Below are 101,419 nucleotides of genomic sequence, written 5' to 3' on the forward strand. Positions count from 1 at the left end.
GACCGCGACGTGCACGACCCCGCGAAATGGGAAGGCCAGAACCTCGTGTCGCCGCAGGAGCGCGCGCACTTCGAGCAGCTGATCGAGCTTGGCTTCGTCGATGCGTTCCGCCGCTTCGAACAGCCCGAGAAGACCTTCACGTGGTGGGACTACCGGATGATGGCGTTCCGCCGCAACGCGGGGCTGCGCATCGATCACATCCTGCTGTCGCCGGCGCTCGCGGAAACCTGCACGTCGTGCGAGGTCGACCGCACGCCGCGCACGTGGGAACAGCCGTCCGACCACACGCCCGTCGTCGCGGTCGTCGGCTGATCGCGCCGCCCGCGCGCGTTCAGCGACGCGCGGGCGCCGGCCCGAGATGGGCCCACAGGAACCCGAATTCGGCCGCGTCGGATTCGGCGCGTTCCAGATCGTCGGCGCTGCCGTGCCCGCCGTCGGTGTTCTCCCAGTACCACACCTGTTCGTGACCAAGCGCCTGCATGCGCGCGGTCATCTTGCGCGCATGTGCGGGATGCACGCGGTCGTCGCGGGTCGACGTCGTCAGCAGTAACGGCGGATACGCGACGCCTTCGCGCACGCGGTGATACGGCGAATACGCGGCCAGCGCCGCGCCCTCGCGCGGATCGTCGGGGTCGCCGTATTCGTCGAGCCATGCGGCGCCCGCGTGCAGCTTCGGATAACGCCGCATGTCGAGCAGCGGCACGCGGCAGAGCACCGCGCCGAACAGTTCCGGCCGCTGCACCATGCACGCGGCGACCAGCAGCCCGCCGTTGCTGCCGCCCTCGATACCGAGCTGCGCGGCGGTCGTCACGCCCGTCGCCGCCAGATCCTCGGCCACCGCGATGAAATCGTCGAACGAGCGCTGCCGGTGTTCGCGCTGCGCGTCGACGTGCCAGCGCGGCCCGAACTCGCCGCCGCCGCGGATGTGCGCGAATGCCATCACGCCGCCGCGTTCGAGCCACGCGATGCCGAACGCGTCGCTGTAGCCCGGCAGGTTCGGGATCGCAAAGCCGCCATAACCCGACAGCAGGCACGGTCGTGCGATGCGCGCGGCGCCGTCGGGCGCATCGAGTGCATCGCTCGGCCCGATCAGCGTGTACGGCACCACCGTGCCGTCGCGCGAGCGCGCGCTCGCGCGGCGCACGACGAGCCCGGCCGCGTCGAACTGCACCGGCGGCCGGTCGAGCAGCACGCGGCGCGACGGCGCATCGGCCGCGCGATCGGCAAGATCGGCCAGCCAGCATTCGGGCGGGTCGAGATAGGTGTCGACGTCCACGTAAATCTCGTCGTTCAGCGTCGACTCGACCGGCTCGACGTCGATCTGCGCGTCGCCCGCCCAGTCGAACGGCCGCGCGTCCCACGCCCACGTACCGTCATCGGCCTGCCGCGGCTGCCACAGCATCGTGCGGTTGTGCACGTCGTCGAGCCAGCTCGCGATCAGCGTCGTGCGCGTGTGCGTCCACGTACACGCAGACGTCGACGGTTGCGGCGCGAACAGCGTCGTGAAGTCGCGCGCCCCGTCCATGAACGCCTGCTCGCGGATCGCCAGCAGCGAGCCGCCCGCATGGCGCACGCCGTCGCAATCCCAGTCGAGACGCGGCTCCAGCACGAGCCAGCCTTCCCAGAACCCGACTTCGACATGCGTCGGCACGTCGTAGCGCGCCCAGTCGCCCGCCTCCGTCAGCCGGTACGCATGCGCGTCGAAGAAGTCGACGCTGCGCCACGCGACGTGACGGTTGTCGATCGGATCGAACCCCGCGCCCGCGCTGATGTCGTCGGGTTCGCCGCGAAATACGACGGGCGCGTCGGCGAGCGGCGTGCCGCGCACCCAGCGCCGTGCTTCATACGGATAACCGGCCGCGGTCGCATGCGCTTCGCCGCGATCCCAGCTCACGTAGACGGTGTCGCGGTCGATCCAGCCGATCGTGTGATGCCCGGGCTCGTCGATCGTGAAACCGCCATCGACGAAACGGCGCTCGACGAGATCGAATTCGCGCACGACGACCGCGTCGGCGCCGCCCGGCGACAGCGACAAGAGCGCGCGGTCGCCGTCCGGATACAGGATCGCGTCCTGCTCGAACACCCACGATTCGCCCTCTTCGGCACCGAGCGCATCGACGTCGAGCAGCGTTTCCCACGCCGGCCGGCCGGCGCGCCAGTCATCCCAGCGCGTGCGGCGCCACAGCCCCTTCGGATGGAGATCGTCCTGCCACAGGTCGTAGGCCCAGTCGCGCCAGCGGGTCGGAATCACCGGGCGTTCGCGCGGCAGATACGCTTTCGCGAGACGCGCCGTGAGCGCGCGATACGCATCGTCGTCGCGCAGCGCGGCGCGCGTGCGTGCATTCTGCTCGTCGACCCACGTGCGGGCGCGCTTGCTGTCGAGCGCTTCGAGGAAACGGAACGGGTCGGCCCCGGCGGGCCAGCGGAAGGAATCGGACATTGCGGATAAGCGTAACGGCAAACCGCGATTATGTCCGATCGCGGCACGCGCGATGCCCGCGCGTGCCGCGAATCATGCTCAGGGCTCCAGATGCAGTTCCTGGATCTTGCGCGTGATCGTGTTGCGGCCGATGCCGAGCCGCTCCGCGGCCTCGACCTTGCGGCCGCGGGTGAAGTCGAGTGCTTCGCGAATCACGGCCGCCTCGAAGCGGCGTGCGAGCTCGTCCATCACGTCGGCCGAGTTCTCGCGCAACAGCCGCGCGACTTCGGTGCGCAGCCCATGCTCCCACACCGGATAACCGGCCGGCGCACCGTTCGGCGCGGCCGCAACGGGCGCGGACGCCACCGGCACCGCACCGATGGCCGGCTGCCCGGCCAGCGCGCCGCCGCCGTTGCCGTGCGCATCCATGCCGTCGCCCGTCGCGACGACCGGCGCACCGGCCGGCACGAGGTCGGGCGGCAGATCCTTGATCTCGACGGTCTGCGCGGGCGCCATCACGGTCAGCCAGTTCGCGAGGTTCTCGAGCTGCCGCACGTTGCCGGGAAACGCCAGCGACGTCAGGTATGCCAGCGCGTCGTCGGACACCCGCTTCGGCTCGACGCCGAGATCGCGCGCGCTCTTCTGCAGGAAGTGGCGCGTGAGCAGCGCGATGTCTTCGCTGCGTTCGCGCAGCGGCGGCAGGCGCAGCCGGATCACGTTGAGCCGGTGGTAAAGGTCCTCGCGGAACAGCCCCTGCCGCACGCGCGCCTCGAGATTCTGGTGCGTCGCGGCGATCACGCGCACGTTCGCGCGCAGCGGATTGTGCCCGCCGACACGATAGAACTGGCCGTCCGACAGCACGCGCAACAGGCGCGTCTGCAGGTCGAACGGCATGTCGCCGATTTCGTCGAGGAACAGCGTGCCGTTCTCGGCCTGCTCGAAGCGGCCCTGGCGGGTCGTCTGCGCGCCGGTGAACGCACCGCGCTCATGACCGAACAGCTCGGATTCGAGCAGGTCCTTCGGAATCGCCGCGGTGTTCAGCGCGATGAACGGCCCGTTCGCACGCGGGCTGTGACGATGCAGCGCACGCGCGACGAGTTCCTTGCCGGTGCCCGACTCGCCCGTGATCAGCACGGTCGCGGCCGAGTGCGACAGGCGGCCGATCGCGCGGAACATGTCCTGCATCGCGGGCGCCTGGCCGAGCATCTCCGGCGCTTCGGCGACACGCTCGTCCTGCGGCGTGCCGCCGCGCAGGCTTTCCTCGACCGCGCGGCGGATCAGCTCGACCGCCTTGTCGACGTCGAACGGCTTCGCGAGGTATTCGAACGCGCCGCCCTGGAACGCCGCCACGGCGCTGTCGAGATCGGAGAACGCCGTCATGATGATGACGGGCAGGCCCGGCAGGCGCTCGTGCATCGCCTGCAGCAACTCGAGGCCCGAGCCGCCCGGCATCCGGATGTCGGACACGAGCACCTGCGGTGTCTCGTGGTCGAGCGCGGCCAGCGCGTCGCGCACGTTCGCGAAGCTCTTCGTCGCGAAGCTGTCCCGGGCGAGCGCCTTTTCAAGCACCCAGCGGATCGATTGGTCGTCGTCAACTATCCAGATCGGCTTCATAGGTCGGTCAGAATGGGGAAATCCGGTGAATCGCACTGCCGCCGCTCAATGGTCGAGCGGTAGCAGGATCTGAAATTCGGTACGTCCGGGCCGGCTTTCGACCTCGATCATCCCGTCGTGCTGCTGCACGAACGTCTGTGCGAGCGTGAGGCCGAGACCACTGCCGTCTTCGCGCCCGGACACGAGCGGATAGAAGATCCGGTCGCGGATCTCTTCCGGAATGCCGGGCCCGTTGTCGATCACATGCAAGTCCAGTGCCAGCCTGTACAGGCGCTTCGCGATCGTGATCTTGCGCGCGATGCGCGTGCGCAGCTCGATCTTCGCGTCGCCCTGCGCGATCCGTTCGCGCAGCGCCTGCGCGGCGTTGCGCACGATGTTGAGCAGCGCCTGGATCAGCTGCTCCTTGTCGCCGCGCAGATCCGGCACGCTCACGTCGTAGTCGCGCTCGATCGTGAGCCCGCGCGGGAATTCCGCGAGCATCACCGCGCGCACGCGTTCGCACACTTCATGAATGTTCACGTCGCCGACGATATGCGGATGCCGATGCGGCTCCAGCAATCGGTCGACGAGCGTCTGCAGGCGATCGGACTCCTTGATGATCACCTGCGTGTATTCGCGCAACTCGCCGCGCTCGCGCTCGCCGAGTTCGAATTCGAGCAGCTGGGCTGCGCCGCGAATTCCGCCGAGCGGGTTCTTGATCTCGTGCGCGAGGTTGCGGATCAGCTGCTTGTTGACCGCGGTCAGATCGTGGATGCGCTCCTCGCGATCGGTACGCGACTGCCGCTCGTTCTCGAACAACTCGACGAGCACGAAATCGGGCGCGGTCTCGAGGAAACCGACGATCGCATGCACGTGCAGCGGTTCGCGGCCGGGCCGGTCGAGCACGGTATCGAGATGCGTCGCATGAAAGCGCTCCTCGCCGATCGCGGTGATCGTCGATGCGAGTTCGTTCGCATTCGGAAAAATCTCGCCCCACGGCCGCTGCGCGAGTTGCCGGCGCGAGATGTCGAGCATCGCTTCCGCGGACGGGTTCGCGAACGCGATCCGCAGCGTCTTGCGGTCGAGCACGATCACGACCGTCGGCAGCGCTTCCAGCCCCGCAAGCAGGCCTGAGCGCGCGAGCCGCTCGTCGTCCGTCAGTCGCTCGGGTTGCCCCGTCTTCGCCTTGATCAGATTCTTCAGAACCATCTGCGTGCTTGTCGCGCCTCAACGGGCCAGAAAATGAAAATCCTCGGAACAAAAAAGGGACGGCTGGACGCCGTCCCCTTTCAGACTCCGCCGTTCCCGCCGCAAGCCGCGCGACGGGAACGAACCGGCAAAACGGCGCTGAATCGAAGCGCCATCGCCGATTACAGCGAGTAGTACATCTCGAACTCGATCGGGTGCGTCGTCATGCGGAACTTCGCCAGCTCCTGCTCCTTCAGCGCGAGGTACGCATCCAGCATGCCGTCCGTGAACACGCCACCGCGCGTCAGGAACTCGCGATCCTTGTCGAGTGCTTCGAGTGCCTGGTCGAGGCCCGCGCAAACGGTCGGGATCTTTGCATCTTCTTCCGGCGGCAGGTCGTACAGGTTCTTGTCCGCGGCTTCGCCCGGATGGATCTTGTTCTGGATCCCGTCGAGGCCGGCCATCATCAGCGCCGTGAAGCACAGGTACGGGTTCGCCATCGGATCCGGGAAGCGCGTTTCGATACGGCGGCCCTTCGGGTTCGACACGTGCGGAATGCGGATCGATGCCGAACGGTTGCGCGCCGAGTAAGCGAGCTTGACCGGTGCTTCGAAGTGCGGGACCAGACGCTTGTACGAGTTCGTCGTCGGGTTCGTGATCGCGTTCAGCGCACGGGCGTGCTTGATGATGCCGCCGATGTAGAACAGCGCCAGTTCCGACAGGCCGGCATAACCGTTGCCCGCGAACAGGTTCTGGCCGTCCTTCCAGATCGACTGGTGAACGTGCATGCCCGAACCGTTGTCGCCGACGACCGGCTTCGGCATGAACGTCGCCGTCTTGCCGTACGAGTGCGCGACGTTATGGATGATGTACTTCGACCATTGCGTCCAGTCCGCACGCTCGACCAGCGTCGAGAACTTCGTGCCGATTTCGTTCTGGCCCTGGCCCGCCACTTCGTGGTGGTGCACTTCGACCGGGATGCCGAGCTGTTCGAGCAGCAGGCACATTTCCGAACGCATGTCCTGGAACGTGTCGACCGGTGCGACCGGGAAGTAGCCGCCCTTCGTGCCCGGACGGTGGCCCGTGTTGCCGCCTTCGAATTCCTTGCCGGCCGACCACGGTGCTTCTTCCGAGTTGATCTTCACGAAGCAGCCCGACATGTCCGTGTTCCACTGGACCGAGTCGAAAATGAAGAATTCCGGCTCCGGACCGAAGTAGGCCGTGTCGCCGATGCCCGTGCTCTTCAGGTACGCTTCGCCGCGCTTCGCGAGCGAACGCGGATCGCGCTCGTAGCCCTTGCCGTCTGCCGGCTCGACCACGTCGCAGGTCAGCACGAGGGTCGACTCTTCATAGAACGGGTCGATGAAGGCAGCGTTCGGGTCCGGCATGAGCAGCATGTCCGACGCCTCGATACCCTTCCAGCCCGCGATCGACGAACCGTCGAATGCATGACCGCTTTCGAACTTGTCTTCGTCAAACGCCGAAACCGGCACCGACACGTGCTGTTCCTTGCCGCGCGTATCCGTGAAGCGGAAATCGACAAACTTGCAGTCCTCGTCCTTCACGAGTTGCATGACGTCGGCGACGGTTTTACTCATAACCTCTTCTCCTGATTGAACAATTCCGGCGGACTGGGAACCGCCTCGTTTATCGAGCTGATCGGGATCAAGCTTTTGCGCAGCGCGCCCCGATTTGACCGAATTCTATAAAGCAGCTTCCGTGCCACCCATGCGCAAGATTGGCGCGAATCGCGCCGGCGCTCGCCGCGACGGGGCTGTGCTGCGCGATTCCGGGGCCCGGGGCCGCATCGGCCGCCAACCGAAAGCACCTGTATGGTGCAATCGTCGAAACACGCCGAACCCGTTGAATCATTTTGGTGCACGCACGCCATTCTGCACTCTTTTGGTGAACGCGTGTGCGGTGCGCGCACCGTACCGCATACGGACATCCGGGAAGCGACGCCGCGCTAGAATGTTCGTTTGACCGACAGGAGACTCTCCGCCATGAGTACGCTCGACCAGCTTTACGCGAAGGCCGACGAACGCCGCGCACAAGGCGCGCTCAACTACGCCGGCGCACTGCTGCCGGTCGAAGCATTCGAACTGCTGCAACTCGACCCGTCGGCGCGCCTCGTCGACGTACGCACCCGCGCCGAACTCGACTGGATCGGCCGTCCGCTCGTCGGCGACGGCCAGTACCTGCACCTCGAATGGACGCGCTACCCGGGCGGCGTGCCGAACGCCGAATTCGTCAACGAACTGAAGGCCGCCCTCCCGCCCGATACGCCCGTGCTGTTCCTGTGCCGCAGCGCCGCGCGCTCGAAGCTCGCCGCGGTCGCGTCGTCGCAGGCCGGCTTCACCAAGGCGTTCGACCTGCTCGAAGGCTTCGAGGGCGCGAAGGACGCCGAAGGCCATCGCAAGACGGTCGACGGCTGGTGCTTCCGCAAGCTGCCCTGGATCGGCGCCTGACGGCACGCCCCTCCCGGCGGTGACAACTGCACCATCGTCGAGCCGGGCGATGACATGCCGATGACGGGCCGCGTTGCGCGGCCCGTGGCTTTTGTGCGGCCGATTTGCGCGCCGCTCAGGCGCGCGGCAGGTCGGGCTCGACGACGTCGCCGCCGAGCAGGTGCACGCCTTCGCGCAGCTTCACGAACGCGGCCGCGACCGCTTCCGGCTCGCCCTTCACGCCGAGGTCGATGTGACGGCGCGCGTAGATGCCGCCGCGCTCCGCGTCGCCGACGCTCGGCAGGCTGAACACGCGCACGCCGGGGAAGTCGCGCTCGATGCGTTCCATCAGCGGCGTGAGCGTCGATTCCGGCAGCTCGAACACGTACAGCGAGCGCTCCGCGTGCGGCGTCGCGTGATGCAGGTGCGCGTACTTCGTATCGAGCACCCATTCGATCATCGGCCACGCCATCACCGGAAAGCCCGGCACGAAGTGGAGATCGCCGACCGAGAAGCCGGGAATCCGGTTATAGCCGTTCGGGATGATCGTCGCGCCCACCGGGAACACGCCCATGTTGAAGCGGTGCTGGTTCTCCGGCGAGTCGAAGTCGACCGGCGTGGCCGGATCGGCGTGCGTTTCGCGGATCCGCTCCGAGATCAGCACCTTCGCTTCCGGATGCAGTTCGAGCGGCACGCCGAGCGCGGCGGCCGCGCACTGGCGCGTGTGGTCGTCCGGCGTCGCGCCGATGCCGCCCGTCGAGAACACGATGTCGCCCGACGCGATCGCACGCGCGAGCGTCGCCGTGATGCGCGCCGGATCGTCGCCGACGTATTCGGCCCAGTCGAGCGCGAGACCGCGCGCGCCGAGCAGCTCGATGACCTTCGCCAGATGCTTGTCCTGCCGGCGGCCCGAAAGGATTTCGTCGCCGATGATGATGATGCCGATGCTCATGCCTGCCCCATGTCGATTGCGGTGGCGCGCGCGCTGGCGCGCAAGTCCTCCAGCGCGCGCAGGCAATAGTGCCCGAACCACAGCGCCGAGAAGACGAGGATGAAAGCGTAAACCCAGATCATGGCCGCCGCGACGAACGGGAACAGCACCATCATCCAGACCGACGACACCCACACGAAGGTCGGCACGGTGCCGAGCAGCCCGGTCGCGACGCCGATGCCGATCAGCGGCCAGCGGTGCTGCTTCACGAGGGTACGGCGCTCGTCGCGGCTCGCGTGCAGCGCGAGCGCGTCGTAGGTCATCACGCGATACGTGAGCCAGCCCCAGATCACCGGCGGCAGCAGCGCGAAGAACGGCGGGATCAGCCACAACGGAATCGTGACGACGAGCACGACGATGCCGGCCAGCGCCGCCCACAGCGAATTGAACACGCTGCCGAAGAAGGTGCCGCCCCGCTTCGACTCGAGCGCCGCGAACTGCCGGTTCGACAGGTGCTTGATCACGACCGGCATCGAAATCGTCGCGATCAGCAGCAGCACGGTCAGCACGATCAGCGGAATCGCCAGCGACACGACGACGAACGGCGCGACGACCGCATGCAGTTGCGACATGCCGATCGCGTCGAATGCGCGATACAGCGCGGCCGTCAGCACGAAGCCGTCGAGCGCGCCGCGCGCGGCGTCGATCAGCGTCTGCCACGAGAACCACAGCAAGACGCCCCACAGGACGGCCGAGACGAGGAACGGCATCAGGGTGAGCCAGAGCATGCGCGGATGCAATGCGCTCGCCAATGCGCGGACGAAGGAACGCAGCAGGTCGTTCATGCGGGCCTGTATCGACGGAGAAAAACGGGGAAAGGATAAACCACGCGGCCCGCATGCGCCAAAGCGCATGCGGGCCGCGTGGGAGAGGCGTTCAACGGCGGAGTAACCGGATCAGGCCGACGCCGCGCCGCGCTTCGCGGGGAACAGGCGCCGGAAGATCCGCACGAACGCGAGGCCGTGCTGCGCCCAGAAGCCTTCGCCGTAGGACACGCCCTCGACCTGGTCGCGGATGCCGGTCGGCTCGACCGTGCGGTTCCACGACGCGGTGCCGAACATCATGTCCCACCACGGGAACAGCACGCCGAAGTTGCAGCCGTACTTGGTGCCTTCGTGGCCGTAGCCGACCGCGTGGTGGCGCCGGTGGAAGATCGGGCTCACGAGCAGGCGCTCGCCGAGCCAGCCGAACGACAGCCGCGCATTCGTATGCTGGATGCTCTGCATGAAGTTCGTGAACGCGGTCAGCACGACGAACTGCGACGGCGTCACGCCGATCACGAGCGCGATCGACGCGAAGAAGCACGACTGGATCACGTCGTCGAGCAGGTGGTTGCGGTCATCGCACCACAGCGACATCTGCCGCTGGCTGTGATGGACGGCGTGCAGCTCCCACCAGATGCCGAACTTGTGCTGCCAGCGGTGATACCAGTAGCCGGCGAAGTCGAGCACGACGAGGTAGATCGCGAACGCGACGATCGGCTGCGAGGTCACGCCCGGCCACAGATAGTCGAGGTTGAAGTTCGAGACGCCGTGCAGGCGCAGCCATGCCTGGAAGTTGTCGAACACCGGCTGCAGCGCGAAGAAGAAGAACAGCGTGTAGATGCCGAGCTTCGAGATCGCCGTGTAGATCACGTCGACCCGCACGGCCCGGCGGTTCTTCCAGCGTTCGACCGGCAGCAGCGCCTCGAGCGGGCGCAGCAGCGCGAACATCAGCACCATCTGCAGCGCGCCGACGATCACCCAGTACAGCGCGTCGTAGGTGTCCTCGTCATAGTCCATCAGGTTGAACTTGAAGAGGAGCGGCTGCACGACGTCGACGTACAGCCAGGTCTGGATGTCCGACACGAACGCATCGATCAGGTGCAGCATCGTTCGCCTCCGTCCGTCACGCGCCGTTCGCCGCCTTCCACGGCGCGCGGTCGTAGAAGTAGATGCCGTGCGGCGAGCGGCCGACGGAGATCGTCTGCACCAGCTTGCGCGACGGCAGGTCGATGATCCCGACCTTCTTCGCGAAACGGAACGTCACCCACAGCGTCTTCTTGTCGGCCGACAGCTCCATGTCGTCCGGCCCCGGCAGCAGGCCGGTGATGTCGCCGACGTTGGTGAGCGTGTTCTCGTCGATGATGCTGATCGTGTTCGCGACCCGGTTCGTCACCGCGACGTGCGTGCCGTCGGCGAGCGAGCGGAAGTTGTGCGCGCCCTTGCCGGTCTGGATCGTCTTCACAACCTTCTGGTTGCGCCAGTCGACGACCGCCACGTAATCGGCGCCCGTCATCCCGACGAGCAGGTACTTGTCGTCCGGCGTCAGCCACAGGCCCGCCGGCACCTTGCCGACCGGCATCTTCCACTTGACCGTCTGGGTAGCGAGGTCGACCGCCGCGATCTCGCCGGACACCTGCAGCGACACGAGCACCGTCTTGCTGTCTTTCGTAAACGCGAGGTGGCTCGGCATCACCGCGAGCGGCACGCGCTTCGCGATCTTCACGTCACGGCCGTCGTAGCTGTAGATGTCGAGGCGATCGAGGCGCAGCCCGGTCGACACGAACCACTTGTGATCGGGCGAGAAGCCGAGCTGGTATGGATCCTCGATGCCTTCGACCGTGCGTTGCAGCTTGCCCGTCTTCGGATCGACGAACATCAGGCTGTTCGAGACCGAATTCGCGACGATCAGCGAACCGTTGTCGGGCGTGGCCATCAGGTGGTGCGGTTCCTTGCCGGTCGGCATCGTGCCGACGACCTGGCGGGTCTGCTGGTCGATCAGGGAAAGCGTCGCTTCGGCCGAATTGAGGACGATCACGTTATTCGCGTGTGCGGCGGGCGCCAGCACGGCGGCGGCCAGCACGAGCGTGCGGCCGAGGGAAAGGAAAGTGCGCATGAAGACTCACGTCGAGGAACAACCGTCATTGTAAAACGTTCAACCGGCCCCGCCGGTTGACGGAAGCCGGCATTGCGCCACTTCGACGCACGCGGCGGCGGCCGGATCGGCCGGTGCGGCAAGCGCCGCGCGGCCGACCGTCGCCGGCCGCCGGTGCGGGCCGGGAAACCGCTGTTGCGCTAGCGCTGCATCGACTCCCAGACCTTGTGCAGCCGCTTGACAGAGACCGGCATCGGCGTGCGCAGTTCCTGGGCGAACAGCGAAATCCGCAATTCCTCGAGCAGCCAGCGGAATTCCGCGAGCCGCGGGTCGGCGACGCCGCCGCGCTGCGACACCGCGCGCTGGTATTGCTGGGCGAGCGGCAGCAGGTCGCCGGACTGCTTCGCGTCACGCGCCGGATCGGCCTTCAGCTTGTCGATCCGCAGCGCGATGCCCTTCAGGTAGCGCGGGAAGTGCGCAAGCTGCGCGTAAGGCGTATCGATCACGAAGCGCTTGCCGACCAGCGCGGCCAGCTGCTGCTGCAGATCCGCATGCGCCTGCGCGAACGGCTTCGCCTGCGCGAGTTTCTTCACGAGCCCCGCGTATTCGGCCAGGACCTGCCCGACGAGCCGCGCGATTTCCTGCGCGAGCAGGTTCAGGCGGCTGCGGCCCTCGTCGCGGCGCGCGTGGAAGCTCGCGTCGTCGTCGGGCAGCGGGTCCTGCAGGCATGCGCGGTCGAGCGCCGTGTCGATCAGCTGGTCGCGCAACTCGTCCTGCGAGCCGAGCGACATGTACTGCATCGCCATCTCGCGCAGGCCCGGCAGGTTCTTCTCGAGGAACTTGATCGGTTCCTTCAGTTGCAGCGCGAACAGCCGCCGCAAGCCGGCCCGGTGGATGCGCGCGGCCTCCTCCGGCGAATCGAACACCTCGACGTCGCAATGCGTGCCGCGGTCGACCAGCGCCGGGTAGCCGTACAGCGTCTGGCCGCGCCGGCGGATTTCCAGCAGCTCGGGAAGCTTGCCGAAATTCCACGTCGTCAGGTTCTCGTACAGCGCCGTCGCGCCGCCTTCCGCCGGGACACCCGTCTGCGGCGCCGTGCCCTTGCCGGGCTTCGCGCCACGGCCGACGACGGCACCGGCCGGGGCGGCAGTCGCCGGCGCCTGGCCGGCTGCCGGCCCCGCATCGGTCTCGCCGCCGGTCGCGATCGTCGACGCCGCCGCGATCTTCTGGAACTGCTGCTGCGCCTGCGCGCCCAGCTCCTGGCGAAGCTGCGCGAGATTGCGCCCCATCGCGAGCTGGCGGCCGTGCTCGTCGATCACCTTGAAGTTCATGAACAGGTGTGCGGGCAGCGTCTCGAGCTTGAAGTCAGCCGTCTTCATCGCGATCTGCGTCTCGCCGCGCACGTCGGCGATCAGCGCCTCGACGAGCCCGCCCGCGCCGAAGCGCTCGCGGCCCATCCGCTCGACGAAGCCGGCCGCGTACTCGGGCAGCGGCACGCAGTGCCGGCGCAGCTTCTGCGGCAGCGACTTCAGCAGCAGCTGCACCTTTTCCTTCAGCATCCCCGGCACGAGCCACTCGCAGCGGCGCGCATCGACCTGGTTCAGCGCATAGAGCGGCACCGCGAGCGTCACGCCGTCGCGCGGTGTGCCGGGCTCGAAGTGGTACGTGAGCGCCATCTCGACGCCGGCCATCGTCGCGCGCTTCGGGAACAGCTCGGTCGTCACGCCGGCCGCCTCGTGGCGCATCAGGTCGTCGCGCGACAGGTACAGCAGCCGCGGCTTGTCCTCGGGCTGGCCGCCCTGCTTCACCTCGTCGCGATACCAGCGCTCGAACGCGGCGCCCGTGTGGATCCCTTCGGGAAGCGCCTGGTCGTAGAACGCGTAGATCAGTTCGTCGTCGACCAGCACGTCCTGGCGGCGCGACTTGTGCTCGAGCTGCTCGATATCGGCAAGCAGCTTGCGGTTGTGCGCGAAGAACGCGAGCTTCGTGTCGAACTCGCCTTCGACGAGCGCGCCGCGGATGAACAGCTCCCGCGCGCGCGCCGGATCCTGCTTGCCGAACGCGACGCGTCGGCGGTGATAGATCGGCAGCCCGTACAGCGTCGCGCGCTCGAACGCGCTGACCTGCGCCGGGCGCTTTTCCCAGTGCGGCTCCGACAGCGATTTCTTCAGCAGGTGCGCGCCGACCTTCTCGATCCATTCGGGCTCGATCTTCGCAAGGCAGCGCGCGTAGAGCCGGCTCGTCTCGACGAGTTCGGCCGCCATCACCCAGCGGCCGGCCTTCTTCGCGAGCACCGAGCCCGGCCACAGGTAGAACTTGATCCCGCGTGCGCCGAGGTAGTGCGGATCGTCGTCGGCCTTCAGGCCGAGGTTGCCGAGCAGGCCCGTCAACAGGGCCAGATGGATCTGCTCGTAAGTCGCCTCGACTTCGTTGAGCCGCCAGCCGTGCTCGCGCACGACGGTCAGCAACTGCGAATGGACGTCGCGCCACTCGCGCAGCCGCAGGTGCGACAGGAAGTTCTGCCGGCACGCATCGATCAACTGACGATTCGACTTCTTGTGCGCGACGGCGTCCTCGAACCACGCCCAGATCTTCAGCCACTGCAGGAATTCGGAGCGCTCGTCGGCGAACCGGCGGTGCGCCTGGTCGGCCTGTTCCTGCGCTTCGATCGGGCGGTCGCGCGGGTCCTGCACGGACAGCGCGCTCGCGATGATCAGCACCTCGCGCAGCGACTGCTGGTCGCGCGCGGCGAGAATCATCCGGCCGACGCGCGGATCGAGCGGCAGCCGCGCGAGTTCGCGGCCGAGCGGTGTCAGCGCGTTGTCGTCGTCGACCGCGCCGAGTTCGTTGAGCAACTGGTAGCCGTCCGCGATCGCGCGGCCGGGCGGCGGTTCGAGGAACGGAAACGATTCGATCGCCGTCAGGTGCAGCGACTTCATCCGCAGGATCACCGACGCGAGCGACGAGCGCAGGATTTCCGGATCGGTGAAGCGCACGCGCGCCTGGTAGTCGCTTTCCTCGTACAAGCGGATGCAGACGCCGTCGGCCACGCGGCCGCAGCGGCCCGCGCGCTGGTTCGCGGCAGCCTGCGAGATCGACTCGACCTGCAGCTGCTCGACCTTGTTCCGGTACGAATAGCGCTTCACGCGCGCGAGACCGGTATCGACGACGTAGCGAATGCCGGGCACCGTCAGCGACGTCTCGGCCACGTTGGTCGCGAGCACGATCCGGCGCGCGTTCGACGCCTTGAACACCTTGTCCTGGTCGGCCGCGGAGAGCCGCGCGAACAGCGGCAGGATCTCGGTGTGCGGCGGATGGTGCTTGCGCAGCGCCTCGGCCGCTTCGCGGATCTCGCGCTCGCCGGGCAGGAACACCAGCACGTCGCCGGGGCCTTCGCGGCACAGCTCGTCGACCGCGTCGACGATCGCGTCCATCAGGTCGCGCTCGGCTTCGCGCGCGGTCTTCACGCGATCGCGGCCCGCGGTGCCTTCCGCATTCTTCACGGCCGGGCGATCCTCGGCCACCGGGCGGTAGCGCATCTCGACCGGATACAGCCGCCCACTGACCTCGATCACGGGCGCCGGGCGCTCGTCGGTGCCGAAATGGCGCGCGAAGCGGTCGGCGTCGATCGTCGCGGACGTGACGATCAGCTTCAGGTCCGGCCGCCTCGGCAGGATTTCCTTCAGGTAGCCGAGCAGGAAGTCGATGTTCAGGCTGCGCTCGTGCGCCTCGTCGATGATCAGCGTGTCGTACGCCTTCAGCAGCGGGTCGGTCTGCGTCTCGGCGAGCAGGATGCCGTCCGTCATCAGCTTCACGGACGCGCCGGGCGCGAGATTGTCGGTGAAGCGCACCTTGTAGCCGACCACCTCGCCGAACGGCGTGCCGAGTTCCTCGGCGATCCGGCGGCCGGTCGACGACGCGGCGAGACGCCGCGGCTGCGTATGGCCGATCAGGCCCGTGCCGCCGGCGCCGAGGCCGCGGCCGAGATCGAGACAGATCTTCGGCAACTGCGTGGTCTTGCCCGAGCCCGTTTCGCCGCAGACGATGACAACCTGGTGACCGGCGATCGCGCGCGCGATTTCGTCGCGCTTGCCCGACACGGGCAGGCTTTCGGGGTACGTGATCGGCGGGACGGGATTCGGCGCGACGACGGCGCGTGGCGGACGCTCGCGGCGCGGCGCGCGCGCATCCGTTGCCTGGGGCGCGTCCGCCGTGGCCGGCTGGCGCGCATCGCCGCGGCGCTCGTCGCCGCGCGGCGCCTTGCCTGCCTGCTTTTCGTGCTGCTGGCGCGGCGGCTGGCCCTGCTGCTGGCGTGCATCGGCCGCACCATCCGGGTGCCGGGCCGACGGCGCTTTGGCCCGCGTCGGCGCGGGACTTTTAGGTACATTCGACATGGGGGCGCATTATAATCCCGCCCATGAATTCCCAAACCGACCTCCCTCCCGCCCAGACCGGCGCCGCGACGCCGCCGGCCGCCGACGATTCGGCCGCCAGCCACGCGCAGTTCGTCGACTGGATGCGCTCCGTCGCGCCCTATATCCACAAGTTCCGCAACAGCACGTTCGTCGTGGGGTTCGGCGGCGAGGTGGTGCAGCAGGGGCTGCTGAACGCGCTCGTGTCCGACATCGCGCTGCTGCAGGCGATGGGCATCCAGATCGTGCTCGTGCACGGCTCGCGCCCGCAGGTCGAGGAGCAGCTGAGCCTGCACGGTGTCGAATCCGAGTTTTCGCACGGCCTGCGCATCACCGATGCGCGCGCGCTCGAATCCGCGAAGGAAGCGGCCGGCGAAGTGCGCCTCGACATCGAGGCCGCGATCAGCCAGGGTCTGCCGAACTCGCCGATGGCGCACGCGCACATCAGCGTCGTGTCGGGCAACTTCGTGACCGCGCGGCCGGTGGGGATTCTCGACGGGGTCGATTTCGCGCATACGGGCATCGTGCGCAAGATCGACGCCGAATCGATCCGTCATTCGCTCGCGAGCCGCAAGCTCGTGCTGCTGTCGCCGCTCGGTTTCTCGCCGACCGGCGAAGCGTTCAACCTGTCGATGGAAGACGTCGCCTCGGCCGCCGCGATCGCGCTGCGTGCCGACAAGATCGTGTTCCTGACCGACGGCCCCGGCATCGTCGACGATGAAGGCGAGCTGATCCGCGAAATGTCGCTCGACGCGGCGGCCGAGCTGCTCGATTCCGGCAACGTGCAGGGCGACGACGCATTCTTCCTGAAGCACTCGATCCGCGCGTGCCGCGGCGGCGTGACCCGTGCGCACCTGATCCCGCAATCGCTCGACGGCAGCATGCTGCTCGAACTGTTCCTGCACGACGGCGTCGGCACGATGATCTCGTACGAGAATCTCGAAAGCCTGCGCGAGGCGACGCCGGACGACGTCGGCGGCATCCTGTCGCTGATCGAGCCGCTCGAGTCGGACGGCACGCTGGTGCGGCGCGGCCGCCACCAGATCGAACGCGACATCGACCACTTCTCGGTGATCGAGCACGATGGCGTGCTGTTCGGCTGCGCGGCGCTGTATCCGTACCAGCAGGAGAAGATCGGCGAGATGGCGTGCCTGACGGTCGCGCCGGAAGCGCAGGGCTCGGGCGACGGCGAACGCCTGCTCAAGCGCATCGAGCAGCGCGCACGGGCGCGCGGCCTCACGCACATCTTCGTGCTCACGACGCGCACCGAGCACTGGTTCCTCAAGCGCGGCTTCGTCAAGGTCAGCGTCGACGACCTGCCGGAAGACCGCCGCAAACTCTATAACTGGCAGCGCAAGTCGCTCGTGCTGATGAAGCAGCTCTGAGCGCAGGCACGACTGCCCTCCCCCAGTCCGATTACAGGAGAAGTAAACGATGGCTCGAATGATCCAATGCGCGAAGCTCGGCAAGGAAGCCGAAGGCCTCGATTTCCCGCCGCTGCCGGGCGAACTCGGCAAGCGCATTTACGAGAGCGTCTCGAAGGAAGCATGGCAAGGCTGGCTCAAGCAGCAGACGATGCTGATCAACGAGAACCGCCTGAACATGGCCGACCCGCGCGCGCGCCAGTACCTGATGAAGCAGACCGAGAAATACTTCTTCGGCGACGGCGCGGACCAGGCGTCCGGCTACGTGCCGCCGACGGAAGGCTGATGACGTAGTGCGCACGGCCGGCCGCCAGCCTGTCGCGCGCTCCAACTGAAAGCGGCACCGTGTATCGCACGGTGCCGTTTTCCTTTTGGGGAGGTGCGATCGATGCGATCGGGCCTCTCCGGCTGCGGCGCTCGCGCGGTTCAACCGGCCGGTTTCAGCGCGCCAGCGTCGCCGGGCGCTTCCGCCCCGCCGCTCGCGTTGTCGGCACTTTCGGCTTCGGCGCCCCATTCCGCCGCGTCGCTGCGCTCGGCCGTCGACAGTTCGTCCGCGCGGTACCCGGTGCGATTCAGCAGCGCCAGCATGCAGACGAGCGACACGAGCGCGTAAAGCCCCGACGCGACCGCGACGCCGACGATGCTGCCCGTCGCGTTGAGGATCGCCTGTGCCAGCACGGGCGTGCCGCCGCCGACGACCAGCGCGCTCAGTTGATACGCGAGCGACAGGCCCGTATAACGGATGTTCGCCGGGAACACGCGCGCGAGCACGCCGCCGACCGCGCCGTAGAACATCGCCGACGGAATCGTCGAGATGCACATGCCCGCGACGGCCACCCAGTACGAACGCGTCGCGAGCGCATGGAACATCACGGGCATCAGCACGATCTCGGGAATCAGGATCCAGCACATCGCGCGACGCATGTCGACCTTCGACACGAACCACGCGCCGACCGGCTGCAGCAGGAACTGCACGACGAGCGAGATCGACAGGATGCCGAGGAACGTGCCCTGCGCGTAGCCGAGTTCCTTCGTCGCCCACGACAGCGCAAACGTGCTGCGGAAGTACGTGACGTTGATCACCGGCAGCGTGCCGGCCGCGAGCAGCACGACCACCCAGTGATCGCGCACGACGTCGCGCAGCGGCAGCTTCACCGTGCGCTTGCGGGCGAGCACGCGCTGCATGTCGGCCGACTCCTCGAGCCTCAGCCGGATCACCATGCCGATGATCACGAGCACGGCCGACAGCAGGAACGGAATGCGCCAGCCCCACATCAGGAACGACGGCGTCGGCAGCGCGCTCAGCGCGAAGAACGCGGCCGTCGCCAGCAGGTTGCCGGTGGGCGAGCCCTGCTGCGCGAACGCCGCATACAGGATGCTGCGATGCTTCGGCGCGTTCTCGCTCGCGATCAGCACCGCGCCGCCCCACTCGCCGCCGACCGCGATGCCCTGCAGCACGCGCAGCACGACGAGGCCGGCCGGCGCCCATACGCCGATCTGCGCATAACCGGGCAGCAGGCCGATGCCGGTCGTCGCGAGGCCCATCATCACCAGCGTGATCACGAGCGCGGTCTTGCGGCCGACGCGATCGCCGAGATGCCCGAACACGATCCCGCCGAGCGGCCGCGCGGCGAAGCCGGCCCAGAACGTGACGAACGCGAGCAGCGTCGCGACGCCGGGATCCATCGTGCTCGAAAAGAACACCTTGCCGAACACGAGCGCCGCGGCCGTGCCGTAGATGTAGAAGTCGTACCACTCGATCGTGGTGCCGACGAACGCCGCGAAGGCGGCGCGGCCGGGCCGCAGTGGCGCGGCGGGCGGGGATAACGGACGGCTCATCGATGTCTCCAGGTGTGTGATCGGGGGCGCGACTGTCGCGCGCCTTTCCCGGGTGGCCGGCATGACGCCGCCGGCCGGCGGCGTCGTGTCAGTCGGGGGGTACCTGGTCGGGCGCCGTTTTCAGCACACCGGCATCGAGCAGTTGCTGCTGGAGCGCGCGATCGACGCCGAGCCGGTCGAGCACCGCGCGCGTATCGCGGCCGAGCGCGGGCGGCGGCGAACGATAGGTGGCCGGCGTGCGCGACAGCTTCACCGGCGACGCGGTACCGCGATACGCGCCGATCTCGACGAACAGGTTCCGGTGCAGCGCATGCGGATCGTGCGCGACGTCGGCCACCGTGCGCACCGGCCCGCACGGCACACCGGCCGCCATCAGGTCGCGCGCGAGCGGCTCGCAGGCGTGCGCGGCGAGCCGCGCTTCCAGTTCGGCCTTCAGTTCGGGGCGGTGCGCGCAGCGGCTGCGGTTGTCGACGAAGCGCGGATCGCCCGCGAGCGCCGGCGCGCCGAGATGCGCAACGAGCCGCGCGAACTGCCGGTCGTTGCCGACCGCGAGGAAGATCGGCACGGTCGCCGTGCGGTAGCTGTCGTACGGCGCGATGTTCGGATGCGCGTTACCGCTGCGCGTCGGCACGCGCCCCGAGCCGAAGAAGTTCGGCAGGTGCGGATGCAGCAGCGACACGCCGCAGTCGTACAGCGCGATGTCGACCGACTGTCCGCGCCCGCTCTTCTCGCGCTCCGCGAGCGCCAGCAGGATGCCGGCGAGCGCGTTGAGCCCCGTGACCATGTCGACGATCGGCAGGCCGATCCGCGTCGCGTCGCCGTCGTGCTCGCCGTTCACGCTCATCAGCCCCGCCATCGCCTGGATCACCGCGTCGTAGCCGGGCAACCCGCCGAGCGGACCGTCCGCGCCGAAGCCCGTCACTGCACAGTGGATCAGCCACGGGAAGCGCGGCTGCAGGTCGCGCGCATAGTCCATCCCCCAGCGCGCGAGCGTGCCCGGCTTGAAGTTCTCGACCAGCACGTCGGCCTCGTCGAGCAGGCGCCACAGGATCGCGCGCCCTTCGTCGCGCGACAGGTCGAGCGCGAGCCCTTCCTTGTTGCGGTTGACGCCCGCGAAGTACCACGCGGTATCGCCGAGGAACGGCGGCCCCCAGCCGCGCGTCTCGTCGCCGTCCGGCGGTTCGATCTTGATCACCGTCGCGCCGTGGTCGGCGAGCGCCTGCGTGCAGTACGGGCCGCCGAGCACGCGGCTCAGGTCGACGACCTTCAGGCCGTCCAGTGCGCCACGCGTCGCGTTCATCGCTCGACCTCCGGCAGCAGGTCGAGCGCCATGTCGAGCGAGATCGGCGTGCCGCGCAGCAGCGCGTCGAACGCGGCCGATTCGTCGTCGCGCGACGCCGGCGCGAGCGGATCGACCGGCAGCAGCTTGTGGCGCACGACCAGGTGTGCGAGCGCGAGACGCCGGAAATCCGGCGCGAGCCGCACGCCCTCGCAGGCCATCAGCACGGCCGCGCTCGCGTAGTACAGCGCGGATGCAGCCTGCCGCACGCGTGAATCGTCGCCTGCGTCCACGACCCGCGCAAGCGCGTCGCATGCGCGCGCGAGAATGCGTCGCAACGCCGCGCGGCTCGCATCGGGCAGCGGCGCCGCACCGAGCCGGTCGCCGAGGAACGCGCGCAGCGCGTCGAGCGCATGCTCGCGCTGCGCGGCCCGCGCGACGTCGAGCGCGACGATGTTGCTCGTGCCTTCCCAGATCGACCCGAGATGCGCATCGCGCACGATCCGCGCGTCGCTCCATTCCTCGATGTAGCCGGTGCCGCCGCGCACCTCCATCGCATCGCCCGTCACGCGGCGCGCATCGCGGCACGCGCGGAACTTGATCAGCGGCGTCAGGATCCGCACGCAGCGCGCGGCCTGCTCGTCGCCCGCATCGGCCTGCGGCAGCAGCAGCGCGATCTGCATGAACATCGCGCGTGCGGCCTCGGCCGGCAGCAGCATCTTCATCAACTGGCGCTGCATCAGCGGCATCTCGATCAGCTTGCGGCCGAACGCGTCGCGGTGCGCGGCGACGTGCAGCGCTTCGTTCAGCGCGCGCCGCATCAGCCCCGCCGCGCGCACGCCGTTCGACAGCCGCGACATGTTGATCATGTCGGCCATCTGGTGAAAGCCGCGGCCGATCTCGCCGATCAGGTAGGCCTGCGCGCCTTCGAGCGCGATCTCACCGCTCGCCATCGAACGGCTACCGAGCTTGTCCTTCAACCGCACGATCCGGTAGCGGTTGCGCGTGCCGTCCGGCAGCGTCTTCGGCAGCAGGAACAGCGCGAGACCCTTGATGCCGTCAGGCGCGCCGTCGGGCCGCGCGAGCACCATCGCGAGATCGGCATCCGCGTTCGAGCAGAACCACTTGTCGCCGGTCAGGCGCCATACGGTCTCGCCGTGCGCGTCGGTCTCGCGCGCCGCGCGCGTCGCGATACGGCCCACGTCGGAGCCGGCCGCCTGCTCGGTCATGAACATCGCGCCCTGGTACAACGTGTCGAAGTCGCGCGACGCGAGCATCGGCAGGTAACGCGCGACGAGCGCCGGATCGCCGAAGCGGCGCAGCGTGCGCGTCAGCGAATCGGTCATGCTGACCGGGCAGCACAGCCCGAATTCCGCCTGCACGAACAGGAACGTCAGCGCGTACTTGACGAGCGGCGGTCCCGATTCGGGCCCGTGGCTCAGCGACGCGAGCCCGAGCTCCGAATACGCGACGCGTTCGAGCGCAACATACGCGGGATCCTTGTCGATCCGCTGCACGGCCTCGCCGCGCCGGTTGCGGTGCTCGAGCACGGGCGGGTGCTTGTCCGCGCGCGACGCCCACTCGTCGAGCTCGCCCGACACGCGCGCGCCGAGCGCGCGCAGCCGCGGCTCGAGTTCGGCATAGTGCGCATCGCCGAGATGCAGCCTCAGCAACGCACCGAGATCGGGATCGGCGGTGAAGAAATTGGTGCCCCGGCTGTCGGGGATATTGGATGCGCCGGCGTCCGGCGTGCGAGCGGTGTCGTTCATGCGTGCGTCTCCTGGGTTGCCTGCACGTCGGCCGGACCTGGCGCCGCGGCCGGCCCTGTGCAAAGCCTTTCGCAGAGCGTAGGCGCGCGATCGATAAGCGTCCAATACAGGATTTATCCGGTACGATAGATATCGCTTATCGATGCCGACGCCGGGAGGAGACACCATGGAACTGAGGCAGTTGCGTTACTTCGTGGCGGTCGCCGAAGAGCTGCATTTCGGGCGCGCGGCGAAGCGCCTGTTCATCTCGCAGCCGGCGCTGAGTTTCGACATCCGCAAGTTCGAGGACGCGCTCGGCGTGCAGCTCTTCTCGCGCACCAACAAGACCGTCGCGCTGACCAACGCGGGCGAGGTGCTGCTCGGCGAGGCGCGCCGGCTGCTGCTGCAGGCGGCCGAGGCCGAGCGCCTGACGGTGCGTTCCGCGTCGGGTCTCGCGGGCCGGCTGCGGATCGGCTTCGTCCATTCGATGCTGTATCGCGGGCTGCCCGATGCGGTGCGGCGCTTCGAGGCCGACTACCCGGGCGTCGAGGTCGTGCTGAGCGAGATGAACACGCAAGCGCAGGTGCAGGCGATCCAGCGCGGCCAGATCGATCTCGGTTATGCGCACTGGGGCCATTTCCCGCCCGAGGTCGAATCGGCACCCGTCTACGTGGAACCGTTCGTCTGCTGCCTGCCGGCCGCGCATCCGCTCGCGCGTCGCAAGCAGGTCGCGCTCGCCGCGCTCGCGGCGGAACCGTTCATCCTGTTTCCGCGCGAAGCGGCGCCGCACTATCACGACCTGATCATCGCGCAGTGCGTGAACGCGGGTTTCAGCCCGCTGATCCGCCACGAGGCGCGGCTGTGGCAGACGATCCTGTCGATGATCGAGTTCGGGATGGGCGTCGCGCTGGTGCCGCGCGTGCTGCAGCAGGTGAAGAGCGACCGGCTCGCGTTCCGGCCACTGAAGGATGCGTCGCTCGAATCGCGCACGCTCGCGCTGAAGCGCAGCGGCACCGCCGAACCGGTTGCGCTGCGCTTCGCCGACTACGTGCGTGCGTCGATCGACGCGCTGCCCGCGCTCGCGGGCTGACGCGGCACGCCGGCTACTTCGCTTCCGGCTGGAGCGCCGGCTGCGCGCGCCGATACCAGACCGCGTACACGATCGACAGCGCAACCAGGAACGGAATGCCGAAGATCAGCGTCATGTGGAACTCGGCCGTGAAGTAAGTCGTGACCATCACCGCGAGCATCAGGCCCGCACCGAGCAGCGTCAGCAGCGGGAAGCCGCGCATCCGGAACGCGGGCGCCGGCAGGCCGAGCGCCGCGCGACGTCGCCGGAAGCAGTAATGCGTGACGAAGATCATCATCCACGTGAACAGCGCGCCGAACATCGACACCGCCATCATGATCGTGAACGAGGTGTCCGGATACAGCACGCTCAGCACCGTCGCGAGTGCGATGCCAAGCGTCGACAGCATCAGCGCGCCGAACGGCACGCCGCGCGCGTTCACTTCGCCGAGCGCCTTCGGCGCATGCCCCGCGCGCGACAGGCTGAACATCATCCGCGTCGTGATGTAGATCTGGCTGTTCATCGCGGACAGCGCGGCGATCAGCACGACGAAGTTGATCAGCCCGGCCGCGCCCGGCAGGTGGATCGCCTCCATCACCTTCACGAACGGGCTCTCGTCGCGCCCCGCCGCCGTCCACGGGACGATCGCGAGCATCAGCGCGAGCGTGACGAGGTAGAACAGCACGAGCCGCACGATCGTCGAGCGGAACGCGCGCGTGACCGCGCGCTCGGGATCCTCCGCTTCGCCGGCCGCGACCGCGATCATCTCGATGCTCAGGTAGCTGAAGATCGACACGATCACCGCGACCCACGTCCCCCACATGCCCTTCGGAAAGAAGCCGCCGTGATCCGTGTAATGGTGGAAGCCCGCGCGCGCCGCGCCGTCGCCGACCAGCGCCGGATTGCCGAACACGACATACGCGCCGAGCACGATGAAGCCGACGATCGCCGCGATCTTCACGACCGAGAAGCCATACTCGACCGCGCCGAACACGTCGACGCTGCGTGCGTTGATGAACACCAGCAGTGCCGAGAAACCGACGATCCACAACCAGCCCGGCACACCGGGCAACCAATACTTCATGTACAGCGCGATCGCGGTGACCTCGGTGCCGACCGCGAGCACGATGCACGCCCAGTATGCGTAACGCACGAGGAACCCGGCCCACGGACTCACGTAATGTTCGGCGTATGCGCCGAACGAACCGGAGGTCGGGTGCGCGACCGTCATCTCGGCGAGACAGCCCATCAGCAGCAGCGAGATGAACGCGCCGATCGCGTAGCTGACGAGCACGCTCGGGCCCGCGAAGCCGATCGCGAAGCCGCTGCCGAGAAAGAGACCGGTGCCGATGGCACCGCCGATCGCGATCATCGCCATCTGCCGCGCGGAAAGCGTGCGGCGCAGGCCTTGCTCGCGCGCCGCGATATGCTGGAATTGCCCTTCAGGTTGCATTGAATGACCTCGTACGAAAGCGATTGTCTGGTCGAAGCGTCGATGGCGCGCGGCACGGCGCCGGTCCGGCCGGCCACCGCGCGCCGTGCGCTCAGAACATGTGGCGCAGGCCGGCCGCGACGCCCGTCTGGTTGCCGCGTCCGGGCATTTCGGTGAACGCGCCGCCGGTTACGCGGTTGTAGTCGACCGTCGCGTAGACCTGCGTCGCCTTCGACAACGCGTACTCGGCTTCGAGCACGCCCGTATAGCGCTTGCCGCCGTTGCCGGCGACCCCGTTGACGTTGCGGATGTCGTCGTAATACGCAACGCCCGTCACCGACACGGCCGGCGTGACCTTGACGCTCGCGCCCGTGTAGAAGATCGCGTCGCGGCGCGGGTTGTCCGCGAACGAACCATAGGTCACCTGGCGGCCGGGCGCGTTCAGCAGCGCCTCGTCGAGCACGCCCGAGCGGTCGATGCCGCCGAGATAACCCGCGTACAGCGTCGCCGCGCCGAACGCGTAGCGCGCGCCCGCGCCCCATGCCTGCTGCGCGCGGCTGTTCAGGTCGCGCACCTGCTGGTACGTCGCGCCGACCATCAGCCCGCCCTGCGTATACGACACGTGCGTGCCCCAGTATGCATTCGCGCCGAGGCTGCCCGCGACGCCGCCGAAACCGTAGCTCGCGCCGACGTTCAGCCCGCCGAACGTGCCGTCGTAGCTGACGACGTTGCTCGCACGGCCTTGCGTGAGGAAGTACGGCCACATGTTGGCCGTGTAGTTGCCGACCGTCAGCGGATCGACATCGCCGAACAGGTTGAATGCCTCGGTCGCCTGGCGGCCGAGCTTCACGGTGCCCCAGTCGCTCGCGAGACCGACATACGCGTAGCGGCCGAACAACGCGCCGTCGAGCTGCCCGTTTTGCGGCTCGAAGCCGCTCTCGAGCCGGAAGATCGCCTTCAGCCCGCCGCCGAGCGCTTCACTGCCCATCAGCCCCCAGCGGCTGTTCGTGATCGCGCCATTGGTCATCTGCACGCTGGCGTCGTTCGACGCGTCGGCATGCGTCGTATAGCGGATGCTCTGGTCGACGATCCCGTACAGCGTCACGCTGCTCTGCGCCATCGCACCGCTCGCGGCAAGCGTGCCCGCCATCATTGGCAGTGCGAATCGATGGATTCTCTTCATGTTCTCCTCCAGTCCTTTTATCGGTTCTTGATGATGGTGATTACTGCACGCCGCGCCACGCGGCGTTCCTGCTAGGTGCGCGCTGCCGGCAGCGCGACGTACGCGACGAGCTCGACACGCATCGCCGGATGCGCGAAACCGTGCACGCCGACACACGTTCGGTTCGGATAGGGTTCGCGAAAATGGCGTCGGTATTCGGCGTCGAATTCGGGCATCGCCTTCACGTCGGACAGGTAGACGAGCACCTGCGCGACATCGTCCATCGTCGCGCCGGCCGCCGCGACGGCTTTCGCGAGATTCGCGAGCGTGATGCGCGCCTGCTCGGCCATCGTGTCGCCGGCGATCGCGCCGGATGCGTCGACCGGCCCGTGACCGGTAAACATCAGCCCGCCCGCGCGGGTCGCCCACGAGAACGGTTGCGCGAGCTGCGGCAAGTCGACCGGAATCGTTTCTGCCATCGTGTCCTCCTTCGAATCGGGAACGGGAAGCTCAGGCAGCCTGCCGCGATGCGCCGCCGAGCACATCGGCAAGCGCATTCGCCACGGTGTCGAGGTTTGCGTCGTTCAGGCCCGCGATGCACATGCGGCCCGAGCGCAGCAGATAGACGCTGTGCAACGCACGCAGCCGATCGACGTCGGCCGCGGCGATGCCCGTGTAGCTGAACATCCCGCGCTGCGCGACGAATGCATCGAACGCACGGCCCGGCAGGCGCGCATCGAGCCTCGCCTTCAGCTCGCTGCGCATCCGCTTGATGCGCGTGCGAATCTGCGCGACCTCGCCTTCCCACTGCGCACGCAGCGCGTCGTCGTTCAGCACCGTCGACACGAGTTGCGCACCGAACAGCGGCGGACTCGAATAGGTGCGGCGCACGCCGGCCTGCAACTGGCTCAGCACCGTCGCGGCCTCGCCCGCGTTCGCGCAGACGATCGACAATCCGCCGACGCGCTCGCCGTACAGCGAGAAGTTCTTCGAGAACGAGTTGCCGACGATCGCGGGCAGGCCCGCATCGACGATCGCGCGCACGGCCCATGCGTCGTCGGCAAGACCGTCGCCGAAACCCTGGTACGCCATGTCGAGGAACGGGATCAGCCCGCGCCGCACGAGCACGTCGATCACCTCGCGCCATGCGTCGCGGCCCAGATCGAGCCCCGTCGGGTTGTGACAGCACGGCTGCAGCAGCACGACGCTGCGTGCCGGCAACGCGTCGAGCGTCGCGAGCAATGCGTCGACGCGAATGTCGTTGCGCGCTTCGTCGTAGTACGGATAGGTATGCACGTCGAGGCCGGCCGCCGAGAAAATCACGCGATGGTTGTCCCACGTCGGGTCGCTGATCCAGATCGCGCTGTCGGGGAAATAGCGCTTCACGAATTCCGCGCCGAGGCGGATCGCGCCCGAGCCGCCGAGCGTCTGCAGCGTCGCGATGCGCCCTTCCGCGAGCGCGGTGCAATCGGCGCCGAACACGAGCCGCTGCACGCCCTGCCGATATGCGGCGAGCCCTTCCATCGGCAGATACGTGTGCGGCGCACCGGCTTCGCGCAAACGCTCGGCCGCGATGCGCGTGCTGTCGAGCACCGGAATCCGGCCCGCTTCGTCGTAGCAGAGGCCGATGCTCAGGTTGACCTTGCGTGGATGCGCATCCTGCTGGAACGCCTGGAACAGCGACAGGATCGGATCGCCCGGATAGGCGGGAATGTGTTCGTACATGGCGGAATGACGGTAAAGGTTTAAGGCGGCGGCACGACTGGCGGCATGGCGTCGCGTCAGGCCGTGCGGTCGAGGCATGGAGCGCATGTTATCGAGGTCGAAATAGAATGAGCTTCACTTTTCGATGACGAACCGGCTGGATTGAAGTAGAGTCTGCGGTTGTTATCTCTGAATTCACCGGATTCTGCGAAATGACTCTGGATCGAACCGACATGAGGATCCTCCGGCACCTCGAGGGTGACGGACGCATCAGCAATCAGGACCTCGCGAACGCGGTCGCGCTGTCACCGTCGGCGTGCCTGCGGCGTGTAAAGCTGCTGGAGGAGCGCGGCGCCATTTCGGGGTATCGCTGCACAATCGATCCGAAGAAGGTCGGCGTCGCGTTCGAGGCGCTCGTGCATGTGTCGATGCGCCCGGACGTACCCGAGTGGCACGACAGGTTCGTGGAGGCAATCCAGCAGTGGCCGGAAGTCATCGCGGCGCAGATCGTGACCGGCGGATCGAACTACGTGCTGACGGTTCGTGCGCGCGATCTCGATCACTACTCGGACTTCGTGATCAACCGGCTGCACCGCGCGGCGGGCGTGATGTCGATCAACTCGAGCATCGTGCTCGCGACGCTCAAGCGTGACGGATCGATCCTCGATCTCGTCGAGCCGTCGGCGGCCGGCTGACCGATCGTTGCGCGGACCTGAAAAAAATTTGCAGAAAGGGCTTTACGAACCCCCAAAGCTCTGACATAATTTCAGCTTCTTTGGGCGGTTAGCTCAGCGGTAGAGCACTGCCTTCACACGGCAGGGGTCACTGGTTCGATCCCAGTACCGCCCACCAAAGAATTCAAGGGCCTGCGTCTCACGACGCAGGCCCTTTTCGTTTTCGGCGCGCCGCATTTCACGCCGGCCTGCTTCGCCCCCCCTCCGATAGCGGCATCGCCCGACACGAGTCCGGTACTTCGAACTCAGCCAGCGCGGTTTTCCAAGAATAATTCAGTACTGCAAATCAAAACACTTCGCGGGAACGTCCTCCCTCAAACAATTACCCATTGACGTCATCTGATTCTTCCAATACCAATAGCTTGTTATCGGCGATAAAAATCAGACAAATAGACTGTCAATTGCAAAATACCCTATTCCTTCGCCAATCGAGCTCTGTCACGTCGGTACTATCGACCGATTCGGCACCGGAACCAGCACAAAACTCGGACGTTTCATACAAGCCACCGCCGAGCCTTCAACATGAAAGAAAGAAAACTGCCACTGTAATTTTCGGTAATTCTTATGTAACATTTGTAGGTATTCGGATGAATAGAATCGTTGCACCATATAACAGCCAGCCGAATCGTCATCGCATTTACGGCACGGAAATAATGACTTGCGATGGTGAGCTAGCGATAGAACCAATGTCCCCATGTCATCAGAGAAGAACGATTACACCCTGTGGCTTACCGGTCTGAGCGGCGCCGGCAAGTCAACCCTCTCGCACGAAATTGCCAGGCAGTTGCGTACACGCAATGTTCCGACATGCATTCTCGACGGGGACGAATTGCGCGCAGGCGTCTCGCCAGATCTCGGCTTCACGCGCGAAGACCGTACCGAGAACTGTCGTCGCACCGCCGAAATGGCGAAACTGCTCAACAATCAGGGGTTTACGGTAATCGTCGCGCTGATCTCGCCTTACGAGGCCGATCGGCAGCGGGCACGACAAATCATCGGTGCCGATCGATTCGTCGAGATCTATCTGAAAACCGATATTGCAACTTGTTCCGCACGTGATCCGAAGCGCCTCTATGAAAAGGCGATCACGGGTCAGACGACGCAATTTACCGGCATCTCGGATCCATACGAAGTACCGACTGCACCCGATCTCATCGTAGAAACGGGCACGTTGGACATTGCCTCTTCGGTAGCGCTCATCATGAACTTCGAGCGGCAGCGATTCGCGCACGCGTAATCTCGCCCCGCCGCCGTTTCGCACCGGAGCGGCATCCGTTCCTTTCCCGTGATCGGGCCAATCCCGGCATTGGCCCGATCACGGCGGACATACTCCGCGCGGGTCGCACGCGATCCGAACGCCTCCTGTCCAGTCCAGCGAAACTCGCCCAAACCTCGGTCGAGCACGATGCAACGTGCTGCTCCATGATCGTGACTGCACGAGTGCCCGGTCAAGCATTGCTCGACTACCCCACCCGCTCCGCCGTCGCATCGAACGCGCGCCGCGCCTTGTCGACGATCTCGTCGACCTCCGTCTCACGGATCACGAGCGGCGGCGACAGCAGCATCCGGTCGCCGGTCGCACGCATGATCAGGTTGCCGTTGAAGCAGAAGTCGCGGCAGATCGTGCCGATATCGACGGCCGCGCCGAACCGCTCGCGCCGATCCCGGTCGCGCGCAAGCTGAACGCCCGCGACCAGCCCCGTCCCCGCAATCTCCCCGACGATCGGATGACTGCCCAGCGCGTCGCGCAAACGGCGCTGGAAATACGGCCCGATGTCGTGCTTCACGCGCTCGACGATCCCTTCGTCGCGCAGCAGCTTCAGGTTTGCAACGGCAACGGCCGCCGCGACCGGGTGGCCCGAGTACGTAAGGCCGTGGTTGAATTCGCCGTTGTCGATGATCGGGCGCGCAACACGCTCGTGAATGCCGACCGCCCCCATCGGCACATAACCCGACGTAAGACCCTTCGCCATCGTGATCAGATCCGGCTCGAAGCCGAAGTGCTGGTGCGCGAACCATTCGCCGGTGCGGCCGAAGCCGCCGATCACTTCGTCGGCGACGAACAGGATGTCGTACTTGCGACAAATCCGCTGGATTTCCGGCCAGTACGTCGACGGCGGGAAGATCACGCCGCCCGCGCCCTGGAACGGCTCGCCGATGAACGCCGCGACGTTCTCCGCGCCGAGTTCGAGAATCTTCGCTTCGAGTTGCTGCGCCCGTGCGAGACCGAACGCTTCCGGCGTGTCGCCCGGCTGCGCTTCGCCGAAGAAATACGGTTGATCGATATGCACGATGTGCTCGACCTTCGACGGCATCTGCTCGTGCATGTAGCCCATCCCGCCGAGCGTGCCGCCCGCGATCGTCGAGCCGTGGTAACCGTTCTTGCGCGAGATCACGAACTTCTTCTGCGGTTTGCCCTGCACGCGCCAGTACTGGTGCACGAGGCGCAGCACGGTGTCGTTGCCTTCCGAGCCGCTGTTGCAATAGAAGAAGTGGTTGAAGCCGGCGGGCGTCACTTCCGCGAGCATCGCCGACAGTTCGATCACCGGCGGGTGCGTCGTCTTGAAGAACGTGTTGTAGAACGGCAGCTCCTGCAACTGGCGATACGCGGCATCGGCGAGTGCCTTGCAGCCGTAGCCGACGTTCACGCACCAGAGGCCGGCCATCCCGTCGATGACCTTGTTGCCGTCCGAGTCCCACAGGTAGACGCCGTCGGCTTTCACGATCACGCGGCTGCCCGCGCGGTTCAGCGCGCCCATGTCCGAGAACGGATGGATGTGGTGCGCGGCGTCGAGTGCACGGTATTCGGCGGTCGAGTGCGCGGCCGGCTGCGGCGAGAAGGCTTCGTTTCGATCGATCATGTTTTCTCCTGATAGCAGTGCCGCACTCATACGTGCAGCAGCAGATGCCTGCGCTCCCACGAGCTGATCACGCGGAAGAACGCTTCGTATTCGGTTTCCTTCAGCGCCAGATAGGCCTTCACGAACTTGTCGCCGAGGATGCCGGCGAGCGGCTCGCACGCGGCCATCAGCGAAATGCCCTCCTCTAGGTTGCGCGGCAGCTGGTACGGCAGGTCGTAGCCGTCCGATGCGATCGGCTCGGTCGGCGCGAGCTGCTGCGTCATGCCGAGATAACCGGCCGCGAGCGTCGCGGCGAACGCGAGGTACGGGTTGCAGTCGACGCCGGGAATCCGGTTCTCGATGCGTCGCGCCACCGGGCTCGACTGCGGGATGCGGAAGCCGACCGTGCGGTTGTCGTAACCCCACTGCACGTTGATCGGTGCGGCCATGAAGCGCGACAGCCGGCGGTAGGAGTTGATGTACGGCGCGAAGATCGGCATCAGCGCCGGCGTGTATTTCTGCAAGCCCGCGAGATAGCTGCGGAACAACGGCGACACGACGCCGTCTTCTTCGGCAAACAGGTTGCGCCCCGTGTGCAGATCCGCGAGGCTCTGGTGGATGTGCATCGCGGACCCCGGCTCGCCTTCCATCGGCTTGGCCATGAACGTCGCGTACATGTTGTGACGCAGCGCGGCCTCGCGCACCGTGCGCTTGAACAGGAATACCTGGTCGGCCAGCGGCAGTGCATCGCCGTGCACGAAGTTGATCTCCATTTGCGCGGCGCCGACTTCGTGGATCAGCGTCTCGATATCGAGGCCCTGCATGTCGCAGTACTCGTAGATATCCTCGAACAGCGGATCGAACTCGTTGACGGCCTCGATCGAATACGACTGGCGGCCGGTCTCCGCACGCCCCGTGCGGCCGACCGGCGGACGCAGCGGCAAGTCGGGGTCCTTGTTCATGTCGACCAGATAGAACTCGAGCTCGGGCGCGACCACGGGCTTCCAGCCCTTCGCCTTGTACAGGTCGAGCACGTGGCGCAGCACGTAGCGCGGCGAGATCTCGACCGGCGAGCCGTCGAAATGCACGCAGTCGTGGATCACCTGCGCGGTCGGATCGACGGCCCACGGAATCAGGCAGATCGTCGCGGGATCGGGCACGCACACCATGTCGGGGTCGGTCACGCCGGTCAGCGTGCCGTCTTCCGGATAGTCGCCGGTGACGGTCTGCACCATCACGGCCTGCGGCAAGCGCATCGATTCGCCGGATTCGAACTTGTTGCGCGGAATGATCTTGCCGCGCGCGATGCCGGCCATGTCGGGAATGATCGCCTCGACCTCGGTGATGCGGTGCTGTCGCAGGAATTCGCTCAGTTCGGGTTGCATGATCGGCCTCTTTCAGTCGACGTCGGATGCGGCGGGCGACGGCATGTCGCCGTCCGCCGCATGAATGCGGTGCGTCATGCGCGCGCGGCACGCCGCGCCGAATGCCGCGAAGATGTCGCGCGACAGCGGCTGTTCCGCGAAGCGCCATTCGGGATGCCACTGCACGCCGAGCGCGAACGCGCGCGCGCCACGCACGCTGATGGCCTCGACCAGTCCGTCGGGCGCGCTGGCTTCGACGGTGAGCCCCGCGCCGACGCGTGCGATGCCCTGGTCGTGCAGCGAATTGACCGTCGCTTCGTGCGCGCCGCGCGCGACCCGCTGCAGCAGGCCGCCCGTCGCGAGCTGCACGACGTGCGCGGGGCCGTACTGCCGTTCGAGCGGATCGGCCGGCCGTTCGCGATGGTCGTCGAAACCGTTGGTCGCATGCAGCCGCTGATGCAGCGTGCCGCCGTAGGCGACGTTCAGCTCCTGCATGCCGCGGCAGATCGCGAGCACGGGCACGCCGGCCTCGATCGCCGCGCGGATCAGCGGCAGCGCGGTCGCATCGCGCGCGGGATCGTGCAGCGTGTCGGGTGCGCTCGCGTCACCGCCGTAATGATGCGGCTCGACGTTCGAGTAGCTGCCGGTAAACAGCAGCCCGTCGACCGCCGCGACGATCGCATCGGCCGGCTGGCGCGCGCCAAGCGCGGGCAGCACGAACGCGAGCGCGCCGGCGCCGTCGACGAGCGCGGCCAGGTACTTCTCGCCCGCCGTGTGGTTCGGATGCGCACCGCGCAGGATGCGGTCGGCGGTGACGGCTATGATCGGGCGCGCACGCATGGACGTCTCTCCGGTAATGACGCGCGGCACGCCCGCGCGCGGGACGATGAAGGTCCGCGATTGCGCCCCACGCCTGCACAACCACGCAGCGCGTGTGCAGGCGCAATCCTGCCGCGCGGACGATGCGGCGACAGACGGTGCGAACCGGGATGAAAGCGGAAAAGGACGCTAGGGCAACAACGATGCGCTGCCGTCGCACTGCACCGCGCTGAACACGCGCGCGGTTACGAGGTTGAAGCGGCGCAGGCCGCGATGGGAAATGGCGAAGAAACGAGGCTCGCTCAAAGGGGCGGCACGCGTGCCGCGTTCAGCATGCCGGATCGACCCGGCCTGAGGCGGCGCGCCCGCCGACGGACTTCGCGTCCGGCGTATCGAAGGGCTGGCGGCTTTCACGATCGTACTCGACTGACTGATGGATGCAGGACACGTGTCGCGATCAAGCGCATGCGGCAAGGCCGCGCGGCGACACGTCGGCAAGGTATCTCGCGACGGATTCCGGTGCGGGCGCAGCCGTGGCCTCGCCGCCGGTACGCGCGTGACGACTCCCTGACATTCAGCTTATATCACGTAAAAATTGCGTCAAATTTTCAGGTACCGATGACGACATCGATCAGACGAAAAAAAACGGCATCGATCGCCGGGATCGATGCCGTGTTGTGCATTGCGTCGGGTCGCGCGCTGCGCGCCGACGGGCTGCCGCCCGCTATTTCGCCGCGCCGCCGCACGCGGACGGCTCGCGCTCAGCGATGCGCGAGCGCGGTTTCGACGAGCGTCTGCAGCAGCGGCACAATCCGCGCTGCACGCGCTTCGTCGTAGGCGTACGGGCGCGTCTCTTCCATGTAGGTGATCTGCGACAGCTCGAGCTGCACGGCTTCGACGCCGGTATCGGGCACACCGTAGTGACGCGTGATATAGCCGCCCTTGAAGCGCCCGTTCGCGACGGCCGTATAACCGCCGTGCTCGAGCACGGCCGCGGCCAGCGCCTCCGCGAGACCGGGCGCGGCACTCGCGCCGCTCGACGTGCCGAAGTTGAAGTCCGGCAGGCGGCCGTCGAAGAAGCGCGGCACGTGCGAGCGGATCGAATGCGCTTCCCACACGAGCACGCGGCCATGCTCGCGCTTCAGGCGCGCGACCTCGCGTTGCAGCGCGTCGTGATACGGAAGCCAGTAGCGGTCGCGACGACGCATGATCTCGTCGTTGCCGGGCAGCGCGTTCGCCGGATAAAGCGGCGCCTTGTCGAACGTATCGACCGGCACGAGCCCCGTCGTGTCCTGCCCCGGATACAGATTCTCGTTGTCGGGCGGACGGTTCAGGTCGACGACGTAACGCGCGTGCGACGGGACGAGAATCGATGCGCCGAGGTCCGCCGCGAATCCGTACAGCCGCTCGAGATGCCAGTCGCAATCGTCGACGAAGCGCGCGTCTTCCGTCATCGTCGCGGCGATGTCGTCGGGGATGTGCGTGCCTGCGTGCGGAATCGAGATCAGCAGCGGCAGCGTGCCCTGCTTCAACGTGAATACAGCCGGTTGTTCAGTCATGTGGCATCACCGTAAGGGTCTGCCGGCGCACGCGCATGGCGTGCGCCGGTTGCCGCGCGTCAGCGCAGCAGTTGCGCCAGCGCGGCGCGGTAGTCGGCATACGCGACGGTTTCGTCGCGATGGCGGCGGCCGCTCACGACGCGTTCGCCGCCGGTGTAGACGTCGAGCACGGGCGTCTCGCCATGCTCGGCGAACACGATACCCGACAGCCAGGACGCGCTGTCGTGTTCGGCGATCGCCGGATGATCGGGATCGAGCACGAGCCAGTCGGCGCGGCAGCCTTCGCGCAGCGCACCGACGCGCCGCCCGCTGGCCTGCGCGCCGCCCGCGAGCGATGCGTCGAACAGGCGATCGGCGACATGCGCCTGCGTGTCGCTCGCCAGCACGTTGCGCGCGCGGTGCACGAGCCGTTGCCCGTATTCGAGCAGGCGCAACTCGGCGCGCCAGTCGACCGACGCGTGGCTGTCCGAGCCGACGCCGATCACACCACCCTGCGCGAGATAGTCGACGGCCGGGAACACGCCGTCGCCGAGGTTCGCTTCGGTCGTCAGGCACAGGCCGGCGACCGCGCGACGCTTCGCGAGCGCTGCCGTTTCGGCCGCGTCGACGTGCGTCGCGTGCACGAGGCACCAGCGCGCATCGACGTCGAAGCGATCCAGCAGCCATTGGACGGGGCGCGCGCCGTAGGCACGCACGCAGTCGTCGACTTCGGCCGTCTGTTCGGCGATATGGATATGCACGGGCGCATCGCCGGGCAGGCCCTCGAGCAGCACGCGCAGCCCGTTCTCGGACACCGCGCGCAGCGAGTGCGGCGCGACGCCGTAGCGCAGCCCGCCGTGCTCGGGCGCCGTGCGACGCATCGCGTCGAGCAGTTCGAGCAGGCCGTCGGGCGTGTTGATGAAGCGGCGCTGGTCGTCGCGCGGCGGCTTGTTGCCGAAGCCGGCGAACTGGTACGACACGGGCAGCATCGTGATGCCGATGCCGGCCGAGCGCGCGGCGTCGACCACGCGCGTGCCGAGCTCCGCGATCTGCGGATAGCGCGAGCCGTCCTGCGTGTGATGCACGTAGTGGAATTCGCACACCGACGTGTAGCCGCACTTGAGCATCTCGACATACAGCCAGCGCGCGATCGCGGCGAGCGCGTCGGGCGTGATCTTCAGCGCGAAGCGGTACATCAGGTCGCGCCAGCTCCAGAAGCTGTCGGCGGGATTCGCGCGGTATTCGGTGAGCCCCGCCATCGCGCGCTGGAATGCGTGCGAATGCAGGTTCGGCATGCCGGGCAGCACCGGCCCGGCCGCACGCGCAACGCCTGCCGGCGCGTCGGTGTCGGGCGTCACTTCGGTCAGCGTGCCGGCCGCGTCCCAGCGCAGCAGCACATTGCGGCGCCAGCCATCGGGCAGGTAGGCATGGTCCGCGAACAACAGGGTGTCGGTCATTGCGATTCCTTATTGACCAGAATCGACGCGCCAGCGTTGGGTCTGGTCCCATTCCACGGTTGGCAAGAGCACGCGCATCGGCGCTTGCTCATGCCCCGTTGCAGTCGACCAGACCGCAACACGCTTCAGCGCTGGGTCCGGTCCCGTGCAAAAACTATCCGTTCATCCGGCGAAACACGGTGGTCCCACCGCGTACGACCTGCTCGCACAGCGGCCGGCCGATCCAGTACGCAAGCTCCGCCAGCGAGCCGACCGACCACACGGCGAAGTCGGCCTGGCGACCGACCTCGAGCGCGCCGTGGCGATCCGCGCGGCCGAGCGCCGCGGCCGCATGGCGCGTCACGCCCTGCAGCACCTCGGGCACCGTCATGCGGAACAGCGTGCAGCCGAGGTTCAACGTCAGCAGCAGCGATTCGAGCGGCGACGTGCCGGGGTTGTGATCGGTCGCGAGTGCGATCGGCACGCCGTGCTTGCGCAGCAGCTCGATCGGCGGCAGTTGGGTTTCGCGGATGAAGTAGTACGCGCCGGGCAGCAGCACGGCGACCGTACCGGCCGCCTTCATTGCCTCGATGCCGGCTTCGTCGAGAAATTCGAGGTGATCGGCGGACAGCGCACGATAGCGTGCGGCGAGCGCCGTGCCGCCCGCATTCGACAATTGCTCCGCATGCAGCTTCACGGGCAGCCCGCGCCGCGTCGCGGCTTCGAACACACGCTCGGTCTGCGCGAGCGAAAAGCCGATGCGTTCGCAGAACACGTCGACCGCGTCGACGAGGCCCTCGTCGGCCAGCGCCGGCAGCATCCGGTCGCACACTTCGTCGATATACGCGTCCGCGCGGCCCGCATATTCGGGCGGCAGCGCGTGCGCGCCGAGGAAGGTCGTGTAAACGGTGACCGGAAAACGTTCGCCGAGCTGGCGCGCGACGCGCAGCATCTTGCGCTCGCTCGCGAGGTCGAGCCCGTAGCCCGACTTGATCTCGATCGCGGTCACGCCTTCGGCGAGCAGCGGCTGCAGGCGCGCGGCGGCCTGCACGAACAGTGCCGTCTCGTCGGCCGCGCGCGTCGCGCGCACCGTCGAGACGATCCCGCCGCCCTGCCGCGCGATTTCCTCATAGCTGACGCCCGCGAGACGCTGTGCGAATTCGTCGGCACGCGTGCCGCCGTACACGAGGTGCGTGTGGCAGTCGACGAGGCCCGGCGTCACCCACGCGCCATGCAGATCCTCGCGCTGCCAGTGCGCATAACCGTGCGGCAGCGCGGACAGCGCGCCGAGCCAGACGATCGTGCCGGTTTCGTCGACGGCGATCGCCGCGTCGTCGATCGTCTCGTCGGGATGGCCGTGCGGACACAGCCTCAGGTGATGCCAGACAGTCGGTTTCATGCGTTCAGTCTCGTTCGCCGACGGCGAGCGATACGGCCAGCAGCGCGCCGCTCCCGCTCACGACGACGTCAAACGCACGCTGCGGCCCGTCGAGCCGCAGCGTGTCCATTTCTTCCAGGGCGTAGTGCGTGCCGTCGATTTCAACACTGACTGCACCGGCCGCGCAAAACAGCAGCACGGTATCGGCACACTCGATGCGGTGCGCGCCTGCGCGCCATACGTCGAGCGATCCGCGCGCGGCCGAACGGCGCGTCATCAGGTTGAAGTCGCGCGTCGCGCCGTCGTGCAGCGTCGCATCGATCGCCGTCTCGCCCGCGAAATCCGCGTGGGCGAGCGGCACGTCGAGCACGTGGCGCGTACCGCCTTCCTCGGCGAGCGTCATGCCCGCACCGGACAGCAGCACGAGCGTGCGGTCGATGCCGTCGAAACGCGAGAACGGCCCGGCCGTGCCGACGTCCGCGACGCTCACGCGCCATGCAAACGCATCGAGCGCGGCGCCCGGTGGGAACGCGCCGATCTCGCGCGTCACGCCGCCGCCGTTCTTCCACGGCGACGCGACGAGATCCGCCGCGCGGATCATCGTCGCGCTCACCGGCGCCTGGTCAAGCGCCGTCATGCTCAGCGGCCGAGCATCGGCAGCTTCAGGCCGGCTTCGCGGGCCGTCTGCTGCGCGAGTTCGTAACCGGCATCCGCATGGCGCATCACGCCCGTCGCCGGATCGTTCAGCAGCACGCGGCCGAGACGCTCGTGCGCTTCGGCGGTACCGTCGGCGACGATCACGACGCCCGAGTGCTGCGAGAAGCCCATGCCGACACCGCCGCCGTGATGCAGCGACACCCACGATGCGCCGCCTGCCGTGTTCAGCAGTGCGTTCAGCAGCGGCCAGTCGCTGACTGCGTCCGAGCCGTCCTTCATCGATTCCGTCTCGCGGTTCGGGCTCGCGACCGAACCCGTGTCGAGGTGGTCGCGGCCGATCACGATCGGGGCCTTCAGCTCGCCGTTCTTGACCATCTCGTTGAACGCCTGGCCGAGGCGATAGCGATCCTTCACGCCAACCCAGCAGATCCGTGCCGGCAGGCCCTGGAACGCGATGCGCTCACGTGCCATGTCGAGCCAGTTGTGCAGGTGCGGATCGTCGGGGATCAGCTCCTTCACCTTCTGGTCGGTCTTGTAGATGTCTTCCGGATCGCCCGACAGCGCAACCCAGCGGAACGGGCCCTTGCCTTCGCAGAACAGCGGACGGATGTACGCCGGCACGAAGCCCGGGAAGTCGAACGCGTTCTCGACGCCCATTTCCAGCGCCATCTGGCGGATGTTGTTGCCGTAGTCGAGCGTCGCCGCGCCGCGTTCCTGCAGATCCAGCATCGCCTGCACCTGGACGGCCATCGACTGCTTCGCGACCTTCACGATGCTCTGCGGATCGACCTTCTGCGCTTCGCGCCATTGCGCGACGGTCCAGCCTTGCGGCAGGTAGCCGTTGATCGGATCGTGCGCGCTCGTCTGGTCGGTCACGCAGTCCGGCGTGATGCCGCGCTTGACGAGTTCCGGGAACACGTCGGCTGCGTTGCCGAGCAGGCCGATCGACACGGGCTTGCCGTCGCGCTTCGCTTCCTCGATCATGCCGAGCGCTTCGTCGAGCGTCGTCGCCTTCTTGTCGACGTAACGCGTCTTCAGGCGGAAGTCGATGCGCGTCTCGTCGCATTCGACCGCGATCATCGAGAACCCGGCCATCGTCGCGGCCAGCGGCTGCGCGCCGCCCATGCCGCCCAGGCCGCCCGTCAGGATCCAGCGGCCCGACGGATCGCCGTTGAAGTGCTGGTTCGCGACCGAGAAGAACGTTTCATAGGTACCCTGAACGATGCCCTGGCTGCCGATGTAGATCCAGCTGCCGGCCGTCATCTGGCCGTACATCATCAGGCCCTTGCGGTCGAGCTCGTGGAAGTGATCCCAGTTCGCCCAGTGCGGCACGAGGTTCGAGTTCGCGAGCAGCACGCGCGGTGCATCCTTGTGCGTACGGAACACACCGACCGGCTTGCCCGACTGGATCAGCAGCGTCTCGTTCTCTTCGAGATCCTTCAGCGACGCGAGGATCTGGTCGTAGCATTCCCAGTTGCGCGCCGCGCGGCCGATGCCGCCGTACACGACGAGCGCATGCGGATGCTCGGCGACTTCCGGGTCGAGGTTGTTCTGGATCATCCGGTAGGCCGCTTCGGCCAGCCAGGTCTTGCAGGTCTTCTCGCTGCCGCGCGGCGCGCGGATCGTGCGCGTCGGATCGAGACGGGGATCGATGTGTTTCGGATGGTTCATGACGACTGCTCCCGAAGGAAAATGAAATTCAAATAGGAATCAGAAATGCCCGGTGAAGCGATAACGGCTGCCGGGATGCCACAGATTCGCCACCGAGGCGACGACGCCCTGCGACCAGGTGCGCCGATGTAAAACCAGACACGGTTCGACGTCGTCCATCCGCAGCTGCTCGCGCCGCTCCGGCGCCGGGGCCGCCGCTTCGATCCGGTACTCGACGCGCTGCAGCGGAGCCGCGCGCATCAGGTACAGGTTCGGCGTCGTGTTCGTGAAATCCTGCTCGGCGTAATCCGGCGCGACCGCCGGATTCACCCATCGTTCTTCGAGCTGCACCGGCTCGTCGTTCTCGAAGTGCAGCACCTGCGAATGAAACAGCTTCGCGCGCACGGCCACCTGCATCTCGTCGGCGAGCGCCTCGTCGGCGCGGATCGTCTCGAGACCGAGCACGCTGGCGTGATACGCATGCCCACGTGCACCGACTTCTTCCGAGATGCTGCGGATCGCAACCAGGGTCGACTCGTACTTCGGCCGCGCGACGTAGGTGCCCGCGCCCTTCATGCGCGTGAGCACCTGTTCGGCCGTCAACTCGCGCAGCGCGCGGTTGACGGTCATGCGCGCGACCTTGAACTCGCGTGCCAGCTCGTTCTCGGACGGCACCTGGTCGCCCTCCTCCCACTCGCCGGCGTGGATGCGGCCCAGGATGAAATCCTTGATCTCCTGGTAGACCGGCGCGCTCATGGGCTTACTGTTCCGATGCGAACGAGAACGGTGCGACCTTCGCGAACGCACGCTCGCCGACCAGCTTCGCGATCGCCGCGATGTCCGGTGCGAAGTAGTGGTCGAGCTCGTAGTGCGCGACCTTGCCGCGGATCGTTTCCATCACGGGCGCCAGCTTCGGGCTCGTGTGATACGGCGCGCGCAGGTCGACGCCTTGCGCAGCGGCCAGCAGTTCGATCGCGAGGATGTGCTTCGTGTTGTCCGCGATGTCGGCGAGCTTGCGCGCGGCGAACGTCGCCATCGACACGTGGTCCTCCTGGTTCGCGGAAGTCGGCAGCGAATCGACCGACGCCGGGTGCGCGAGCGTCTTGTTTTCCGACGCGAGGGCGGCGGCCGTCACGTGGGCGATCATGAAGCCCGAGTTCACGCCGCCGTCCCGCACGAGGAACGGGGGCAGGCCCGACAGCGTCGCGTCGATCAGCAGCGCGATGCGGCGCTCGGCCAGCGCGCCGATTTCCGCCGCGGCCAGCGCGAGGTTGTCGGCCGCGAACGCGACGGGTTCCGCGTGGAAGTTGCCGCCCGACAGCACTTCGCCGGTATCCGGGAAGATCAGCGGGTTGTCCGACACCGCGTTCGCCTCGATCAGCAGCACGTTGGCCGCATGGCGCATCTGGTCCAGGCACGCGCCCATCACCTGCGGCTGGCAGCGCAGGCTGTACGGATCCTGCACCTTGTCGCAGTCGCGGTGCGACTGGTTGATCGGCGAGCCTTCGAGCAGGTCGCGGTAGGCCGCTGCCGCGTCGATCTGGCCTTGATGGCCGCGCAGTTCGTGGATACGCGCATCGAACGGCTTCACCGAGCCGGCCGCCGCGTCGACCGACAGCGCGCCGGCGACGAGCCCGGTGCGGTACAGGTCTTCGATCGAGAACATGTTGTCGAGCGCCAGCGCGGTCGATGCCTGCGTGCCGTTCAAGAGCGCGAGGCCTTCTTTCGCCTGCAGCGTTAGCGGCGCGAGGCCCGCGACGCGCAGACCGTCGAGCGCGCTCGCGCGTTCGCCGCGGATGAACACTTCGCCGACGCCGAGCAGCACGGCCGACATGTGCGCGAGCGGCGCGAGGTCGCCCGATGCGCCGACCGAACCCTTCACCGGGATCAGCGGCAGCACGTCCGCGTTGAACAGCGTAATCAGCGCGTCCATCACTTCGCGGCGGATGCCCGAGTGGCCGCGGCCGAGGCTCGACAGCTTCAGCGCCATCAGCAGGCGCACCGACGAACGCTCCATCGGCGCACCGACGCCGACCGCGTGCGACAGCACGAGGTTCTTCTGCAGCAGTTCGAGCTGGTCGTGCGGGATGTGCGTGCTGGCAAGGCGACCGAAGCCCGTGTTGATGCCGTAGGCCGGCTCGCCCTTCGCGGCGATGTCGGCGACAGCCTTCGCGCCTGCGTCGATCTTCGCGAAGCTGGCCGGGTCGAGCGTCAGCTGCACGGATTCGCGTGCGATCTGGCGCAGTTGCGGGAGGGTCAGGTGGCCGGGGGTCAACGTAATCATGTGAGCAATCCTGTCTAGACAAGTTCGGAATGGATTGAAGTGTAGCCATCGGAACTTGTCTAGACAACCCGTTTTTCACTGATTTCGACTTGGGAGTTTCCCTGATGTCCGGCCCTGCCCACCGGACCGGGCCGTGGGGCTCGCCCATTAACATATGTTGCAATTATTTTGTCTTTGGCAACATACGGTTCATCACTCGCCAAGGAGATCCCGCCATGCACTTCCCGTCACGATTCGCCGCCCTGCTCGGCCGCCGCCTGCTCGTCGCCGCGTGCGCGCTCGCGTGCGGCGCCGCGCTCGCCGCGGAACCGCTCTCCGGCACGCTCGAGAAGATCCGGCAGACCAACCTGATTTCGATCGGCCATCGCGAAACGTCAGTGCCGTTCTCCTATGTCGACACGAGCGGCAAGGTCATCGGCTTCTCGCAGGACCTGTGCGACCGCGTGATCGCCGCGGTGAAGGCGCGCACCGGCAAGCCCGACCTGCAGGTGCGCTTCATCCCGGTCACGTCGCAGAACCGCATCCCGCTCGTGCAGAACGGCACCGTCGATCTCGAATGCGGCGTGACCACGAACCTCGCCGCGCGACACGCGCAGGTCGCGTTCTCGACCACCTTCTTCGTCGCGACGACGCGCCTGCTCACGCGCACGACGTCGGGCATCCGCGACTTCCCCGACCTCGCGGGCAAGACGGTCGTGACGAACCAGGGCACGAAGTCCGAACGCCTGCTGCGCAAGATGAACGAGGAAAAGAAGATGAACATGCAGATCATCAGCGCGAAGGACTACGGCGAAGGACGCCTCACGCTCGAATCGGGCCGCGCGGCCGCGTACATGATGGACGACGTGCTGCTCGCGGGCGTGCGCCAGCTCGCCGCGAAACCGGCCGACTGGACGATCGTCGGCACGCCGCAATCGTCGGAAGCCTACGGGTTCATGCTGCGCAAGGACGATCCGCAGTTCAAGGCGCTCGTCGACGGCGTGCTCGTGCAGATGATGAAGAGCGGCGAGATCAACGCGCTGTACGACAAGTGGTTCATGAAGCCGGTGCCGCCGAAGGGGCTGTCGTTCGATTTCCCGATGAGCGACGTGATCAGGACGCGCTATGCGGCGCCGAACGACGCGCCGCTCGAATGAGCGACGCGCGTTGACACGGGCTCACGCGCGCGTCCACGCGACGCACGCCGCGTAGCCGGGCGCCGCGTCGAGCCACGCCGCGTCGAACGCCGCCACGCCGGCGGAGGGCGCGGACGGCTCGACGATCGTCGTCGCCGGTGTCGCCGCATCGCACGGCGGCACGACCGAGAATGCGCGCAGCCCGCCGACGATGCCCGTGCCGAGCGCCTTGAGCAACGCTTCCTTCGCGCTCCAGACTCGCATGAATGCGGCTACGCGCGCGTCGGACGGCAGGCCGTCGAGATACGCGGCTTCGGCGGGCGCGCAGACTTCGCGCGTCAGCGCGCGCCAGTCGGCCGCGCGGTTGCAGCACTCGATATCGACGCCGACGCGGCCCGCGGGCGCCCACGCGAGCAGCGCATGATCGCCCGCGTGCGACACGTTGAAGTCGAGCGACGCACGATGGGCGCGATCCAGCGACGGCCGCCCCGATTCGTCGACGACGATCGCGACCGCATTCGGCGCGATCCCGAGGGCCGTCCCAAGCACGTCGCGCAGCGCGGCGCGCGTCGCGGCGCTGCGCACCGCATCCTCATGCCGCATGAAGCGCGCGGCCCGCGCGCGCTCGCCGTCGCTCAACGCCGCATAGGCGGGCGCCGCAAGCGGTACGCGCCAGTCGAAATCGACGCGCGCGAGCCGCACGCCGGCGCGGGACGCGGCGGCCGGCACGTCGAGCGCCTGCATGCGCCATGCGCGGGGCGTTTCAACCGGGGAAGCGGAATCGGATGGAATGGACATCGGCACGCGGCAGCCTGTGCTGGGGGATGAAACGTCCGATGTTAATCGATCGCGCCGGCGCGCGAACCGGCGTGTGCTTGCATTGCGGTGTCTGCGTCGAATCACGGAGGCGTCACTATTGGGGTGCGAAGGTCACGCATCGCAACGTGCCGCGCCTGCACCGCGTTGCGAGGCCGCCCCGCTTCACCCGTTCGCGGCCACGCCCGGCACGCCGCTCCCCGTCGCCCGAGCGCGCGATGCCGGATGTAGCGCGTGCACGCTACCCGGCGCATCGGCCGGCAGCACGCCATGTTGCAGCCAGTACAGCGCGACGGGCCACAGCGCGTCGGTGAAGCGGCTGTGGAAAAACGCGAAATGGCCGATCGCGTCGACGCCGATGTCGCCGGGCGCGATCCGCAGGTGCGTGACGTCGCTGCCCGTGTAGTAGCCGACCAGCCGCTCGATTGCGTCGACGGTGCCGAACGCGTCGTCGTCGACGCCGATCGCGAGCATCGGCGCCGACAGCCCCGCGAAGCGCGCAGGCAGCGCCGCGCGGCTCACGGTGCTTTCGTCGCGCAGGCCACCCAGGTAACCGTCTTCGAAACGCGGTTGCGAGCGCGCCCACGACAGCGCGATGCCGCGCGGCGTGTCCTCCATCCAGCCGAGCCGCTTCGCGGGCACATAACCGAACACGGCCGCCAGCACGGGCATCGCGACGTGCCACTTCCACCACATGCGGCGCCGCTCGGCCGGCAGGTAATCGCGCCAGTACGCATATTGCGCACCGACGGTCACAGCGTGCCGCACGTGCACGTTCGATGCCGCGAGCCCGAGCACGCAGCCGCCGATGCTGTGCGCGACGACGTCGAGCGGCTGGCCCGGAAACGCGTCGCGCGCATAGTGCAGCGCGGCCTCGCAATCGAGCCGCCCCCAGTCGAGCCAGTTCGCGCGCAGCTTCGCGAGCCGCGCGGGGCGCGACCCGCCGATGCCGCGATAGTCGTAGACGAGCACGTCGCGCCCCTGCGCGAACAGCCAGGCCGCGAATCGGAAGTAGTAGTCGCAGCGCACCGACGTCGCGCAATTGATGACCGTCACCGGCCGCACCGCACCGCCGCCGCGATGGCGCCACACATGGCCGCGCAACACATAGCCGTCGGCTGCGCGCAGCGTCACGGGTTCGGGCGGCAACGCGTCTGCCGTGCGCTCACGCCGTGCGGCCCCGCCTTCTTCGTTCGAATTCGTCATCCTGTCTCCTGTCGACCAGAGTTAGCGCTTTAGCGCTTACTCTGGTCCCATGCATCGCGGTCGATCGCAGTTAGCGCTTTAGCGCTTACTGCGATCCCATGCATCGCGGTCGATCGGAGTTGGCCCTTTAGCGCCCTCCTCCGGGCCCACGCCTCGCGACCCGGACCAGCACGAACCACCGCCCGCGCCCACCGGCCAGCCTCCATTGAACTTGACGCGTGCCGCGTTCTCAACCAATCTTGCTGCTCCGTTCGCATGAGTCACGCGCATGTCAACGCCGCTCGTCCGTCTCCCGTCGCTCGACCTCGTCCGCGGTTTCGTCGCCGTCGGCCGCCGCATGAGCATCACGCTCGCCGCGCAGGACCTGTGCGTCACGCAGTCGGCAGTCAGCCGCCAGGTACACGCGCTCGAGGCGCATCTCGGCGTCACGCTGCTGCAGCGCGGCTACCGGAAGATCGCATTCACGCCGGAAGGCGAGCGGCTGTTCCGCGCCGCGGATGCGGCGCTGCACAGCCTGCAGGACACCGTCGCGTCGCTCGCCGCCGCGCGCGAGCGCCAGCCCGTCACGATCACCGCAAGCATCGGCGTCACCGCGCTGTGGCTGCTGCCGCGGCTCGGGCGGCTGCAGGCGCGCCTGCCGGAGATCGACCTGCGCGTCGCCGCGAACGACAAGGTACTCGATTTGCGCGCCGAAGGCATCGACCTCGGCATCCGCTATTGCCCACGCGAGCGCGCGCCGGCCGGCGCGCTGCACCTGTTCGACGAGATCGTCGTGCCGGTCGCGCATCCCGCGCTCGCCGCGCGGCCGGTCACGAGCGCGGCCGCGATCGCCGACCACGTGCTGCTCGAATTCGACGGGCCGCCGCAACCGCAACTGCAATGGCTCACGCACCTGCACGCGGCCGGGCTCGGCGACGCGCGCCCGAAGGGCGTGCTGCGCTTCAACCAGTACGACCAGGTGATCCAGGCCGCGATTGCGGGCCAGGGCGTCGCGCTCGGGCGGCTTGCACTCGTCGCGCCGATGCTCGCGGACGGGCGGCTCGCGGTGCTCGGGCCGCACACGCAAGCGCTGACGGAAACGTACGGCTACTGGCTGTTCCAGCACGATCCGGCACCGCGCCGCGAAGTCGCCGACGTGCGTGACTGGATGCTCGCCGAAGCGGCCGAATGCGATCTCGCAATGCACGCGCACGACAAGACGTCGGTGTAAACCGGGGCCGTATTCCCGGATGCACGTGACCACGGCCGGGCACTGCCGCCCCATCCCGTCTGCACTTCGTCACATTCCCCGCACGCATGCCAACCTGACCGAATGATCGCTTGAGCGGCGACGGGCGCGATCGTCTAATCGGATCGAGCGCGGCCGTTTCGCTGCGCGCCTTCATCCGGAGACACGCATGACCCCGATCGAGCAGGAAGTCCGACGCCGCTGGCTGCCCGTGCTGGCCGGCGGCCTGATCATGGGCGCCGCGCTCGGCATCCGCCACGTGCAGGGCCTGTTCCTCGCGCCGGTGTCGCTCGACCACGGCTGGTCGCGCGAAGCGTTCGGGCTGGCACTGGCGCTGCAGAACCTGATCTGGGGCGTCGCGCAGCCGTTCACGGGGATGATCGCGGACCGCTTCGGCTCGGTGCGCGTGATCGTCGCCGGGATGCTGCTGTATGCGGCCGGGCTCGTCATCATGGCGCACGCGGCATCGACCGGCATGTTCACGGTCGGCGCCGGGCTCGTGATCGGCATCGCGCTGTCGGGCTCGGCGTTCGCGTCGATCTACGGCGCGCTGAGCCGGCTGTTTCCTCCCGACCGGCGCGGCTGGGCGCTCGGTGTCGCCGGCGCGATCGGCGGGCTCGGCCAGTTCTGCATGGTGCCCGTCGCGCAGGAACTGATCGGCGATGTCGGCTGGCGGCATGCGTTCATCGCACTGGCGCTCGTCGCGGCGCTGCTCGCGCCGCTTGCCGTGCTGCTGCGTGACCGGCCCGCGCAGGCGGCCGGTGCCGCCGCCGGCCCCGACCAGTCGATCGGCGAAGCCGTGCGCGAGGCGTTCGCGCATCGCGGCTTCTGGCTGCTCAACGCGGGCTTCTTCGCGTGCGGCTTCCAGCTCGCGTTCATCGCGACGCACCTGCCCGCGTACCTGCTCGACCACGGGCTGCCGGCGCGCCACGCGAGCGTCGCGCTCGCGCTGATCGCACTGACCAACGTGGCCGGCACCTATGCGTGCGGCCATCTCGGCGGGCTGCTGCGGCGCAAGTACGTGCTGTCGGTGCTGTACCTCGTGCGCGCGCTCGCGATGGCCGCGTTCGTCGCCGCGCCGCTGTCGCCCGCGAGCGTCTATACGTTCGCGGCCGTGATGGGCTTCACGTGGCTCGGCACGGTGCCGCTGACGAACGGCGTGATCTCGCAGGTGTTCGGCGTGCGCTACATCGCGACGCTGTTCGGTTTCGTGTTCTTCGGGCACCAGCTCGGCAGCTTCTTCGGCGTCTGGCTCGGCGCGCTCGTGTACGACGCGACGCATTCGTACCTGCCGCTGTGGATCGGCTCGATCGCGCTCGGCGTGCTCGCGGCGCTCCTGCACCTGCCGATCGACGACGCGCGCGTCGCGCGGCCGGCCTCGGGCAACGCGGCATGGGCATGATCCGCGCGGCGCTGGCCGTCGCTACGCTCGCGTTCGTGGCGTGGTGCGGCGCGGCCTACTTCGATTCGGGCGTCGCGTACGCGCTGCTCGAACACGTCGCGTTCTGCAACTGACGCGGTGAACGGTGCCGCGCGGGCCGACCGTCAGCGACGCTTCGGCAACGCGGCCAATGCATCGAGCGCACGGGCGCGCGCGGCGGCGTGATCGACGAGCGGCGCCGGATAGTCGACGCCGAGCCGCACGCCAGCCGCGTCGAGCGCCAGCGGCGCCGCTTCCCACGGCGCATGGATCGACGCGGCGTCGAGACCGGCCAGCTCGGGCACCCAGCGCCGCACGTACGCGCCGTCCGGGTCGAACTTACGGCCCTGCGCGACCGGATTGAAGATGCGGAAATACGGCGCGGCGTCGGCGCCGCAGCCGGCCACCCACTGCCAGCTCGCCGCGTTGTTCGCGGGATCGGCGTCGACCAGCGTGTCCCAAAACCACGCTTCGCCCGCGCGCCAGTCGATCAGCAGGTGCTTGATGAGAAACGACGCGACGACCATCCGCACGCGGTTGTGCATCCAGCCGGTCGTCCACAGCTCGCGCAAGCCCGCATCGACGAGCGGATAGCCGGTCAACCCGCGCTGCCACGCGCGCAGCGCGGCGGGATCGTCGCGCCACGGCATCGTGTCGAACTGCGCGCGGAAGTTGTCGGTCGCGAGCGCCGGGAAGTGATACAGCAGCGTGTAGCTGAATTCGCGCCAGCCGAGCTCGCTCAGGAACTTGTCGGCGCCCGCTGCGCACACCGCGCCACCCGCCTGCGCGGCGCCCTGCACCGCATGCCACACCTGTCGCGGCGACACGTTGCCGAAGCGCAGGAACGGCGACAGCCGGCTCGTCGCGGGCCGGTCGGGACAGTCGCGCGCCTCCGCATAACCGGCGAGCGAAGTCGTCAGGAACGCGTCGAGCCGTTCGTGCGCGCCGGTTTCGTCGGGCGTCGGCCACGCGTCGCGCAGGCCGCCGGCCCAGTCCGGCACCGGCGGGCGCAACGCCAGCGTGTCGAGCGCCAGCGCGCGCTCGCGCACGGCTTCCGGCCACGGATGAAACGCGATCCGCTCGGGTTCCGGCAGCGGCACAGCGACCATGCGATCGCGGCGTGCCGCGCGCCAATACGCGGTGAACACCTGGTACGGCGCACCGCTGCCCGTCAGCACCTCCCACGGCTCGTTCAGCAGGCTGCCGTTGCTGCTTTCGACCGTGACGCCACGCGCCTTGAGCGACGCCTTCAGCACCGCATCGGCGTCGCGCTGCGGCTGTGCATAACGACGGTTCCAGTACACGGCCGCCGCGCCCGTGTCGTGCACGACGCGTTCGATCTCGCGCTGCGCGTCGCCGCGCAACAGCAGCAACCGCCCGCCATGACGCGCGAGCGCGGCGTCGAGCCCGGCCAGCGACCCATGCAGCCACCAGCGCGCCGCGCCGCCCGGCGGGCGCCCGGCGCCGTCGCCCGTGTCGTCGACGAACACGCACACGAGCGGCCGGCCCGATTCGACCGCGCGCGTCAGCGCGGGCTGGTCGGTCACGCGCAGATCGTCGCGGAACCACACGATCGCGGGAGCAACGGACGACTTGGCGGACACGGGCACCTCGATGCGGAAAGCGGAACGGGACACGTATTGTCGCGGCTGCGCCGCGCGGTGTCGACGCTCGGCATGCCGACGCGCCCCTGTGCCGACGCCGATGACGGTCGCGGCACGCGCGCCGCGTCGTCCGCCCGGTGAAACGCCTTAGTCCATTCCGACGATTCTTCGCCGCGTTCGCCGGCCTACGCTCGATGTCGGGTGCGCCGCGATGCGCGGCACGTGCCGGCCGCTACCGGCACCGCGCGTCCCGACCCGCACCCGCCACGCGCGCCGGCCGCTGCCGGCGCGGATCCTTCCGACCGCTGCGGCGCGCGGCCAACCGGGCGGGCGCGCCGCCTCACCCGATAGACCTCCATGACCAAACCCTCGAATCTCGTCACCTCGATCACCGTCGACATCGACGCGCCGGCCTCCGTCGTGTGGGAAGTGCTGACCGACTTCCCGCGCTACGGCGAATGGAACACGTTCTGCATCGGCGTCGAAACAACCGGCAAGCTCGGCGATTTCGTGCACATGCAGATTCGCATTCCGGGCACGGAGACCGTGATTCCCGTCAGCGAGATCCTCGTCGCCCGTGAACCCGAACGCCTGCTGTCGTGGGAGCAGCGCCCGACCGACGACCACAAGGACGCCGCGCGCCGCGACCAGTACATCGACGCCGACGGCGCGGAGCGTTGCCGCTATTTCACGACCGACCAGTTCCTCGGCGTCAACGCGGACACGATCATGCAGAACCACGGCGCGTGGGTGAAACAGGGTTTCGATCAGTGCGCGCGCGACGTGAAGCAGCGCGCCGAAGCGCTGCACGCGGCACGCCGGCGCAACAACGCGTGACCGGGAGCGGCCGATGCCCGATCTGCAAACCCTGTCCGACCATCACGACATCCGCGAGCTGATCGTCGCGTATTCGAGCGCGATCGACACGCGCGACTTCGACGCGCTCGATGCGGTGTTCACGCCCGACGCGGCGATCGACTATCGCGCGATGGGCGGCATCGCCGGCCGCTACCCGGACGTGAAGGCCTGGCTGCGCACCGTGCTGCCGCAGTTTCCGCAGTACCAGCACATGGTCGGCAACCTGTCGATCCGGCTCGACGGCGATACCGCGCGCGGCCGCACGATCTGCTTCAATCCGATGGAAGTCGCGCTGCCGGACGGCGGCACGCAGGTGATGTTTCTCGGGCTGTGGTACGTCGACCGGTTCGTGCGCACCGCGCAGGGCTGGCGCATCGCCGAGCGCGTCGAGGAGCGCTGCTACGGCCACAACGTGCCGGCCGTGCTCGCGGGCGCGACCGGCTGATCCGGTTGAACCGGCGACACGCGCGCCGTGCGATGGCCGCACGGCGCGCGTGTCGAGGATCGCCGAATCAATCGAGCCGGAACGCCGCCTCGAAACGCGCAGCGAACGCGTCGAACTCGGTTTCCGGCAGATGGTTGATGCCGCCCGCGCGCTTGCGCCCGCCGCCGGTCGGAAAGCCGCGGCAAAACTCGTCGGCGCCGAGCGGCCGGCCGTCGGGCACGCGCACGCTGACGACGAGCCCGCCGTCCGCTCGCGGCGACAGCACCGCGAGCGCCGCATGCGGCGCGTTGCGCATCCGCTCGTTCGCGAGCATCCCCGTCGCGCGTCGCGCCCACGGATGATCAGGCATCCGCACCAGTGTCGCGCCCGGCACCTCGCGCAGCGGCGCAAGCGCGCATGCACGCGCCATGTCGTCGCGGTAACCGTCGCGCAGCGCGGCGAACACGGCGGTCGCGCGCACGAAATCGAGCGGATCGACGCACGGCAGCATCGCGTCGGCGAGCGCCGCCGGATCGAAGTGCAGATCGCCGACGCACTCGCCGTACGCGTTGTAGTTCAGGTAGAGCCCGAGTTCCGCGAGCGTGCAACGCTCGGCGTCGTCGATCCCGTGCTCGCGCGCGAGCGCGTCGCCGAGCGCCGGCAGTTCGTCGCCGAATGCCGCGACGATCGCCCAGCGCACATGCCGGCCGCCGAGATAACGGTTCACGAGCGCGCTCGTGCAGACATCGGCGGCCGTGTCGATATGCGCATCGAAGCGCGGATCGTCGGGCAGCTCGCCCGCGAAGTGATGGTCGAAATAGCGGACCGTCGCCCCGTCGCGCAGCAGCCGTGCGCACGCGTCGCGATTCTGGTCGTGCGACACGTCGAGCACGGTGACGAGATCGCCCGCGCGCGCGTCGATCCGCTCGAGCAGCTTGATGTCGCGCTTCACGCCCGTCACGAGCGTGCCGTACACGCCCTCCGCGAGCCGCAGTTGCTGAAGCGCGCAGAGGCCGTCCGCGTCGCCGTTGAACGCGAAAAAATGCCGCGCGTCGTGGTTGTCCTGCATGATCCGTTGCTCCATCCTCGTCAAGGCATGAAATCGCCGCCGTTCGCATCGAGCGTCGCGCCCGTCACCGCGTTCGCGTAATCCGACGCGAGAAACAGCGCCGCGCGCGCGCAATCGTCGTCGGTCGGCAGCTTCGCGAGCGCGATGTTCGATGCGATCGGCGCGATGATCTGTTCTTCCGTCATCCCGTATTCCGCGGCCGCCTGCCGGAAATACGTCTGCGTCGGCACGCCCCACATCCAGCCCATGTGGATGCTGTTCGCGCGGATGCCGTGCACGCCGAGTTCGCGCGCCAGGTATTTTGCCGCAACGGCGAGTGCCCCCTTCGATACAGCGTAGCCGCCTTCCCCTGCAAAAGGCTTGCGGGTCGCCTGCGTGTTGATCATCACGATCGCGCCGCGCTGCGCGCGCTTCATGTGCGGCACGACTTCCTGCGTGAGCGCCATCGTGCCGAACACGTTGGTGTCGAACACCGCGCGCCAGCCGTCGAGATCGGCTTCCTCGACCGGCTCCGGAAACGTGCCGTGCACGAACGCGCTGTTCACGAGCGCGTCGATCCGGCCGAAGCGCTCGACGGCCTGCGTCGCGAGCTGCCGGCATTGCGCGCGGTCGGTGATGTCGGTCTTGATCTTCAGCACGTCGCAGTCGACGCCGAGTGCGCGAATCCGCGCTTCGGCGTCGTCGAGCTTTTCCATCGTGCGCGCCGCGACGACCACGCCGCGCGCCCCCTCGCGCGCGGCCTCGACGGCGAGCTTCACACCGAGCCCCGGCCCGATTCCGGAAATCACGACGATCTTGTCCTTCAGCAACATGGGTTGTCTCCTGGTTATCGTTCGTCTTGCGCGTGCGGCCGTCAGCCGGCGGCCCGCAGGTGCCGCGCGCGATACGCGGCGAAGTCGTGCGCGAGCTGTGCATCGGTGAAGCCGAAACGCGCGATCGAATAGTCGTGCGCGGCGCGCTTGTCGCGACCGTTGCGCGCCATCCAGTCCGTCATCGCCGCGCGCTGCCGCGCATCGAGCGGCATGCCGGCAAACGCGTACACGGCTTCCGCGACGCCGAGCGGATTCGATACGGTGTCCTCGAAACGCACGTCGAGGAACCGATCGGCCGGCAGCGCGTCGCGCGCCGTCATCGCCGCACCGATCGCGCGCGCCATCCCCGCGTTCCACTGCGCGCCGACCGCGAGCGGATCCGGATCGTCCGCATACATCTGCCACAGCGTGTGCGCCATGCTCGCCATCGACGGAATCGTCTGCGCCGGATCGCGATGCGTGAGCACCACCTGCGCGCGCGGGAACACGCGGCACAGCACGTCGAGCGCATGTAGGTGCTGCGGCGTCTTCAACAGCCAGCGCTCGGCCGGCGCGACGCCGCGCCGCGCCTTCTGCCACTGCAGGAACTGCAGCATCCGCTTCAGGTACGTGTAGACCGGCGTGAGATCCTGCTGCGCCAGCCACGCCGTATAGCGCGGCACGTTCGCATACGAATCCATCGCGCACACGAACGCGTGCTCCATCAGCATGAACTCCTCGTCGGCAAGCATCGCGTCGAGCGGATGGATCGTCAGGATCTGCGGAATGCAGTCGATCATCGTCGCGACTTCAGCCTGCGCACGCGCGATGCGCACGGTCGGCGCGTCGAGCGTCTCGCCCGCGAGCGGCGCCGGGTAGCGCGTTTCCCACCACGCGGCTGAATGAAAGCGCGGGTCGACGGCCAGGAGCCGCTGCAGCAGCGTCGTGCCCGTGCGCGGCAGGCCGACGATCACGAGCGGATCGTCGATCGCGATGTCCGCGATCTCCGGAAAACGCCGGAAGTAATCCTCGATAACGAGCCGGTTCACGAGCTGGCCGACGAGCTTCTCGCGCATCATCTCCGCGCCACGCGCGGACAGCTTCGCTTCGTCGATCAGCGACGCGCACATCACGTCGAGCGCTTCGCGATACGGTCCGTCGCCGAACGCGGTGAGCCCGCCCGTGCGCGACACGGCCTCGGCGATCAGTCCGTCGGCGGCGAGCAACGTGCGAATCCGGTCGAGCGGCGCGTTCATGCGGCCTCCTTCAGCGTGGCGAGCTTCACGACGCGCGTGCGCGGATGCACGGGTTGCGCGGCACCGACCCAGCGCCAGCAGATCGTGCCCGTGCGATGCCCGGCCGTATCGAGCCAGTTCGCATCGCCCGGCCGCGATGCCGCGACCACCACGGTCACGCCGCCGCCGGCATTCAACCGCGCGCTGTGCTTGTTCACGCACACGTCGAAATGCCGGTAGTCGAGCGACTCCATCCAGTAGTTGTTGAGCTGCACGTTCCAGAAGTCGCAATCGGGCACCGTGTCGACGTCGATCACGAGCGCCTCGTCGTCGGCCAGCGACCAGCACGAGTGGTAGTAGTAGATGTTCGGGTCGCCGCCGACCGACTGGCACAGCGCCTGGTCGGCGGGCGGCAGCGCGTTCACGTGCGACCGGTAGCTCGCGGCCCAGTCGGCGAACAGCTTCGAGGTCTGCTCGACGAACTGCGCGGCGCGCGTGAGGCCGCCTTGCAGCACGAGCGGGTCGAGCGGCGCCGGGCGCTCCTGCGCGCCGATGCGCTCGATCTTCAGTTGCGCGGGCGTCTCCGCGCGCCGGTCGAGGAAGGTCTGGCGCACGAGCAGCGCGTTCGTGCCGGGCTCCATGCGCACCCAGTTGCCCGCGCGCGGCGTCTCGCTCAGCACGATCTCGAAGCTGCCGTCCGGCGCGATCTCCAGTTGCTTCGCGTCGAGAAAACCCGTCTGCAGCATCTTGCCGTCGGTTTCGTAGCCGCCCTTCTGCGTGCCGAAGCTCAGGTACGCGACCGTGCCGCGCCGCCCGGTCACGCGGTATTCGCAGCGGCCGTCGAGACGCGCGTACTGGTACAGGTTGTCGGGATTGTCGGCGCCGATCTTCGCGGTCTCGTGCGACGGCGAGAAAAAGCCTGGCCACGCGCCGTCCGCGAACTCGACGTGCATTTCCAGCGCGATGCGCATCAGCCGGCTCAGGTAGCGAAACCCTTCCGCGCGCGTCAGCGGGTCATCCGGCGCCTCGGCGCGCAGGATCTGTTGTCCGCTGCGTTTCAGGGTGTCGCAGAAATCGGCCCAGGTCTGGCCCGAAAGCAATTGCGTGGCACGTGTGTCGTCCGTCATGTGTCGTCTCCGCCGATGGTCGAGCGCTCACCTTAAGCGCCGGCGCCGCGCGCCACTTCGTCCGGGTGGACTAAGGAAAGATCCGCTGCGCCGCCGCACGGCGGTTTAGTCCACCCGGACGAAGAGCGATACGCCCCGCGCTCGATACCGTTGGTGTCATGCACGAAACGCCGCACATGTCGCGCGGCGCCGTCATGAAACAAGGAGACGAACGATGTTGACCCACTTGGAGCGACTGGAGGCCGAAAGCATCCACATCATGCGCGAGGTGGTCGCGGAGAGCGAGAACCCGGTGATGCTGTATTCGATCGGCAAGGACAGCTCGGTCATGCTGCATCTCGCGATGAAGGCGTTCTACCCGGCGAAGCCGCCCTTTCCGCTGCTGCACGTCGATACGACGTGGAAGTTCCGCGAGATGATCGCGTTTCGCGACGAGACGGTCGAACGCCTCGGCCTCGACCTGCGCGTGCACATCAACCCCGACGGCCTCGCGAACGACATCAATCCGTTCACGCATGGCTCGGCCGTGCACACCGACATGTGGAAGACGCAGGGGCTCAAGCAGGCGCTCGATCACTACGGCTTCGACGCCGCGTTCGGCGGCGCGCGCCGCGACGAGGAGAAATCGCGCGCGAAGGAACGCATCGTGTCGCTGCGCTCGGAACAGCATCGCTGGGACCCGAAGCGCCAGCGTCCCGAACTCTGGTCGCTGTACAACGCGCGCAAGCGCAAGGGTGAAACCCTTCGGGTGTTCCCGATCTCGAACTGGACCGAGCTCGACATCTGGCAATACATCCAGCTTCACGACATCCCGATCGTGCCGCTCTACTTCGCGAAGGAGCGGCCCGTCGTCGAACGCGACGGCGCGCTGATCATGGTCGACGACGAACGCCTGCCGTTGCGCGAAGGCGAGGTGCCGCAGATGCGCAAGGTGCGTTTCCGCACGCTCGGCTGTTATCCGCTGACGGGCGCGATCGACAGCGATGCGACATCGCTCGACGACATCCTGCAGGAGATGCGCGAGACGCGCACGTCCGAACGCCAGGGGCGCCTGATCGACAGCGATTCGGCCGGTTCGATGGAAAAGAAGAAACAGGAGGGATATTTCTGATGGCACACGTTCTCACCGCGCCCGACACGCTCGCGCGCCCCACCGCTACCGCATCCGCCAGCGACGATGCACAAACTCAGGACCTGCTGCGCTTCATCACGTGCGGCAGCGTCGACGACGGCAAGAGCACGTTGATCGGCCGCCTGCTCTACGAGTCGAACATGCTGTTCGACGACCAGCTCACGCAGCTCGAGGCCGATTCGAAGAAGGTCGGCACGCAAGGCGGCGAACTCGATTTCGCGTTGCTCGTCGACGGCCTGTCGGCCGAACGCGAGCAAGGCATCACGATCGACGTCGCGTACCGTTTCTTCGCGACCGCGCGACGCAAGTTCATCGTCGCCGACACGCCCGGCCACGAGCAGTACACGCGCAACATGATCACCGGCGCGTCGACCGCCGATCTGGCCGTCATCCTGATCGACGCGCGCAAGGGCGTGCTCACGCAGACGCGCCGCCACAGCCATCTCGTCGCGCTGATCGGCATCAAGCGCGTCGTGCTCGCGATCAACAAGATGGATCTCGTCGACTACGACCCGGCCGTGTTCGAGCGCATCGACGCCGACTATCGCGCGTTCGCGGCCGAGCTCGGGCTGTCGGAGATCGTCAGCATTCCGATGTCGGCGCTGCGCGGCGACAACGTGATCGTGCCGAGTACGCGCATGCCGTGGTACGCGGGCCCGACGCTGATGCAGCATCTCGACACCCTGCCGCTCGCCGCACGCGTGACGCGCGACGAGCCGTTCCGGCTGCCGGTGCAGTGGGTCAACCGCCCGCACCTGAACTTCCGCGGCTACGCGGGCAGCATCGCATCGGGCGAGATCCGCGTCGGCGAACGCGTGCGCGTGCTGCCCTCCGGCAAGGAGAGCCGCGTCGCGTCGGTGATCACGCAAAGCGGCGAAAGCGACATCGCGCGCGCCGGCGACGCGGTGACGCTCACGCTCGCCGACGAGATCGACATCAGCCGCGGCGATCTGATCGCGCGCGCGGACGCGCCGCCTGAAGTGGCCGACCAGTTCGAGGCGACGCTCGTGTGGATGCACGACGAGCCGCTGCTGCCCGGCCGCCCGTATCTCGTGAAGCTCGGCACGCAGACGGTCGGCGCGACCAGCGCGACGCCGAAATACAAGATCGACGTGAACACGCGCGAACATCTCGCCGCGCGCACGCTCGCTCTCAACGAGATAGGCGTGTGCAACCTGAGCTTCGACCGGCCCGTCGCGTTCGATCCGTACGACCGGAACCGCCATACGGGCGGCTTCATCGTGATCGACCGCTTCACCAACGACACGGTCGGCGCCGGGATGCTGCACTTCGCGCTGCGCCGCGCGCACAACGTGCACTGGCAGGCCGTCGACGTCGATCGCGCCGCGCGCGCCGAGCAGAAGGCGCAGACGCCGCGCATCGTGTGGCTGACGGGGCTGTCGGGCGCCGGCAAGTCGACGATCGCGAACCTCGTCGAGAAACGGCTCCACGCGCTCGGCAGGCACACGTACCTGCTCGACGGCGACAACGTGCGCCACGGGCTCAATCGCGATCTCGGCTTCACCGAGGCCGATCGCGTGGAGAACATCCGGCGCGTCGCCGAAGTCGCGCGGCTGATGCTCGACGCGGGGCTCATCACGCTCGTGTCGTTCATCTCGCCGTTCCGCGCGGAGCGCGACATGGCGCGTGCACTCGTCGGCCCCGACGAGTTCGTCGAGGTGTTCGTCGACACGCCGCTCGCGATCGCCGAGGAACGCGATCCGAAGGGCCTGTACAAGAAGGCGCGGCGCGGCGAGCTGAAGCACTTCACGGGCATCGACTCGCCGTACGAGCCGCCCGCGCAGCCCGAGCTGCGCGTCGACACGGTGGCCGAGTCGCCGGAAGCGGCGGCGGACCGCATCGTCGCGTACCTGCTGCGCCAGCGCACCGCGTAAGCGCCGCGGGCAGGTTGCCCGCCTGCCCGCGTCGTCTACTCTGTTCGGATGACGCGGGCCGCCGGCCGGCCGGTATGCTGGTCCGGGAACACTTCATCCGGACCAAGGAGAACACGAGCATGCGGATCGCGCTGACACCCGACGATACGGCCGCGCACGACGGTTTCGACGACGCCGCGTGGACGGCGCGCGAACTCAGCGCGTGGCTCGGGCTCGTCTATCAGGGGCCGTCGGAAGCCACGCCGTGGGCCGGTTTTCTCGAAGCGATCCGCGTACAGCTCGACGCGAGCTTCACGACGCTCGTGCTGCGCAATCCGGGTGGTTCACGGCACGGGCTCATCATCAACGCATCGACGCACGGGCCGCTGCTGCCCGGCGAGCCGTCGTACAGCGAGCAGTTCTACGCGCTGTGCCCGTTTCTCGACCACCCGCCCGGCCAGGTCTTCACCGCCGACCGGCTGTTCGGCGAAACCACGTGGCGCACGCACGACTTCTACCGGCAGTACCTGCAGCCGCTCGACCTGCGCTACATCCTCGGCGCGAACCTGCGCGGCGAACGCGGCGTCGAATGCGCGTTCTTCGTGAGCCGTGCGCACGGCGGGCGCGATTTCGACGCGGCCGAGCGCGCGCAGGTCGCGACGCTGCTGCCGCACCTGCAGCGGGCGGTCGAGCTGCACGCGGCGCTCGACGTGCTCGATGCCGAACGCGCGCTGTACGCGGGCACCGTCGACCGGCTCGATGTCGGCACCGCGATCGTCGACGAGGACGGCCGCGTGATCAAGCGCAACCGCATCGCGGAGCGGCTGATCGAGCAGCAGGACGGGCTGTGCGTGCGCCAGGAACGGCTTCACGCATCGTGCCCGCTCGACGAGCGCCGGCTGCAGAAGGCGCTGCAGGCCGCGCTCGAGCATTTCCGCGCGGGCGCGCTCGCGCGCATCGAAGCCACCACGCTGTCGCGCCCCGGCGGTGCGATGCCGTTGAGCGTGCTGCTGCGCCCGCTCGCGCCGTACCGCGGCGCCGAGGACCGCCAGCACCGGCCGGCCGTCGCGGTATTCGTCCGCGATCCGGCATCGTCGCCACAGACGTCGCGCGACATGCTGCACCGGCTGTTCCGGCTCACGCCGATGGAAACCGAAATCGCGCTGCTGCTCGTCGACGGGCTGACGCTCGACGAAGCGGCCGCCGCGACGGGCATCACGAAGAACACCGCCCGCGCGCACCTGCGCGGCATCTTCGCGAAAACGGGCGCGACGCGGCAGGCCGTGCTCGTGAAGACGCTGCTCAACAGCGTCGTGTCGATGGCCTAGCGGGCGGCGACCGGGCGTCCGGCGATCGACGTTATCTCAATTCATGTCATACGTCATCAGACATGACTAAATCGAGCATCAGCCTCGTGATATTCCCCAATATTTGCATAATTTCCGGGTAAACCCGCGACGTCTTTACCGGTACTCAGGCGTACCATGTCATACGACGACATACTACATCGATCGCCACCCAGATGCCGACGCGGATTGCAGCCCCGTCCGCCGCCGCCCGACCGGAGACACCCTTGAACCCGCCCTCGCCCGCCCTGCCCGGACGCGACCCGCTCGCGTCCGCCGTCTCGAAAGTGAAATGGCACGTGCTGCCGCTCGTGCTGATCATGTTCATCGCGAACTACATCGACCGCGTGAACGTCGGCTTCGTCGATCGCCACCTGGAAGCGTCGATCGGGATCGGCGCGGCCGCGTACGGGCTCGGCGCCGGGCTGTTCTTCGTCGGCTACGCGCTGTTCGAAGTGCCGTCCAACCTGCTGATGCAGCGCTACGGCGCACGCGTGTGGCTCGCGCGGATCATGGCGACGTGGGGCATCGTCGCGGCCGCGATGGCGTTCGTGTGGAACGACACGTCGTTCTACGCATTGCGCTTCCTGCTCGGCGTGGCCGAGGCCGGCTTCTTCCCCGGCGTCGTGCTGTACCTGTCGCAATGGCTGCCGCCGCAGGAGCGCGGCAAGGCGATGGCGATCTTCCTCGGCGGCTCGGCGTTCGCGTCGGTGCTGTCCGGGCCCGTCACGGGCGCGCTGCTGTCGATCCGCGGCTTCGGCCTCGAAGGCTGGCAGTGGATGTTCCTGATCGAAGGGTTGTTCTCCGTCGCGCTGTGCGGCGCGAGCTGGCTGCTGCTGAAATCGCATATCCGCGACGCGACGTGGCTCACGGCCGAAGAACGCGCGGCGCTCGAACACGCGCTCGACGCGGAACGCGCGGCGCGCGACCTGCGCTCGAACGTTCCCGTACGCACCACCGCGCTGCTGCGCGATCCGCAGATCATGCTGTTCTGCTTCCTGTACTTCTCGATCCAGCTGACGATCTACGCGGCCACGTTCTGGCTGCCGACGATCATCCGCAAGATGGGCGGCCTCACCGATTTCCAGGTCGGCCTCTACAACACGATTCCGTGGATGATCGCGATCGGCGCGATGTACGGCTTCGCGGTGCTGTCGTCGAAGTGGAAGCATCCGCAGCGCTGGCTCGCGTTCGCGCTCGTGCTCGCCGCGTGCGGGCTGTTCGCGTCGACGTCGCACGATCCGGTGTGGTCGTTCGCGTCGATCTGCTTCGCCGCGCTTGGCTTCAAGGCCGCGTCGTCGCTGTTCTGGCCGATCCCGCAGGGGTATCTCGACACACGCGTGGCCGCAGCCGTGATCGCGCTGATCAACTCGGTCGGCAACCTCGGCGGTTTCGTCGCGCCGACGGCCTTCGGCTATCTGAAGCAACATACGGGTTCGATCACGGGCGGGCTGTATGCGCTCGCGATCGCGTCCCTCGTCGCCGCGGTCGCCGCGCTGTTCGCGCGCACGCACCGGCGCAACGATCCGCCGCGCGGCCTGCCGGCCGACGCGTCCTTCACCAACGCTTCGATGCTCCGCCATGCCGAACACTGACCGCCTGACCGTCGTCGTCTCGAATGCCGCCGACGCCGACCTCGCCACGTTCTCCCTCGCGGCCGACGGCACGCTCGCGCCGCTCGCCCGCTATCCGGCCGCCGACGTCGCGATGCCGATCGCCGTGCAGGCCGACCGCGCAAGGCTTTACGTCGCGACGCGCGGCGAACAGCCGACGATCGTCGCGTTCCGGGTCGTCCCGGCCACGGGCGCGCTCGCGCGCATCGGCACGACCGCGATCGACGCGAGCCACGCGTACCTGTCGCTCGACCGCAGCGGCCGCTGGCTGCTCGGCGCGTCGTACGGCGGCAATTCGCTGAGCCTCTATGACGCCGCGCGCGTGCGCGACGGCGACGGCACACCGCTGCAGGTAGCCGGCGGCATTGCGAACGCGCACGCGGTGATCGTGTCGCCCGACAACCGTTTCGCGTACGTCAGCTCGCTGGGCTCGGACCGCGTGTTCAGCTTCACGCTCGTCGAGGACGCGGCCGGCCTGCGCGCGCTCGAACACGGCGAAACGCGCGTGCCGGCCGGCTTCGGCCCGCGTCACCTGCGCTTCGCGAGCGACGGCCGCGCGCTTGTCGTCGTCAGCGAATTCCAGGGCACGCTCGCGACGTTCGCGCGCGATCCCGACAGCGGCCGGCTCAGCGATGCGCATGTGAGCGCACCCCACCCGGCCGTCGCCGAACTCGCGCAAGGTCACGCGCGACCACCCGCGCCCGCCGACCCGTCCGTGTGGGCCGCCGATCTCCATCTGACGCTCGACGAGCGTTTCGCGTATGTCAGCGAACGCACGTCAAGCCGGCTGCTCTGCTATCGCCGCACCGCCGACAACACGTTCGAACCCGCGCACGCGACCGCCACCGAGACGCAGCCGCGCGGTTTCGCGATCGATCCGTCGGGGCGCTGGCTCGTCGCATGCGGCGAACAGTCGGAACACGTGTCGGTGTATGCGATCGCGCCGGACGACGGCGCGCTGTCGCTGCACGCACGCGTGCCGGGCGGCCGCGGCGCGAACTGGGTCGCGATCGTCTGACGATGCCGCGCCTGCGCGGGATCCGGCAGGCGCGCCGCGAAGGCCGGTGCCTTCCCGCGTTCAGCGCCGCTCGCTCGGCGCAACGCCCGTCCAGCGCTTGAACGCGCGCGTGAAATTGGCGCGGTCCGTATAACCGACGCGCGCCGCGATCTCGTCGACCGGCAGGCGCGTGCCCTCGAGCAGCCGCAGCGCGTCGCGCAGCCGGATCTCGTCGAGCAGCGTCGAATAGGTCGCGCCGTACTCCGCGAGCTTGCGCTTGAGCGTGCGCGCCGACACATGCAGTTCGCGCGCGATGTCGTCAACCGACGGATAACCGCCATCGCCGCAGATCAGCAGATTGCGCACGCGCTCGACGATGCTCTCCGCATAACCGAGCCGCGCGAGTTCGGCCTCGCACTGCTGGACGATCATCTGCGCGGTCTGCGCGTTCGCGGTGCCGATCGGCTCGTCGAGCAGCGCGGCGTCGCAACGGATGCGGTTCGCGCTCGCGTCGAAATGGCAGCGCGGCAACCGCGCGCGATAACGCTCGAACCACGGCGGCTCGGGCCATTCGAAGTGGAGTTCGGCGCGCGACTGCAGCGTGCTCCCCTGCGCCGGATACAGCAGCGAATTGAACAGGATCGCGGTCTCGACCAGGAAGTTCTCGACCGCGAACTGGCGCAGCCGGCCAAGCGGAAATGCTTCGAGCACGTCGATGTCGACGATTCCGTCGAGCTGCGCGAGCCGCACCGAGAAAAACGGCACGCGCGTCGGCAGATAGCGGATGCCGAGCGCGATCGCCTCGCCGAGCGTCGCGCAGCTCATCAGCCCGAAGCCGATCAGTCCCGCTTTCGTCAGGCTGCTGCGCAGGCCGATCTCGATCGCGATCGACGGGTCGTCCGTCGCGTCGAGCAGGTTGAACACGATCGCCGCCTGTTGCAGCGGCGTGATGCGTGCATCGGGTTGCGCGAGCCGCTCGCGCTCGACGCCCGAGCCCGCGAGTATGCGGCCGCCGTCGATGCCGCGCTCCTCGGCCAGCATCAGCATGAACAGCGCATACGCGGACGACACCGTCGCCTTGTTCAGCTGGCGCGCGGCATCCGGGACGGACAGGACCATGCGGCGGACTCCGGAGCGGTTTCGGCGGATTGTAGCGTCGCTGGCCCGCAATGACACCACGGCGGCACTCTAGCCGCGCGGTTCCGCATCGTGCGCCCGTGCGTCGGCCAGCATGGCCCGAAATGACACCACCATTGGCACCCGCGGCCCTCGCGTGCGGTCCGGCGCGCGCCTATGCTTGTCACATCGGCATAACGCCCCACTCTTTCCGCACGGATTCCGGTCGATGAGCCAACCCGCACGAACCGCATTTCGCCACGACGCGGACAAGGTCGCGTACGTCCGCCGCGAGGTCAACGCCGCGAGCGACGCGATCCGCGCGCGCTTTCCGCTGCTCGACAACCAGAACCTGGTCGGCGCGACCGTGATGGCCGCGTCGGTCGCCGCGATGCTCGCGATCGCGTGGCTGTATGCGCGCGGCGCGATCGCGTGGTACGTCGCGCTGCCGCTCGCCGCGTTCGTCACGTCGCTGATCCACGAGCTCGAGCACGACCTGATCCACCTGATGTACTTCAAGAAGACGCCGTGGGCCTATCACCTGATGATGGCGCTGTGCTGGCTCACGCGGCCCGGCACGATCAACCCGTGGACGCGGCGGCGCATGCACCTGCATCACCACAAGGTGTCGGGCGGCGAATCGGATCTCGAGGAATTCGGCATCACCAACGGCGAGCGCTGGGGCGTGAAGCGCCTGCTGATGATCGCGGACGGCATGCTGGCCGTCGTGCTGCGGCCGGCCGCGATGCGCCGCAAGGTGAAGCAGTACGTCGCCGCGCAGCCGGTGCAGGATGCGGCCGAACGCGTGCAGCTGCGTGTCGAGCAGGTGTCGTCATACATGCCGGTCGGTCACGTGTATTACGCGCTGTGGCACGCGTTCATCGTCTATCACGTCGGCCTGTTCGCGCTTCATGCGTTCGGCTACGCGGTGACGGTGCCAGCTCTCGTCGAGCGCGCGATGAACGTCGTCGATTTTCTCGCGGTGGTGTGGCTCGGGCCGAACTTCGTGCGCAGCTTCTGCATCAACTTCGTCAGCTCGAACATGCATTACTTTGGCGACATCGATTCGCGCAACGTGATCCAGCAGACCCAGGTGCTCAACCCGTGGTGGATGCTGCCGTTCCAGCTGTTCTGCTTCAATTTCGGCAGCACGCACGCGATCCATCACTTCGTGGTGCGCGATCCGTTCTACATCCGGCAGCTGACCGCGCGCACCGCGCATGCGGCACTGCGTGAAGTGGGCGTGCGCTTCAACGACGTCGGCACGTTCGCGCGCGCGAATCGCTGGGGTGCCTATCGCTCGCCGCGCGGCGAGCGCCGCATGCAGGCCGACGCGTAACGCGGGCGTCCGGCGGCGCGCTGCGCCGCGCCACCGCGGTCCATCAATCGCCGATCGGCGGCATCGCCCCCTGCCCGCGGATCCACGACCAGTTCGCGAGCTCGGCCATTTCCTTGTCGCCGCGGCTGTCGCCATACGCGAACAACTGCTTCGGCGGCCGGTTGCCCCACCACCCACGCAGCCGCACGACCTTCTGCGGCCCCCAGCAGTTCTCGCCGTCGAGCCGCCCGGCGAACGTGCCACGCTCGAACGCAAGCCGCGTTGCGAGCACCGCATCGAAGCCGGCCGTCTTCGCCCACTTCTCCAGATACAGCGACGGCGACGCGCTGACCAGCACGACTTCATGCCCGCGCGCCTGATGCTCGCGAATGCGCTCGAGCATTTCCGGACGCACGAAGCGCGGCAGGTACGTGTCGACGAACGTGCGCGCCTGCGCGTCGAGCGCATCCTCGCGGATCGGCCCGAACGCGAACGACGCGAACTTCGCTTTCGCGTCGCCGCGCGACAGCAGCCCGGCCTTCATCGCGACGATCCAAGGCAGTGCGCGCAGCCCGGCCCATGCGAAACGCGGCGTGCCGACCGCGTAGCGGACGAAATGGCGGAAGCTGTCGGTAGTCGTGATGGTGCCGTCGAAATCGAATGCGGCGACGATGCGGTCAGTCATGGGGAAGCGGTGGGAAAGCGATGAGATGCCCGGGAAGATAGCAGAGTCGTGCCGGCGTGCGAGAAATGGCGTGACGCGATGCGCTCAAGGCAACGAACCCGCGCGCCGCAGCACCCGGGTTCGTACCGTTCGCTCAGCGCTGCGGCCGCGCCGCCAGCGCAGCGGGCAGCACGACGTTCATCAGGTGGTCGGCGCGCGACAGCAGGTCGGACACGCGTTCGTCGAGCCCGCGCAGTTGCGCGGGTTGCATCCGGATCTGCTGGACGGCCTGCCCGACGATGTTGCGGCGGTCGAACAGCGTGCGCTCGACACCCGCGTCGTCCGGCACGTGCACGACGTCCGCCACCGCGCTCAGCGCCGCGAGCACGACCACGAGGTTTTCTTCCGCATGACGGACCTTCGCGGCGAGTTCCTCGGTTCGGCGCGGGAAGAAACCGAGCGACTGCTTGAGCGCGCCGAGTGCCGCGCGATAGTCGACATGGCCCGACGCCCCGCCGAACCAGCGTTCGAACATGCCGGCCTTGCGCGTCGCCTGCGCGAGCATCCCGGCCATCATGTCGGCCGCGCCGAGTTCGTTGAATTCGCGCGTCGTCGCCGCGACGGCTTCGACAAGGTTGCCCGCCGTCTCCAGCGCGCCGTCGCCGATCGTCGCGACCGTCGCGAGCTTGAGCGGCACCAGTTGCCGGATGTGCCGCTCGATACGCGGCGCGTAGTCGGGATAGAGATTCGGGAAGCTGGCTTGCGCGGCGCGGAAGCACGCGTCGAGCTGCGGGTGATTCGAATCGCCGAACAGCGCACGGCCGAGCGCATCGGCCCGCGCCGCGCGTTCGGCCTTGTCAGCCGCCGGCCCGAAGTCGAGCGCCTGCGGCGCCGCTCGCTCGGGCACACGCGCGGCCGGCGCGCCGCCCGCAGGCGGCACGTCGAACGCAAGACGCCCGGGCGTGCGCTCGGGCGTCGTATCGAACTCGAGCCGCTGCGGCTCGTCGGACGGATTCGTCATCGCTGCATCCTGCCCGGCGCGGCGGTGTCCCGCACGCCGAGCTGCGGCCAGTCAGACCGCGCCGCCATAGGCGCGCACGAAGTCGCCGAGGCCGCGGTTGTAGCCGGCGCCCACTGCCTTGAACATGAAGTGACCGTCGCGGCGATAGAAGCTGCCGACCTGCACCGACGTCTCCATCGAGAAGTCTTCCTCGAGCGCGTACTTCGCGATCACCGCGCCCGACACCTCGTCGGCGATCTGGATATAGCTGTTGCGAACCTGGCCGAAATTCTGGCGGCGCGCTTCGGCCTGGTCGATCGTGACGACCACCGAGATTTCCTCGATATCGGCCGCGAGCTTCGTCATGTCGATGAAGATCACTTCGTCGTCGCCGTCGCCGCTGCCCGTGCGGTTGTCGCCGCTATGCACAACGCCCATGCACTTCGACGCGGGCATCCCGCGCTTCGGGAAATCGTCGCCCGGCTGGATGAAGGTTTCCTTGCGCTCCATCGTACGCACTTCGCTGTTGTAGAACACGAAGTGCTGATCCGAGATCAGCTTCGGATTGCTCTGCGCGTCGTACTTGCACAGGAACACCGACACGTCGAGATCGAAATCCGTGCCCGTGTCCGTCGAGTTCGCGTCCCAACCGAGACCGATGCGGAATTTCTGCGTGCCGGGCGCTTCCTTCGACAGGTTGACGCGACCGCCTTTCGACAAATTGATCATCTGAACCTCTTCTGCTGGAACCGCCGTTGCGCCGGCGGTCATGCCAGGCCGCCCTGCGCGGCCCCTCGTTGATGGTGTCCGTGCCGCGCGCGTTACTCGCTCGCCACCGCGGTCCGGTCTTCCCTGCGTTGCACGACGATCGACGACCACACGGCCGCCGCGATCATCGCCGCGCCGATCAGGCCCGTGACGACCTCGGGCACCTCGAACTTCACGCCGAGGAACATGATCGTTGCGAGCGCACCGATCGCCCAGAACGCGCCGTGTTCGAGAAAGCGATATTGCGCGAGCGTGCCCTTCTTCAGCAGCACGAGCGTCATCTCCCGGATATAGGCCGCGCCGACGCCCAGGCCGAGCGCGATCAGGAAGATGTTGTTCGACAGCGCGAACGCGCCGATCACGCCGTCGAAGCTGAACGACGAATCGAGCACTTCGAGATACATGAAACCCGCAACGCCTTCGCGCACCACGCGCGTGCCCGTCTCCCCGCCGCCGACCAGGTCGCCCACGCCGTGCGCGATCACGAAGCCGATCACGCCGAACGCGCCCGCGAGCAGGAAGCTGACCTGCTCGGCCGCCGGTACGTAGAACGACGCGACGATCACGATCGCGAGCGTCAGCGCCACTTCCAGCGCCGTGATGCGGCCAAGATGGCGCATCGGGCCTTCGAGGAAGCCGATCCAGTGCTCGTCCTTCTCGGTGTCGAGCATGAACTTGAAGAACACCATCAGCAGGAACGCGCCGCCGAACGCCGACACCTGGTGATGCGCGGACGTCAGCACCGCCGCGTACTTCTCGGGCGATTCGATCGCGAGCGTCAGCGCGTCCCACAGGCCGATGTGGCCGATCACCGCGACGATCAGCAGCGGGAACACGAGACGCATGCCGAACACCGCGACCGGCAGGCCGAACACCATGAAGCGGTTGCGCCACTTCTCGGACCAGTTCTTCAGCACGGAGGCGTTGACGACCGCGTTGTCGAGCGACAGCGAGATTTCGAGCACGGACAGGACCGCGACGATCAGCATGTCCTTCACGCCGCCGAGGAGATAGGCCGCGACCAGCGCGAGCACCGTGAGCGACAGCGGGATCTTGAAGTCTTTCAACATGATGGGGATATCGAGTTCTGGAAAAGAGGCGTGCGGGCCGCGCTTACTTCGCGCGCACCCAGTCGCAGAATTCCTGCGTGATCAGTTGTTCGTAGATCTGTTCGTCGCTGACGTCGAGCGATTCGAGATGCAGGAAGCCGACGTTCGGCATTTCGTCCGCGACTTCCGCGAGGAAGCCGAATTCGCTCGGATCGCCGACGCCGACCAGCGACCAGTACAGCGGGAAGTGCTGCGACTCGGCCAGCAGCTGGCGCACGCGCTTGCGGTCGTTCTTCGGGTTCTGGCCGTCGGTGACGAACAGTACCCAGGCGGGCAGATGGCCGTTCACCGGTGCGGATGCGGCCGGCGCGGGCGCTTCGTCCGCGCCGCCGAACAGCCGGCTCAGGAAGCCGCGCTTCGCTTCGCGCTGCGGCTGCGGCTCCGGCGCGCGGAAGAAGAAGTCGACGATGTCGTTCATCACCGGCGCGTACTGCGTGCCGCCCCACTTGTCGATCCGGGCTTCGAGCACGTGATCGGAAATGTACGAGCCGTAGTTGTCCGGCGTCGCGGTCGGCAGGCGGTCGTAGCCTTCGGTGAAGGTCCACGTGTCGACTTCGCCGTTGTCGTCGAACTTCAGCGCGATGCCGAGGATCCGGTCGTGCGTGTCCTGGATCACGCCCGACTGATACAGCGGCTTCGCGGAGCCCGAGATGTCGAGCGCCGCGCCGACGCGCACGACGGGCGGCTTCAGGATCTGGCGTTTTTCGAGGACGATCGCGACCTTCGCCGCGCGTTTCTCAAGCGTAATCATGCGGTGTTCCTCAAGAGTGCTTCGGAGCGAATCGGGTGATCAGGTCCTGTTCGAGCTGGCGCAGGCGCGGTGCGTCCTGGTCGCGCTGGCGCTTGCCGTCGGCGATGATCTGCGTGATGTCGTCGAACGCGCCGAACAGCTGCTGCTGCGCGTATTCGAACGTGTCGGTCGAAATCACCGGGCGCTGGCCGAGCTTCGCGACTTCCTGCGCGTTCTGGCGGTTCAGGTCGGCCTGCGCGCGAATCGCCTCGTCGGCCGCGTCGTACGTCGCGTTCGCGAGCGCCGCCGCGCGCTTCGTACTGAGCTGCTCGAGGTAGAGCGCGAACGCGTTGGTCCACGCGGGGATCAGCACGGTCTTGATCGTCATGAACTTCGACGTCAGCGTGCGTTTCTGGTCCTGCTCCATCCGGATCTGCGGCGCGAGCTGCTTCGACATCAGCATCGCGCGGTCGAGGTCGTCGAGCTTGCTTTCGAGCGCGTCAACCTTGCGCTTCACGTCGAGCAGGCGTTGCGCGCCGAACGCGTCGTCCACCTGCTGCTGGCCGGCCGCGAGATGCGCGCGCAGCGTCGCGAGCGCCGTTTCGCCGTGCGCCTTCGACTGCGCGAGATCCTGGTGCAGCGCGTAGTTGTCGTTGTACATCCGCTCGAGTTCGTCGATGCCGGCCTTCTGGCGCTGCGCGTGGCTCTCGAGCTCGACGACGAGCGTGTCCATCCGCTTGCTCACCGACTCGTATTGCGACAGCAGCTTCTCCTTGGTCGAGCGGAACAGCCGCGTGACCTGCGTGAGCAGCCCGCCCTTGTCGGCGCCGCGCGGGTCGAGCCCCTTCGCGGTCGCGATCAGTTCGTTGAGCTTGTCGCCGAACTGGTCGGCATCCGACGCGCGGACGCTTGCGAGAATCTGCTGCGAGAAGGCGGCGATCCGCGTGCCCTGCGTCGCGCCGAGCTGGTCGATCTCGTCGACGGTGATCAGGCGCGCGTTCTCCATCGGCCGCGCTGCCGGCACGATGGCGGCGGCAGGCACTGCGACGGGTGACAAAGACGGGGTGGAAGGACGATCGCTGACCGCATCGGATTTCTTGTCGTCGAATAGCGGCTTCATGTGGCTACCACGTTTCCTTTTCTGCTTTTTGCTACGTGTTGTCGTGCGCGCGAGGCACGCATCCGCGATAACCGCCGTGCTCTCTCACGGGCGGCAGACGGACAATAAATGGCACGGCCGCATTACGTCAAGCGACGCAATTCTTTCAATTGCCATTCATTTTGTAATGAAGCGCGTGACCACGATGCCAGCCCGTCGTCACTCATGCCGCCATGCGCGTTGGCCGCGTAAGGTTCGGACGCATCCAAACTTACATGTCTGATCAATACGAAAGAAAAATGAAATCGCCGGTATTGGCGCATTTCAGACACCGCGCATGGGCGGCCGAGAGGCTCGCGATCGCCGATCGCGCGCTATCGATCCTGCACGCGATTCATGCCGAGCCGAGGCAGGACGAACGGCACGGAGCGGTCACGAATCGTGAAGTCCCATCGTCCGTCGATGCCCACGAACGTCGCGCTGAAATGCCGGACGTCGGCCCATGTGATGTCATCCAGATGGCACGACGCATACATCGCGCCGACCGTGCGTTGCGCGCACACCTTCAGCGGATCCTTCGACACGAGCGTGAAGGTGACGGCCTCCTCGAACGGGCAGTCGTAGTCGGTGACGAGCAGATAGGCGGCCGGCGTTTCGAACTGGCGCAGCAGCACGAAGCCGGAAATGGCGAGGCCGCAACGCACGTCGTCCACGAGCACATGCGTGCGTGACGGCCACGCTTCGTACGGACCGTCGTGCGTTTCGAGCGTAAAGCGCTCGACCGGCTTCATCGCCGCGTCAGTTCGCGGCCTTGCGATACAGCGCGACGTACCCCGCGAGCATCAGCAGCAGCGACCCGCTGACGCGGTTCAGCCACTTCTCCCCCGCCGCTTTCCACACCCGCACCGAATGCACGCCAAGCAGCGCGTAGCCGGTCATCCCGATGAGGTCGATCGCGACGATCGTCGCCGCGAGGATCGCGTATTGCGGCGCGATCGCGTGCGACCGGTCGACGAACTGCGGCAGCAGCGCGGACATGAACAAGTAGTACTTCGGGTTGCTCATCGCGACGAAAAAACTCTTCAGGAAGGCGGTCCGGCGATCGGGTGTCGGGGGCTCGAGTTCCTCGGCCACGGCGGACCGGCCGCTCGACATCAGCATCCGGATGCCGACATACGCGAGCCACGCCGCGCCGAGCAGCTTCAGCGTCACGAACGCCGTTTCGGATGCGTCGAGCAGCACGCCGAGGCCGAGCCCGACCAGTGCGACGAGCACGACGTCGGCCGTGACGGCGCCGAGCATGCCGACCATCGCGTGACGCAATCCGTAGCGTGAACCGTTGCTCATCGCGAGCAACACCGTCGGGCCGGGCGTCGCGACGCCGACGGACAGGATCAGGGCAAATGCGAGCAACGCGGAGAGCGACATGGCGTGGCGTTCCTTCTGAAAGCGGCCGTGCGAACGGATGGCATCGTCGATCTCGCCCGTGCGGGCCGCAACCGGCGCGCCCGGTTTGCTACGACGAATGTGAACGGCCAATGATCGCACGCTCGTCCCGATGCCGCTCGGCGGCTGGGCAGTGCCGATCGTGCACGGCGATCGCCCGCCATCCCAGATAGTGACGCCATATTTTTGTAAACGACAATCATTCTCGTTTACGTTAGACTCCGCCGCTCGATAAAAACACGTCCGCGACAGCACGGACGCGTCACGCCGCCCGGATTCCGACTTGCCGCCCTGGGATGGATCACCGACTACCTCCGATTTGCGTCCCATGTCGACACTTTCGATACCCGTCCGGCGTCTCACGCCGATTGCATTCGGCATTGCGCTCGCCTGCACGCTCCCTGCCGCCGCGCGTGCCCAGCAGCCCGCCCCCGGCGCCAGCGTCAGCGCTTCGCCCGACGGCGCCGTGCTGCCGTCGATCAACGTGACCGGCGCCGCCGAGCCGCTGCCCGGCGACCTCGCGCCGACCTTCGCGGGCGGCCAGGTCGCGCGCGGCGCGGATTTCGGCGTGCTCGGCCGGCAGAAGGCGAGCGACGTGCCGTTCAGCATGACCACCTACACGTCGAAACTGATCGAGGATCAGCAGGCGCGCACGCTCGCCGACGTGCTCGACAACGATCCGGCCGTGCGCAGCGCGTCCGGGTACGGCAACTTTTCGCAGGTGTTCGTCATCCGCGGCTTCCAGCTTGCCGGTGACGACGTATCGCTGAACGGCCTGTACGGCGTCACGCCGCGGCAGCTCGTCGAAACCGACGCGGTCGAACGGGTCGACGTGTTCAAGGGCGCGAATGCGTTCCTGAACGGCGCGTCGCCGAACGGCTCGGCGGTCGGCGGCGGCGTGAACCTGCAGTTGAAGCGCGCGGACGACAAGCCGCTCACGCGCGTCACCGTCGACGGCGAGGTGTCCGGCTCGTTCGGCACGCATGTCGACATCGGGCGCCGCTTCGGCAGCGAAGGCCAGTTCGGCGTGCGCGTGAACCAGTCGATCCGCGGCGGCGACACGGCCGTCGACGACGAGCGCCGCCGCAGCAACGTGACAGCCGTATCGCTCGACTGGCGCGGCAACAAGCTGCGCCTGTACGGCGACTTCCTGTATCAGCGACAGCGCATCGACAACGGCCGCCCCATCGTGCTGATCAGCGGCAACCAGTTGCCGGCCGTGCCGTCCGCGACCCACAACTATGCGCAGCCGTGGAGCTTCAGCGAGCTCGAGGACACGGTCGGGATCGTGCGCGCCGAATACGATTTCCTGCCCGCGTGGACGGCCTATGTGTCGGCCGGCGCGCGTCATACGAACGAGCACGGCGACTACTACACGCCGACCTACTCGTCGTCCGGCACGACCGGCTCGCGCCTGAGCGTGCCGCACAAGGAGGATGCGCAGTCGACCGAGGCCGGCGTGCGCGGCCGCTTCACGACCGGCCCCGTGTCGCACTTCGTGACGGCCGGCGCGTCGTTCATCCGCATCGACAGCCAGTCCGCATACACGATGTCGAACGCGTTCCCGACGACGCTCTACGATCCGGCGCCGGTCGCCTTCCCGCCGACCGCCTTCGCGGGCGGCAACATGGACGATCCGGGCACGGTCACCAGGACCTGGCTGCGCAGCTTCGCCGTATCCGACACGCTCGGCTTCCTCGACGACCGCGTGCTCTTCACGATCGGCGCGCGCCGCCAGTCGATCTCGGTCGACGACTTCAGCTACACGGGCGCGGCCACCGCGACCTACAGCGACGCGATCACGACGCCGGTATTCGGTCTCGTCGTGAAGCCGTGGCGTAACGTGTCGATCTTCGCGAACCGCAGCGAGGCGCTCGCTCGGGGCGAGACCGCGCCGAGCACCGCGCGCAACGCGGGCCAGGCGCTGTCGCCGTTCCGCTCGAAGCAATACGAAGCCGGCCTCCGCTACGACACCGACAAGTACGGCGCGTCGCTCGCGCTGTTCCAGATCGAGAAGCCGATGGCGTACACCGATCCGGCATCGAACCTGTTCGGCGCCAATGGCACGCAGCGCCACCGCGGCATCGAGACGGCCCTGTACGGCGAACCGTGGAAAGGCGTGCGGCTGATCGCGGGCGCGACCTACCTCAATGCAACGCTGCAGAACACCGCGGGCGGCGCCAACGACGGCAACCGGCCGATCGGCGTGCCGTCGTTCCTGTTCAACGCGGGCGCCGAATACGACGTGCCGATGCTGCACGGCCTCACGCTGACCGCGCGCTGGATCCACACGGGGCCGCAGTATCTGGACGTCGCGAACACGATGTCGATCCAGGCGTGGGACCGCGTCGACCTCGGCGCGCGCTACGCGACGGAACTGTTCGGCAGGAAGACGACGTTCCGCGCGAACGTGCGCAACGTCGCGAACAAGTCGTACTGGTCGTCGACGATCGGCGGGTATCTGACGCAGGGCGATCCGCGCTCGGTGTGGCTGTCGATGACGACGGATTTCTGACGTCAGCGGAAGGGAGTGGCGGGCCGCCACCAGAGTTTGCTATACTCTCGGTCTTCCGGAGAGATGGATGAGTGGTTTAAGTCGCACGCCTGGAAAGCGTGTATAGGTTAATCGCCTATCGGGGGTTCGAATCCCCCTCTCTCCGCCAGAACGCATGAAGCCCCTTGATTTCCCGGAAATCAAGGGGCTTTTCCTTTTGGCGCGCCGACACGCCCCCTATCCGCCCGCCTCCCGCGTCACGGATGCCTGATGTAATCCACCAACGCCCGCGTGTACTCATCCGGCCGCCGATCGCACAGACTCACCACGATCGCCACCGCAAACCCCGCCGGCACGCCGAACACGCCCGAACTGATCGGCTCGATCCCGAACCACGTGCGCCCTGCGAACCCCGTCAGCTGCGTGAAGTACGGATAGGTCGACACGATGTAATACACGCACACCGCGAGCCCCGTCACCATCCCGGCGATCGCGCCGCGCGTCGTCGTGCGCTTCCAGAACACGCCGAGCACGAGCACCGGAAAGAAGCTCGATGCCGCGAGCGAGAACGCCGCGCCGACGAGGAACAGGATCTTCCCCGTATTGAGCGACGCGACATACGACGCGAACAGCGCGACGCCAAGCAGCAGCACCTTCGAGATCGTCACGCGCCGCTGGCTCGACGCATCGGGCGCGACCATGCAGTAATAGACGTCGTGCGACAGCGCGTTCGCGATCGTCAGCAGCAGCCCGTCCGCGGTCGACAGCGCGGCGGCCAGCGCACCGGCCGCGATCAGTCCCGACACGACATACGGCAGCCCCGCGATCTCCGGCGCGGCCAGCACGACCATGTCCGGCTGCATCTGGATTTCCGACCAGTGCACGATGCCGTCGCGTATCACCTCGACGACGCTGATCAGGTCCGGTTCGAAGTGATGCCATTGCGTGACCCACGCCGGTAATTCGGCGAATGGCCGCCCGACAAGATTCGCGAGGATCTCGTACTTGATCAGCACCGCGAGCACCGGCACGCTGAGGTAGAACAGCGCGATGAAGAACAGCGTCCAGCCGACCGAGCGCCGTGCCGACGCGACCGACGTGGTCGTGTTGTAGCGCGTCAGGATGTGCGGCAGGCTCGCGGTGCCGAGCGACAGGCACAGCAGCAACGCGAGAAAATTCCGCTCGCGCGGCTTGCGTTCGTCGTCGCTCGCGGCCGGAAACGGCTCGTGCATCGGCACGGGCGGCTCGGCACGGGCCAGCAGATCGTCGCGCGCCTGCGTCCACGCGACGCGCGCCGCCGCCGGATCGCGCGGGAAATCGGCCAGCTCGCGCTCGCGCTGGCTGATCTCGCGCAGCGGCCCGTTGTGGCGCCGCAGGTCGGTGAGCTGGTCGGCAAGATGCCTGCGTGCGTCCGCATAGGACGCCGGCAACCGGTCGAGCCGTGTCTGGATGTCCGCGGCTTGCCGGCGGTACGCGTCGCGCACCTGCTGCTCCCCGGACGCATCGCGCACCTGCGCCTCGCGCGCCGCGACGCGCTCCATCAGCTTGCCGTAACTGAACTGCGGCACGGGACCGAGCCCGTTCTTCATCGCGATCAGCGACACCGGAATCAGGATCGCGCTGATCAGGATGATGTACTGCGCGACCTGCGTCCACGTGACCGCGCGCATCCCGCCGAGAAAGGAGCACACGAGAATGCCCGCGAGCCCGCAGAAGATCCCGATCGCGAAATCGACGCCGATGAAGCGCGTCGCGATCAGGCCGATCCCCTGGATCTGCGCGACCAGATACACGAACGAACACAGGATCGCCGCGCCGGCCGCCAGCGCGCGCACGGCGGTGCTCGAGAAGCGCGTGCCGAGAAAATCGGGAATCGTGTAGCGCGCGAGCTTGCGCACATAAGGCGCGAGCAGGAACGCAACGAGGCAGAACCCGCCCGTCCAGCCCATCACGTACGCCAGCGCGTCGTAGCCGGTGGAGTAAAGCGATCCGGCCAGGCCGATGAACGACGCGGCCGACAGCCAGTCGGCCGCCGTCGCCATCCCGTTGAACGCGGACGGTACGCGCCGCCCGGCCACGTAGTACTCGACGAGATCGGACGTGCGCGACAGCAGCCCGATCACCGCATAAACGGCGATCGGCACGAACAGAAACACGTAGCCGATCCAGACGCCGGAGCCGGTCGCGCGCTCGATCCGCCACATCAGCAGCACGAACCCGAGAAACCCCAGCGTGTAGAGCGCATACGCGCGTATCAGTCGATGCGTCAGCATGAATCAGCGCCCGCCGTGTGCGTTGGCGGTGCGCGCCGCATGGTCGTCATACGCGCGGCGCAGCGTGCGGTCCGCGCGTTGCATCAGCACGATGTAGACGACGATCAGCACGAGATACACGAGAATCGCGCCCTGCGCGCCGACATAGAACGGCAGGCTGAAACCCGCGAAGCGCACACCCGCGAGCGCGGGCGCGAAGAACGGCACGACGAACGACACCGTGAAGCCGATCGCCATCAGCACCACGATCAGCGCGACGTTGAAACGCCAGTAGCGCGAGTGGGCACGCGCGAGCGGTTCGGGAACGGGCGGTGGCGCAGCGGGCGCGGGGCGGGTCGGAACGGTCATGCCGTTATGTAGCAAAAAGCCCCTGCGCGGACAATCGGGATTGCCGCGCAGGGGCTCATGCGCGCGTGGCGCAACGCAGGTGCGATCAGCGCACTTCGGTGAGCTGGTCGAGGATCGCCGGGTTCTCGAGCGTGGACGTGTCCTGCGTGATCGCCTCGCCCTTCGCGAGCGAGCGCAGCAGGCGCCGCATGATCTTGCCCGAGCGCGTCTTCGGCAGGTTGTCGCCGAACCGAATGTCCTTCGGCTTCGCGATCGGACCGATCTGCTTGCCGACCCAGTCGCGCAACGTCTTCGCGAGTGCCGCGGCTTCCTCGCCTTCCGGACGCGAACGCTTCAGCACCACGAACGCGACCACGGCCTCGCCCGTCGTGTCGTCCGGGCGGCCGACCACGGCCGCCTCGGCGACGAGCTCGTGCGAAACCAGCGCCGACTCGATCTCCATCGTGCCGAGCCGGTGGCCCGACACGTTCAGCACGTCATCGATCCGGCCCATGATCGTGAAGTAGCCGGTGTCCTTGTCGCGCACGGTGCCGTCGCCGGCGAGATACAGCCGGCCACCGAGTTCCTCGGGGTAATAGCTCTTCTTGAAGCGCTCTGGGTCGCCCCAGATCGTGCGGATCATCGCGGGCCACGGGCGCTTGACGACGAGGATGCCGCCCTGCCCGTTCGGCACGTCCTGGCCCGTCTCGTCGACCACCGCGGCCATGATGCCCGGCAGCGGCAGCGTGCACGAACCGGGCACGGTCGGCGTCGCCCCCGGCAGCGGCGTGATCATGTGGCCGCCCGTCTCGGTCTGCCACCACGTGTCGACGATCGGGCAGCGCTCCTGGCCGACGTGCTTGTGATACCACATCCATGCTTCCGGATTGATCGGCTCGCCGACCGTGCCGATGATGCGCAGGCTCGACAGGTCATGGCTCTTCGGATGCACCTTGTCGTCGGCTTCGGCCGCCTTGATCAGCGAACGGATCGCGGTCGGTGCGGTGTAGAACACGGTGACCTTGTGATCGCCGATCATCTTCCAGAAGCGGCCGGCGTCCGGATAGGTCGGCACGCCCTCGAACACGACCTGCGTGCCGCCGCACGCGAGCGGCCCGTAGGTGATGTACGTGTGGCCCGTGACCCAGCCGATGTCGGCCGTGCACCAGAACACGTCGGTCGGTTTCCAGTCGAAGGTCCACTTCATCGTCTGCGCGGCCCACAACAGGTAGCCGCCCGTGCTGTGCTGCACGCCCTTCGGCTTGCCGGTCGAGCCCGACGTATACAGGATGAACAGCGGATGCTCGGCGCCGACCCATGCCGGTTCGCATTGGTCGGATTCTCCGTCCGACAGTTCGTGCATCCACAGGTCGCGGTCCGCATGCCAGTCGATCTTGCCGCCGGTGCGGCGATAGACGATCACGCTCTTCACCGCTTCGCAGCCACCCAGCGCGATCGCCTCGTCGGCGATGCTCTTGAGCGGCAGCGTCTTGCCGCCGCGCGCCTGCTCGTCGGCCGTGATCAGCGCCACCGCGCCGACGTCGACGAGCCGCTCGTTCAGCGATTTCGCGGAGAAGCCGCCGAACACGACCGAGTGCGTCGCGCCGATGCGCGCGCAGGCCTGCATCGCGACGATGCCTTCGATCGACATCGGAATATAGATGACAACGCGATCGCCCTTGCCGATCCCGCGTTTCTTCAGCGCATTCGCGAAGCGCGACACGCGCGCCAGCAGATCCGCATAGGTGACGCGCGTGACGGTGCCGTCGTCGGCCTCGAAGATCACCGCGACGCGCTCGCCGTTGCCGGCGTCGACGTGGCGGTCGAGACAGTTGTACGACGCGTTCAGCTCGCCGTCGTCGAACCACTTGTAGAACGGCGCGTTGCTCTCGTCGAGCACCTTCGTGAACGGCTTGTGCCACGCGAGGCCCTCACGCGCGAGACGCGCCCAGAAGCCTTCGTAATCGGCCTCGGCCTCGGCGGCGAGCGCGCGATAGGCCGGCATGCCGGAAATGGTTGCCGCCTTCTCGAGCGCCGCGGGCGGCGCAAACTGACGGGTTTCGTGAAGAACCGATTCAATCGCAGACATCGACTACCCCTTGGTGAACATGAATCCTCTGCATGGCGGCGCGATCGTGCGCGCCGCGCGTCTTGGCCGGCACATATGCGCCGCTGTCTCCCACCCATCCGCGCACGGCCGCGAAGGCTGCGCGCGATGCTGCACCGCACCACGTCACGCGTTGGCGAACGTGCGGCCCGGTAGTTTGCACGATAAGCGCTTCAACTTACCCGTCACTTACGCGGCATGGCCGTTGGCAGAGCCGTTTCGCATGTCGGGCGGCGCTTTACGCTGTTACAAACGCGACCCTACAATCCTAACTGAACTCGCCTCCCGGATTCCAGCTTGAATCGCTACGCCCTCTTCCTCATCCTGTCGATGCTGTTCGTCGGCAGCAACGTCGGTATCGGTAAATCCATCGTTGCATTCGTCCCTGTCGCCATCCTCGCCACGCTGCGCTTCGTGATCGCGATCGCCGTGCTGTGGCCGCTGTTCAGCCCCGTGAAAATGCGCGCGGTCAAGCGCGGCGAGTGGCTGAACCTGTTCCTGCAGGCCTTCTTCGGCACCTTCATGTTCACGCTGCTGATGCTCAACGGCGTGCAGCGCACCAGCGCGGTGGCGGCCGGCGTCATCACCAGCACGATCCCGGCCATCGTCGCGCTGTTCGCGTGGCTGGTCCTGCGCGAAAAACCGAACGGCCGTGCGCTCGTGTCGATCGCGCTCGCGATCGTCGGGGTCGTGACGATCAACCTCGCCAACGGCGGCGCGGCCGGGCACGGCGCCCACGGCGAAGCGTCCGGCTCGCTGACCGGCAACCTGCTGATCCTCGGGGCCGTGTGCTGCGAATCGATCTACGTGATCCTGTCGCGCCGGCTCACGCAGACGCTCGCGCCGATCGACATCTGCGCGTATACGCACCTGTTCGGCCTGTTCCTGATGCTGCCGCTCGGCGCGACGGCGCTGTGGCACTTCGATTACGCGAGCGTGCCGGCCGGCACCTGGACGCTCGTCGTCTGGTACGGGCTGTCGGCCAGCATCTTCTCGTTCTGGCTGTGGATGAAAGGCATCCGGCACGTGCCGGGCAGCCTCGCCGGCGTGTTCAGCGCGGTGCTGCCGATCGCCGCCGCTGCGTACGGCATCGCGTTCCTCGGCGAACGCCCGACGCTCGCGCACGGCATCGCGCTCGCGTGCGTCGTCACCGGCATCGTGCTCGCGAGCCTGCGCGTGAAACCCGTGCCGGCCGCCGCCTCCTGATCGGTCCCCGGCCGCGCCGGCGCGTCGCTGCAGTCGCGCCGGCCGACGCGTTACAATAGCGCGCCTTTTCAAGATTACCCCCGATACCTGCGCACCGCGCCCGCACCGCCATCATGTCCGCCCCGCATTCGCCCGGCCGCCCCGCCCGTCGCCCGCTTCGCCCGCTTCCCGCGCTGATCTTCATGAGCCGCTGGCTCCAGGTTCCGCTGTACCTCGGCCTGATCGTCGCGCAGGCCGTCTACGTGTTCCTGTTCCTGAAGGAAGTCTGGCACCTGCTGTCGCATGCGACCAGCCTCGACGAAATCAGCGTGATGCTCGCGGTGCTCGGTCTGATCGACGTGGTGATGATCTCGAACCTGCTGATCATGGTGATCGTCGGCGGTTACGAAACGTTCGTGTCGCGCCTCGGCATCGAGGGCCACCCCGACGAGCCCGAGTGGCTCGACCACGTGAACGCGGGCGTGCTGAAGGTCAAGCTGTCGATGGCGCTGATCAGCATTTCGTCGATCCACCTGCTGAAGACGTTCATCAACCCCGACCAGCACACGATGCACGCGATCATGTGGCAGGTGATCATCCACGTGTCGTTCCTCGTGTCGGCGCTCGTGATGGCGTGGGTCGACCGCCTGACGACGCACACGCATCCCGCCCATTTCCACGAGACGCATGCGCCCGTCGCGGTCGCGTCCCGGAAACCGGCCGAAGCAGCCGTGAACGCATAAAACGCATTCCCCACTGTCCCCACAGAGTCTCAGCCATGACCGTCATCAAACAGGAAGACCTGATCCAGAGCATCGCGGATTCGCTGCAGTACATCAGCTACTACCATCCGCTCGACTACATCCAGGCCCTCGGCCGCGCGTACGAGCTGGAAGAGAGCCCGGCCGCGAAGGATGCGATCGCGCAGATCCTCACGAACAGCCGCATGTGCGCGGAAGGCAAGCGCCCGATCTGCCAGGACACCGGCATCGTCACGATCTTCGTGAAGGTCGGCATGGACGTGCGCTGGGACGGCGCGACGATGGGCCTCACCGACATGATCAACGAAGGCGTGCGCCGCGGTTACACGCACCCGGACAACGTGCTGCGCGCGTCGATCGTCAATCCGCCGGAAGGCGCCCGCAAGAACACGAAGGACAACACGCCGGCCGTGATCCACTACGAGATCGTGCCGGGCGACAAGGTCGACGTGCAGGTCGCGGCGAAGGGCGGCGGCTCGGAGAACAAGTCGAAGTTCGTGATGCTGAACCCGTCCGACTCGATCGTCGACTGGGTGCTGAAGACGGTCCCGACGATGGGCGCGGGCTGGTGCCCGCCCGGCATGCTCGGGATCGGCATCGGCGGCACGGCCGAGAAGGCGATGTTGATGGCGAAGGAATCGCTGATGGATCCGATCGACATCCAGGAAATCATCGCGCGCGGTCCGCAGGACTGGGTCGAGGAACTGCGTGTCGAGCTGCATGAAAAAGTCAACGCGCTCGGCATCGGCGCGCAGGGCCTCGGCGGCCTGGCGACCGTGCTCGACGTGAAGATCATGGCCGCACCGACGCACGCGGCGTCGAAGCCGGTCGCGCTGATCCCGAACTGCGCGGCCACGCGCCACGCGCACTTCGTGCTCGACGGCTCGGGCCCCGCGAAGCTCGAGGCGCCGTCACTCGACGCCTGGCCGAAGGTCCAGTGGGAACCGAATACGGAAACCAGCAAGCGCGTCGACCTGAACACGCTGACGCCGGAAGAAGTCGCCAGCTGGGCGCCGGGCCAGACGCTGCTGCTGTCGGGCAAGATGCTCACCGGCCGCGACGCCGCGCACAAGCGCATCGCCGACATGCTCGCGAAGGGCGAGAAGCTGCCGGTCGACTTCACGAACCGCGTGATCTACTACGTCGGCCCGGTCGATCCGGTCCGCGACGAAGTGGTCGGCCCGGCCGGCCCGACGACGGCCACACGCATGGACAAGTTCACCGAGACGATGCTCGCGCAAACGGGCCTGATCTCGATGGTCGGCAAGGCCGAGCGCGGCCCGGTCGCGATCGAGGCGATCAAGAAGCACAAGGCCGCGTACCTGATGGCGGTCGGCGGCGCGGCTTACCTCGTGTCGAAGGCGATCCGCGGCGCGAAGGTGCTCGCATTCGAAGACCTCGGCATGGAAGCGATCTACGAGTTCGACGTGCAAGACATGCCGGTGACGGTTGCCGTCGATTCGTCGGGCACGTCGGTGCACCAGACCGGTCCGAAGGAGTGGCAGGCGAAGATCGGCAAGATCCCGGTCGCAACCGCGTAAGCGCGATCGAACGAAAGGCCGGACGCGAGTCCGGCCTTTTTGCTTCTCGTTCTCATTATTGTGCACGGCCGGTTATTCGAGGCTGATTCTCATTACATGCAAAAGGCAGGCCCGGCAAGGCTTCGAGGCTTGGCTTTTCTCGTTCGAGCGATTATCGTTCGGTTTCTGAAGCCCCACTGAACAAGGAACAGCCATGCAAGGCGACAAGAAAGTCATCGAATATCTGAACGCCCAGTTGAAGAATGAGCTCACGGCGATCAACCAGTACTTCCTGCATGCCCGCATGTACAAGCACTGGGGCCTCGACAAGCTCGGCAAGCACGAGTACGACGAGTCGATCGGCGAAATGAAGCACGCCGACTGGCTGATCGAGCGCGTGTTCATGCTCGACGGCCTGCCGAACCTGCAGGACCTGCACAAGCTGCTCGTCGGCGAGGAAACCGAAGAGATCCTGAAGTGCGACCTGAAGCTCGAGCAGATCTCGCAGACCACGTGCAAGGAAGCGATCGCCTACTGCGAATCGGTTCGTGATTATGTGTCGCGCGAGATCTTCGAAAAGATCCTCGACGACACCGAAGAGCACATCGACTGGCTGGAAACGCAGATCGACCTGATCGGCAAGGTCGGCCTGCAGAACTACCAGCAATCGATGATGGGTTCGGCCGAGTAATCGGCCCACTCGCCGCCGCGCCGTCCGCATGACGATGACGAACCAGCCAGCCGCTGCCGCGATGCGTGCCGCCGCCCCCGTCGGGATCTTCGATTCGGGGCTCGGCGGCCTGTCGGTGCTGCGCGCCGTGCGTGCGCACCTGCCCGGCGAGTCGTTCGTCTATACCGCCGATACACGCTACATCCCGTACGGCGAACGCGACGATGCATTCATCCTCGAGCGCACACTCGCGATCGGCGAGTGGTTCGTCCAGCAGGGCGCGAAGGCGCTCGTCGTCGCGTGCAATACGGCAACCGCGCAGTCGATCGCGGCGGTACGCGAGCATCTCGCGATCCCGCTCGTCGGCGTCGAGCCGGGCATCAAACCGGCCGTCCAGCAATCCGCGAGCGGCGTCGCCGGCGTGCTCGCCACCCAGGCGACGCTGCGCAGCGCCCGGTTCCAGGCATTGCTCGAACGTCATGGCGCCGGTTGCCGCTTCATCTGCCAGCCGGGCCACGGGCTCGTGCAGGCGATCGAGAGCGGGGACACGGGCTCGCCCACGCTGCGCGCACTGCTCGACAGCTACCTGCAGCCGATGCTCGACGACGGTGCCGATACAGTCGTCCTCGGCTGTACGCACTATCCGTTCCTCACGGCAACCATTCGTGACATTGTCGGCGACCGCATGTCGATCATCGACACGAGCGACGCGATCGCGCGCCAGCTCGCGCGCGTGCTCGACCTGCACAGCCTGCGCGCGCCCGCCGGCACGCCTGTCGCGCCGCCCCGCTTCTGCTCGACCGGCGACGGCCGGCAGTTGCAGGCACTCGCGTCGACGCTGCTCGGCCTCGATGCGCCGGTCGAATCCGTCACCATTTCCTCGCCGAACGCGCGCGCCTGCGCGACCGCCTGACGCAGGCCGGCACGCCCTCTCCCGCCGCGGCCCCGCCGCCCCCGCCGTTTCAAGGGTCCGATGAGCTTAAAAAAAGCCCGACCCAGGCTTGTCAACGTCCGCAAAATTAATGATAATAATTCGCATTAACGTTAGCTATCGCAACTCATCATGATCGTCTGCGTGTGCAAGTCTGTTTCCGATCGCAAGATCCGCGCGTCCCTCGCAGAGGGCGTGAACTCTTTCGATGAACTCCAGTTCGAGCTCGGCGTGGCCACGTGCTGCGGCAAGTGCGAGGAGTCCGTACGCGACCTCATGGCCGAGCAAGGCGTCTGCGCGAGCCGGTGCGGTGTCGAGCATCACGCTCACCCGATCCCGGTCACGTTCTACGAACGCAAGGCTGCCTGACCGGCGCCGAGTGTGCGCATGCGGCCCAGGCCGCATTTTTTGTTTTGACCGTCAGCAAGCCACCGTCCGCGCGAGCCAGCGGCTTACCTGCCAAGGAGCCTGTCATGGAATTGCTGATCGGATTTGTGACCACCGTTTGCATCTCGCTGCTGATCTTCCGCAAGTGATGCCGATTCACCCGCCGCGCCCCGGGTGCGACATCGTTCTTTCAAGCTAACATGCAGGCTTCGCATTTCGCTCCTGCCGGCGCCTTGCCGGCTGCACCACGTATGAATCCCCGAGTGATCGTCGTCGCGGTCGGTGTGCTTGCCGCACACGCGATCATGCTGACGGCCGCCTGGCTCCATCGCAACGCGCCGCCGCCGAAAACGGTCGAGGCCCAGTCGATCACCGCGCAGCTCATTGCGCCTGCACCAGTCGCCAAGCAGGTCGCGGCCGAATCGCTTCCGCAGCCCGCGCCGCCGAAGCCTGTGCCCAAGGTAAAGCCGAAGATCGAGCCGAAGCCGGTGCCGAAGGCAGCGACGCCGACGCCGCTCGCACAATCGCCCGCTCCGTCGCCCATCCCCGCACCGGCGGCCGATCCAACGCCCGCACCCGCTGCGCCAGCGCCTGCCGCACCGGCCGCCACGCCCGGCCCGGCCCGTGAGACGATGCAGGTCAGCGCGCCGAAGAACGTGTCGACGCTGCAGTGCAATTTCGTGAAGCCCGACTACCCGTCGATGTCGCGCCGCCGCGGCGAGACGGGCGCGGCCTACGTTCGCTTCGTCGTCGGCGTAACCGGCAAGCTCGAAAGCATCACCCTGCAGAAGAGCAGTGGCTATCCGCGCCTCGACGATGCGGCTCTGGACGCGACGCGCGCCATCACCTGCCAACCGTATCTCGAGAATGGCCAGGCAATCCGTGTCACGCACGTCCTGCCCTACAACTTCACGCTTAACGACTAATCCGCCTCATCCGGAAGATTCAAAGGAAACAAAAAATGCAAAGCTACGGTATCGCGCACGTCTGGGCGCAAGGTGATTTCGTCACGCGCGCCATTGCGATCACGCTGCTCGTGATGTCGGTTCTGTCGTGGATCGTCATCGTCGTCAAGGGCTGGAACGTGGTTCGCCTGAACCGCCTCACGAAGAACGCCGAACAGGCATTCTGGCATTCGGACAATTTCGACGACGGCATCAAGAAGCTCGGCCTCGCCGCATCGACGCCGAACGACAACCCGTTCCTCGCGCTCGCGCTGTCGGGCAAGGAAGCTGCCGACCATCACCACCAGACGCAACCGCACCTGCACGACCGCATGGACGTGTCGGACTGGGTCACGCGCTGCCTGAAGGACACGATGGACGAAGGCATCTCGCGCATGCAGAGCGGCCTCGCGGTCCTCGCGTCGATCGGCAGCACGGCGCCGTTCGTCGGCCTGTTCGGCACGGTCTGGGGGATCTACCACGCGCTGCTCGTGATCGGCGCAACCGGCCAGACGTCGATCGACCAGGTCGCGGGCCCGGTCGGCGAATCGCTGATCATGACGGCCTTCGGCCTGTTCGTCGCGATCCCGGCCGTGCTCGGCTACAACGCACTGACCCGCGCGAACAAGGGTGTCGTCAGCAAGCTGCGCCGCTTCGCGCACGGCCTGCACGCCTACTTCGTGACCGGTGCGAGCCTCGCATCGTCGTCGACGCGCGACGGCCTGCGCCTCGCGACGCGCGCCAGCTGAGACGGGGTGAACCATGGCAATGAACACTGGTTTCAGCGACGATGACGACGATGCCGTGATGAGCGAGATCAACATGACGCCGCTCGTCGACGTCATGCTCGTACTCCTGATCATTTTCCTCGTGACGATCCCGGCGATGCAGCATGCGGTGAAGATCGACCTGCCGCACGCCAGCAGTCAGCCCGTCGACGAAAAGCCGCAGACGGTCGACGTCGCGATCCAGGGCGATGGCACGATCCTGTGGGACGACCACACGGTCACGCGCGAACAATTGCAGGCGCGCATCGCGGAAGCGGCGCAACGCAAGCCGCAGCCGGAGTTGCACCTGCGCGCGGACCGCAAGGTTGCATACGAGCATGTCGCCGAAGTGATGTCGGATGCGCAGGCAGGCGGCCTGACGAAACTCGGCTTCGTGACGGAGCCGGCCGCGAAAGCGAAGTAACGCACGCACGTCGCGCTCCTCGCCGAGCACAAAGTAAAAGGCCTTCATCGCCAGATGAAGGCCTTTTTTCATGCGCACGCGGGCGCCTTCGGGCGGCGGGCTCTTTGGCGGTATCGGTTGCGCCTCGAGCAACGCAAATGCGACTCTGCCGTGGTCTGCACGGACTGCGCGTTCTGCCCTATCTGGCTCACAATATATGCGGCCACCTGATTTCGCTCAGAACTTCCTTCACGAAATGGGATTTCAATATAGGCCCGCGCGCGCGCGCATTCAAGGCCCCGGCGATTGAAACTTGCGATTGCAGACGACGCTTCAATGACAAAACAAATTTGCCTCGTCGTGCGCGTCGTGTTCAGGTCGCCGAAGCATCGGCCGCGGCTTCCTTCTTCGCACGCTCGGGGCACCCCTGCTCCTTGTAGGCGCCGTGATCGAGCTTCTCGACCAGGTAGTCGACGAACGCACGCACCGCGGGCGGCATCCCCTGCCGCGACACGAACACCGCATACAGTTGCGGCACCGGCAGCGTCCAGCCCGGCATCACGGGCGACAGTTGCCCCGCACGCAGCGCATTGCCGTACATCATCTCCGGCAGCGCCGCGATGCCGAGGCCGTCGAGCACGGCCTCGCGGATCGTCATCAGGTCGGCCGTCACGAGCCGCGGTTCGTGCTCGTGCACATGACGCGTGCCGTCCGGTGCGATCAGGTTGAACACGTGCCGCCCGTCGACGCTCGGCGTATCGAGCGTCTCGAAGCCGGCCAGATCGTCCGGCACCAGCGGCGGCGCATTCTGGCTCAGCAGGCTCGGCGCACCGACCAGCATCTGCTCGGTACGCCACAGCGGCCGCACGACGATGTTGGCGTTCTGCGGCGGCTCCGAGCGCACGCGCAGCGCGACATCGATCGAGTCCTCGAACAGATCGATCACGCGATTCGTCACGCGCACATGCACCCTCACCTCGGGATAACGACGCAGGAATTCGGGCAGGATGCGCGACAGCATCGTCTGCGACAGCGTGACAGGCACGCTGACCCGCACCGAACCGCGCGGCGACGCGCGCAACTGCTGCACCGCATTCATCGCGGCCTGCGCCTCGGCGAGCATCGCCTGGCAATGCTGGTAGAACAACTCCCCCGCCTCGGTCAGCGCGAGCTTGCGCGTCGAACGCTGCAACAGGCGCACGCCGAGTGCCCCCTCGAGTTCGGTCAGGCGCCGCGACAGGCGCGATTTCGAGATGCCCAGCACGCGTTCCGCGGCCGAGAAACCGCCATGTTCGACGACCTGCGAAAAGTACATGAGGTCGTTCAGGTTATGTGCATCGATATTCATCTCATCGTTCCAATTTCAGAACAATCCATTGCGAACCATCGCAAATCGAACGGGAAAACGCCCAATATAATAGCGCTATGTTTCAAAAATAACGCTATTCCGTTGATTTCGAGGGCCTCCCCATGACGACCGCTCGCTCGCTTGACCGCACCTACCCCGCGCTTCGCACCACCGAAGGCGGCGGCTTTGTGGTTCACCGTCCGTTCCCGACCCGGCTGCTGATGGATTTCGATCCGTTCCTGCTGCTCGACGAAATGGGCCCCGTCGACTACGCCCCCGGCGAAGCCAAGGGCGCGCCCGACCATCCGCATCGCGGCTTCGAAACCGTGACCTACGCACTCGACGGACGCTTCTGCCATCGCGACTCGTCCGGCCATGCCGGCACGCTTGGCCCCGGCGACGTGCAGTGGATGACGGCCGGCGCCGGGGTCGTGCACAGCGAAATGCCGGATCCGGCGTTCGCGCAGGCCGGCGGCCGCTCCCACGGCTTCCAGCTGTGGGTCAACCTGCCGCGCCGCGACAAGCTGATCGCGCCGCGCTACCAGGAGATCCCGGTCGAGCGCATCCCGACCGCGACGTCGCCGGACGGCCGCGCGCGCGTGCGCGTCATCGCCGGCGAGGCGTTCGGCGTCCAGGCCGCGATCGAGACGCGTACGCCGATCCTCTACCAGCATTTCACGCTGGAACCCGGCGCAACGGTCACGCAGCCGGTTCCGGCCGGCTATCGCGTGTTCGCCTATCCGATCGACGGAACAGGCCTCTACGGGCCCGACAGGCAGGCTGTCGACGCACGGCACATGATCGTGTACGGCGACGACGGCGACACGGTCACGTTCGCCGCCGGCGACACGCCGCTCGACCTGCTGCTGATCGGCGGCGTGCCGCTCAACGAACCGATCGTCCGCTATGGCCCGTTCGTGATGAATACCGAGGAAGAGATCCGGCAGGCGGTCGTCGACTACCAGACCGGTCGCATGGGCCGCATCGAAGCCTGACGCCCGATCGGGGGGCGGCAGGTACCGCGAAACGGACGGTTTTGCGTCACAATAACTTCTTGAACCATGTGGCCGCCAACCACCAGAAGGAACCCGTCCCCTTGAACTTCGAACATCTGATCCAGATCAATTCCGATGATTCGGCCGTGCCGGCCCTCACCCGCGACCAGCTCTGGGAAGGTCTCGTGCTGCGCGCCGAACAGCCGCAACTGTTCGTGCTCGGCCTCGACAGCTGCGTCGTCCGCGAACGGACGGATACGACGCTCGAACGCGAACTGCACTACGGTCACGCGATCGTGCGCGACCATGTCACGTTCACGCCGAACCAGCAGGTCCGCTACGACATCCTCGCCGCCGACGGCGAGATCGGCGGCTCGCTGACGATGACGATCGAGGAACGCGAAGACCACCAGCTGTTCCTGCGTTTCGAATACCGCACGACGCTGACCGTCACGGACGACAGCGAAGATGCCCGGCAGACGCACGGGATCGTCAAGGAAGCGTATCGCACGTCGGATATCGACACGGTCCGCCTGATCCGCGAATACGCGCAGGGCCGCAAGGACCCCGATCCGCTGCACTGAACCCGGCGGCGGCCTTCGGGCCGCCTCTTTGACTCAAGCTATCAACTCAGCCATCTCGATCGATAAAGAGTTTTTGCGAATGGGAATGGTTATCATTTAGAATTCATTCCATCGTATCGACAGTCACCGATCAACCGAATGACCGACACCATGCGCCCGACCACGCTGACCTTGCGCCACACAACCGGCACCGCAGGCAGCAGCCGTCAGAAGACGGCAGCGGTCACCACGCCGGCGAAACCCGCCGGCAACCGCGATGCAGGCACGCGGGTCGTCAACAGCGATTCGCTGCTGCAAGGCCACAGCCACATCAGCATCGCGCATAACGGAGAGACTTATCAGCTGCGTGCCACTCGGCTCGGCAAGCTGATCCTGACGAAGTAACGACAGAGTATTGTGGGGACCACCTCCCTGAGAGGTGTTGGGCATTAGCCAGCGCAACGGCTTGCACGCGAGATCTAGACCCCTTCGTGCAAACACACTCAAGCAGCCGCTGCAGCAAGCCAAGCCACTTTTTTTGGTTCTCGCACAAGGAAGAAAAAAAGCGGCACGTCGAACGACGTGCCGCTTTTTCATTTGGGCGGCGAATACGTAACGCATTGCCGCCCGTGTTCGTTGTTGCCCGTCAATGCATGGCCGCCGAAGCGGCACACCCGCCGCTTCAGAAACCCCAGAACATCAACCACCAGGCGCTGTCGACGACGGCAAGCCCGACGGCAAACCACGCGAATGCCGCCAGCCGGCGCGGCCAGGCCGCATAGCGCCCCGTCACCTTCCATGCGAGCCACGCACTCCATGCGTTGGCACCGACCAGGATCGCGACGCGCACATCGGTCGCCCAGCCGAGCGGCACATGTTCGGCGCGCAGCAACGACAGCGTCGTTGCCGACAGCCCGAGGAACACGCCCGCCCCTGCGATCGGAATCAGCGCCTGCGCGAGGTGATGCAACCGCACGCGATCGAAGCGGCCGAGCATCAGCGTGGCACCGGCCAGCAGCACCAGCAGCGCCGTGCCGTACACGAGCCCCGTGCCGACGATGTAGCTGACGATCAGCCCGCCATCGAGCCAGGAAAACACGTCGTTGCGATCCGGGTAATGCGTGAGCAGGAACCACGGCGCATTGGTTTCGAGCGGCCACGTGATGTCACGGTCGATCAGCCAGCCCGCGAGCCATTGCTTGATCTGCACGAACCACGGGCTGACGGTCCAGTGGAACGCACCGATCGCGACGCCGAGCAGGCCGTACAGGATCAGCGCGGTGTCCCACGGGTTCGCCTGCTGCGCGCCGAGGTTCACGACTTCGTCGGACGGCGAGCGCGCCGACAGCGAGATCGCGTCGCGGTGTCCGCTGCAGCGGCCGCACATGTGGCACGATGCCGCGCCCTTCATGCTGCGCAACGGCACGAGCGGCGCGCAGTTGATCGGAATCACGCGATGGCCGTGCTCGCCGTTCTTGTACGAACGGCGCCACGCATCCTCGTCGACCTTGTAGCGCATCGGCGCGAGCCGCGCGAGCAACCCGAACACGCCGTTGACCGGGCACAGGTACTTGCACCACACACGCTTCTCGCGGCCGTACAGCACGCCGATCACGATCGCGCCGACGGTCGAGCCGCCGAGCACGAACAGCACCGCGAGCGGGTACTGGTACACGCTCACCATCTGCCCGTAGATCGTCGTGATCCCGAACGCGACGAACGGCCAGCCGCCCCATCGTATCCAGCGCGGGATCGGGCCGCCGCGGCCGAACTTGCTCGCGTATTCGGTGAGCGCGCCTTCCGGGCACAGAACGCCGCACCAGACGCGACCGAGCATCACCATCGACAGCAGCACGAACGGCCACCAGATGCCCCAGAACGCAAATTGCGCGATGAGCGTGAGGTTGTTCCACAGATGCGCGGAATCGTCCGGCAGCGGCAACACCGCCGGCACGATGATCAGGAACGCGTAGACAGCGACGACGATCCACTGGATGCCGCGGATCAGCGCACCGTGGCGCTGCATCCACTGGCCGGCCTGCGCGAGCCAGCCCGGCTTGGCTGCGGCGACCACGCTCATGCCGCGCGGCCCGCGGCGACGGCCGGACGACGGCTCGCGCGCTTCATCAGCAGCCACACGACCGCCCAGTACACCGCGTAGGCAACCAGGTTGGTCAGTGCCGGGTGCGCGCGATAACCGGTCAGCGTCGCGACGAGCGAGCCGAACGTGCTCGAATCATCGAGGATCGCGGACGTGTCCCACACCTGCGAAATGCCGAGCGGCAGGATTTCCTTGTCGATCAGCTTGTCGACGCCGGTCTGGAACAGGCCTGCGCCGAGGAACAGCAGCATCACTTCGGTGACGCGGAAGAAATGCCGCCACGAGAAGTATTTGCCACCGAGCTGCAGCAGATAAAACGTGAAGAACGCGAGGCCGAGGCCGATCACGACCGCGAGCATCTGGTTGCCGTCGACGTGGCCCGACTGGCCGAAACCGAGGCCGTACAGGAAGATCACCGTCTCGCTGCCTTCGCGCGCGATCGCGAGCGCAACCAGCACGGCGACGCCCCACCAGTTCGAATCGCGTGTGCTCTGCTGCAGCGATTGCTCCATGTCGCGCTTCAGCGTGCGGCCGTGCCGGCGCATCCACAGCACCATCTGCACGATCAGCACGCATGCGATCAGCACCATCGCCGTCTGGAAGTAGTCCTGCGCATCGCCGGACAACACTTCGGTGAAACCGACCAGCGCGGCGCCGAGGCCGACGGCCATCAGCAGACCGGCGCCGACGCCACCCCACAGATAAGGCAGGCCGCGGCGCGCGTCGTCGTCGCCGTTTTTCAGCCATGCATAGAGAATGCCGACGACGAGCAGCGCTTCGACGCTCTCCCGCCAGACGATGAACAAGATCTGACCCATCGATACCTCCTGACGCGCGGGGCAACGGACGTGTGTGCCCGCACGCAGATAAAACGCGTTACTTCGCGACGATCACGCCCTGTGCCTGCTGGTGGAAATCGTCGAAAAACTTGTATTCGCCCGGCGACAGCGGAGCGACGACCACGAACGAATCGGCGCCCGGCGCGAGCACCTTCTCCTTGCGCAGTTGCACGCTCTCGAATTCGGCGGCGCCCTTGCCGGTGTTCTTGATCTCGATCTTGAAGCGCTGGCCGGCCGGCACTTCGATGCGGGCGGGATTCAGCTTGCCGTCCGTCATCTCGAGCTTGAACGTCGGCAGATCGGCAGCGTGCGCTGCGCCGGCAAGCCACAACGCAGCGGCTGCGGCAACGATTTTCTGGGGAATTTTCATTCTGGGTTCTCTACGCCGACGGCGCGCCGAAGCGCGCCGTTCGTGATGCCACCGATCAGTAACCGCCCTTCTTGCCGATACCGGCGAACGGGAAGTCGTACTCGAGGGTAATGGGCTTGAACCACGCGCCCACGCCCGTTTCCTTGTCGATGTGACGGCCGAACGCCATGTGGCCCGACTGCATCGGCGGCTTGACGACCATCGACAGGTGATACTTGCCCGGGCCGTTCAGCTTCACGTTGTCGCCGTAGTGCGGACCATCGCTCGCGACCATGCCCATCAGGTCGCCTTCAGCCTTCCACTTCGTGTCGCCCTGCTTCGTCAGCTTGTACGTGACCTGCAGGTACGGCATCCAGTCGCCTTCCGCGAAACCCGTCGGGTTGTTCTTGACCGCATGGATGTCGGCCTCGAGGTGGATGTCGGAATCCGACGCCTTGCGCATCATCCCTTCCGGGTCCATCGTGATCGGCTGCAGGTACACCGCGCCAATTTCCATGCCGCCCTGGATCTGCTGCTTGCCGATCGGATATTCGGCAGCCGAGGCCGACATCGCGGCAAGCGCCGCTGCTACCGCAACCGTCGTGCGGATGAACGAAGAACCCAACATGGACACTCCTTGTTATTTGTCTGACTAAATGACGACACACGGGCCGCCGCCGGGGCGGCTCGCTGGAAACACTAACGCGACGAAGAACGTTAATGCGAACAATTCTCAATAATTGTGGAGTTTAGCACCGAACCCGTTCCGGAACAAACGAGAGGCCGTGTAAACCCCTGATCCGACAAGGCTTACAGGCCCGTTAGTGCACCGTTTCGGTGACGCTTGGAAAGATTTACCGGCCGCCGCTGATGTGGTCGCCGACATTCGCGCCGAACACGCGCTCGCGCAGCAGCGCAAGCTGGTCGCGGGTCGCGGCGGCCTTCTCGAACTCGAGGTTCTTCGCGTAGTCGGCCATCTGCTTCTCGAGACGTTTGATTTCCTTCGCGAGCTGCTTTTCCGACATGTCCTCGAATTTCGCTCGCTGTTGCGCTTCCTTCAGCTCCGCGCGCGCCTCGTCTGCGTTGTAGACGCCGTCGATGATGTCCTTGATGCGCTTCACGACGCCGCGCGGCGTAATGCCCATCTTCTCGTTGTGCGCGACCTGCTTCGCGCGGCGCCGCTCGGTCTCGCCGATTGCGCGCTTCATCGACTCGGTCATCGTATCGGCATAGAGAATCGCCTTGCCGTTCACGTTCCGCGCGGCGCGGCCGATCGTCTGGATCAGCGAGCGCTCGGCGCGCAGGAAGCCCTCCTTGTCCGCATCGAGAATCGCGACGAGCGACACTTCGGGAATATCCAGGCCCTCGCGCAGCAGGTTGATCCCGACCAGCACGTCGAACGTGCCGAGCCGCAGGTCGCGGATGATCTCGACCCGCTCGACCGTGTCGATGTCGCTGTGCAGATAACGCACCTTGACGCCATGGTCGGCCAGAAACTCGGTGAGCTGCTCGGCCATGCGCTTCGTCAGCACGGTGATCAGCACGCGCTCGCCGGCATTCACGCGCGCGTTGATCTCGGTCAGCACGTCATCGACCTGCGAGCTTGCCGGCCGCACTTCGATTTCCGGATCGACGAGCCCCGTCGGCCGCACGACCTGTTCGGCGATCTGCCCCGTCACGCGCTTCTCGTAGTCGGCCGGCGTGGCCGACACGAACACGACCTGGCGCATCTTGCGTTCGAACTCGGGGAACTTGAGCGGCCGGTTGTCGAGCGCCGACGGCAGGCGAAACCCGTAATTGACGAGGTTTTCCTTGCGTGCGCGGTCGCCGTTGTACATGCCGTTCAACTGGCCGATCAGCACGTGCGATTCGTCGAGCAGCATCAGCGCGTCGGGCGGCAGGTAGTCGACGAGCGTCGGCGGCGGATCTCCCGGCTCGGCACCCGAGAAATGCCGCGAGTAGTTCTCGATGCCCTTGCAGAAGCCGAGCTCCTGCAGCATCTCGAGATCGAAGCGCGTGCGCTGCTCGAGGCGCTGCGCCTCGACGAGCTTGCCGTCGCGGTGGAAGAACTCCAGGCGTTCGCGCAATTCGTCCTTGATCGTCTCGACCGCGCGCATCACGGTGTCGCGCGGCGTCACGTAGTGCGACGACGGATACACGGTGAAGCGCGGAATCTTCTGCCGCACGCGCCCGGTCAGCGGGTCGAACAGGTGCAGCGTCTCGACCTCGTCGTCGAACAGTTCGACGCGCACGGCCATTTCGGCGTGTTCGGCCGGGAAGATGTCGATCGTGTCGCCGCGCACGCGGAACGTGCCGCGCTGGAAATCCTGCTCGTTGCGCGTGTATTGCATCGCGATCAGCCGCGCGATCACGTCGCGCTGGCCGAGCTTGTCGCCGATGCGCAGCGTCAGGATCATCTGGTGGTATTCGGACGGGTTGCCGATACCGTAGATCGCCGACACCGTCGCGACGATCACCACGTCGCGGCGCTCCATCAGGCTCTTCGTCGCCGACAGCCGCATCTGCTCGATGTGCTCGTTGATCGACGAATCCTTCTCGATGAACAGGTCGCGCTGCGGCACGTAGGCCTCAGGCTGGTAATAGTCGTAGTACGAGACGAAGTACTCGACCGCGTTGCGCGGGAAGAACTCGCGAAACTCGGCATAGAGCTGCGCCGCGAGCGTCTTGTTCGGCGCGAACACGATCGCCGGGCGGCCGAGCCGCGCAATCGTGTTCGCCATCGTGAAGGTCTTGCCCGAACCCGTCACGCCGAGCAGCGTCTGGAAGGCAAGGCCGTCGCCGATGCCTTCGACGAGCGTCTCGATCGCGGTGGGCTGGTCGCCTGCGGGCGGATACGGTTGATACAGCTGGAACGGCGACCCTTCGAAGGTGACGAATTTGGATTCGTCGAGCGCGTCGCCGGCTTCGGCATGATGTTCGGACATGGAATGCGGCTGGAGCGAGGGCAAAGGAACCATTCTAGCGCTTCGCGGCCGCGCGAACTGCTGTCGGCTCCTGACGGCCGACGGTCGCCCGAAATCGCGGTTCGCCGCCGAATCGCGCGCCCCCGCCTGCGCGAATTCGCTACAATATCAGGCTGCTGCGCTTTCCGGCGTCGTGCCCATTGGCGCGCGGTCTACTGCGCCCGCACCGCCGGCTGAAAGCCTGACCCTCTTTTCACAACTGCCGAATCATCATGTCGCTCTTCTCCGCTGTCCAGCTTGCTCCCCGCGACCCGATCCTGGGCCTGAACGAAGCCTTCAACGCCGATGCGCGTCCGACCAAGGTCAACCTCGGCGTCGGTGTGTACACGAACGAAGAAGGCAAGATTCCGCTGCTGCGCGCAGTTCGCGAAGCGGAGAAGGTGCGTGTCGAGGCCGGCCTGCCGCGCGGTTACCTGCCGATCGACGGGATCGCCGCCTACGATGCGGCCGTGCAGAAGCTGCTGCTCGGCAACGATTCGCCGCTGATCGCAGCGGGCCGCGTGGTCACGGCCCAGGCGCTGGGTGGCACGGGCGCGCTGAAGATCGGCGCCGATTTCCTGCGTACCGTGAACCCGAACGTGAAGGTCGCGATCAGCGATCCGAGCTGGGAAAACCACCGCGCGCTGTTCGAGGCGGCCGGCTTTGAAGTCGTCGCGTACCCGTATTACGACGCCGCCACCAACGGCGTGAACTTCGAAGGCATGCTGTCGGCACTGAACGGCTATGCGGCAGGCACGGTCGTCGTGCTGCACGCGTGCTGCCACAACCCGACCGGCGTGGACCTGACCGAAGCGCAATGGCAACAGATCGTCGACGTCGTGAAGGCGCGCAACCTCGTGCCGTTCCTCGACATCGCCTACCAGGGCTTCGGCGAAAACATCGAGGCCGATGCCGCCGCCGTGCGTCTGTTTGCCGCGGCCGACCTGAACGCATTCGTGTCGTCGTCGTTCTCGAAGTCGTTCTCGCTGTACGGCGAGCGCGTCGGCGCACTGTCGATCATCACGTCGAGCAAGGAAGAAGCCACGCGCGTGCTGTCGCAACTGAAGCGCGTGATCCGCACGAACTACTCGAACCCGCCGACCCATGGCGGCGCCGTGGTCGCAGCGGTGCTCGCATCGCCGGAACTGCACGCTGCATGGGTGCAGGAACTCGGTGAAATGCGCGATCGCATCCGCGCGATGCGCAACGGTCTCGTCGAGCGCCTGAAGGCAAGCGGCGTCGATCGCGACTTCAGCTTCATCAACGCACAGCGCGGGATGTTCTCGTATTCGGGCCTGACCACGGCGCAAGTCGATCGCCTGCGCGACGAGTTCGGCATCTATGCAGTCGGCACCGGCCGGATCTGCGTCGCAGCGCTGAACACGCGCAACCTCGACGTGGTCGCCAATGCCGTCGCAACCGTCCTGAAGTAACGCGGCGCCAGTGGGCGGCAGCCGTCACCGGCCCCGCCCTGCCGAAATGAAAAACGCGCTCTCCGGAGCGCGTTTTTTTGTGCCGTTCGCGCGCGGGCGGCCATGCTGCCCGCGCCCGCATTACTGCATGAACCAGCCGTGGCTGACGACGAACGACTGGCCCGTGAGCGCGGCGCTCGGGAACGCCGACAGGAACAGCACCGTCTGCGCGACGTCCTGCACCGTCGTGAACACGCCGTCGACCGTGTTGCCGAGCATCACCTTCTTGATCACTTCCTCTTCGCTGATGCCGAGCTCCTTCGCCTGCTCCGGAATCTGCTTGTCGACCAGCGGCGTGCGCACGAAACCCGGACACACGACGTGCGAGCGCACGTTGTNCTCTTCGCTGATGCCGAGCTCCTTCGCCTGCTCCGGAATCTGCTTGTCGACCAGCGGCGTGCGCACGAAACCCGGACACACGACGTGCGAGCGCACGTTGTGCTTCGCGCCTTCCTTCGCGAGCACGCGTGCGAGGCCGAGCAGCCCGTGCTTGGCCGTCACGTACGCCGACTTCAGCGGCGACGCTTCGTGCGAGTGCACCGAACCCATGTAGATCACGACGCCGCCGCGATCGTCCTTGTACATGTGCTTGAGCGCGGCCTTCGTCGTCAGGAATGCACCGTCGACGTGGATCGCCTGCATCTTCTTCCAGTCGGCGAACGAGTAGTTCTCGATCGGGTTGACGATCTGGATGCCTGCGTTCGACACGAGGATGTCGACCGAGCCGAACGCTTCGGCCACCTTGTCGATGCCGCTGTTCACGGCTTCCTCGCTCGTCACGTCCATCGCGACGCCGATCGCCTTGCCACCCGCCTTGATGATCTCGTCGGCGACCGCATTCGCGCCGTCCTGGTTCAGGTCGGTGATCGCGACGGCCGCGCCTGCCTTGGCGAGCTCGAGTGCGATTTCCTTGCCGATGCCGCTTGCGGCGCCCGTGACGACTGCGGTCTTGCCGTTCAGATCTGCTGCCATGTCCGTCTCCTCCCGTTGTCGGATCGATAAAGCATGCGCCCGCCACATCCGCTTTCGTCGCGCGACCGTGCCGGCGGGCCAGCCGTCATTGTGCACGATCGGCCCCGCGGTTCGCGCGCAAAACGTCTAAGCTTAAGGTCGGTTCCGTCACGCAGGAGATTCGCATGCAATATCGACGGTTGGGCCGTTCCGGCCTGCAGATCAGCGCGCTGTCGCTCGGCTCGTGGGTCACGTACGGCAATCAGGTCGACCAGCGGGTCGCGCGCGAATGCCTCGCCGCGGCACGCGACGCGGGCGTCAATTTCTTCGACAACGCCGAGGTCTACGCCGGCGGAAAATCCGAGGAAATCATGGGCCAGGCACTCAAGTCGCTCGACTGGCCGCGCGTCAGTTATATCGTGTCCACGAAGTTCTTCTGGGGGCTCGCGGAAGCGCCGAACCAGTATCACACGCTGAACCGGAAATACCTGCTGAATGCAATCGACGGCTCGCTGCGCCGGCTGCAGCTCGACTATGTCGACCTCGTCTATTGCCATCGCCCCGATCCGCATACGCCGATCGAGGAAACCGTCTGGGCGATGAGCGACATGATCGTACGCGGCAAGGCGCTGTACTGGGGCACGTCGGAATGGAGTGCCGACGAGATTCGCGCCGCATGCGAGATCGCCGAACGGCATCACCTGCACAAGCCGGTCGTCGAACAGCCCCAGTACAACCTGTTCCACCGTGTTCGGGTCGAACAGGAATATGCGCGGCTCTACGACGACTACGGTCTTGGCCTCACGACCTGGAGCCCGCTGGCGTCCGGTCTTCTCACCGGCAAGTACCGCAACGGCGTGCCGCCCGGCAGCCGCGCGCAACTGCAAGGTTACGACTGGATGCGTGACCGATTGACCGATCAGGCCAGCAACGAAATCGTCGAGCGGCTCGGCGGGATCGCGGCCGACCTCGGCTGCAGCACGGGCCAGCTCGCGATCGCGTGGGTCCTCGCGAATCCGCGCGTGAGTTCGGTCATCACCGGTGCATCGCGGATCGAGCAGATCGGCGACAACATGGGCGCACTCGACGTCGCCGCGAAGCTGACGCCGGATGTGAAGAAACGCATCGAGGAAGTGGTCGGGGATGCATACGAATAAGGCGACTCACGGCCACTCGCGTACAATACGCGGCCGCGTCGGCGCCCGGCTTGACGGCTGCGCGCGATCGACCGCTTTCATCGATTCACCTTTCGTTTCAGGCAGCCCGCCATGCTCAGTTATCGTCACGGTTTTCACGCAGGCAACCACGCGGACGTGCTCAAGCACGCCGTCGTCGTCCAACTGCTGCGCTACCTGAACAAGAAAGACAAGTCGTACTGGTACATCGACACGCACGCAGGCGCCGGCGTGTACTCGCTGCGCGACGGCTACGCGGCGAAGACGGCGGAATTCGACACCGGCATCGGCCGGCTGTGGAACGACAAGAACCTGCCGGAAGCGCTGGGCGACTATGTGGACGAAGTACGCGCGCTGAACGACGACGGCGAACTGCGCTTCTACCCGGGTTCCCCGTACATCGCATGGCGATCGATGCGCGAGCAGGACCGCATGCGGCTGTTCGAAATGCACACGACCGAAATCGACGTGCTGCGCCACAATTTCCGCGACGCGGGGCGACGCGCGATGATCTTCGCCGGTGACGGTTTCGAAGGCATCAAGGCGCTGCTGCCGCCGCCGCCGCGCCGCGCACTCGTGCTGATCGACCCGTCCTACGAGGACAAGAAGGATTACGCGCGCACGGTAAGCTGCGTGGCGGAATGCCTGAAGCGTTTCGCGACGGGCTGCTACGCGGTCTGGTATCCGCAGGTCACCCGGCTGGAATCGCAGCGCTTTCCCGAGCAGCTGAAGCGCCTGCAACCGAACAACTGGCTGCATCTGACGCTGACGGTATCGAATCCGCCGACCGATGGGCTGGGACTCTACGGCAGCGGGATGTTCATTCTGAATCCGCCGTATACGCTCGCCCAGAGCATGAACGAAGCACTGCCCTATCTGGTCGAGACGCTGGGACAGGATAGCGGCGCCCGCTTCCAGATCGAGCAGCGCGGAAACTGATCCCGCGACCTGCCGTTATGGCTGCGGTCTAGGCGCAAGCCTTGGCTGGTTGGCTGGCGGCGCGCCACCCCAGCCGGGGACATTGATATACGGCGCGACAAACAGCGGAACCGACGTGTTCGGCGCTTGCCCGGCCGGCGCCCGCATGCCCGCCGGCTCGACGATCGGCTCGGAAGACAACGGCGCGGTCTGCAGCACCAGCCCGCCCTTGCCGTCCTGGATACCGCGTTGCGTATCCAGAATCAACGGTTTGGACGACGTCGCCGCGCCGGCCGCGAGACCATGGACAAGCACCGCCGCGCCAAGAGCGAGACGCGCGCGGGCACTGCGACGCACATCGAGACGCAAACGCATGATCGTGTCCTTCAGGATGAAAAGCAGGCCCATACCATAGCGCTGCGCTGACGATTTCGCCAGATCCGGCGCACAAAAAAACAAAGCCCCGTCAAATACGGGGCTTGCTTTTCGTTCGGTGCCACACGGCACCTGACGGTGACTCGATTACAGCGAGTAGCCGTTGGTTTCGAGCGAGCGGATACGGCTCTCGAGCTGGACGATGTCCGACGACGTGGCGAGGTAAGCCTCACGGCGCTCACGTTCTGCGGATTCGAACCAGTTGCTCAGCTTTTCGACGATGTAGGCGATCATGACGTTCTCCAAGGAAGAGGGACCCCTGGTGAATCGAGATTCAGGGATTTCCCGTATAGGGTATTCCCGAATTATAACGACGCCGCACCAAGATGCTAGTGAAATACTTGCATGGAAGCCATTCCACTTTGGAATACTCGCACGCAAATCCATCGCAAGCCATTGATTTTTATAGATATTGAATCAGACGCCCATTTCAGGCCTCGAGTGCACGCACTAATCTGGTTCACTGACGGGGTCGGCCAGGCGCGCCAAAATCGGGCATTCAGGCCGTCCGTCACCATGGCAGTGCGCGGCCAGGTTGGCCAGCGTATCGCGCATGTCGCTCAGCTCCGCGATGCGCTTGTCGAGTTCGGCCACGTGTTCGAGGGCGATCGACTTCACCTCGGCGCTGGCGCGGGAGCGATCTTGCCAGAGCGTCAACAGCTTGCGGATGTCCTCGACGAGAAAACCGAGCCGTCGCGCCTGACGGATAAAGCGCAGGATATGGATTTCGTCCGCGCCGTAGACCCGGTAGCCGGCGTCGGTACGCTTGCTCGGTGCAAGCAGGCCGACCTGTTCGTAGTACCGGATCATTTTTGCGCTGACTCCGGATTCGCGTGACGCGTCGCCGATATTCATTCCCCGCCCTCTCCATCAAGCCCTGGTTTCGAACATGAGCGTCGACGAAAGCAATCGCCGACGACATTTCGATCGTATCAAATCGCGCGGTTTCGTTCCGTGGTGTGGGTCGGCAGCGGGATGGACGGTGGCTGATCGGGCGTAGGTCGACGCGTCGATTGGGGCACGCTGCACTCGCCCGCCCGGGGCGTATATTTCGGCCGCCGAAATGCAAAAACCCCCGCCTTTCGGGCGGGGGTTTCTGGCTTAGGGAGCCTGACGATTACCTACTTTCACACGGGAATCCGCACTATCATCGGCGTAGAGTCGTTTCACGGT

The 101,419-nt window shown here is 66.9% G+C and carries 89 protein-coding genes, 2 tRNA genes and 2 pseudogenes (1 of these 93 running past the window's edge); 37 read left to right on the forward strand and 56 right to left on the reverse strand.

All coding sequences use genetic code 11. The annotated features are described in order from the left end of the window. A protein-coding gene (gene xth, locus ACTRWB_RS22785) for an exodeoxyribonuclease III (protein ID WP_446903266.1) crosses the window boundary here: on the forward strand, positions 1-312 show its end. The gene continues 465 nt to the left of window position 1, outside the view; 312 of the gene's 777 nt are visible here — the last part of the coding sequence; the start codon falls outside the window, past its left edge; it ends in the stop codon at positions 310-312. 19 nt (positions 313-331) lie between these two features. On the opposite strand, the gene ACTRWB_RS22790 is transcribed toward xth, so the two are convergent. From ACTRWB_RS22790 to glnA, 4 genes are all read right to left on the reverse strand, one after another. Then, on the reverse strand, positions 332-2,440 hold the full coding sequence (locus tag ACTRWB_RS22790; RefSeq protein WP_446903267.1) for a prolyl oligopeptidase family serine peptidase: 2,109 nt from the start codon (positions 2,438-2,440) through the stop codon (positions 332-334). Between the two features lie 78 nt (positions 2,441-2,518). Beyond that, the gene (gene ntrC / locus ACTRWB_RS22795) at positions 2,519-4,033 is read right to left on the reverse strand and encodes a nitrogen regulation protein NR(I) (protein WP_446903268.1); all 1,515 of its coding nucleotides are present in this window, start codon (positions 4,031-4,033) and stop codon (positions 2,519-2,521) included. Positions 4,034-4,078: 45 nt separating this feature from the next. Continuing rightward, positions 4,079-5,221, reverse strand: a complete 1,143-nt coding sequence (glnL, locus tag ACTRWB_RS22800) for a nitrogen regulation protein NR(II) (protein WP_048248798.1) — start codon at positions 5,219-5,221, stop codon at positions 4,079-4,081. A 161-nt stretch (positions 5,222-5,382) separates the two neighbouring features. Then, positions 5,383-6,798 carry a type I glutamate--ammonia ligase gene (gene glnA, locus ACTRWB_RS22805; RefSeq protein ID WP_129512515.1) on the reverse strand — a complete coding sequence of 472 codons (1,416 nt, stop codon included), beginning with the start codon at positions 6,796-6,798 and terminating at the stop codon, positions 5,383-5,385. Between the two features lie 405 nt (positions 6,799-7,203). Between glnA and ACTRWB_RS22810 the strand changes: the two genes are divergently transcribed. Further along, the gene (locus ACTRWB_RS22810; protein WP_048248801.1) at positions 7,204-7,668 is read left to right on the forward strand and encodes a rhodanese-like domain-containing protein; all 465 of its coding nucleotides are present in this window, start codon (positions 7,204-7,206) and stop codon (positions 7,666-7,668) included. Between the two features lie 115 nt (positions 7,669-7,783). Here the strand turns inward: ACTRWB_RS22810 and ACTRWB_RS22815 are convergent, their stop codons facing one another. The 5 genes from ACTRWB_RS22815 to hrpA all read right to left on the reverse strand — a co-directional run bounded on the left by ACTRWB_RS22815 (position 7,784) and on the right by hrpA (position 15,888). After that, positions 7,784-8,599 (reverse strand): competence/damage-inducible protein A, encoded by an 816-nt coding sequence (locus tag ACTRWB_RS22815; RefSeq protein WP_446903269.1) that lies wholly within the window; start codon positions 8,597-8,599, stop codon positions 7,784-7,786. Continuing rightward, positions 8,596-9,423 (reverse strand): EI24 domain-containing protein, encoded by an 828-nt coding sequence (locus ACTRWB_RS22820; RefSeq protein WP_129512516.1) that lies wholly within the window; start codon positions 9,421-9,423, stop codon positions 8,596-8,598. Before ACTRWB_RS22820 ends, ACTRWB_RS22815 begins: the two co-directional genes overlap by 4 nt. A gap of 111 nt (positions 9,424-9,534) precedes the next feature. Beyond that, positions 9,535-10,509: a sterol desaturase family protein gene (locus ACTRWB_RS22825; protein WP_048248805.1), complete on the reverse strand. Its 975-nt coding sequence runs from the start codon at positions 10,507-10,509 to the stop codon at positions 9,535-9,537. Positions 10,510-10,525: 16 nt separating this feature from the next. Further along, the gene (locus ACTRWB_RS22830) at positions 10,526-11,515 is read right to left on the reverse strand and encodes a YVTN family beta-propeller repeat protein (protein WP_446903270.1); all 990 of its coding nucleotides are present in this window, start codon (positions 11,513-11,515) and stop codon (positions 10,526-10,528) included. A 179-nt stretch (positions 11,516-11,694) separates the two neighbouring features. After that, complete coding sequence (gene hrpA, locus ACTRWB_RS22835) at positions 11,695-15,888, reverse strand: ATP-dependent RNA helicase HrpA (protein ID WP_446903271.1); 4,194 nt, start codon at positions 15,886-15,888, stop codon at positions 11,695-11,697. Positions 15,889-15,911: 23 nt separating this feature from the next. On the opposite strand from hrpA, the gene argA reads away from it, so the two are divergent. After that, the gene (argA, locus tag ACTRWB_RS22840; protein WP_129512519.1) at positions 15,912-17,291 is read left to right on the forward strand and encodes an amino-acid N-acetyltransferase; all 1,380 of its coding nucleotides are present in this window, start codon (positions 15,912-15,914) and stop codon (positions 17,289-17,291) included. Between the two features lie 49 nt (positions 17,292-17,340). Further along, the gene (locus ACTRWB_RS22845; protein ID WP_006478357.1) at positions 17,341-17,616 is read left to right on the forward strand and encodes an oxidative damage protection protein; all 276 of its coding nucleotides are present in this window, start codon (positions 17,341-17,343) and stop codon (positions 17,614-17,616) included. A 140-nt stretch (positions 17,617-17,756) separates the two neighbouring features. Here ACTRWB_RS22845 and ACTRWB_RS22850 read toward each other — a convergent pair whose 3' ends face one another. From ACTRWB_RS22850 to ACTRWB_RS22860, 3 genes are all read right to left on the reverse strand, one after another. Next, the gene (locus ACTRWB_RS22850; protein WP_446903272.1) at positions 17,757-19,169 is read right to left on the reverse strand and encodes an MFS transporter; all 1,413 of its coding nucleotides are present in this window, start codon (positions 19,167-19,169) and stop codon (positions 17,757-17,759) included. Between the two features lie 88 nt (positions 19,170-19,257). Continuing rightward, positions 19,258-20,469 carry a CaiB/BaiF CoA transferase family protein gene (locus tag ACTRWB_RS22855; protein WP_446903273.1) on the reverse strand — a complete coding sequence of 404 codons (1,212 nt, stop codon included), beginning with the start codon at positions 20,467-20,469 and terminating at the stop codon, positions 19,258-19,260. Further along, positions 20,466-22,217 (reverse strand): acyl-CoA dehydrogenase family protein, encoded by a 1,752-nt coding sequence (locus ACTRWB_RS22860; protein WP_446903274.1) that lies wholly within the window; start codon positions 22,215-22,217, stop codon positions 20,466-20,468. Before ACTRWB_RS22860 ends, ACTRWB_RS22855 begins: the two co-directional genes overlap by 4 nt. 166 nt (positions 22,218-22,383) lie before the next feature. Between ACTRWB_RS22860 and ACTRWB_RS22865 the strand changes: the two genes are divergently transcribed. After that, complete coding sequence (locus ACTRWB_RS22865) at positions 22,384-23,286, forward strand: LysR family transcriptional regulator (protein ID WP_412021484.1); 903 nt, start codon at positions 22,384-22,386, stop codon at positions 23,284-23,286. Positions 23,287-23,299: 13 nt separating this feature from the next. Here ACTRWB_RS22865 and ACTRWB_RS22870 read toward each other — a convergent pair whose 3' ends face one another. The 4 genes from ACTRWB_RS22870 to ACTRWB_RS22885 all read right to left on the reverse strand — a co-directional run bounded on the left by ACTRWB_RS22870 (position 23,300) and on the right by ACTRWB_RS22885 (position 27,584). Beyond that, positions 23,300-24,718 carry an amino acid permease gene (locus ACTRWB_RS22870; RefSeq protein WP_193098704.1) on the reverse strand — a complete coding sequence of 473 codons (1,419 nt, stop codon included), beginning with the start codon at positions 24,716-24,718 and terminating at the stop codon, positions 23,300-23,302. 91 nt (positions 24,719-24,809) lie between these two features. Next, on the reverse strand, positions 24,810-25,880 hold the full coding sequence (locus ACTRWB_RS22875; RefSeq protein ID WP_446903275.1) for a porin: 1,071 nt from the start codon (positions 25,878-25,880) through the stop codon (positions 24,810-24,812). A 71-nt stretch (positions 25,881-25,951) separates the two neighbouring features. Then, entirely contained in the window at positions 25,952-26,338 is a 387-nt protein-coding gene (locus ACTRWB_RS22880) for a RidA family protein (RefSeq protein ID WP_129512525.1), read from the reverse strand. A 31-nt stretch (positions 26,339-26,369) separates the two neighbouring features. After that, positions 26,370-27,584, reverse strand: a complete 1,215-nt coding sequence (locus ACTRWB_RS22885) for an amino acid aminotransferase (protein ID WP_446903276.1) — start codon at positions 27,582-27,584, stop codon at positions 26,370-26,372. A 191-nt stretch (positions 27,585-27,775) separates the two neighbouring features. On the opposite strand from ACTRWB_RS22885, the gene ACTRWB_RS22890 reads away from it, so the two are divergent. The 3 genes from ACTRWB_RS22890 to cysC all read left to right on the forward strand — a co-directional run bounded on the left by ACTRWB_RS22890 (position 27,776) and on the right by cysC (position 29,534). Next, positions 27,776-28,258, forward strand: coding sequence for an Lrp/AsnC family transcriptional regulator (locus tag ACTRWB_RS22890; RefSeq protein ID WP_129512527.1), 483 nt, complete (start codon positions 27,776-27,778; stop codon positions 28,256-28,258). A gap of 82 nt (positions 28,259-28,340) precedes the next feature. Continuing rightward, a tRNA-Val gene (locus ACTRWB_RS22895) sits at positions 28,341-28,415 on the forward strand. Positions 28,416-28,991: 576 nt separating this feature from the next. Continuing rightward, a complete protein-coding gene (gene cysC, locus ACTRWB_RS22900) occupies positions 28,992-29,534 on the forward strand; it encodes an adenylyl-sulfate kinase (RefSeq protein ID WP_446903277.1) in 543 nt (180 codons plus the stop codon). 226 nt (positions 29,535-29,760) lie between these two features. Here cysC and ACTRWB_RS22905 read toward each other — a convergent pair whose 3' ends face one another. The 10 genes from ACTRWB_RS22905 to hutH form a co-directional block, all read right to left on the reverse strand. After that, the gene (locus ACTRWB_RS22905) at positions 29,761-31,158 is read right to left on the reverse strand and encodes an aspartate aminotransferase family protein (protein WP_446903278.1); all 1,398 of its coding nucleotides are present in this window, start codon (positions 31,156-31,158) and stop codon (positions 29,761-29,763) included. Positions 31,159-31,184: 26 nt separating this feature from the next. Continuing rightward, the gene (locus tag ACTRWB_RS22910) at positions 31,185-32,522 is read right to left on the reverse strand and encodes a glutamine synthetase family protein (protein WP_419684492.1); all 1,338 of its coding nucleotides are present in this window, start codon (positions 32,520-32,522) and stop codon (positions 31,185-31,187) included. 12 nt (positions 32,523-32,534) lie between these two features. Further along, positions 32,535-33,341, reverse strand: a complete 807-nt coding sequence (locus ACTRWB_RS22915; protein ID WP_446903279.1) for a gamma-glutamyl-gamma-aminobutyrate hydrolase family protein — start codon at positions 33,339-33,341, stop codon at positions 32,535-32,537. A gap of 740 nt (positions 33,342-34,081) precedes the next feature. After that, positions 34,082-34,879, reverse strand: a complete 798-nt coding sequence (gene hutG / locus ACTRWB_RS22920; RefSeq protein ID WP_343494602.1) for an N-formylglutamate deformylase — start codon at positions 34,877-34,879, stop codon at positions 34,082-34,084. Positions 34,880-34,938: 59 nt separating this feature from the next. Then, entirely contained in the window at positions 34,939-36,315 is a 1,377-nt protein-coding gene (locus tag ACTRWB_RS22925; RefSeq protein WP_446903280.1) for a formimidoylglutamate deiminase, read from the reverse strand. Between the two features lie 154 nt (positions 36,316-36,469). Then, positions 36,470-37,693 (reverse strand): imidazolonepropionase, encoded by a 1,224-nt coding sequence (gene hutI / locus ACTRWB_RS22930; RefSeq protein ID WP_446903281.1) that lies wholly within the window; start codon positions 37,691-37,693, stop codon positions 36,470-36,472. Positions 37,694-37,697: 4 nt separating this feature from the next. Then, positions 37,698-38,309: a HutD/Ves family protein gene (locus ACTRWB_RS22935; RefSeq protein ID WP_446903282.1), complete on the reverse strand. Its 612-nt coding sequence runs from the start codon at positions 38,307-38,309 to the stop codon at positions 37,698-37,700. Positions 38,310-38,311: 2 nt separating this feature from the next. Then, positions 38,312-40,000: a urocanate hydratase gene (hutU, locus tag ACTRWB_RS22940; protein ID WP_129512536.1), complete on the reverse strand. Its 1,689-nt coding sequence runs from the start codon at positions 39,998-40,000 to the stop codon at positions 38,312-38,314. A 39-nt stretch (positions 40,001-40,039) separates the two neighbouring features. Next, positions 40,040-40,735, reverse strand: coding sequence for a histidine utilization repressor (gene hutC, locus ACTRWB_RS22945; RefSeq protein ID WP_048248840.1), 696 nt, complete (start codon positions 40,733-40,735; stop codon positions 40,040-40,042). 4 nt (positions 40,736-40,739) lie between these two features. Then, positions 40,740-42,263, reverse strand: coding sequence for a histidine ammonia-lyase (gene hutH, locus ACTRWB_RS22950; RefSeq protein ID WP_129512537.1), 1,524 nt, complete (start codon positions 42,261-42,263; stop codon positions 40,740-40,742). Between the two features lie 215 nt (positions 42,264-42,478). On the opposite strand from hutH, the gene ACTRWB_RS22955 reads away from it, so the two are divergent. Continuing rightward, positions 42,479-43,399, forward strand: coding sequence for a glutamate/aspartate ABC transporter substrate-binding protein (locus ACTRWB_RS22955; protein ID WP_446903283.1), 921 nt, complete (start codon positions 42,479-42,481; stop codon positions 43,397-43,399). Between the two features lie 21 nt (positions 43,400-43,420). Here the strand turns inward: ACTRWB_RS22955 and ACTRWB_RS22960 are convergent, their stop codons facing one another. Continuing rightward, positions 43,421-44,176, reverse strand: coding sequence for a 4'-phosphopantetheinyl transferase family protein (locus tag ACTRWB_RS22960; protein ID WP_446903284.1), 756 nt, complete (start codon positions 44,174-44,176; stop codon positions 43,421-43,423). Positions 44,177-44,359: 183 nt separating this feature from the next. Further along, positions 44,360-45,400, reverse strand: coding sequence for an alpha/beta hydrolase family protein (locus tag ACTRWB_RS22965; RefSeq protein WP_446903285.1), 1,041 nt, complete (start codon positions 45,398-45,400; stop codon positions 44,360-44,362). 268 nt (positions 45,401-45,668) lie between these two features. Between ACTRWB_RS22965 and ACTRWB_RS22970 the strand changes: the two genes are divergently transcribed. The 3 genes from ACTRWB_RS22970 to ACTRWB_RS22980 all read left to right on the forward strand — a co-directional run bounded on the left by ACTRWB_RS22970 (position 45,669) and on the right by ACTRWB_RS22980 (position 48,143). Further along, positions 45,669-46,610 carry a LysR substrate-binding domain-containing protein gene (locus tag ACTRWB_RS22970; RefSeq protein WP_446903286.1) on the forward strand — a complete coding sequence of 314 codons (942 nt, stop codon included), beginning with the start codon at positions 45,669-45,671 and terminating at the stop codon, positions 46,608-46,610. Between the two features lie 187 nt (positions 46,611-46,797). After that, positions 46,798-48,030, forward strand: a complete 1,233-nt coding sequence (locus ACTRWB_RS22975; RefSeq protein ID WP_446903287.1) for an MFS transporter — start codon at positions 46,798-46,800, stop codon at positions 48,028-48,030. Then, positions 48,021-48,143 (forward strand): hypothetical protein, encoded by a 123-nt coding sequence (locus ACTRWB_RS22980; RefSeq protein WP_264299662.1) that lies wholly within the window; start codon positions 48,021-48,023, stop codon positions 48,141-48,143. The genes ACTRWB_RS22975 and ACTRWB_RS22980 overlap by 10 nt, the downstream gene beginning before the upstream one ends. A 30-nt stretch (positions 48,144-48,173) precedes the next feature. On the opposite strand, the gene ACTRWB_RS22985 is transcribed toward ACTRWB_RS22980, so the two are convergent. Next, entirely contained in the window at positions 48,174-49,652 is a 1,479-nt protein-coding gene (locus tag ACTRWB_RS22985; RefSeq protein WP_446903316.1) for a cryptochrome/photolyase family protein, read from the reverse strand. Positions 49,653-50,009: 357 nt separating this feature from the next. On the opposite strand from ACTRWB_RS22985, the gene ACTRWB_RS22990 reads away from it, so the two are divergent. After that, entirely contained in the window at positions 50,010-50,489 is a 480-nt protein-coding gene (locus ACTRWB_RS22990) for an SRPBCC domain-containing protein (RefSeq protein ID WP_446903288.1), read from the forward strand. Between the two features lie 13 nt (positions 50,490-50,502). After that, a complete protein-coding gene (locus tag ACTRWB_RS22995) occupies positions 50,503-50,955 on the forward strand; it encodes a nuclear transport factor 2 family protein (RefSeq protein ID WP_048248921.1) in 453 nt (150 codons plus the stop codon). Positions 50,956-51,022: 67 nt separating this feature from the next. On the opposite strand, the gene ACTRWB_RS23000 is transcribed toward ACTRWB_RS22995, so the two are convergent. The 4 genes from ACTRWB_RS23000 to ACTRWB_RS23015 are packed head-to-tail and all read right to left on the reverse strand — an operon-like array spanning position 51,023 to position 55,156. Beyond that, a complete protein-coding gene (locus ACTRWB_RS23000) occupies positions 51,023-52,003 on the reverse strand; it encodes an acetyltransferase (protein ID WP_446903289.1) in 981 nt (326 codons plus the stop codon). 20 nt (positions 52,004-52,023) lie between these two features. After that, positions 52,024-52,815, reverse strand: a complete 792-nt coding sequence (locus ACTRWB_RS23005) for an SDR family oxidoreductase (protein ID WP_446903290.1) — start codon at positions 52,813-52,815, stop codon at positions 52,024-52,026. Between the two features lie 41 nt (positions 52,816-52,856). Next, positions 52,857-54,050, reverse strand: a complete 1,194-nt coding sequence (locus ACTRWB_RS23010) for a sulfotransferase family protein (RefSeq protein ID WP_129512546.1) — start codon at positions 54,048-54,050, stop codon at positions 52,857-52,859. Next, complete coding sequence (locus ACTRWB_RS23015; RefSeq protein WP_446903291.1) at positions 54,047-55,156, reverse strand: DUF1214 domain-containing protein; 1,110 nt, start codon at positions 55,154-55,156, stop codon at positions 54,047-54,049. Before ACTRWB_RS23015 ends, ACTRWB_RS23010 begins: the two co-directional genes overlap by 4 nt. A gap of 214 nt (positions 55,157-55,370) precedes the next feature. Between ACTRWB_RS23015 and cysD the strand changes: the two genes are divergently transcribed. The 5 genes from cysD (at position 55,371) to ACTRWB_RS23040 (ending at position 62,139) form a co-directional block, all read left to right on the forward strand. Beyond that, positions 55,371-56,267, forward strand: coding sequence for a sulfate adenylyltransferase subunit CysD (gene cysD, locus ACTRWB_RS23020; RefSeq protein ID WP_446903292.1), 897 nt, complete (start codon positions 55,371-55,373; stop codon positions 56,265-56,267). Beyond that, positions 56,267-58,183 carry a sulfate adenylyltransferase subunit CysN gene (gene cysN, locus ACTRWB_RS23025; protein ID WP_446903293.1) on the forward strand — a complete coding sequence of 639 codons (1,917 nt, stop codon included), beginning with the start codon at positions 56,267-56,269 and terminating at the stop codon, positions 58,181-58,183. The genes cysD and cysN overlap by 1 nt, the downstream gene beginning before the upstream one ends. A gap of 119 nt (positions 58,184-58,302) precedes the next feature. Then, positions 58,303-59,490 (forward strand): helix-turn-helix transcriptional regulator, encoded by a 1,188-nt coding sequence (locus ACTRWB_RS23030; RefSeq protein WP_446903317.1) that lies wholly within the window; start codon positions 58,303-58,305, stop codon positions 59,488-59,490. Positions 59,491-59,735: 245 nt separating this feature from the next. Next, positions 59,736-61,103, forward strand: coding sequence for an MFS transporter (locus tag ACTRWB_RS23035; protein WP_446903294.1), 1,368 nt, complete (start codon positions 59,736-59,738; stop codon positions 61,101-61,103). Next, complete coding sequence (locus ACTRWB_RS23040; protein ID WP_446903295.1) at positions 61,090-62,139, forward strand: lactonase family protein; 1,050 nt, start codon at positions 61,090-61,092, stop codon at positions 62,137-62,139. Before ACTRWB_RS23035 ends, ACTRWB_RS23040 begins: the two co-directional genes overlap by 14 nt. A gap of 60 nt (positions 62,140-62,199) precedes the next feature. On the opposite strand, the gene ACTRWB_RS23045 is transcribed toward ACTRWB_RS23040, so the two are convergent. Continuing rightward, positions 62,200-63,237 (reverse strand): AraC family transcriptional regulator, encoded by a 1,038-nt coding sequence (locus ACTRWB_RS23045; protein ID WP_343494584.1) that lies wholly within the window; start codon positions 63,235-63,237, stop codon positions 62,200-62,202. A 226-nt stretch (positions 63,238-63,463) separates the two neighbouring features. Here ACTRWB_RS23045 and ACTRWB_RS23050 point away from each other — a divergent pair, with 226 nt between their 5' ends. After that, entirely contained in the window at positions 63,464-64,573 is a 1,110-nt protein-coding gene (locus ACTRWB_RS23050; RefSeq protein ID WP_193098728.1) for a fatty acid desaturase, read from the forward strand. Positions 64,574-64,616: 43 nt separating this feature from the next. Here the strand turns inward: ACTRWB_RS23050 and ACTRWB_RS23055 are convergent, their stop codons facing one another. From ACTRWB_RS23055 to ACTRWB_RS23090, 8 genes are all read right to left on the reverse strand, one after another. Continuing rightward, positions 64,617-65,237: an HAD family hydrolase gene (locus ACTRWB_RS23055; protein ID WP_048248867.1), complete on the reverse strand. Its 621-nt coding sequence runs from the start codon at positions 65,235-65,237 to the stop codon at positions 64,617-64,619. Between the two features lie 133 nt (positions 65,238-65,370). Beyond that, a complete protein-coding gene (locus tag ACTRWB_RS23060; protein ID WP_446903296.1) occupies positions 65,371-66,237 on the reverse strand; it encodes a hypothetical protein in 867 nt (288 codons plus the stop codon). A 51-nt stretch (positions 66,238-66,288) separates the two neighbouring features. Next, a complete protein-coding gene (locus ACTRWB_RS23065) occupies positions 66,289-66,945 on the reverse strand; it encodes a TerD family protein (RefSeq protein ID WP_129512557.1) in 657 nt (218 codons plus the stop codon). Between the two features lie 92 nt (positions 66,946-67,037). Continuing rightward, positions 67,038-68,054: a DUF475 domain-containing protein gene (locus tag ACTRWB_RS23070; protein ID WP_048248870.1), complete on the reverse strand. Its 1,017-nt coding sequence runs from the start codon at positions 68,052-68,054 to the stop codon at positions 67,038-67,040. Positions 68,055-68,097: 43 nt separating this feature from the next. Continuing rightward, positions 68,098-68,844 carry a VWA domain-containing protein gene (locus ACTRWB_RS23075; RefSeq protein WP_343494579.1) on the reverse strand — a complete coding sequence of 249 codons (747 nt, stop codon included), beginning with the start codon at positions 68,842-68,844 and terminating at the stop codon, positions 68,098-68,100. 10 nt (positions 68,845-68,854) lie between these two features. Then, positions 68,855-69,943 carry a toxic anion resistance protein gene (locus ACTRWB_RS23080; RefSeq protein WP_446903297.1) on the reverse strand — a complete coding sequence of 363 codons (1,089 nt, stop codon included), beginning with the start codon at positions 69,941-69,943 and terminating at the stop codon, positions 68,855-68,857. A gap of 353 nt (positions 69,944-70,296) precedes the next feature. Further along, on the reverse strand, positions 70,297-70,713 hold the full coding sequence (locus tag ACTRWB_RS23085) for a hypothetical protein (protein ID WP_446903298.1): 417 nt from the start codon (positions 70,711-70,713) through the stop codon (positions 70,297-70,299). A gap of 7 nt (positions 70,714-70,720) precedes the next feature. Continuing rightward, positions 70,721-71,350 (reverse strand): LysE family translocator, encoded by a 630-nt coding sequence (locus ACTRWB_RS23090; protein ID WP_446903299.1) that lies wholly within the window; start codon positions 71,348-71,350, stop codon positions 70,721-70,723. Between the two features lie 346 nt (positions 71,351-71,696). Here ACTRWB_RS23090 and ACTRWB_RS23095 point away from each other — a divergent pair, with 346 nt between their 5' ends. Next, positions 71,697-73,883 carry a TonB-dependent receptor gene (locus tag ACTRWB_RS23095; protein ID WP_446903300.1) on the forward strand — a complete coding sequence of 729 codons (2,187 nt, stop codon included), beginning with the start codon at positions 71,697-71,699 and terminating at the stop codon, positions 73,881-73,883. 57 nt (positions 73,884-73,940) lie between these two features. Continuing rightward, positions 73,941-74,031: transfer RNA gene (locus ACTRWB_RS23100), tRNA-Ser, on the forward strand. 88 nt (positions 74,032-74,119) lie between these two features. On the opposite strand, the gene ACTRWB_RS23105 is transcribed toward ACTRWB_RS23100, so the two are convergent. From ACTRWB_RS23105 to acs, 3 genes are all read right to left on the reverse strand, one after another. Further along, positions 74,120-76,135, reverse strand: coding sequence for a sodium:solute symporter family protein (locus ACTRWB_RS23105; RefSeq protein WP_446903301.1), 2,016 nt, complete (start codon positions 76,133-76,135; stop codon positions 74,120-74,122). Between the two features lie 3 nt (positions 76,136-76,138). Then, positions 76,139-76,483 carry a DUF4212 domain-containing protein gene (locus ACTRWB_RS23110; protein ID WP_446903302.1) on the reverse strand — a complete coding sequence of 115 codons (345 nt, stop codon included), beginning with the start codon at positions 76,481-76,483 and terminating at the stop codon, positions 76,139-76,141. Between the two features lie 85 nt (positions 76,484-76,568). Continuing rightward, the gene (acs, locus tag ACTRWB_RS23115; RefSeq protein ID WP_446903303.1) at positions 76,569-78,551 is read right to left on the reverse strand and encodes an acetate--CoA ligase; all 1,983 of its coding nucleotides are present in this window, start codon (positions 78,549-78,551) and stop codon (positions 76,569-76,571) included. Between the two features lie 315 nt (positions 78,552-78,866). Between acs and ACTRWB_RS23120 the strand changes: the two genes are divergently transcribed. The 9 genes from ACTRWB_RS23120 to ACTRWB_RS23160 all read left to right on the forward strand — a co-directional run bounded on the left by ACTRWB_RS23120 (position 78,867) and on the right by ACTRWB_RS23160 (position 86,158). Beyond that, on the forward strand, positions 78,867-79,775 hold the full coding sequence (locus ACTRWB_RS23120; protein ID WP_446903304.1) for a DMT family transporter: 909 nt from the start codon (positions 78,867-78,869) through the stop codon (positions 79,773-79,775). Positions 79,776-79,888: 113 nt separating this feature from the next. After that, positions 79,889-80,497: a TIGR00645 family protein gene (locus ACTRWB_RS23125; protein WP_129512568.1), complete on the forward strand. Its 609-nt coding sequence runs from the start codon at positions 79,889-79,891 to the stop codon at positions 80,495-80,497. Between the two features lie 35 nt (positions 80,498-80,532). Beyond that, positions 80,533-82,056 (forward strand): fumarate hydratase, encoded by a 1,524-nt coding sequence (locus ACTRWB_RS23130; RefSeq protein ID WP_446903305.1) that lies wholly within the window; start codon positions 80,533-80,535, stop codon positions 82,054-82,056. A 193-nt stretch (positions 82,057-82,249) separates the two neighbouring features. Next, on the forward strand, positions 82,250-82,726 hold the full coding sequence (gene bfr, locus ACTRWB_RS23135) for a bacterioferritin (RefSeq protein ID WP_111016572.1): 477 nt from the start codon (positions 82,250-82,252) through the stop codon (positions 82,724-82,726). 28 nt (positions 82,727-82,754) lie between these two features. Continuing rightward, a complete protein-coding gene (gene murI / locus ACTRWB_RS23140; protein WP_446903306.1) occupies positions 82,755-83,618 on the forward strand; it encodes a glutamate racemase in 864 nt (287 codons plus the stop codon). A gap of 150 nt (positions 83,619-83,768) precedes the next feature. Continuing rightward, complete coding sequence (locus ACTRWB_RS23145) at positions 83,769-84,005, forward strand: (2Fe-2S)-binding protein (RefSeq protein ID WP_039370093.1); 237 nt, start codon at positions 83,769-83,771, stop codon at positions 84,003-84,005. 218 nt (positions 84,006-84,223) lie between these two features. After that, the gene (locus tag ACTRWB_RS23150; RefSeq protein ID WP_446903307.1) at positions 84,224-84,949 is read left to right on the forward strand and encodes an energy transducer TonB; all 726 of its coding nucleotides are present in this window, start codon (positions 84,224-84,226) and stop codon (positions 84,947-84,949) included. A gap of 35 nt (positions 84,950-84,984) precedes the next feature. Next, complete coding sequence (locus ACTRWB_RS23155) at positions 84,985-85,716, forward strand: MotA/TolQ/ExbB proton channel family protein (protein WP_048248884.1); 732 nt, start codon at positions 84,985-84,987, stop codon at positions 85,714-85,716. 13 nt (positions 85,717-85,729) lie between these two features. Continuing rightward, the gene (locus tag ACTRWB_RS23160; protein ID WP_048248885.1) at positions 85,730-86,158 is read left to right on the forward strand and encodes an ExbD/TolR family protein; all 429 of its coding nucleotides are present in this window, start codon (positions 85,730-85,732) and stop codon (positions 86,156-86,158) included. A gap of 352 nt (positions 86,159-86,510) precedes the next feature. Here the strand turns inward: ACTRWB_RS23160 and ACTRWB_RS23165 are convergent, their stop codons facing one another. Further along, positions 86,511-87,485 (reverse strand): LysR family transcriptional regulator, encoded by a 975-nt coding sequence (locus tag ACTRWB_RS23165; RefSeq protein ID WP_129512572.1) that lies wholly within the window; start codon positions 87,483-87,485, stop codon positions 86,511-86,513. 122 nt (positions 87,486-87,607) lie between these two features. Between ACTRWB_RS23165 and ACTRWB_RS23170 the strand changes: the two genes are divergently transcribed. From ACTRWB_RS23170 to hemP, 3 genes are all read left to right on the forward strand, one after another. Beyond that, the gene (locus ACTRWB_RS23170; RefSeq protein ID WP_446903308.1) at positions 87,608-88,480 is read left to right on the forward strand and encodes a pirin family protein; all 873 of its coding nucleotides are present in this window, start codon (positions 87,608-87,610) and stop codon (positions 88,478-88,480) included. A gap of 101 nt (positions 88,481-88,581) precedes the next feature. Then, entirely contained in the window at positions 88,582-89,064 is a 483-nt protein-coding gene (locus tag ACTRWB_RS23175) for an SRPBCC family protein (protein ID WP_129512574.1), read from the forward strand. Between the two features lie 138 nt (positions 89,065-89,202). Next, positions 89,203-89,448 (forward strand): hemin uptake protein HemP, encoded by a 246-nt coding sequence (gene hemP / locus ACTRWB_RS23180; RefSeq protein ID WP_048248889.1) that lies wholly within the window; start codon positions 89,203-89,205, stop codon positions 89,446-89,448. A 277-nt stretch (positions 89,449-89,725) separates the two neighbouring features. Here hemP and ACTRWB_RS23185 read toward each other — a convergent pair whose 3' ends face one another. From ACTRWB_RS23185 to uvrB, 5 genes are all read right to left on the reverse strand, one after another. Then, positions 89,726-91,123, reverse strand: coding sequence for a 4Fe-4S binding protein (locus ACTRWB_RS23185; protein WP_412021436.1), 1,398 nt, complete (start codon positions 91,121-91,123; stop codon positions 89,726-89,728). Further along, the gene (locus tag ACTRWB_RS23190; protein ID WP_193098745.1) at positions 91,120-91,962 is read right to left on the reverse strand and encodes an FTR1 family iron permease; all 843 of its coding nucleotides are present in this window, start codon (positions 91,960-91,962) and stop codon (positions 91,120-91,122) included. Before ACTRWB_RS23190 ends, ACTRWB_RS23185 begins: the two co-directional genes overlap by 4 nt. Before the next feature lie 58 nt (positions 91,963-92,020). Beyond that, entirely contained in the window at positions 92,021-92,353 is a 333-nt protein-coding gene (locus ACTRWB_RS23195) for a cupredoxin domain-containing protein (RefSeq protein WP_034190351.1), read from the reverse strand. Between the two features lie 55 nt (positions 92,354-92,408). Next, the gene (locus ACTRWB_RS23200) at positions 92,409-92,960 is read right to left on the reverse strand and encodes an iron transporter (RefSeq protein ID WP_048248892.1); all 552 of its coding nucleotides are present in this window, start codon (positions 92,958-92,960) and stop codon (positions 92,409-92,411) included. Between the two features lie 226 nt (positions 92,961-93,186). Continuing rightward, positions 93,187-95,277: an excinuclease ABC subunit UvrB gene (gene uvrB, locus ACTRWB_RS23205; protein WP_048248893.1), complete on the reverse strand. Its 2,091-nt coding sequence runs from the start codon at positions 95,275-95,277 to the stop codon at positions 93,187-93,189. 251 nt (positions 95,278-95,528) lie between these two features. On the opposite strand from uvrB, the gene ACTRWB_RS23210 reads away from it, so the two are divergent. Beyond that, positions 95,529-96,728 carry an amino acid aminotransferase gene (locus tag ACTRWB_RS23210; protein WP_129512579.1) on the forward strand — a complete coding sequence of 400 codons (1,200 nt, stop codon included), beginning with the start codon at positions 95,529-95,531 and terminating at the stop codon, positions 96,726-96,728. A 120-nt stretch (positions 96,729-96,848) separates the two neighbouring features. Here the strand turns inward: ACTRWB_RS23210 and ACTRWB_RS23215 are convergent. Together ACTRWB_RS23215 and ACTRWB_RS23220 are read right to left on the reverse strand one after the other, a co-directional pair. Beyond that, positions 96,849-97,103 (reverse strand): annotated as a pseudogene (locus ACTRWB_RS23215) (SDR family oxidoreductase); the annotation flags it as partial. A 15-nt stretch (positions 97,104-97,118) separates the two neighbouring features. Further along, positions 97,119-97,739, reverse strand: a pseudogene (locus ACTRWB_RS23220) (3-hydroxybutyrate dehydrogenase); the annotation flags it as partial. Between the two features lie 164 nt (positions 97,740-97,903). On the opposite strand from ACTRWB_RS23220, the gene ACTRWB_RS23225 reads away from it, so the two are divergent. Further along, positions 97,904-98,875, forward strand: a complete 972-nt coding sequence (locus ACTRWB_RS23225; RefSeq protein WP_446903309.1) for a potassium channel beta subunit family protein — start codon at positions 97,904-97,906, stop codon at positions 98,873-98,875. 111 nt (positions 98,876-98,986) lie between these two features. Beyond that, positions 98,987-99,832: a 23S rRNA (adenine(2030)-N(6))-methyltransferase RlmJ gene (locus tag ACTRWB_RS23230; protein WP_129512581.1), complete on the forward strand. Its 846-nt coding sequence runs from the start codon at positions 98,987-98,989 to the stop codon at positions 99,830-99,832. A gap of 15 nt (positions 99,833-99,847) precedes the next feature. Here the strand turns inward: ACTRWB_RS23230 and ACTRWB_RS23235 are convergent, their stop codons facing one another. From ACTRWB_RS23235 to cueR, 3 genes are all read right to left on the reverse strand, one after another. Further along, positions 99,848-100,219 (reverse strand): hypothetical protein, encoded by a 372-nt coding sequence (locus tag ACTRWB_RS23235; protein ID WP_129512582.1) that lies wholly within the window; start codon positions 100,217-100,219, stop codon positions 99,848-99,850. Between the two features lie 114 nt (positions 100,220-100,333). Then, complete coding sequence (locus ACTRWB_RS23240) at positions 100,334-100,480, reverse strand: DUF3563 family protein (protein ID WP_006478295.1); 147 nt, start codon at positions 100,478-100,480, stop codon at positions 100,334-100,336. Positions 100,481-100,696: 216 nt separating this feature from the next. Beyond that, entirely contained in the window at positions 100,697-101,101 is a 405-nt protein-coding gene (gene cueR, locus ACTRWB_RS23245) for a Cu(I)-responsive transcriptional regulator (protein ID WP_193098747.1), read from the reverse strand. Between the last annotated feature and the right edge of the window lie 318 nt (positions 101,102-101,419).

The organism is Burkholderia sp. YIM B11467, from assembly GCF_052952715.1.

What these genes read in the sequence shown, in the direction of transcription:
- ACTRWB_RS23045 (WP_343494584.1), bottom strand. Translation starts at nt 63,237, where the DNA reads ATGGTCCTGTCCGTCCCGGATGCCGCGCGCCAGCTGAACAAGGCGACG.
- glnL (WP_048248798.1), bottom strand. Translation starts at nt 5,221, where the DNA reads ATGGTTCTGAAGAATCTGATCAAGGCGAAGACGGGGCAACCCGAGCGA.
- ACTRWB_RS23040 (WP_446903295.1), top strand. Translation starts at nt 61,090, where the DNA reads ATGCCGAACACTGACCGCCTGACCGTCGTCGTCTCGAATGCCGCCGAC.
- ACTRWB_RS23085 (WP_446903298.1), bottom strand. Translation starts at nt 70,713, where the DNA reads ATGAAGCCGGTCGAGCGCTTTACGCTCGAAACGCACGACGGTCCGTAC.
- ACTRWB_RS23070 (WP_048248870.1), bottom strand. Translation starts at nt 68,054, where the DNA reads ATGTTGAAAGACTTCAAGATCCCGCTGTCGCTCACGGTGCTCGCGCTG.
- ACTRWB_RS22925 (WP_446903280.1), bottom strand. Translation starts at nt 36,315, where the DNA reads ATGACCGACACCCTGTTGTTCGCGGACCATGCCTACCTGCCCGATGGC.
- hutU (WP_129512536.1), bottom strand. Translation starts at nt 40,000, where the DNA reads ATGAACCATCCGAAACACATCGATCCCCGTCTCGATCCGACGCGCACG.
- ACTRWB_RS22880 (WP_129512525.1), bottom strand. Translation starts at nt 26,338, where the DNA reads ATGGCAGAAACGATTCCGGTCGACTTGCCGCAGCTCGCGCAACCGTTC.
- ACTRWB_RS22935 (WP_446903282.1), bottom strand. Translation starts at nt 38,309, where the DNA reads ATGACGGCGCTTGACCAGGCGCCGGTGAGCGCGACGATGATCCGCGCG.
- ACTRWB_RS23095 (WP_446903300.1), top strand. Translation starts at nt 71,697, where the DNA reads ATGTCGACACTTTCGATACCCGTCCGGCGTCTCACGCCGATTGCATTC.
- ACTRWB_RS23210 (WP_129512579.1), top strand. Translation starts at nt 95,529, where the DNA reads ATGTCGCTCTTCTCCGCTGTCCAGCTTGCTCCCCGCGACCCGATCCTG.
- acs (WP_446903303.1), bottom strand. Translation starts at nt 78,551, where the DNA reads ATGTCTGCGATTGAATCGGTTCTTCACGAAACCCGTCAGTTTGCGCCG.
- ACTRWB_RS22825 (WP_048248805.1), bottom strand. Translation starts at nt 10,509, where the DNA reads ATGCTGCACCTGATCGATGCGTTCGTGTCGGACATCCAGACCTGGCTG.
- ACTRWB_RS23015 (WP_446903291.1), bottom strand. Translation starts at nt 55,156, where the DNA reads ATGACGGACGACACACGTGCCACGCAATTGCTTTCGGGCCAGACCTGG.
- ACTRWB_RS22905 (WP_446903278.1), bottom strand. Translation starts at nt 31,158, where the DNA reads ATGATCGATCGAAACGAAGCCTTCTCGCCGCAGCCGGCCGCGCACTCG.
- ACTRWB_RS23185 (WP_412021436.1), bottom strand. Translation starts at nt 91,123, where the DNA reads ATGAGCGTGGTCGCCGCAGCCAAGCCGGGCTGGCTCGCGCAGGCCGGC.
- bfr (WP_111016572.1), top strand. Translation starts at nt 82,250, where the DNA reads ATGCAAGGCGACAAGAAAGTCATCGAATATCTGAACGCCCAGTTGAAG.
- ACTRWB_RS23230 (WP_129512581.1), top strand. Translation starts at nt 98,987, where the DNA reads ATGCTCAGTTATCGTCACGGTTTTCACGCAGGCAACCACGCGGACGTG.
- ACTRWB_RS23030 (WP_446903317.1), top strand. Translation starts at nt 58,303, where the DNA reads ATGCGGATCGCGCTGACACCCGACGATACGGCCGCGCACGACGGTTTC.
- ACTRWB_RS22845 (WP_006478357.1), top strand. Translation starts at nt 17,341, where the DNA reads ATGGCTCGAATGATCCAATGCGCGAAGCTCGGCAAGGAAGCCGAAGGC.
- ACTRWB_RS23105 (WP_446903301.1), bottom strand. Translation starts at nt 76,135, where the DNA reads ATGCTGACGCATCGACTGATACGCGCGTATGCGCTCTACACGCTGGGG.
- ACTRWB_RS23240 (WP_006478295.1), bottom strand. Translation starts at nt 100,480, where the DNA reads ATGATCGCCTACATCGTCGAAAAGCTGAGCAACTGGTTCGAATCCGCA.
- ACTRWB_RS22855 (WP_446903273.1), bottom strand. Translation starts at nt 20,469, where the DNA reads ATGAACGCGACGCGTGGCGCACTGGACGGCCTGAAGGTCGTCGACCTG.
- ACTRWB_RS23090 (WP_446903299.1), bottom strand. Translation starts at nt 71,350, where the DNA reads ATGTCGCTCTCCGCGTTGCTCGCATTTGCCCTGATCCTGTCCGTCGGC.
- ACTRWB_RS23000 (WP_446903289.1), bottom strand. Translation starts at nt 52,003, where the DNA reads ATGCAGGACAACCACGACGCGCGGCATTTTTTCGCGTTCAACGGCGAC.
- argA (WP_129512519.1), top strand. Translation starts at nt 15,912, where the DNA reads ATGAATTCCCAAACCGACCTCCCTCCCGCCCAGACCGGCGCCGCGACG.
- hutG (WP_343494602.1), bottom strand. Translation starts at nt 34,879, where the DNA reads ATGACTGAACAACCGGCTGTATTCACGTTGAAGCAGGGCACGCTGCCG.
- ACTRWB_RS23145 (WP_039370093.1), top strand. Translation starts at nt 83,769, where the DNA reads ATGATCGTCTGCGTGTGCAAGTCTGTTTCCGATCGCAAGATCCGCGCG.
- ACTRWB_RS22860 (WP_446903274.1), bottom strand. Translation starts at nt 22,217, where the DNA reads ATGAACGACACCGCTCGCACGCCGGACGCCGGCGCATCCAATATCCCC.
- ACTRWB_RS22890 (WP_129512527.1), top strand. Translation starts at nt 27,776, where the DNA reads ATGACTCTGGATCGAACCGACATGAGGATCCTCCGGCACCTCGAGGGT.
- cysN (WP_446903293.1), top strand. Translation starts at nt 56,267, where the DNA reads ATGGCACACGTTCTCACCGCGCCCGACACGCTCGCGCGCCCCACCGCT.
- ACTRWB_RS22910 (WP_419684492.1), bottom strand. Translation starts at nt 32,522, where the DNA reads ATGCAACCCGAACTGAGCGAATTCCTGCGACAGCACCGCATCACCGAG.
- ACTRWB_RS23235 (WP_129512582.1), bottom strand. Translation starts at nt 100,219, where the DNA reads ATGGGCCTGCTTTTCATCCTGAAGGACACGATCATGCGTTTGCGTCTC.
- ACTRWB_RS22810 (WP_048248801.1), top strand. Translation starts at nt 7,204, where the DNA reads ATGAGTACGCTCGACCAGCTTTACGCGAAGGCCGACGAACGCCGCGCA.
- glnA (WP_129512515.1), bottom strand. Translation starts at nt 6,798, where the DNA reads ATGAGTAAAACCGTCGCCGACGTCATGCAACTCGTGAAGGACGAGGAC.
- ACTRWB_RS22965 (WP_446903285.1), bottom strand. Translation starts at nt 45,400, where the DNA reads ATGACGAATTCGAACGAAGAAGGCGGGGCCGCACGGCGTGAGCGCACG.
- ACTRWB_RS22885 (WP_446903276.1), bottom strand. Translation starts at nt 27,584, where the DNA reads ATGTACGAACACATTCCCGCCTATCCGGGCGATCCGATCCTGTCGCTG.
- ACTRWB_RS23150 (WP_446903307.1), top strand. Translation starts at nt 84,224, where the DNA reads ATGCAGGCTTCGCATTTCGCTCCTGCCGGCGCCTTGCCGGCTGCACCA.
- ACTRWB_RS22975 (WP_446903287.1), top strand. Translation starts at nt 46,798, where the DNA reads ATGACCCCGATCGAGCAGGAAGTCCGACGCCGCTGGCTGCCCGTGCTG.
- hrpA (WP_446903271.1), bottom strand. Translation starts at nt 15,888, where the DNA reads ATGTCGAATGTACCTAAAAGTCCCGCGCCGACGCGGGCCAAAGCGCCG.
- ACTRWB_RS22995 (WP_048248921.1), top strand. Translation starts at nt 50,503, where the DNA reads ATGCCCGATCTGCAAACCCTGTCCGACCATCACGACATCCGCGAGCTG.
- hemP (WP_048248889.1), top strand. Translation starts at nt 89,203, where the DNA reads ATGACCGACACCATGCGCCCGACCACGCTGACCTTGCGCCACACAACC.
- hutH (WP_129512537.1), bottom strand. Translation starts at nt 42,263, where the DNA reads ATGATTACGTTGACCCCCGGCCACCTGACCCTCCCGCAACTGCGCCAG.
- ACTRWB_RS22915 (WP_446903279.1), bottom strand. Translation starts at nt 33,341, where the DNA reads ATGCGTGCGCGCCCGATCATAGCCGTCACCGCCGACCGCATCCTGCGC.
- ACTRWB_RS22990 (WP_446903288.1), top strand. Translation starts at nt 50,010, where the DNA reads ATGACCAAACCCTCGAATCTCGTCACCTCGATCACCGTCGACATCGAC.
- hutI (WP_446903281.1), bottom strand. Translation starts at nt 37,693, where the DNA reads ATGAAACCGACTGTCTGGCATCACCTGAGGCTGTGTCCGCACGGCCAT.
- ACTRWB_RS23225 (WP_446903309.1), top strand. Translation starts at nt 97,904, where the DNA reads ATGCAATATCGACGGTTGGGCCGTTCCGGCCTGCAGATCAGCGCGCTG.
- ACTRWB_RS23075 (WP_343494579.1), bottom strand. Translation starts at nt 68,844, where the DNA reads ATGATTACGCTTGAGAAACGCGCGGCGAAGGTCGCGATCGTCCTCGAA.
- ACTRWB_RS23060 (WP_446903296.1), bottom strand. Translation starts at nt 66,237, where the DNA reads ATGACGAATCCGTCCGACGAGCCGCAGCGGCTCGAGTTCGATACGACG.
- ACTRWB_RS23110 (WP_446903302.1), bottom strand. Translation starts at nt 76,483, where the DNA reads ATGACCGTTCCGACCCGCCCCGCGCCCGCTGCGCCACCGCCCGTTCCC.
- ACTRWB_RS23200 (WP_048248892.1), bottom strand. Translation starts at nt 92,960, where the DNA reads ATGTTGGGTTCTTCGTTCATCCGCACGACGGTTGCGGTAGCAGCGGCG.
- ACTRWB_RS22870 (WP_193098704.1), bottom strand. Translation starts at nt 24,718, where the DNA reads ATGCAACCTGAAGGGCAATTCCAGCATATCGCGGCGCGCGAGCAAGGC.
- ACTRWB_RS22865 (WP_412021484.1), top strand. Translation starts at nt 22,384, where the DNA reads ATGGAACTGAGGCAGTTGCGTTACTTCGTGGCGGTCGCCGAAGAGCTG.
- ACTRWB_RS23170 (WP_446903308.1), top strand. Translation starts at nt 87,608, where the DNA reads ATGACGACCGCTCGCTCGCTTGACCGCACCTACCCCGCGCTTCGCACC.
- ACTRWB_RS23155 (WP_048248884.1), top strand. Translation starts at nt 84,985, where the DNA reads ATGCAAAGCTACGGTATCGCGCACGTCTGGGCGCAAGGTGATTTCGTC.
- ACTRWB_RS23165 (WP_129512572.1), bottom strand. Translation starts at nt 87,485, where the DNA reads ATGAATATCGATGCACATAACCTGAACGACCTCATGTACTTTTCGCAG.
- ACTRWB_RS23160 (WP_048248885.1), top strand. Translation starts at nt 85,730, where the DNA reads ATGGCAATGAACACTGGTTTCAGCGACGATGACGACGATGCCGTGATG.
- hutC (WP_048248840.1), bottom strand. Translation starts at nt 40,735, where the DNA reads ATGAGCGCGCCGGTCTACCAGGAGATCAAGGATTTCATCCTGGGCCGC.
- ntrC (WP_446903268.1), bottom strand. Translation starts at nt 4,033, where the DNA reads ATGAAGCCGATCTGGATAGTTGACGACGACCAATCGATCCGCTGGGTG.
- ACTRWB_RS23010 (WP_129512546.1), bottom strand. Translation starts at nt 54,050, where the DNA reads ATGAACGCGCCGCTCGACCGGATTCGCACGTTGCTCGCCGCCGACGGA.
- ACTRWB_RS23050 (WP_193098728.1), top strand. Translation starts at nt 63,464, where the DNA reads ATGAGCCAACCCGCACGAACCGCATTTCGCCACGACGCGGACAAGGTC.
- ACTRWB_RS23190 (WP_193098745.1), bottom strand. Translation starts at nt 91,962, where the DNA reads ATGGGTCAGATCTTGTTCATCGTCTGGCGGGAGAGCGTCGAAGCGCTG.
- cysD (WP_446903292.1), top strand. Translation starts at nt 55,371, where the DNA reads ATGTTGACCCACTTGGAGCGACTGGAGGCCGAAAGCATCCACATCATG.
- ACTRWB_RS23125 (WP_129512568.1), top strand. Translation starts at nt 79,889, where the DNA reads ATGTCCGCCCCGCATTCGCCCGGCCGCCCCGCCCGTCGCCCGCTTCGC.
- ACTRWB_RS23055 (WP_048248867.1), bottom strand. Translation starts at nt 65,237, where the DNA reads ATGACTGACCGCATCGTCGCCGCATTCGATTTCGACGGCACCATCACG.
- cueR (WP_193098747.1), bottom strand. Translation starts at nt 101,101, where the DNA reads ATGAATATCGGCGACGCGTCACGCGAATCCGGAGTCAGCGCAAAAATG.
- ACTRWB_RS23080 (WP_446903297.1), bottom strand. Translation starts at nt 69,943, where the DNA reads ATGAAGCCGCTATTCGACGACAAGAAATCCGATGCGGTCAGCGATCGT.
- ACTRWB_RS22960 (WP_446903284.1), bottom strand. Translation starts at nt 44,176, where the DNA reads ATGTCCATTCCATCCGATTCCGCTTCCCCGGTTGAAACGCCCCGCGCA.
- ACTRWB_RS22970 (WP_446903286.1), top strand. Translation starts at nt 45,669, where the DNA reads ATGTCAACGCCGCTCGTCCGTCTCCCGTCGCTCGACCTCGTCCGCGGT.
- ACTRWB_RS22830 (WP_446903270.1), bottom strand. Translation starts at nt 11,515, where the DNA reads ATGCGCACTTTCCTTTCCCTCGGCCGCACGCTCGTGCTGGCCGCCGCC.
- ACTRWB_RS22790 (WP_446903267.1), bottom strand. Translation starts at nt 2,440, where the DNA reads ATGTCCGATTCCTTCCGCTGGCCCGCCGGGGCCGACCCGTTCCGTTTC.
- ACTRWB_RS23005 (WP_446903290.1), bottom strand. Translation starts at nt 52,815, where the DNA reads ATGTTGCTGAAGGACAAGATCGTCGTGATTTCCGGAATCGGGCCGGGG.
- ACTRWB_RS23195 (WP_034190351.1), bottom strand. Translation starts at nt 92,353, where the DNA reads ATGAAAATTCCCCAGAAAATCGTTGCCGCAGCCGCTGCGTTGTGGCTT.
- ACTRWB_RS22820 (WP_129512516.1), bottom strand. Translation starts at nt 9,423, where the DNA reads ATGAACGACCTGCTGCGTTCCTTCGTCCGCGCATTGGCGAGCGCATTG.
- ACTRWB_RS22955 (WP_446903283.1), top strand. Translation starts at nt 42,479, where the DNA reads ATGCACTTCCCGTCACGATTCGCCGCCCTGCTCGGCCGCCGCCTGCTC.
- ACTRWB_RS23065 (WP_129512557.1), bottom strand. Translation starts at nt 66,945, where the DNA reads ATGATCAATTTGTCGAAAGGCGGTCGCGTCAACCTGTCGAAGGAAGCG.
- ACTRWB_RS23130 (WP_446903305.1), top strand. Translation starts at nt 80,533, where the DNA reads ATGACCGTCATCAAACAGGAAGACCTGATCCAGAGCATCGCGGATTCG.
- cysC (WP_446903277.1), top strand. Translation starts at nt 28,992, where the DNA reads ATGTCATCAGAGAAGAACGATTACACCCTGTGGCTTACCGGTCTGAGC.
- uvrB (WP_048248893.1), bottom strand. Translation starts at nt 95,277, where the DNA reads ATGTCCGAACATCATGCCGAAGCCGGCGACGCGCTCGACGAATCCAAA.
- ACTRWB_RS22850 (WP_446903272.1), bottom strand. Translation starts at nt 19,169, where the DNA reads ATGAGCCGTCCGTTATCCCCGCCCGCCGCGCCACTGCGGCCCGGCCGC.
- murI (WP_446903306.1), top strand. Translation starts at nt 82,755, where the DNA reads ATGACGATGACGAACCAGCCAGCCGCTGCCGCGATGCGTGCCGCCGCC.
- ACTRWB_RS22980 (WP_264299662.1), top strand. Translation starts at nt 48,021, where the DNA reads ATGGGCATGATCCGCGCGGCGCTGGCCGTCGCTACGCTCGCGTTCGTG.
- ACTRWB_RS22875 (WP_446903275.1), bottom strand. Translation starts at nt 25,880, where the DNA reads ATGAAGAGAATCCATCGATTCGCACTGCCAATGATGGCGGGCACGCTT.
- ACTRWB_RS22815 (WP_446903269.1), bottom strand. Translation starts at nt 8,599, where the DNA reads ATGAGCATCGGCATCATCATCATCGGCGACGAAATCCTTTCGGGCCGC.